The organism is Stutzerimonas stutzeri, from assembly GCF_000590475.1.
Lineage (GTDB): Bacteria > Pseudomonadota > Gammaproteobacteria > Pseudomonadales > Pseudomonadaceae > Stutzerimonas > Stutzerimonas stutzeri_D.
Genome location: NZ_CP007441.1, coordinates 3043743 through 3157469, shown reverse-complemented (window position 1 = coordinate 3157469; position 113727 = coordinate 3043743). Strand labels below are relative to the sequence as shown.

Below are 113727 nucleotides of genomic sequence, written 5' to 3'. Positions count from 1 at the left end.
TTCGGCAGGATTGGCGAGTGTTGGGATTGGTGAAATGGCGATGCTGTGGAGCCACAGGTACGCGATGAGCGCCAGCGGCAAGGTGATCCACCAAGGCAACAAGGCAGCGAGATCGACTAAGTCTTCGAAAGGGGATTTCTTGCGCCGGCGGGCCATGTCGCGTCCTTGTGATGGCTAAATGATTGCGCCATGCAATGTGCCGATAGGATGAGAAGTCGGCAAGCGGTTTGTGCGGTTCCCTGACTGACGGTTGTAAATGCGGAAAAAGGGAAAAGTCAGGCGACTCGGAGCCCGCTTCCCGTCATGAGGGCAGGTGGTAGGGGCAGAAAACTAAATCAGTCCCCTTTTCTCTCTTTTTAAATCGGTGATAGTTCAATATGTCTCCTTTTTTATTTTGACCTTTTTAGGATTTTAATTAAAGCAGGTAAGTCGACAGAAAAGAACCGCCCTTCGTATTTCTTGAGCTTGATAATGTCTACTAGATTTTTATCGCTGTGAACTATAGTGCTTATTTCGGCAATTTGTCTTATTTCTGCCGCAGTTTGTAAAGCAAGAATAGTCGCATTTTTCGCCTCCAGTGTTGCGGAGAGAAAAGTCAGTTGAGATTGAAGATGCAGCACATTTGCGGTCAGCTGTGTAACAGCCGCGTCAGCGCCGGCCTCGGGCATGGGTATTTTGCTGTTGGGAAGACTTAGATAGATACTGATTGCTTCATGTATGGTTGATAAAGCATGCTTTTTATTGACGGGTGTTACTGAAAATATGGTTTTCTGATTTTTTTGTATTAAGTTACTTTCTATCTCCATCCCAATATCCAGCATGAATTGTGAGAAATATATTAGGTATTGCTCGCATGCTGCTGACAAATTCTTAGGAAAGTCAAATTGGAAGGTCAGTCCAGTTTCTTGGCTGAGATTATTCTTAGTGTGCTCAATAATATCGTCAAATATTTCAGTTAGGTTTTTAATGATCTCTTTGATCGCCATGGAACGGTCAATTTCGATTTCTATACCAAACCCATTGCTTGCAATCTCGTCGCCTTGATAATAGGAAATTCTTTCATTTGTGAGGCAAGAGGTTTCGAAAGTTTTAACGAAATCTTCAAAGCTGTAATTTCCTTTCCAATGATCGGATCGAACTTCTTGTTGGAATCTCGCGCAAAGATAAGAACTTCCTTGTGTATCGAGGTCTATCTCCACCTGCGCCCTGTTACAGTTTTCAAAGCTGGAGCCCACCGTTAGGCTTAGATTGCAAACTTCTTTTGGAAAATCATTAACGGTAAAATCATGTAGTGCGTATGTGAAATCTATGTTGTAAGCGTGAATGTGAATGCCGTTGAGATCCGAGCAATACACTCCGTCAGTGTATTCATTATCTTCAATGAATACACTGAGTCGATTTTGATTCTCTGCGTCACTAATAAGTTTTATTTTGGGTGCCATCCGCTGACTCCTGCAAGAAAGCCGCGCTGCTAGCGCACGCTCAGGTTGGTATTTCGCAAATCCTCAAAAGCAGGGAGATTCTGCCTACTGTCTTCTTGAACCTCTGTAATCTATCCGCTTAAGATTATAAGTGAGGACTGCGCTGCCTCCCGCTATTTCTCACGCATCCTTGAAGCTTGAACTCAGCTGTCAATCATAAGTGAAGGCCAAAAGGCAGGGTTTATGTGGTAAACAGGGTTCTTGCTTTTTTTGATAATACCGTTTATGAGATGCATGCTGTAGTTGAAGTTATAAATATATTTTGCTTCCATGTTTGTTTCTATTCCGATGAAGCCATACCAAAGCAATAGTTCAATAATACTTTCGATTTTATCGTTGGTGACACCAAACTCAATAAGAGTTTGACGTATGTCTTCTCTGCTTAGAGTGCTTTTACTACCTATGAATGCATATAAAACGTCGTTGCCATTATTGGCAATATCGTTAATTTCATAGCCGATGTCAGTAAGCAAATCAGTCGAGTAAGCGCTTAAGCCCTTCTCAATGTCGTCGGAGTTAATTTTTTCGTGATTCAAGTTTATTGCAAAGCTTTTGCATTGGTTAATCAGGTTAAGCAGGAAGCGAGGCCGCATGAGGCTTCTTTCAATCAGATATTGAGACGTTTCTTCACCGTTATAATGGCTTGTACAAATCCTTGGCCAAACAATATGGAAGTCTTCGTCGGTGTTCCCGTTGTTGGCCACTATCCGCAATCTAAGGAGTTCTCTAAGCAGGTCTGGATCAGTCCAGTCTAGAATAACTTTAGCTTCTTTTCCTCGGTCCGATGTCTCCTTAACGAGCAGTTCATACACATCATTACGTAGAAATACTATGCTATTAACATTCACATGAGCTCTATCAAACTGACGCTCAATTTTTCGAGTGGCATCTAGTAGTGCACGAACGATGAGCATGTCTTCATGCTGTAAGCCTGATGTTGGCCACCCCTTATCGATATTGTCAAACAGAAGCCATAGCGTATCTTTGTTACGCATGTACTGGATGACCTGCTCTGACAATGCACGAACGTCATGGCTATATAATAGTTGTGTTAGCTGTGGTGCAGATAAACGCACCTTGGTTTCTGTGCCATATTTAGATTGATATTCCGTGGAAATCTTTTCCATCAAAATACTCATTCTTTCGGAGAAGTCGCCTTCGGTGACGTAGGTTTCTGAGTGATAAATATCGGCTAATTTTCTATAGCTTTCATATATATTATGATCATGGATGTGACGCTCTCTATCTTTCTCCAATATCTTATAACAAATTTCAAGCAGCAATATATACTCCCAGAATGCCATGATGGTGTGCTGGAATGTTCCTTCTTCGAGGAAGTCGAGTATAAGCTCCTTAAATTTTATTAATTTATAGCCGTCCGGCTTCAAGTCCAGGACTATATTGTTGCTTTTGTTCCTTTCTCTGTCTCTGATTTGTAAGAATATAGCTGATTTTCCCGACCCTTTCCGGCCAACTACGACATTGGCCTCGCCGCGCAATGACTTTAAAAACTGATCTGTCTTCAGATAGTACATTTGTAAAGTGCGCATCTCATTTTCGGCAGAGGTTGCGCCTAAATCTAGCTTTTGTAGATAGCTCTGAGGAGGCGAGAAGCTCTGTGATGCGCTTTGCTGAAAGGCTTCCGCAACTTGGCTTGCAAATTCCGCTATATGGTCATTGACCTCGTCGGGATGGTACGTCGCCTTTGCAAAATCGCGATAGTCTAGTGGGACAGGGTCTTCTCCGTTCTGCAGTATGCACAGCGCAATATTTTGCCCATCAGCTAAGCCGGCTAGAAATGCGCCACGCATGTTGTGTATTTCCGAGTCTTCCGCATTTAACGCAAGAAGGGGCACAACTACTCCAAGTGACTCCGTCACTTGCTTTATCGCATCGCTTGCTGAGAGTCTAGGCTGTTCGTTCGGATCAAAGGATCGGAATATATATTTTGCTTTCTTTATCCGCGAAACTATTCTGGAAGCCCAATCTGTTTTGTAGCGGCTTTCGAGGAGGTATACGGGGGCGCTCGTATTCTTTCGCTGCGGCAGCTCTAAAGGGTCTTTAGTTTCAGCTTCAAGTAGATGGGTTGATAGCTCGCTTGAGTTTTGATACATCTTATAGCCGATGGTGTCAAATATCCCGACGTCCTTTATTGTTGGGTTAGACTCTTTCAGGCTTGAGTTGCGAGTTAGCAGTATTCTCTTTCCTCGGCCGATAGCGTATCCAATTTCGTAAGTTACATTAAAATTTAACTTCGTTATGTCCGCAACTAGGAAGTCAGCCTCATCTATTCCTGCTAATACCTGCTGTGAGATAAAGTGGCCAATAATATCTAGGGAGGTCCAGGTTTTTATATGGGTTCTGCTGTTTTTAGCGTTTTGCTGTAGGACAGCCGCTTCAATGGTGTGCCCCAGTTCAGCTGGCTTGGCTGGATATGCAAAAAAACCTATTTTATTAGACATGTTTCTTCCCTGTTGCTTTATCTAACAAAAACCCCGCTTGAGCGGGGCTTCGAATCGATTTATGGTCTTCTCGCTGAAAATTAATCCCAGCTCAAAGCCCCACCCGTCTGATACTCAATCACCCGCGTCTCAAAGAAGTTCTTTTCCTTCTTCAAGTCCATGATCTCGCTCATCCATGGGAACGGGTTGGTAGTACCCGGATACTCTTCCTTCAAACCAATCTGCGTCAGGCGGCGGTTGGCGATGAATTTGAGGTAGTCCTCCATCATCGAGGCGTTCATGCCGAGGACGCCGCGGGGCATGGTGTCGCGGGCGTATTCGATTTCGAGTTGCGTACCCTGGAGGATCATCTGGGTCGCTTCGTCCTTCATGGCGGCGTCCCACAGGTGCGGGTTTTCGATCTTGATCTGGTTGATCACGTCGATGCCGAAGTTCAGGTGCATGGACTCGTCGCGCAGGATGTATTGGAACTGCTCGGCGGTGCCGGTCATCTTGTTGCGGCGGCCCATGGAGAGGATCTGGGTGAAGCCGCAGTAGAAGAAGATGCCTTCCAGTACGCAGTAATAGGCGATGAGATTGCGCAGGAACTCTTTATCGGTCTCGACGGTGCCGGTGGTGAACTCGGGGTTGGAGATCGAACGGGTGTACTTGAGGCCCCAGGAGGCTTTCTTCGCGACGCTCGGGATCTCGTGGTACATGTTGAAGATCGCGCCTTCATCCATGCCCAGTGACTCGATGCAGTACTGGTAGGCGTGGGTGTGGATCGCCTCTTCGAAGGCCTGGCGCAGGATGTACTGGCGGCATTCGGGGTTGGTGATCAGGCGGTACACGGCCAGCACGAGGTTGTTGGCGACCAGGCTGTCGGCGGTGGAGAAGAAGCCGAGGTTGCGCATGACGATGCGGCGCTCATCCTCGGTGAGGCCGTCCGGGCTCTTCCACAGGGCGATGTCGGCGTTCATGTTCACTTCCTGCGGCATCCAGTGGTTGGCGCAACCATCCAGATACTTCTGCCAGGCCCAGTCGTACTTGAAGGGTACGAGCTGGTTGAGGTCGGCGCGGGCGTTGATCATTTGCTTGTCGCCAACGTGAACGCGGGCGGATTCGCCTTCCAGTTCGTCGAGGCCTTCCTGAATGTCGAGGTCGTCCAAGGCCTTCTTGGCGCGGGCGACGGCAGCGGAGTCATCAGAGGCAACGGCGCGGGCTTCTTCGACGGAGCCAGCGGCGTCCTGGTCGAGCTTGGCCGGAGATTCAGTCTTTGCGGCAGCGGCTTGAGGGGCGGCTTGCGCGGTGGCGGTGGTGGTTTCTTCTTCGTCGAATTCGTCCCAGCTCAGCATGGCGGTTTCTCCTGATTGGGGACCGGTCATGGCCGGTCGAAAATGTCTGGTGGCTTTTGGTTTGCACGCAAAAGCGCGGAATCTGTTGTGTATGTGGGGAGAGGCGTGGTGCCCATCGGTGGATGCAAGAGCGGCATCCACCCTACGAGCTACGTTGTCTCGGAGTAGCGCTTATCAGCGGCAGCTCGGTGCGAGCGCGAGGCTGAGCGAGGCAGCGCTAGGCGTCTGCCAAGTCGGAGCCCTGAGCGTACAGCTGTACGTGATGGGGGCCGGCTTGGCGGACAACAACGCGCGGTCCGCTCAGATTCGTGCGTCAGCCAGGCTCCTTATTGGCAGGCTTCGCAATCCGGTTCGTCGATTGCGCACGCTTTCGGCACTGGTGCCGGGCCGGCGGCCATTTCCGGGGCTGGCGCGGCCTTGGCCGGAGCAGCACTGGCGCCGCTGTTGCCACCGCTGGACACGGCGTTGAGCTTGCCGGTATTGACGGTGGACTTCTCGGTGCTGGTCGCGGCCAGGGCACGGAGGTAGTAGGTGGTTTTCAGGCCACGGTACCAGGCCATGCGGTAGGTCACGTCCAGCTTCTTGCCGCTGGCGCCGGCGATGTAGAGGTTCAGCGACTGGGCCTGGTCGATCCACTTCTGGCGGCGGCTGGCGGCATCGACGATCCACTTGGTTTCAACTTCGAAGGCGGTCGCGTAGAGGTCTTTCAACTCCTGCGGGATGCGCTCGATCTGCTGCACGGAACCGTCGTAGTACTTGAGGTCGTTGATCATCACCGAGTCCCACAGGCCGCGCGCCTTGAGGTCGCGTACCAGGTAGGGGTTGATCACGGTGAATTCGCCCGAGAGGTTCGATTTCACGTACAGGTTCTGGTAGGTCGGCTCGATGGACTGCGACACGCCGGTGATGTTGGCGATGGTCGCGGTCGGCGCGATGGCCATGATGTTCGAGTTACGGATGCCGTTCTTGACGCGGGCGCGGACCGGGGCCCAGTCCAGGGACTCGGTCAGGTCGACGTCGATGTACTTCTGGCCACGCGCTTCGATGAGGATCTGCTGCGAGTCCAGCGGCAGGATGCCCTGGCTCCACAACGAACCCTGGAAGGTCTCGTAAGCGCCGCGCTCGTCGGCCAGGTCACAGGAGGCCTGGATGGCGAAGTAGCTGACCGCTTCCATGGACTTGTCGGCGAAGTCGATGGCGGCATCGGAGCCGTAGGGGATGTGCTGCAGGTACAGCGCGTCCTGGAAGCCCATGATGCCCAGGCCCACCGGGCGGTGCTTGAAGTTGGAGTTCTTCGCCTGCGGCACGGAGTAGTAGTTGATGTCGATGACGTTATCGAGCATCCGCACGGCGGTGCGCACGGTGCGCTCCAGCTTGGCGGTGTCCAGCTTGCCGTCGACGATGTGGCGCGGCAGGTTGATCGAGCCCAGGTTGCAGACGGCGATCTCGTCCTTGTTGGTGTTCAGCGTGATCTCGGTGCAGAGGTTGGAGCTGTGCACCACGCCGACGTGCTGCTGCGGGCTGCGCAGGTTGCACGGGTCCTTGAAGGTCAGCCATGGGTGGCCGGTTTCGAACAGCATGGAGAGCATCTTGCGCCACAGGTCTTTGGCCTGCAGGGTCTTGTAGTTCTTGATCTTGCCGTATTCGATCAGGGCTTCGTAGTACTCGTAACGCTCCTCGAAGGCCTTGCCGGTGAGGTCGTGCAGGTCGGGTACTTCGCTTGGCGAGAACAGGGTCCACTTGCCGTCGTCGAAGACGCGCTTCATGAACAGGTCCGGAATCCAGTTGGCGGTGTTCATGTCGTGGGTACGGCGACGGTCGTCACCGGTGTTCTTGCGCAGCTCGAGGAATTCCTCGATGTCCAGGTGCCAGGTTTCGAGGTACGCGCAGACCGCGCCCTTGCGCTTGCCGCCCTGGTTGACCGCGACGGCGGTGTCGTTGACCACTTTCAGGAAGGGCACGACGCCCTGGGATTTGCCGTTGGTGCCCTTGATGTAGGCGCCCAGTGCGCGCACCGGAGTCCAGTCATTGCCCAGGCCGCCGGCGAACTTGGAGAGTAGGGCGTTATCGCGGATGGCGTCGTAGATACCGCCCAGGTCGTCCGGCACGGTGGTCAGGTAGCACGAAGACAGCTGCGGACGCAAGGTGCCGGCGTTGAACAGGGTCGGCGTGGAGGCCATGTAGTCGAAGGACGACAGCAGGTTGTAGAACTCGATGGCGCGGGCTTCGCGCTGTTCTTCCTCGATGGCCAGGCCCATGGCGACGCGCATGAAGAAGATCTGCGGCAGCTCGAAACGCACGCCATCCTTATGGATGAAGTAGCGGTCATAGAGGGTCTGCAGGCCGAGGTAGGTGAACTGCTGGTCCTGCTCGTGGTTGATGGCGGCTCCCAGCTTGGCCAGGTCGTATTCCTTCAGGCGCGGGTCGAGCAGTTCGAACTGCACGCCTTTTTCCACGTAGGCGGGCAGCGCCTTGGCGTAGAGGTCGGCCATTTCGTGATGGGTGGCGGACTCGGCGACTTCCAGGAAGCTCAGGGCTTCGGCGCGCAGGGTGTCCATCAAGAGGCGAGCGGTGACGTAGGAGTAATTCGGCTCACGCTCGACCAGGGTGCGGGCGGTCATCACCAGGGCGGTGTTGACGTCGGTCTGCTCGACACCGTCGTAGAGGTTCTTCAGGGTTTCTTTCTGGATCAGCGCGCCATCGACTTCTTCGAGGCCTTCGCAGGCTTCGGTGATGATGGTGTTCAGGCGGCCCAGGTCCAGCGGCGCCATGCTGCCGTCGGCACGCTTGATGCGGATGCTCGGGTGGGCGTCGACCGGCACGTCGACCGCGCCACGCTTGCGCTCCTGACTACGGGATTCGCGATAGATCACGTAGTCGCGAGCGACTTTCTGCTCGCCGGAACGCATCAGGGCCAGTTCGACCTGGTCCTGAATTTCTTCGATATGGATGGTGCCGCCGGAGGGCATGCGGCGCTTGAAGGTGGCGGTGACCTGCTCGGTCAGGCGCGCGACGGTGTCGTGGATGCGCGACGAGGCGGAGGCGTTGTTGCCTTCCACTGCGAGAAACGCCTTGGTGATGGCGACGGTGATTTTGTCATCGGTGTAGGGGACGACTGTACCGTTGCGCTTGATCACGCGCAGCTGGCCCGGCGCAGTGGCGGCCAGGTCCAGCGTGCTGTCGACTGCCTGCGGGTTCTCGCGAATGGACTCGTTCTGCATGGGGTCTCCGGATTCTCTCTGTCTCGGTAGCTCGTTAAGTGTCAGGCCTGCCTCGTGGGGCGGCCTTGATCGGGTGTTGCTATCTCGTACTGCATGAACCATGCCCCGGCGAGCCGGTTCATGGGTATCTCAAAACTGGAAACGATCCGGCACCGGAGGTGGCGAATCGAATGTGCCGAAGCATAGTCACGCGTTGTGAAGATCACAACCTCAAAACACAACATGTAGTGTGACGCGCTTGGCGCATGCGCTACTGCTGGGCTTGAGCAAAATCAACGTTGGGCTGCGCAGATACGGGCCTGCGGCATCGATCTTCGCGCTCGGTGCGGGCGCGAGCCGGTGAAAAATCAGAGCGAATTATTTTGCTTGCTTTTTCCGGCGTTTGTGCCTGTTTGGCCTTCGACCCCCAACATATGGGGTAAAAAGCGCCTGTAGCGACACGATAGTGGCGCTTCAGACACAGCGCAAGGCGCTGTAAATGAACAACCTGTGGATAAGTTGTGCGTGAGCTGTGCGCGATCAGAGCGCAGCCCGCGCCGTTTCGGGTCTGCACGCCGTTCGGATGAAATGCATGCTCGCCAGCGCTTTTGGATGCTCGGCGACGCTTAAGGCAAAACACTATATGTGGTGTTTTGTCAAAGGCAGATTTATCGCGTTTTGCAGCCTGCGAGGCGGTGATTTGACGGAGCGGGCAAGGATGATGGCCTTTTGCTCAGCTCCGAGTCGGGCGCAGTGACGTGCCGGTCCTGCCAAACGATCGCCACCAGGCCCTTTATCAAAGCCCGGCCGCCAAGCGGAGCATGACCACCGCTGCCATATGGCTCTGCCCTGGCGCTACAATGCCGGCCGGTGTCTCGGGAGGGCGCGTGGTGGATCAAGAGTCGTGGAACATCCTGATTGTCGAAGATGACCAGCGGTTGGCTGAGTTGACCCGTGAGTATTTTGAAAGCAACGGCATGCAGGTGTCGATCGAGGCAGACGGCGCGCGGGCGGCCGAACGCATCATCAACGAGCGACCGGATCTGGTGGTACTCGATCTGATGCTGCCCGGCGAGGATGGATTGTCGATCTGCCGCAAGGTGCGTGATCGCTATGACGGGCCGATCCTGATGCTGACTGCTCGCGCCGACGACCTCGATCAGGTGCTCGGCCTGGAGACCGGTGCCGACGACTATGTCTGCAAGCCGGTGCGACCTCGGTTGTTGCTGGCGCGCATTCGGGCGTTACTGCGGCGGCGCGAAGGCGCAGAGATGCCGGCGACCACGGGCAGTAAACGCGTCCAGTACGGCCCGCTGGTCATCGACAGCGCGCTGCGCGAGGCCTGGTTGCGTGGCGAGGGCATCGAGCTGACTGGCGCGGAATTCGACCTGCTGTGGCTGCTGACCTCTAACCCCGGACGGATCATGTCTCGCGAGCAGATCTTCTCCGAATTGCGAGGCATCGAATACGACGGCCAGGATCGCTCCATTGATGTCCGTATTTCGCGAATTCGCCCCAAGATCGGCGATGACCCTGATCATCCGAGGCTGATCAAGACGGTTCGTGGCAAGGGTTACCTGTTCGTCTCCGAAGCGGCTGAAGCGCTGCAGTGAACTCGATTTTCCTGCGCATTTATGGCGGCATGCTCGCCGTACTGGTGTTGGTCGGGCTGCTGGGCGCCGGCGGCTTGCACCTGCTCAACCAGGTGCGCGCCGATCAGCATCGCGAGGCGCTTGCCAGCGGCACCTTTCGCCTGATGGCGCACAACATGAGCAGCATGACGCCCATTGAGCGACGCCAGGCGGCAAACCTCTGGGGGCGCCTGCTGGGGATACCGTTGCGGGTGCGTACCCTGGAAGACATCAGGCTGGAGAGCGGGCTGGAAACCCGACTGCTGCGCGGCCAGGTGCTGGTGGAGCAGATGCGCCCTGGCAGCGTGACGATCTTTTCCCTGGTCAGTGCCGAGGATCATCTGGCGTTGACGGGCGAGGTGGAGCAGCTCAGCGAACAGCTGGCGCGCGCGACCATTTATCTGTTGATCGACGAGCTGATTCGCTATCCCGAAGACGAACAGCCCCAGCGTTTGGCCGAACTCAAGCAGGCGCGCGGCTTCGGCTACGAGCTGCAATTGCTGACCCGCGACAGCGCCAGCCTCGACGACGATCAGCGCCGTCGGCTGGATGAAGGCGACACCGTGATGGCGCTGGTCAACGGCGGCGAGGCCATCCGGGTGTTCGCCGCGATTGCCGGAACGCCCTGGATCATGTCGCTGGGCCCGCTGCATCAGCTCAATCCCTATCCGCCCGAGCTGTTGATCTTGATCGGTGTGCTGGGCCTGTCGCTGATCGGGCTGACGGTGTATCTGCTGGTGCGCCAGCTGGAGCGGCGGCTGCGTGGCGTCGAGCGCGCCGCCACCCGTATCGCTACTGGCCAGCTGGAAACGCGTGTGCCGGACGCCGGGACCGATTCGGTGGGGCGCCTGGCCAAGGCATTCAACGGCATGGCCAGTCATCTTCAGCGCTTGCTGGCGGTGCAGCGGGAGACGGTCAGCGCGGTGGCCCATGAGCTGCGTACGCCAGTTGCGCGGTTGCGTTTCGGCCTGGAAATGGCTGGCTCAGCGCAGACGCCGGAAGCACGAACGCGATACCTGGACGACATGGATGGCGATATCGACGACCTCGACCGGCTGGTGGACGAGATGCTGGTGTACACGCGTCTGGAGCGCGGCTCGCCGGAACTCACCTTCAAAACGGTCGATCTCGGTGCGCTGGTCGATCAGGTGATCGGCGAGCTGGCGCCGCTGCGCTCGGATGTGCGCGTCGAGCGGGGGCTCTGCGTGACGGCCGATGATGGCAGCAGCCTCGTCGAGGCCGAGCCGCATTACCTGCGCCGCGCCTTGAGCAACCTGATCACTAACGCCATGCGCCATGCCGAAGCGCGGGTCCAGGTGCGTTTCCTCATCGACGCCGAGCGGGCGCAGCTGGTGGTCGACGATGACGGGCCGGGTGTGCCGGAAGAGGCTTGGGAGAAAGTGTTCGCGCCGTTCCTGCGTCTGGACGACAGCCGCACGCGCGCCTCCGGCGGGCATGGGTTGGGGCTGTCCATCGTGCGACGAATTTCCTACTGGCACGGCGGCCGTTCGCATATCGGCCATAGCGAATTGGGCGGCGCGCGCTTCAGCCTGGTCTGGCCGCGCAAACAGACGGGTTCGCGACTTCCGGCGCAGTGATCAGACCGGAATGCTGACCAGACTCAGCAGGTAATCCTCGAACAGGGCGAACTGGCCTTCCAGCTCGGTGCCGGTCTTCCATTCGTCCGAGAGGTCGTTGAGCAGGCGCAGTCGCGCACGGCCGTCAGTGTCCTGATGGATCAGCTCGGCTTCCTGGAAATAGAAGCGTGTCTTTACCAATGGATAGAGCGCCTTGAACAGGCTCTCCTTGATCGAGAAGGTCAGGGTCACGCGCAGTGCTCGCTGCGTATCGTCGAGCCCGGCGCAGGCTTCCAGCTCCCGTGGGGTGAGGATTTCAGCCGCCAGGCGGTCGGCGCGTGTGATCGGCAGACATATCTCCACATCGAGCCCCAGGCCGCGCCACTGATCGCTTCGCGCTGCAACCACGGCGGCCCAACCGGCGCCGTGGGTGATGGAGCCAACCACGTTGGCTGGCCAGATCGGCGAACGGTCCTGTGCAACCTCGGGAATCGCCGGCACGCCGGTGAGTGTGCGCAGGGCCTCGTAGGCGCAGATGCGACCGGCGAGAAACTCGGTCTGGCGCTTGCTCACCGCCCGCATGGCGGGAAGGCCCCAGCGGTCGAAATCCTCAGGGTCGAGCCGGTCGGGGTCGAAGCGTGTACTGAACAACCGCACGCCGGGGAGGGCGCGTGGCAGCGGCCAGTGATCCTGCAACGGCGAGCAGCAGACGGGATGTGGGGGGTGCTGGTTCATGGTCGCTAGTGTGCCTCAAGCGATGCTGCAAACGCAGTCCCGACGCGCTTGACTCTCTATTCGGTGGGCCGCGCAAGGATCCTGGGTGCGGCTTCGACGATCTGCCGAGAGAGGTTTTCCATCCGTGGCGATTGCACCTTCCAGGTATGCCAATACAGGGAAATATCCAGCGGCGCATCCATAGCCAGATCGACCACCGTGCCCTCAGCCAGCGCATCGTGCAGCAGCAGCTCCGGCACCATGCCATAGCCCAACCCGCAGCGGATCGCATGGAAGCGTGGCTCGGCGCCGGGTACGTAGTGGCTGGGATAGGCGCCTTCCGGAAGGCCCAGCTGACGCAGCAGGAAGGTCGAAGTGAGTTTGTCCTTGCTCGTGTACGCCACCACCGGCGCCTTGCGCGCGGCATGGCGGGTCAAACCATGGGCGAAGTACTGCTGGCGGAACGCAGCGGACGCCACCAGGCGATAGCGCATGCTGCCCAGCGGGCTTGCCGTGCAGCCGCGCATCGGTTTGGGTTCGGTGCTGATGCAGCCGATCGCCAGGCCGGTCTCCAACAGGCTGTAGGTGTGATCCTGGTCTTCGATGGTCAAGTCCAGCAGCACTCGCTCGCGAATCAGCACCTTGGCCAGCGCCGGGAAGAACCAGGTGCCGAGACTATCGGCATTGAGTGCGGCGACCACCACCAGCGGTGCATCGCTGCGCTCGGCCAGATCCGCCATCAGGTCGGCTTCGAGGAGGGAGGCGCGCTTGAGGTACTGCATCAGCCGTTGACCGATCTCGGTGGGGCGGCAGGGTCGGCTGCGCACCACCAGCGCATTACCCAGTGCGCTCTCCAGCGCGCGTACCCGCTGCGAAATCGCTGGCGGCGTCAGGTGCAGGCGCAGCGCCGCCTGTTCGAAGCTGCCAGTCTTGATGACCGCGCGAAAGGCTTCGGTCTGCTTGGGATCAAGATTCAAGCGCAGGCCCTCAGATTAAGAAAATATTCGTATAGCCTAAATTTACTTAGCCACGCCGATTTAACACGAGTGTGCCCCATAATCGCGCGCCTTTCAGCTGTCCCGCCCCACCCGGAGTCGAACCGTGACCTTGTTGCACATCATCTACCTCATCGCAATCACGGCCGAAGCCATGTCCGGCGCCATCATGGGCATGCGCCGCGGAATGGACCTGTTCGGCATCTGCATGCTGGGAACGGTTACTGCGCTGGGCGGCGGCACCGCGCGCGACGTGCTGCTGGGACACTATCCGATCGGCTGGATCGACAATCCGGAGTACCTCGGCTTCACCGTCGGTGCGGCCATCGTCACTGCCATGGTGGCGCGGCACCTGCATCATCTGCGGCAGGTGTTTCTGCTGGTCGACGGCCTGGGCCTGGTGGCCTTCACGGTAATCGGCTGCGGCGTGGCGATGAACATGGGCGTGCACCTGTCCATCGTCGTGCTGGCTGGCGTGATCACTGGCGTGTTCGGCGGGCTGCTGCGCGACATTCTCTGCAACAGGGTGCCGATGGTGCTGCGGCGTGAGCTGTATGCCACGGTGGCGTTGTTTACAGGGGTGCTCTACGTCGGCCTGCTGTGGCTGGGCGTCGACAACACCATCGCCTCGCTGGCCACGCTCTGTGCGGGCTTTCTGTTCCGCGTGCTGGCGATGACCTTTGAGTGGCAACTGCCCGGCTTCCAGGGGCGCGACATCCGCGGCCTGGATTGAGCCGCGGCAAGCCGCCCAAGCCTGGATATCGAATAGCCATTCCCCGACGGCGGACAACCCCGTCGTGCAGATTCCAGGCTGTCTAGCCGCTACACTAGCGCGCTGGCAACCAGGGGAATGGATCCGTGCTTAAAGACCTAGGAATAAAGAGTCGCGTGCTGGTGCTGATATTGCTGCCCAGCACAGCGCTGGCCGTGGCGCTTGGCGTCTACTTCACGTGGATGCAGTTGGCGGAGATGCGTCACCAGCTCGACGAGCGCGGTCAGCTGATCGCCGAGCAACTGGCGCCCCTGGCGGCGCCGGCCATGGCCCAGGGCTATGGCAAGCGGCTGCAGCGAATCCTTAATCAGGTGTTGGATCAGCCCGATGTACGTGCGGTATCCATCCTCGATATCGAACGCAACGTACAGGCCCATGCCGGGCCGAACATGATCACTCCCTCGCCGCCGACGGATCCTGAGGCGCTGACCCAGGTCAGCAGCGTCGACACCACGCGCATTCTCTTGCCAGTGCTTGGCAAGCACCTGAACCTCGCCACGGACAACCCGGACGACGACCTCCGCCCGATCGGCTGGCTGGAGCTGGAACTGTCACACCAGGGCACCTTGCTGCGCGGTTATCGCAGCCTGTTTACCAGTCTGCTGCTGATCGGCGCCGGGCTGATCATTACCGCATTGCTGGCGCTGCGCATGAGTACCGCGATCAGCAAGCCACTGCACAAGGTCAAAGTGGCGGTGGCGCAGCTCAAGGATGGCTACCTGGAAACCCGACTGCCGCCGCTCGGCAGCCATGAAATGGATGAGGTCGCGGCGGGCATCAACCGCATGGCCGAGGCGTTGCTCAGCGCGCGTGAGGAACTGCAGCAGAGCATCGATCAGGCCACGGAGGACGTGCAGCAGAACCTCGAAACCATCGAGATCCAGAACATCGAGCTGGACCTGGCGCGCAAAGAGGCGCTGGAAGCCAGCCGGATCAAATCCGAATTCCTCGCCAACATGAGCCACGAGATTCGCACCCCGCTCAACGGCATCCTCGGCTTCACCCATCTGCTGCAGAAGAGCGACCTCACGCCGCGCCAGCAGGACTATCTGTCGACCATCGAGAAATCGGCCGACAGCCTGCTGGGCATCATCAACGAGATTCTCGACTTCTCCAAGATCGAGGCGGGCAAGCTGGTACTCGACAGCATCCCGTTCAACCTGCGCGATTTGATCGAGGACACCCTGACCATCCTCGGTCCGGCGGCTCATTCCAAGCACCTGGAGCTGGTCAGCCTGGTCTATCGCGACACGCCGTTGTCGCTGGTCGGCGATCCGCTGCGGCTCAAGCAGGTGCTGACCAACCTGGTCAGCAACGCCATCAAGTTCACCAACGAAGGCACCGTGGTCGTCCGCGCCATGGTCGAGGACGAGCGCTCTGATCGCGCGCAGCTGCGCATCAGCGTGCAGGACACTGGGATCGGCCTGACCGATCAGGACCTGCGCGCCTTGTTCCAGGCCTTCAGTCAGGCGGACAACTCGTTGTCACGCCAGCCCGGCGGTACCGGGCTCGGGCTGGTGATTTCCAAACGCCTGATCGAGCAGATGGGCGGCGAGATCGGGGTCGACAGCATTCCGGAGGAGGGCTCTGAATTCTGGCTCAGCCTGAGCCTGCCCAAGGCCCGCGACGATATCGAGGATCTGCCACGGGCGGCGCTGTTGGGGCGCAAGATCGGCTTGCTCGAGCAGCATCCGCTGGCGCGTCAGGCCTTGCAACATCAGCTGGAAAGCTGCGGCCTGGACGTGTTGCCGTTCGACACCCTGGACCAGTTGCAGGAGGCGGTGGCCACGGCGCAGGCGAGTGAGACGCCGATCGAAATTGCCGTGCTCGGCGTGGCGCACCGCGAAATCGCACCGCAGCAATTGTGTCAGCGACTGTGGGAGTTCGAAGGGCTGGGCTGCAAATGCATCGTGCTTTGCCCGACCAGCGAACAGGCGCAGTATCACGAAGCGCTCCCCGAATCGCACACCCATACCCAGCTACAGAGCAAGCCGGCCTGTACCCGTAAGCTGCAGCGGGTGCTGCTCGACCTGCTGCGCCCGCCACTGACACCGCCTGAGAGCCTGGCGCTGCCCGATACGCGTCCGCCTCGCGTCCTGTGCGTCGACGACAACCCGGCCAACCTGTTACTGCTGGAAACCCTGCTGACCGACATGGGCGGCGAAGTCGAAGCAGTGAACAGTGGCCGGGAGGCGCTCGAAGCGGTCAAGCGCAAATCTTTCGACCTGGTGTTCATGGATGTACAGATGCCTGGCATGGACGGACGCCAGACGACCGAGGCGATTCGCCGTTGGGAGGGGGACAGCGGTCAGCCTCCGATGCCGATCATCGCGCTCACCGCGCATGCGCTATCCAACGAAAAGCGTTCGTTGTTGCAGAGCGGGCTGGATGATTACCTGACCAAGCCGATCAGCGAGCGGCAACTGGCACAGGTGATCTTGAAGTGGACCGGCTTGCCCTTGTCGCGCAGTTTCTTGGCCGTGCCGGTGGAAGTGCTGCTGCCGGAAAACAACCTGAAGGTGCTGGATGCGGAAGAGGGTCTGCGCCTGGCGGCGGGCAAGGCCGATCTGGCGGCGGACATGCTGAGCATGCTGCTGGCGTCGCTGGAGGACGATCGCCAGGTGATCCGAGAGGCGCGGCTGGTAAATGATCGGCAGGCAATGATCGATCGCGTGCACCGTCTGCACGGCGCCACCCGTTATTGCGGCGTTCCGCAGTTGCGGGCTGCCTGCGAGCGCAGCGAGACCCTGCTGAAACAGAACCATCCGAGCGCTGCGCAAGCATTGGATGAGCTCGACAGCGCCATCGAACGCCTGGAACACGAAGCCCGCGTAGTCTAGCGAGCGTTTCGATCCGTCAGCCGCCGCGGTCGGATTCGCGGCGGCTGATCTCGGTAGCGACCTTCACTCGCCCATTACCACGCCTTCACGACGAGGGTCGGCGCCGCCGAACCAGCCGCTGTCGGTGCGCTGGATGGCCTGCAACCCACTGGTCATCTCCACCTCGTTGACCTGATGACCACGCGCTTTCAGCGACTCCACCGTGCTGGCCGGGAAGCGTCCGGCTTCCAGTACGGTCGGGCCGTTGAAGCTGCCGAAGTTCGGCAGATCGATTGCCCGCTGTGCATCCAGCCCCCAGCCGTACATGCCCAGTAGGGTCTTCGCCGTGAAGTGGATGATTGCCGCGCCACCGGGCGAACCGACGCTGGCGAGCAACTGGTCGCCAGCGGCATTGAACACCAGGGTCGGACTCATGCTCGAGCGGGGGCGTTTGTTCGGCTCGACCCGGTTGGCGATCGGCTGCCCCTGAGCATCGCGCGGCTCGAAGGAGAAGTCGGTGAGTTCGTTGTTCAGCAGGTAACCGCCGGGCAAACCGGTACCGCCGTCGTTGAGCAGGCGTGCGCCGAAGGCCTGTTCGATGGTCGTGGTCATCGCCAGCGCATTGCCCTGATCGTCGACGATGCTGATGTGGCTGGTGCCGTATTCCGGCTGCGTGGGCTGGGAGGCGAAGGCGACGGGCATCTCGCCTGGATTACCGGGTTCGGCAGTCCCCATGCTGCGTGGCTTGATCAGTTCAGCGCGCTCCTTGAGGTATTTGGGCGCGAGCATGCTGTTCCAGGTCCGCCCGGGTACCGGCACGAAATCGGGGTCGGCGATATATTTGGCGCGGTCGGCGTAAGCCAGGCGTGACGCTTCGGTGTATTGGTGCAGAAATTCGGCTGACGGCACACCCTGGTCCAGCGCCGGTAAAGGCGAAAGGCGCTCCAGGATGCCGAGAATCTGCATCTGGGTGATGTGTCCGGACGAGGGCGGTGGGAAGCCGCAAACCTGATAACGCTTCTGCCAGAGGTTGCAAAGCGGATCGCGCTGACGCGGCTTGTAGACCTCCAGATCGCTAAGGGTCATGGCGCCCGCGTTGTAGTGTTCATTTACCTGGCGGACCAGTGCCTGGGCATTGGCGCCGCGGTAGAAGGCATCGCTGCCACCGTCGGCGATGTTACGCAGGAGCTGCGCCAGGGCCGGGTTGCGCAGAAGATGGCCCACCGGCCACGGCGACCCATCGGGCTGGTAATAGAAGGCGGCCGCCGGCGGGTTGTCGCGAAGCGCCGGATCGCTCTCGAGCAGCCCATACAATCGTGGGCTGATTTCGAAACCGTCCTCGGCGAGACGGATGGCCGGCTGCATCAGCTCCCGCCAGGGCAGTTTGCCGTACTGCTGATGGGCCTGTTCGAGCATCTTCACAGTCCCCGGGACGCCCACCGAGCGGCCGCCGATTACGGCCTGCTGGAAGTCCATCGGTTTGCCGTCAGGCTTCAGGAACAGCGTTTCGTCGACTGCCGCCGGGGCGGTTTCGCGCCCGTCCAGTGCCGTCACATTCGCGCCATCCCAATACAGCAGAAAGGCGCCGCCACCGAGCCCGCTGGACTGCGGCTCGACCAGGCTCAGCACCATCTGTACGGCGACGGCTGCATCCATCGCGCTGCCGCCGGCTTTGAGAATCCGGTAGCCCGCCTCGGTGGCCAGCGGGTTGGCGGCGGCGACGGCGAAGCGCTCCGTGGCCCAGCCCGGCTTGGCGGTGTAACCGCTGGCGCGTTCCGGTGCTGGCGGCGTCTGACTGGAGGTGTCCGGGGTGGTACAGGCGGTCAGGCTGGCAAGGAGAAACGTGAAGACCAGTGCGGCAGGTCCGACGGACATGAGGAGTTCCTTATGGGAAGACGCTGTTAGAAGTACTGCTTATAGACCTAGACCACTGACAACTATCTGCCAAGCCCGATCGTTGCGTTTCGTCAGCCGAGCCGTTGGCGCTGCCTGATTCGATTGTGGAAGATCGGCGATCAAGGCCAAGCGGTCTGCCCGTGTCCGGTCGTTGCCGGTATCATGTGCGCCTTCCAAATGCCGCTCGGTCCATCGACGCCATGACAATTCAGTACCCGACCATCGCCGATTGCGTCGGCAACACGCCCCTGGTTCGCCTGCAGCGTCTGCCCGGCGAAACCAGCAACACCATTCTGGTCAAGCTCGAAGGCAACAATCCCGCCGGCTCGGTGAAGGATCGCCCGGCGCTGTCGATGATCGCGCGCGCCGAAGCGCGCGGCGATATCAAGCCCGGCGATACCCTGATCGAGGCCACTTCCGGCAATACCGGCATCGCGCTGGCCATGGCGGCAGCCATCAAAGGCTACAAGTTCATCCTGATCATGCCTGACAACTCCAGCGCTGAACGCAAGGCAGCGATGACCGCCTACGGCGCCGAGCTGATCCTGGTGAGCAAGGACGAAGGCATGGAAGGCGCCCGGGACCTGGCCGTGAAAATGGCCGCCGAAGGCCACGGCAAGGTACTCGATCAGTTCGCCAACGGCGACAATCCCGAGGCGCATTACAGCAGCACCGGGCCCGAACTCTGGCAGCAGACCCAGGGCGGTATCACTCACTTCGTCAGCTCCATGGGTACCACCGGCACCATCATGGGTGTTTCGCGCTACCTCAAGGAGCAGAACCCGGCGATCCAGATCATCGGCCTGCAACCCATGGAAGGCGCATCGATTCCCGGCATCCGCCGCTGGCCGCAGGAGTACCTGCCGAAGATCTATCAATCCGAGCGCGTCGACCGCATCGTCGACCTGGCCCAGGAAGAAGCTGAGCAGGTGATGCGTCGCCTGGCGCGCGAGGAAGGCATCTTTTGCGGCGTGTCGTCCGGTGGCGCGGTGGCGGCGGCGCTGCGGCTGTCCAAGGAAGTCGAGAACGCGGTGATCGTCGCGATCATCTGCGACCGTGGTGACCGCTACCTGTCGACGGGCGTGTATGACGAACCCAACTGACCCGTTCATGCATATTCAAGGCGGAACCTGCTGATGGCCAAACGCGGTGGCGGCTTGCGCTTCCAGCCCAGCGGTGGAGAGAAGAAGCCGCAGATTCCGACTGGCAAGAAGCAGCAGTTGAGCGTGCAAAGGCTGGCCAATGACGGCCGCGGTATTGCCTTCGTCGACGGCCGCACCTGGTTCGTCGACGGCGCCTTGCCTGGCGAAGATATCGAGGCGCGTGTCCTGACGGCACGCAGCCAGATCGTCGAGGCGCGCAGCGAACGGGTGCTGACCGCCAGTGCGCAGCGCCGCATCGAGCCTTGTGTTCATGCGCGTGTGTGCGGTGGCTGCAACTTGCAACATCTGCCAGCGGCCGATCAGCTGGCGCTCAAGCAGCGCAGCCTCGCTGAGCAATTGTCGCGGCTGGCCGGCATTGAACCGCAGCAGTGGGCAGCGCCGCTGAGCGGTCCCGAGTTCGGTTATCGCCGGCGCGCCAGGCTGGCGGTGCGCTGGGACAACAAGGCCCGGCGGCTGGACGTGGGTTTCCGTGCCAGCGCCAGCCAGAATATCGTCGCCATTCATGAATGCCTGGTGCTGGTACAGCCCTTGCAGACGCTGTTGCCGGCGTTGCTGGCCGTGTTGCATGCGCTGGACAAGCCGCAGGCGATCGGCCATGTGGAGTTGTTCAGCGGCACCGCCGAAGCCGTGCTGGTGCGCCACACGGTCGCGCTGGCCGAAGCGGATCTGCAGCGTCTGAGAAGCTTCGCTCAGGAACAGAACGTACAGCTCTGGCTGCAGGGCGAGGGTGCGCCACAGCCGTTGGACTCCGCCTATGCCCTGGGCTACAGGTTGCCGGCGTGGGATCTGGAACTGGCCTGGCGGCCCGGCGACTTCGTCCAGGTCAACGCGCCGGTGAACGAGGCGATGGTGGCGCAGGCACTGGAGTGGCTGGCACCGGAAGCAGGCGAACGGGTGCTGGATCTGTTCTGTGGACTGGGTAACTTCGCATTGCCGCTGGCGCGTAATGGGGCGCAGGTGGTCGGGGTGGAGGGCGTCGAGGAGATGGTCGGGCGCGCCCGCACCAATGCGGAGCACAACGGGCTGAGCGGTATGCACTTTTATCAAGCGGACCTGTCGAAGCCGCTTATCGAGGCGCCGTGGGCTAAAGGCGGCTTCGCCGCGGTGCTGCTCGACCCGCCGCGTGACGGCGCGTTAGAAATGGTGCGGCAGATGACGACTTTAGGCGCAAGGCGTGTGGTCTATGTTTCATGCAACCCTGCGACGCTGGCGCGCGATGCCGCCGAGTTGATTGGCCAGGGTTATCGGCTCAAGCGGGCCGGCGTGCTGGACATGTTCCCGCAAACCGCACACGTCGAGGCCATGGCATTGTTCGAGCGACCGGCATAACAGCGGATTTTTTGACAGGCAAACGGCCTGTGGTTCAACCGACCGACTCCCAGAAAGTCGGCGTATTCGACGCAGAGACTGCGTAGGGGAAGTAGATAGATGGTCCAGGTCAGAGCGCTTCAGCCGATCAACACCGACGGCAGTATCAACCTCGATGGCTGGCTCGATCATGTGTTGGGGATGGACCCGGCACTCGACCGCGACGCACTCAAGCAAGCCTGCGAGTTCGCCCGAGCGGCCGAGCAGCAGGCCAACGCGGCACAGAATCTGTGGAGCGAAGGCACCTCCAGTTACCAGACCGGCCTCGAGATTGCCGAGATACTCGCCGACCTCAAGCTCGACCAGGACAGTCTTGTGGCCGCGGTGATCTACCGCGGTGTACGCGAGGGCAAGATTCAACTGGCGGAAGTGCATCAGAAGTTCGGCCCGGTGGTGGCCAAGCTGATCGAAGGCGTGCTGCGCATGGCTGCCATCAGCGCCAGCCTCAACCCGCGCGAATCGCTGGTGTTGGGAACCCAGACCCAGGTGGAAAACCTGCGCAAGATGCTGGTGGCCATGGTCGATGACGTTCGCGTCGCGTTGATCAAGCTGGCCGAGCGCACCTGTGCCATCCGCGCGGTAAAGAATGCCGACGATGACAAACGTCACCGCGTCGCCCGCGAAGTCTTCGATATCTATGCACCGCTGGCGCATCGCCTGGGCATCGGTCATATCAAGTGGGAGCTGGAGGACCTGTCCTTCCGCTATCTCGAGCCCGAGCAATACAAGCAGATCGCCCAGCTGCTGCATGAGCGCCGGCTGGATCGCGAGCAGTACATCCAGAACGTCGTTCAGCAACTCAAGAATGAGCTGACCGCCACTGGCATCCACCCCGAAATCGACGGGCGCGCCAAACATATCTATTCAATCTGGCGGAAGATGCAGAAGAAGGGCCTGCAGTTCAGCCAGATCTACGACGTTCGCGCCGTTCGGGTGTTGGTGCCGGAAGTCCGTGACTGCTACACCGCGCTGGGTATCGTGCACACCCTGTGGCGGCATATTCCCAAGGAGTTCGACGACTACATCGCCAACCCGAAGGAAAATGGCTACCGTTCGCTGCACACCGCCGTACTTGGCCCGGAAGGCAAGGTGCTGGAGGTGCAGATCCGTACCCAGGCCATGCACGAGGAAGCCGAACTGGGCGTCTGTGCGCACTGGCGCTACAAGGGTACGGACGTCAATTCCGGCTCCAACCACTACGAAGAGAAAATTTCCTGGTTGCGTCAGGTGCTCGAGTGGCACGAGGAACTGGGCGACATCGGCGGTCTGGCCGATCAGTTGCGCGTGGATATCGAGCCGGACCGGGTCTATGTGTTCACCCCGGACGGCCATGCCATCGACCTGCCCAAAGGCGCAACCCCGCTGGATTTCGCTTACCGCGTGCACACGGAGATCGGCCATAACTGCCGTGGCGCCAAAATTAATGGGCGCATCGTACCGCTGACCTACAGCCTGCAAACCGGCGAGCAGGTCGAAATCATCACCAGCAAGCACGGCTCGCCGAGTCGTGACTGGCTGAACCCGAACCTGGGCTATATCACTACTTCGCGCTCGAGGGCGAAGATCGTCCACTGGTTCAAGTTGCAGGCCCGTGATCAGAACGTCGCGGCCGGCAAGGCGCTGCTCGAGCGTGAGCTGGGACGCCTGGATCTACCCCCGGTGGACTTCGACAAGCTGGCCGAAAAAGCCAACCTGAAGACCGCCGAGGACATGTTCGCGGCGCTCGGTGCTGGCGATCTGCGTCTGTCCCAATTGGTCAATCATGCGCAGCAACTGGTGGAGCCGGATGGCCACGTCGCCGACCAGCTCGAACTGATTCCTCGGCGCCCCACCAGTACCCGCCCGGGCAAGCGGGGCGATGTACAGATCCAGGGCGTCGGCAACCTGCTCACGCAGATGGCCGGCTGCTGCCAGCCGCTGCCGGGCGACCCCATCGTCGGCTATATCACGCTGGGCCGTGGTGTCAGCATCCACCGCCAGGATTGCGCCTCGGTGCTGCAACTGGCCGGGCGAGAGCCGGAGCGGATCATTCAGGTCAGCTGGGGCCCGATCCCGGAGAAAACCTACCCGGTCGACATCATCATTCGTGCTTACGACCGTTCTGGCCTGCTGCGGGATGTTTCGCAGATTCTGCTCAACGAGCGGATCAACGTGCTCGCCGTCAACACTCGCTCGAACAAGGAAGACAGCACGGCGCAGATGACGCTGACTATCGAAATTCCGGGGTTGGGCGCGCTGGGTCGGTTGCTCAGCCGCATTTCGCAGCTGCCCAATATCATCGAGGCGAAGCGCCAGCGTACCTCCTGACCTGCTCCGAGCTGCTGCGCTCGATCTGGCGTTGTTGAAGCCCAACCGAAAAATGCTCATTGGCAAAAGCCAACTCCGTTTTTTCGGTTGGGCTTCGCCTAGCCAGCTCTTCGCTCGCGACGCTCGGGGCCGGACGTATGAATGAGGTGGATCGGAGGCAACAGCCAACTCCGCTTTTTCAGCAAGCTTGCGCCTTGTCTGGCCTTCGCTCGCGACGGACAGGTTGATGTACCGAGCTGCTGCGCTCGGGGCCAGACGGTCGCAGGAACAGCTCGTAACGCCGTAGGGTGGATGTCGCTTTTCACATCCACCATGACGATGTCGGGGCCGAACTGAATCATTATGGGACTGTGCGCGGTGGATGGATGAAGCGTCATCCACCCTACAATGGGCTCAGCTTCACTCTCAGGCTTTCACCGAGGAATCTCATGTACCAACTCACCGACCTGTTGCACCTGATGGCCCGGCTGCGCGATCCGCAGCACGGCTGCCCGTGGGACTTGCAGCAGGACTACGCCAGCATCGTGCCGCACACCCTCGAAGAGGCCTACGAGGTGGCGGATGCCATCGAGAGCGGTGACTTCGAGCATTTGCCGGGCGAGCTCGGTGACCTGCTGTTTCAGGTCGTCTACTACAGCCAGCTGGCGAAAGAAGAAGGGCGTTTCGAGTTCGATGCGGTGGTCGACGGGATCACCCGCAAACTGTTGCGTCGACACCCGCACGTATTTCCTGACGGTGATCTTTATGGTTCACCCGAGCTGCCCCGCCTCGACGAGGCGCAGATCAAGCAGCGCTGGGAAGCGATCAAGGCCGAGGAGCGCGCGGAGAGATCCGCCGCGCCGGAGCAATTGTCGCTACTCGACGATGTGCCGAGCGCGCTGCCCGCCTTGAGCCGTGCCGCCAAGTTGCAGAAGCGTACCGCCCAGGTCGGCTTCGATTGGCCGGATGCGCTGCCAGTGGTGGACAAGGTACGCGAGGAGCTGGACGAAGTGCTCGAAGCCATGAGCGAGAACGATCCCGAGGCGATCGCCGAGGAGATTGGCGATCTGCTGTTCGTCACGGTGAATCTGGCGCGGCACCTGAAAGTCGATCCGGAGAACGCCTTGCGTGCGGCCAATCGCAAGTTCGAGCGCCGCTTCCGCTTTATCGAGCAAGCCTTGCGAGACAGCGGTCGTGCCATTGAGAATTGCGATCTGGAAACACTCGACGCGCTTTGGGGCGAGGCCAAGAAAGCCGAGCGTTCATCTTCCTGCGGCTAGCCGCGAGGGTGGATGTCGCTTTTCACATCCACCACAATGCGCTCCAGCGCCATTACGCATGTTTACCCTGCGCCCATTTTTTGAATTCACCACGAGACGAGCCGACACATGAGTCTTTCCCTTCGCGATCAGCTGCTCAAAGCCGGGCTGGTCAATGAGAAGCAGGCCAAGCAGGCCGGCAAGCAACAGCAAAAACAGCAACGCCTGGTGAAGAAAGGCCAGGTCGAAAAGGACGACTCTCAGCGTGAAGCGGCACTCAAGGCCCAGGCCGAAAAGCTCGCCCGTGATCAGGAACTGAACCGTCAGCAGCAGGAAAAAGCTGCGCAGAAGGCGCGCACCGCGCAGATCAAGCAACTGATCGAGACCAGCCGCCTGCCCAAACTGACCACCGAGGATTACTACAACTTCGTCGACGACAAGAAGGTCAAGCGCCTGTCGGTGAACAAGCTGATGCGTGACAAGCTGTCTAGCGGCTCGCTGGCGATCGTCCGGCACGGTGGAGGTTACGAGGTGATTCCGCGCGAGGCGGCGCTGAAGATTCAGGAGCGCGATCCGCGCCGCATCGTTCAGCTCAATACCCAGACTGAAGCCCCGGATGCGGACGATCCCTACGCCGCTTACCAGATTCCTGACGATCTGATGTGGTAATGCCGGGCGGTCACGCCCGACAGATGGACGGATCGAACCCGCTCACGCGCCCTCTACAGCTATAGACCTGCCGGGACTGCCGGCCAATGTAGTGGAGGGCAACGACATGGGAAATGAATCCGTCCGTTATACGGATCCGCTGGATAGCTACGGCCTGCAGGCCAACGGCGTGCCGGGCGACCCGGAAGAGCCCGGCGTACCGGATTTACCGAGTGAGCCGGGCGAACCGACCATTCCGGACCAGCCGCCGCCCGCTCCGGTGGCTTGACTTCAAATTCGGGCCTCCGATGTGTCTGTAGCGAAGGCCTGAGCACGCGCGAGCAGGTCGATGACCTGCTCGTCGTTCGTCTGCTCGAAGTCACCGTAATGACGTCCGACGCCGATGAACGGTTCGGGCATCGCCAAGCAGACCAGTTCGTCCACCTCTGTTCTCAGCATTTCGATTTCCACACGCGGCCCCACGGGCACGGCGAGCACGATTCTGCTGGGGCTGGATTGTTTCAATCCCTTCAGCGCAGCCCTTACGGTGGCGCCCGTGGCGACGCCGTCGTCGATTACGATCACGCAGCGGCCGTTGAGCGCCGGTGCGGCCCGCCCGCCACAATAACGCTGGCGGCGACGCTCCAATTCGGCGAGTTGGCGCTGCATTTCCTTCTCGAACCAGTCAGGCGGTGGCGCGAGCTGGTTGAACAACTCCTGATTGATCACCCACTTCGGCTCGGCGCCGTCGACCACCGCGCCCAGCGCCAGCTCTTCATTGCCGGGCGCACCGATCTTGCGCACCAGCACCAGATCGAGCGGGGCCTTGAGGATGCGCGCCACCTCAAAGGCAACGGGGACGCCGCCACGGGGTAGGGCGAGCACCAGCGGTTTCAGGTCGGCTAAGTGCTGCAGTGCTTCGGCCAGTTCCTGGCCGGCATGGCTGCGGTCGCGAAACAAATGGGATTCAGGCAGGAACGCACGCATGGCTCACTCTCCGAATGGGTAGGTATCCGGAACGATTTCATCGTCGATCTGCTGAGGGCCGATCGGCGACACCGCAGTGGTCTGCTCCAGCCAGATCAGGGCGTCGAATTGTTCGGACAATACAGCCTGGAAATAATGACTCTGACGTTCGGTGGCCGGGCGGTAGATGACGCCGATGGCCCGCTCCAGGCGCGGTCTGGCCAAGGCCTGGCGCAACGGCGCATCTTCGCGCCAGCTGGTCAGTGACGCGGCGATGCCGGTGCGCAGGAACAGTTGCTCCCAGCTGTCCGAGCGTGACGGGCGGACCTGCTTGAGTTGCATCGGCTCGTCCCAGTTGTCCGCAGCCGCCACTTCGCCGCGATCGGTGGCCATCCCGATTAGCACCGCGTCGCGCCCGAAGGCCGTACGGCACAGTTCGCCGATGTTGAATTCGCCGCCCCAGCCCATGGACGTCGACGCGGCATTGCCGATGTGCGAGTTGTGTGCCCAGACCACGGCTTTGGCGTCGGCGCCACGGTGATCCAGCAGCGCGCGTAGGGTGTCGAACATATGCCGGTCGCGCAGGTTCCAGGATTCCGCCGAACCCTGGTACATGGCCCGGTAGTATTGCTCCGCCGCGAGTACCACGCGGGCGTTGCGCTCGGCGTTGAAGAAGCTGCCGCCGTCCCGTTCGAGGTATTGCAGCCGTTGATCGAGCAGCTCACTCAATTGCTCGACGACCGCGTGCTCGCAGGACGGCTCGCCAAGCATCACCTGATGGCCATAAATGGCCGGTTCTTCATGCCAAGGGCTGAGGCAACCATAGCGGCGGCGCGCAGCGCTGGCAGCCTGCGGATCGACGCGGTCGAGATAGTCCAGCACTTCGCGGATCGAGGAGCCGAGGCTGTAAACGTCCAGGCCGCGAAACTCCACGCGTTGCTCGGGTGCCAGGGCTTCGTTGTGACTGCGCAACCAACCGGCGAAATCGGCGACTTCCTGGTTGCGCCACATCCAGGTCGGGAAGCGCTTGAAACCTTCCTCGACCCAGCTCGGTGGCTGTTGGTGGCGTACGTAGCGGTCGATCTTCGCCGCATCCGGCCAGTCCGCTTCGGCGGCGATGATGTTGAAACCATGGTGCTCGACCAGCCGTCGGGTAATGGCTGCTCGAGCGCGGTAGAACTCGGACGTACCGTGGCTGGCCTCACCGATCAATACGACCCGCGCGTCGGCGAACGCGTCGAAGTGGGCCGCGAACGCCGGGTCATCGATCGCCGGCAGCGGCGTCGCGTGGTGGCGCAGCAGTTCGACCAGTTGTTCATCGGTCGCCTCGGTAGGCCGGGGGCGTGATCGAATCATGGCCTCGTCTCCTGTTCTCCTCCCTATCGATGACCTACGCTCTAAAGCCCTGTTCAGACCGTTCGGCAGATCGTCCGAATCAAGCATAAGCGGCAGAACCGAACACGACGGGCTAGTCTCTAAACAAAGCGACGCCGACATCGGCGAACCAATTTGCCGAAGGCGCTAGAAGAGGGGGCATCCATGACGACTTGGATCATCGCGTACAGCAAAGACGGCAACACATCCATCCTCAGGACTGAATCCGATCATCAGCCGGATATAGACGAGGCGGTAGCGCTGGTTACGCAGAGGGCTGAACTGGACTATGCCGGAGAGGAGGATGCCTACGAGCACGATCCAGACATCGAGGAAACGCCGGCCACACGCCTGGCCGAGCGCTTTGGTATCACCGTAACCGGTATTTCGCAGGCCTGATCCCCGGTCAAGTCACCCGCCACACACTGTTATCCCCAACCACATACAGACGCCGACCCGCGTTGGCGTCGATTTCCATCATTCCGGTGAAATCGCCGAAGGCAGGCAGCAGGCTCACCCGCTCGCCGATGCAGAAGCAGGGCAGGCGAAGGCTCTGGCGACCGCGCCCGCTGAGGCGCAAAGCCGGGTGCAGATGACCGGCCAGCACATGGTGGGTGGCGTGAGGGTCGGGCTCATGCTGCAAAGCGAAAGGGCCGAGCAGCAGGGGCTCGGGGACCACTGCCATGTCGAGACTCGCTGGAGGATCACCGGCACGCCGATCATGGTTGCCGCGGATCAGCGTGATGGCGAGCTCAGGATGAGCGGCGCGCCATTGGTGGAGTTGCGCCAGAACGGCAGGCGTCTGGGATTCCGGCGCGTGCAGAAAGTCGCCGAGAAATATCAACTGATGGCATGGGTAGCGCGCCAGCAGCGCGTCGAGCCGCAGCAGATTGGTTTGTGTGGTGCCATGCGGCACTGGCTGTCCGAGACGACGATACGCGGCGGCCTTGCCGAAGTGGATGTCGGCAATCAGCAGCGCCTGGCGTTCTGGCCAGTAGATGGCCTTGTCGGCGAGCAGCCAGAGCTCGGTTTGCTCCAGTTCGATGGGCAGGTGTGGGGTCATGTCGGCAGTTTATCGCGCACGAGTGGCGGCTCCTATGTCGGTGTAGGCTGCTTTTGACGTTGTTTGGGAGGCCCGCCTCGAGACGAAGCTGTGCTTGTTTGGGCGTTCGCAAGCTTGCTTTCGTCGCGGGGCGCGCCTCGACTAAAGCGGTGTGGTGCGGGCTGCTCTTGGTCTTGTGAGAGGCCCGACCCCGGGATGAAGCTTCACTTTTTAGGGGCGGGCGGAAACCTTTTTTCATCGCCACGACGTTTTCAGCGCATACGCCGCGCCTTTTTTGGCCGTGGCGTGCCGTCCTTGGTCGCACGCGGCTTACGCTTCGGGCTGGTCTCGCGTTCCACGGCAATGCTGGCGTCCGCTTCCGGCTGATAGCCGCCGGGCCCTGCGGCCTTGTCCAGTTCGGCGACCATCCGTCGAATGCGATCGGCCAGCTTCTCCGAGCTCATGCTTTCGCGGAACCGCTCCACCATCAGCGGGAACGCCAAGGGTGTGGTGCGCCTGACGGGGTGGATATCCAGCCGGCGCTGCTGTAGCCGCGTCAGCGTCTGTTCGAGTCGCTCGACTTCCAGCTCCTGGCGCAGCACTTCTTCCTCGGCCTGGGTCAGCAGCAGATTGCTCGGGTCGTACTGACGGAACACATCGAAGAACAGCCCGCTGGACGCCTGCAATTGCCGCGCGCTTTTCTGCGCGCCGGGATAACCGGAAAACACCAGGCCAGCGATGCGGGCGATTTCGCGAAAACGCCGGCGCGCCAGTTCGCCGGCGTTGAGGCTGGCGAGTACGTCATGCAATAGATCGTCCCGACTGAACAAGGTCGGGGTCAGCCAGTATTGCCAGTCCACTTCGGTCGCTGAGAGCAACTCGAAGCCGTAGTCGTTCACCGCAATGGAAAAGGTTACCGGCTGCCGCTGGCCCATGCGCCAGGCCAGCAGACTGGCGAGCCCCAAATGCACGTGGCGGCCGGCGAACGGGTAAAGAAACAGGTGCCAACCTTCGCGGGATTTCATCACTTCGGCCAACAGCGTGGTTTCGGTCGGCAGCGTCGACCAGTCCATCTGTACCCGCAGCAACGGTTCTACCAGGCGCATCTCTTCGTTCGCGAACTCCCCACGCGAGGCGGCGCCGAGCTGCTCGACCACCGCATCGGCGAGTTCGCTGGACAGCGGCATGCGCCCGCCATTCCAGCGCGGCACGGCGGCCTTCCTGCCCGTGGCGCGGCTGACGTAGGCGGTCATGTTCTCGACCCGCACCAACTCCAGCAGCCGGCCGGCAAACAGGAAGTTGTCACCCGGGCGCAGGCGGGCAATGAAACCTTCTTCGATGGTGCCCAGGGAGCGACCGCTGCCACCCTTGGCCCAGAATTTCACCGTCAGGCTGGCATCGCTGACGATGGTGCCGATGCTCATTCGATGGCGCAGCGCGACACGCCGACTGGGGACTTTCCATAGACCCGTCTCGTCCGGCTCGACCCGTTGATAGTCCGGATACGCCGTCAGCGAGTGCCCGCCGTGGCGGACGAAGGCCAGCGCCCACTGCCATTGTTCGTTGTCCAGGTCGCGGTAGGACCAGGCCTGTCGGACTTCATTGAGCAGTGCCTCGGGCCGAAAACCGCCGCCCAGCGCCATGCTCACCAGGTGTTGCACCAGTACGTCCAGCGGCCGGTGCGGCGCGCTGCGCGCTTCGATCCGTCGTTCGGCAACCGCGACCTTGGCCGCGGCGGCCTCCACCACCTCGAAGCTGTGGGTTGGCACCAGGGTGACCCGCGAAGCGCGTCCCGGCGCGTGACCGGAACGGCCGGCGCGCTGCATCAGCCGCGCTACGCCTTTGGGCGAGCCGATCTGCAGCACCCGCTCGACCGGCAGGAAATCCACGCCCAGATCCAGGCTGGAGGTGCAGACCACAGCCTTCAACGCGCCTTGCTTCAGCCCCAGCTCGACCCAGTCGCGCACTTCGCGCGCCAGCGAGCCATGGTGCAAGGCGATCAATCCGGCCCAATCCGGGCGCGCTTCGAGAATCGCCTGGTACCAGAGCTCCGACTGCGAGCGGGTATTGGTGAACACCAGCGAGGTCGCAGCCGACTCGATCTCCTCGACTACTTGCGGCAGCATGCGCAGGCCGAGATGGCCCGCCCAGGGAAAGCGCTCGATGCTCGGCGGCAGCAGGGTGTCGACGCGCAGCTGCTTGTCGACCTTGCCTTGCACCAGCCGGCCCTGGCCCGGATGCAGCAAGACCTCTAGCGCATGCGGCTGATTGCCCAGCGTCGCGGAGAGTCCCCATACGATCAGCTCCGGCATCCAGCTGCGCAGCCGGGCCAGCGCCAGTTGCAGCTGGACGCCGCGTTTGTTGCCCAGCAGCTCGTGCCACTCGTCCACCACCAGCATGCGCAAACCAGCAAAGGCCTGACGGGCATCAGCGCGGGTCAGCAGAAGCGTCAGGCTTTCCGGAGTGGTGACCAGCGCACTGGGCAGCCGTCGGCTCTGACGGGCGCGCTCGGCGCTGGCGGTGTCACCGGTGCGCAGGCCAACGCTCCAGTGGCTACCCAGATCGTCCAGCGGCGCCTGCAGCGCGCGGGCGGTGTCGGCCGCCAGCGCCCGCATGGGCGTGATCCAAAGAACAGTCAGGGGCGCGGGTTTATCTGAAGGTGCGGTCTTTTTTCGCGGTTCGTTCGGATCATCCGATGCAGCGGAGAATCGGTTCAGCGCACCCAGCCAGACGGCGTAGGTTTTGCCTGAGCCAGTCGTTGCGTGGAGCAGCCCGGATTCGCCGTTTTGCACCGCCTGCCAGACGTCCTGCTGGAACGGGAAGGGTTGCCAGCCACGGCTGGCGAACCAGGCCTCGCCGAGGGCGCTGGGCTGCCTACTCATCCGAGGTAGCGCCAGCGATGGCGTGCCGGCGGGTGCATCGACGTGCCTGCGTTCAGGTACCCACGGATGCAACTCGCTTGACCTTGGCTCGCCAGGCTCCTCGTTGGGCTAGGGCTAGGGCTAGGGCGAGCGTGAGGGCGGCTCGGTGCCGGATGTGCATTGGGTGGCTCTGATCGTTGCCATGCTCGGCGTGGGAACAGCTGGCGCCTCGGTAGCGTTCGGCATAGCTCGGCGAGGCAATGGCGGCCAACCCAGCCGCTCACCCGAGCAACTCCTTCAACGTTTCCAGGGAGTCGGCCTCGTCCACCGGCTTGTCGAGGCGCCAGCGCAGCATGCGCGGAAAGCGCACGGCGATGCCGCTCTTGTGGCGGCTGCTGGCGGCGATGCCTTCGAAGCCGAGCTCGAACACCAGGGTCGGCGTCACGCTGCGCACCGGGCCAAACTTCTCCACCGTGGTCTTGCGCACGATGGCGTCAACCTTGCGCATCTCCTCGTCGGTCAGGCCCGAATAGGCCTTGGCGAAGGGCACCAGCTTGCGCTCGGGATCGCCCGGTTCACCATCCCAGACGGCAAAGGTGAAATCGGTATAAAGGCTCGCGCGCCGACCATGGCCACGCTGGGCGTAGATCAATACCGCGTCGACCGAATAGGGGTCGACCTTCCATTTCCACCAGACGCCGACATCCTTGGTCCGGCCGACACCGTACTGCGCCGCCAGCGCCTTGATCATCATGCCTTCGACGCCCAAGGTGCGTGAGGCCTCGCGCTGGCGGGCCAGGTCCGGCCAGTCGCGACCTTCCACCTGTGGCGAGGTCATCAGCCGTGGGTTGGGGCATTGCTCGACCACCGCCTCGAGTCGCTGTCGGCGCTCGCGCAGCGGGCGCTGTCGCCAGTCGTCGCCCTGCCATTCCAGCAGGTCGTAGGCGAGCACGGCAACGGGCGCGTCCTGCAGCACCTTGGTGGTGAGGTTCTTGCGGCCGATGCGCTGTTGCAGCAGGGCGAACGGTTGCACGCCGAATCGCTCGGAACCCACTGCCGACTGGCCTTCGGGGACGTCGAACAGCTCATTCGGCGATACGTCGGGGGCATGCTTCCAGACCAGAATTTCACCGTCGATCACCGTGCCGTCTGGCAGGCATCCGGCCAGCTCGCACAGCTCGGGAAAGCGATCGCTGACCAATTCCTCACCGCGCGACCAGACCCAGATCTGCCCGTCGCGCTTGACCAACTGGGCGCGGATGCCGTCCCACTTCCACTCGACGAGCCAGTGCTCCGGCGCGCCGAGCAGCGTGTCGAACTCTTCCACCGGCGCCTGCAGCGAATGAGCGAGAAAGAACGGGTAGGGCTGGCCGCCGCGCTGTGCGTGCTCGTGTTCGGATTCGTCGGCGATCAGTGCCAGATAGCCTTCGGCGCTGGGGCGGTGAGACAGGTCGGTGTAGCCAACCAGCCGCTGGGCCACGCGTTTGGGATCGAGATCGACCAGCGAGGCCAGCGCCCGCGTCACCAGCAGTTTCGAAACCCCAACGCGAAAGGCGCCGGTGATCAACTTGATGCAGACCATCAGGCTCAGTCGGTCCAGTTGCGCCCACAGCGCGGGCAGGCGCTCGGCCAGCTCTTCAGGCGGCAGGCCGCGCAGGGGCAACAGCTTGTCCTGCATCCACACGGCCAAGCCGTCGTCCGAGCTGTGCTTGGCTTCGGGAATGAGCAGCGAAATGGTTTCGGCCATGTCTCCGACCGCCTGATAACTTTCCTCGAACAACCAGTCCGGCAGCCTCGAGGCCTGCATGGCGGTTTCGCGCAGGATGCGGGTCGGCACCAGCTGACGCGGTCTGCCACCAGACAGGAAGTACACCGCCCAGGCGGCATCGGCGGGGTCGGCCTCGCGGAAATAGTCGCGCATGGCCGCGAGCTTGGCGTTGCTCGAAGTGGTCGCATCGAGACGGCTGTACAGCGTGGCGAAGGCTTTCATCGGAAGCTGCCTTCGTGGGGCCGTTGGCTCGACGCTTGGCGCATCATTCGGCCTCCTGAGTCGTGTCGTCTTCTTCACCGTATTCGGTTTCGAAGGCCTGGGCATCGAGACCGCGCATCTCGCGCAGATAGCGCACCAGTACCGGGACCGAACCGTGGGTCACCATCACCCGTTCGGCACCGGTTTGCTCGATGGCCCAGAGCAGGCCCGGCCAGTCGGCGTGGTCGGACAGCACGAAGCCGCGATCCACTCCGCGCCGGCGGCGGGTGCCGCGCAGCATCATCCAGCCACTGGCGAAGGCATCGGCGTAATCGCCGAACCGGCGCATCCAGGTGCTGCCGCCGGCCGAAGGCGGGGCGAGGACGATCGCCTGTTTGAGTCGCGGATCGCCTTTTTTCAAATCGCCCGCGTAGACGGTGGGTGGCAGGTAAACGCCGCCTTCACGGTAGACCTTGTTCAATGGCTCGACCGCACCATGGACCACGATGGTGCCGATACTTTCATCCAGGCCATGCAGGATGCGCTGGGCCTTGCCGAAAGCGTAGCAGAACAGCACGCTCGGCCGGCCCGCGGCGGCGTTGGCGCGCCACCAGTCGTTGATCTCGCGGAATACCTGCGCCTGTGACGGCCATTTGTAGATCGGCAGGCCGAAGGTCGATTCGGTGATGAAGGTGTGGCAGCGCACCGGCTCGAAGGGCGCGCAGGTGGCGTCCGGTTCTACTTTGTAATCGCCCGATGCGACCCAGACTTCGCCCTTATATTCCAGCCGCACCTGTGCCGACCCCAGCACATGCCCGGCCGGGTGAAAGCTCAGCTTTACGCCGTGATGCTCGATCGACTCGCCGTAGGCCAGCGTTTGCAGCGGCATGTCGGCGGCAATGCGCGAACGCAGGATGCCTTCGCTGTCGCGGGATGCCAGATAGTGGCCCATGCCCCAGCGCGCATGATCGCCGTGGGCGTGGGTGATGACGGCGCGATCGACCGGGCGCCAGGGATCGATGTAGAAATTCCCGGGCGGGCAGTAGAGGCCTTCGGGGCGGGCGACGACAAGGTCCATTGCATACAGGCACTTTGAGGGCTTGTAGCCTTGGAGCCTGTTGCGGTGGGATGAGTTCGGGCGGATGTCCGCCCAAGCCGGTCAATCCTGCAGTTTAAGGTGCGAGGTGTCCGGCACCGGTACGTCGGTAGCACGGCGACGCTCTGCCATGTCGCTGCCGACCGGCGCCAAGCTGAATTGCGACAGATCGACGGCGGGAGGTTGCACCGGCGGGCGGGCATCCTGCAGGTCGGCGCCCGCTGGTGCAATGCCGAAGTCCGGGGCCTCGACTTCGGCGAAGGCGGCCATGTACTCGTCGCGCGGGACCACTTTCAGGCGACCTGGGGTTGCGCCGGTATGCGGGGATGCGGGCGATTGAGTGGCGGTTGGAGGCGCTTCCGTTGGCGGCGGGGCGAGTTCGATTTCCTCGACTTCCACAGGCATCGGCCGGACTTCGGCGATAGCACCGGCGCGGGCCATGGCCTGGCGATACTTCTCGACGCTGGCGTGGTCGAGGTCCTGCTTGATTACGATGCGGCGACCGGAAAACAACACGGCGATCCGCTGCGCATCAGCCTGGAACAACCGGGTCAGGTTAGCCTCGACCTGCTCAAGTTTTGCGCCCGGTGCGAGCTCACCGGAAAACGCGATCTCATAGCGGCTCATGGTTAGGATCCTTTTATCTGGGCGGGCCGGTGTGCTGATCATAGAGGCTGCGTTTGACGCATGAAAGCCAGCGTCACAGCGGCGGTGCTGCTGCCAGGGGCTGCTCAGGCTCGCGTTCGACCTTCGAATCGCGATCTTGCGTTAGCGATGCGACCGTACAAATGCTGCCCGGCGTCAGCTACGGGGTGCCAGGCTGCGTGATAATGCAAACGCAAGCAATCTTGTCCAAATCAAGGATAGCGAACATGGTGGTATTCGAAATCAAACCGCTCGACCCGCAAACCTATCGCCAGCAGACGCGCCGCAGCACACTGGTTGTGGTGGCGACCTTCGCGGCCCTGGCGATGACGCTGGCGACACTGGCTGTTGCGCTATTCGGCGAGGCGGGCGGGGATAATCTGCGGTGGAATATCGCGGGCGTAGTCGTCGGGTTGTTCGTGACCATCGCAGTGGTGCGCTTTGTGTACTGGAAACAGGCCTGGATGGCGTGTGCGGCCTATGGCTGGCGCCTCAAGCGTAGCCTGATGAGCATCACCAACGTCATGCACCACGTCACCGCCGGTGTGACAGCTGGGGATGCAGCGGCGATGAAGCTGCTGCGGTTCTATCATCTGGGACTGACGCAAATGCACCTGCTGGACGGCAACAGCGCCTCGCTCAGCGAGGTGGTCCATGAAATCGACCGGCACCGCGAATTGATGGAAGCGCGCGGGATGGATATCGAGCAGAACCGGCTGGATGATGACTGGCTGAGTGCCGTGAAACATTTCGCGGCGGCTAGATAAACTCAGGTGCGAGCTGATCAGCTGCTGACGGCTCGTAGCAAACACAATTTTCGGCCAGGCGCGACTTGAATTCGCTCGCGCGCGCGCTTCCCACAGACCGATGCGGCCTCTGCTATCCGCTTCAATGGGGACCCTCCATGCGCAGGTGTCTGTCGTTCCAGGCCGCCATGCAGTTTCTCCGTTCTGTTCGGCTGGTTGTAACGCGGCGGAATATCCATACTCAACGGTGTTTTACCGGCTAGCCGGCTCCCAACTGGTTCGCCTAGAAGTCTCCCAGGCCAAGGAATATCCAAATAATGAAAAGGCTTTATCTGCTCGGTCTCATGGCCGGTCTTTCGCTGCATTCGGTTGCCGCCGAGCCCCAGCCTCCTTTGCTGGACGACAAGCCGGCTTTCATTGCCGGCCTGATCGAGCAGATGACCCTGGAGGAGAAGATTGGCCAGCTGCGACTGATCAGCATCGGCGGGGACATGCCGCGCGAGCGCATCCTCGACGAGCTGGCGGGAGGCCAAATCGGCGGCACCTTCAACACCGTCACGCGTGCCGACAACCGACCGATGCAGGAAGCCGCGCTGCGCAGCCGGATGAAGATCCCGATCTTCTTCGCCTACGACGTGGTGCACGGCCATCGGACCATCTTTCCCATCGGGCTGGGCCTGGCGTCGAGCTGGGATCTGGACACCATCGCCACCAGCGGCCGAGTGTCGGCCATCGAAGCCAGCGCCGATGGGCTGGACATGACGTTCGCTCCGATGGTCGACATTTCCCGTGATCCCCGTTGGGGGCGGACCTCCGAGGGCTTTGGCGAAGATCCCTATCTGGTATCGGAGATCGCCCGCACCATGGTTCATGCCTATCAGGGCGAATCGCCCGGGGCGCCTGACAGCGTGACCGCCAGCGTCAAGCACTTCGCCCTTTATGGTGCGGTCGAAGGCGGACGCGACTACAACGTGGTGGACATGAGTCCAATGCGCATGCATCAGGACTTCCTGCCGCCGTATCACGCCGCCATCGACGCCGGGGCGGGTGGGGTGATGGTTGCGCTGAACTCCATCAACGGCGTGCCGGCCAGCGCCAACACCTGGTTGTTGCAGGATCTGCTGCGCCGGGACTGGGGTTTCAAGGGCGTCGCCCTTAGCGACCACGGTGCCATCAGCGAGCTGATCCGCCACGGCGTGGCCGATGATGGTCGCGAGGCGGCGCGGTTGGCGATCAAGGCCGGCATCGACATGAGCATGGCCGACTCGCTGTATCGCCAGGAGCTGCCAGGCCTGGTGAAGTCGGGTGAGGTAAAGATCGGTGAAATCGACACGGCGGTACGTGAGGTGCTCGGCGCCAAATACGACATGGGTCTGTTTCATGATCCGTTCCGGCGCATCGGCGCGGCGAAGGACGATCCGGAAGACGTCAACGCTGAAAGTCGGCTGCACCGTGAGGCGGCGAGAGAGGTGGCGCGGCAGTCGATCGTATTGCTGGAAAACCATGGCCAGACCCTGCCGCTGACCCCGCAAGGAGCCATCGCGCTGGTTGGTCCGCTGGCCGATTCGCCTATCGACATGATGGGCAGCTGGTCCGCGGCGGGCGTCGCCAAGCAATCGGTGACGCTGCGCCAGGGCATGCTCGACGCGCTGGGTGATAAGGCGAATCTGCTGTATGCACGGGGGGCCAATATCACAGACGACCCGCACATGATCGAGTACCTGAACTTCCTCAACTGGGACAACCCCGAGGTGGTGCAAGACCCGCGCTCGCCCGAAGCGATGATTGCCGAAGCGGTAGCCGTCGCGAAACAAGCCGACGTGGTCGTCGCCGCGGTGGGCGAATCGCGTGGCATGTCCCATGAGGCGTCGAGCCGCACCAGCTTGCAGATTCCGCCGAGCCAACAAGCACTCCTGAGGGCACTCAAGCAAACCGGTAAGCCTCTGGTGCTGGTGCTTATGAATGGCCGCCCGCTGGACCTCAACTGGGCGAAGGCGAACGCCGATGCGATCCTGGAAACCTGGTTCACCGGCACTGAAGGCGGCCACGCCATCGCCGACGTGCTGTTCGGTAGCTACAACCCCTCCGGCAAGCTGCCGATCTCCTTTCCGCGCTCGGTGGGTCAGATTCCGACCTATTACAACCATTTGCGGGTCGGCCGGCCCTACGTCGAGGGCAAGCCGGGAAACTACACCTCACAGTATTTCGAGGAGCCCAATGGTCCGCTTTACCCCTTCGGCTACGGTCTGAGCTACACCGATTTCGAGTTGTCCGACGTGCGCTTGTCGAGCCCGACCATGCCGCGTAACGGTGGGGTGGAAGCCAGCGTAACGCTGAAGAACACCGGCCAGCGTGACGGTGCGACTGTCGTGCAGTTGTATATCCGCGATGTAGTGGCCTCGGTGATCCGCCCGGTGAAGGAACTCAAGGCGTTTCGCAAGGTCGCCCTCAAGGCGGGAGAGACGCGGGAGATTCATTTCAACCTCGACGAGGACGACCTGAAATTCGTCAATGCGCAGCTGCAGCGCGCCGCCGAACCGGGCGATTTTGAGGTGCAGATTGGCTTGGATTCGCAACGGGTGAAGCCGGGGCGTTTCACGCTGCAGTGATGCGCTGCGATCGCCGTTGGGCTACAGCGGCCCCGGCCCGTTCGGGTTGGCCATGCAGAGCCGAACGGCGACTGAAAAAAGTCGTCTTCAGGTAGCTATCCGGCGGTTGTGCGGCATGGGATGATTCGCCGCTTCGCTTGTTTGCGCAGGGAATCATTTCCCGTTGCGGTAGACCAACGAGTGCAAACCGGGCCGGAAAACGGTCGGCGGTAATCGTGATAGCTCAGGAGGCGATGTGTCACGTACTGTTCATTTCGAAACTGGCGCTCGCAAGGGTCGGGCGCTGGGAATGGCGTTGAGTCTGTGCATGGGGCTGTTTGCCACTCAGGGCTGGGCGTTCAATCTCGACGATGTAGCGAAAAAGGCTGAAAAACTGGCGACGGAAAGCTACGCAGCGCCGCAGAGCAACCTGCCGCCTGCGTTCCGCAACATGGCGTTTGCCGACTATCAGCAACTGCGCTTTCGAGGGGACAAGGCGCTCTGGCACGACCAGCCGACGCCGTTCGAGCTGCAGTTCTACCATCAGGGCATGCATTTCGACGTGCCGGTGAGGATCAACGAGATCACCACCAAGGGCGTCGAGAAGATCCGCTACGAGCCGGAGATGTTCGATTTCGGCAAGGTGCAAGTCGACCCAGCGGCGCTGAAGAATCTTGGCTTTGCCGGTTTTAAAGTGCTTTATCCATTGAACAAGGCGGACAAGGCGGATGAGCTGATGACCTTGCTCGGCGCCAGCTATTTTCGGGTAGTCGGCAAGGGCCAGGTATATGGCCTGTCGGCGCGCGGCCTGGCGATCGATACGGCGCTGCCGAGTGGCGAGGAATTTCCGCGCTTCCGCGAATTCTGGGTCGAGCGCCCGCAAGCCGATCGGCGCAATCTGGTGATCTACGCGCTGCTGGATTCCCCTCGTGCCACCGGTGCCTATCGGATGGTAGTGACGCCGGGCAAGGACAGCACCGTCGATGTGCAGGCGCGTGTCTACCTGCGCGAGCCGGTGGAAAAGCTCGGCATCGCCGCGCTTACCAGCATGTATCTGTTCGGGGCCAACCAACCCAGCAATTTGCTCAACTATCGTCCGCAGTTGCACGACTCCGAAGGGCTGGCGATCCATACCGGCGCTGATGAGTGGATCTGGCGACCGTTGAACAACCCCAAGCGACTGTCGATCAGCAGCTTCAGCGTGGAAAACCCGCGTGGTTTCGGGCTGCTTCAGCGTACCCGGGACTTTGGCCGCTACGAGGATCTCGACGATCGTTACGATCTGCGCCCGAGTGGCTGGGTCGAGCCGAAAGGCGATTGGGGCAAGGGGCGTGTGGAGCTGATCGAGATTCCTACACCGGATGAGACCAACGACAACATCGTCGCTTTCTGGGTGCCCGAAAAACGACCGGAGCCCGGCGAGCCACTGCATCTCGACTATCGCTTGCATTTCACCACGGACGAACCCGCACTGCATGACCCCGCGTTGGCTTGGGTTCACCAGACGCGTTTGTCCACTGGCGATGTCAAGCAGTCCAATCTGATTCGCCAACCTGATGGCAGTACGGCGCTGATCGTCGACTTCGTCGGACCCAATCTGGCTGAGCTGCCAGCGGATGCGCCGATCAGTACCCGGGTAAGCATCGGCGATAACGCCGAGTTGGTGGAGAACAACCTGCGCTATAACCCTGTGTCCAAGGGCTGGCGTCTGACCTTGCGGTTGAAGGTGCGCGACCCTAAACGACCGGTCGAGCTTCGAGCCGCGCTGGTGGAGGGCGAAAAGACGCTGTCCGAGACCTGGAGCTACCAGATTCCGACCTATGAATAATCCAGCGGATCCTTCGATTACGGGTCGCTATATCGGCCAGCTGCCGCTCGATGCCGAACGACGGCAGACGCTGAGCCGCGAGGTGGAACAGGCGGGTGGGGACCTGGCGGATGTGCACCGGGTTCTGGCTCGGACCCTGCCGGCCGCCAGCGACAGTGAGGCGCGTGCTGACGATCTGTTGGGCTCGGTCGCTGCACGGTTGAGGCTCGGCTGGGGGGAAACCCTGGAGCGTGCCAGGGCGCTCGGGCGCGATCATCAAGGACGCGTCTGCATCCAGTCGACGCCGCCTATCTTGCGTACGCGGATGGTGCCTGAACCCTGGCACACCAACGTGTTGCGTCTGAGCTGGTGGCGCTTGCTGCGCAAGAAGAATCGCACGGTGGAATTGCCCCCCGCTCAGTCCGCCGATCGCTCGGGCTGGCGCAAGGTAGCAGCCTACCGTCGCATGACCTTGCTCGTGCTGATGCTGGTACAGACCGTCATCGCCACCTGGCACATGAAGGGGGTACTGCCCTATCAGGGCTGGGCTTTGGTGAATCTGCAGGAGGTGTTCCAGCAGCCATGGCAGGAGTCTGCAAGGCAGATCCTGCCATACGTGGTTCAAACCAGCATCCTGATGCTGTTCGCGTTGCTGTTTTGCTGGGTGTCGGTGGGTTTCTGGACAGCGCTGATGGGCTTCTTCCAGTTGCTCAAGGGGCATGACCGCTTCAACATTTCCGCCAGTACCCTCGGTAACGAACCGATTCCACGCGAGGCGCGCACCGCGCTGGTGATGCCGATCGCCAACGAAGACGTATCAAGGGTATTTGCCGGCTTGCGCGCCACCTACGAATCGCTGCTGGCGACTGGGCAGATCGAGCATTTCGATATTTTCGTCCTCAGCGACAGTAACGATCCCGATACCTGTGTCGCCGAACAGAAGGCCTGGCTGGAGGTCTGCCGGGACGTCGACGGCTTCGGCCACATCTTCTATCGCCGCCGGCGCCGCCGAGTGAAGCGCAAGAGCGGCAATATTGACGACTTCTGCCGCCGCTGGGGCAGCAGCTATCGCTACATGGTGGTGCTCGACGCCGACAGTGTGATGAGTGGTGATTGCCTGACCAGTCTGGTCCGGCTGATGGAGGCCAATCCCGGCGCTGGCATCATCCAGACCGCGCCGAAGGCGTCGGGTATGGACACGCTGTATGCGCGGATGCAGCAGTTCGCCACGCGGGTATACGGCCCGCTGTTCACTGCCGGGCTCAATTTCTGGCAGCTGGGCGAGTCCCATTACTGGGGTCACAACGCGATCATCCGGGTCAAACCCTTCATCGAGCATTGCGCCTTGGCGCCGCTGCCGGGCAAGGGCGCCTTCGCCGGCGACATCCTGTCCCATGACTTCGTCGAGGCCGCATTGATGCGGCGGGCCGGCTGGGGTGTGTGGATCGCCTACGATCTGCCGGGCAGCTACGAAGAGCTGCCGCCAAACCTGCTCGACGAGTTGAAGCGCGACCGCCGCTGGTGCCATGGCAACCTGATGAACTTCCGGCTGTTCCTGGTCAAGGGCATGCACACGGTGCATCGCTTCGTGTTCCTCACGGGTGTCATGTCCTATCTGTCGGCCCCGCTGTGGTTCGTCTTCCTGGCGCTGTCGACCGGGTTGCTGGCGATTCACACGTTGATGGTGCCGGAATACTTCCTGCAGCCGAACCAGCTGTACCCCCTGTGGCCGCAGTGGCATCCGCAGGAAGCCATTGCGCTGTTCTCGGCGACCTTGACGCTGCTATTCCTGCCCAAGCTGCTCAGCGTGCTGCTGATCTGGATTCAGGGCGCACACGAATACGGCGGGCGCATTCGCCTGCTGCTGTCGATGCTGCTGGAAACCCTGTTCTCGATGCTGGCGGCACCGGTGCGCATGCTGTTTCACACGGTATTCGTAACCGCCGCGTTTCTCGGCTGGTCGGTGCAGTGGAACTCGCCGCAGCGCGCTGACAACGCCACGCCCTGGGGCGAGGCCCTGCGTCGGCATGGTTCGCAGATGCTCCTGGGTGTGCTCTGGACGGGCCTGGTCGCCTGGCTCGATCCCGCGTTCCTATGGTGGTTGGCGCCGATCGTGGTCTCGCTGATCCTCTCGGCGCCGGTATCGGTGATCACCAGCCGCACCGGCCTCGGCCTCGCGGCTTTTCGCCGCAAGTTGTTCCTGATTCCCGAGGAGTTCAATCCTCCGCAGGAGCTGGCTTCGACCGATCGCTACACCCGGCAGAATCAGGACAATGCCTTGCACGACGGATTTGTCGCCGCGACGGTGGATCCGATCTATAACGCACTGGTGTGCGCAATGGCACGGGCGCGTCACGCCAAGGTGGTGCCCGGTGCCGAACTGCTGCGCGAACAGCGCATGCAGCAAATTCTCGATGCCGGCCCCAATGGTTCAGTCGAAGCGACACGCTGGCGCCTGCTCAACGATCCGGACGGCATGGCGCGGCTGCACCATCTCGTCTGGCAAGAGCAGCGCTATCAGGACTGGCGCGATGCCTACCGTCAGCCCAGCCAGAACGAAGCGTCCCCAGCCGAGGTCCTGCCGAGCTAACGTCATAAGGCGCTTGCGACGCTCCCCAACGCCGCGGTGGCAGGTCCGTCAATGAACGTGCTTGTTACCGCCGGTGTGTTAATGGCATCGGTGGCAGGTGTCGACTCGGACCGTTGGTGATTCCCGTCGTGGTCCGTACGGCGCTGCCCGTGATCGTTCTAATCAGGCTGCCCGCTCTCGTGGTCGAGCGTCTCGCCGCCATGGTGTTGATGGCCGTTGCTCGTTGTCACCAGCGCGCGGTATTCCATGGTCGTCAGGGACGGCAGTTGCTCCAAAAGGGCGACCAATCCCCAGATATTCGAATCGGCCATGCTCTTGCCCCACGCAGGCATGCCGGTGGCCTTGATCCCGTGCTTGATGATCCAGAAATCACTGGCCGGATCGTGCATCCGGTTGGTGTCCGTGAGGTCCGGTGGTGCCGGATTGAGTCCTTTGCTCAGTTCGGTGCCCTCGCTACCCGGTGACAGATGGCACGCGACGCACATGGCGTCGTAGTTGCCCGCACCCGCCCGGATCAGCTCTGCATCGCTCAGGTCCGGTACCTCGATGTCCCGGGCGCGAACCGTAATGGAACGTTCGCGAGCAGTTTCCAGCAGCGCGTGTATCGGCAAGGCGTGGGGATTGTCCGCGGCGATATTGATCACGCCGGTGTACACCACACCCGCTCCGATCAGGGCAATCGCGAGGACGGCCAGCAGCAATATCGTCAGACTTCTAAGCATGAGTCGGTGTGTTCTCAAAACCAGAATCGGACACCCACCACCAGGCGGGCCTCGTTTGTATCTTCACCTTCGACACGCCGCAGGTCGGCGGTGTTGCCGTAGGCACGGTTCCAGCTTACTCCCACGTACGGTGCAAATTGTCGGCTGATTTCGTAGCGCAGGCGCAAACCCGCGCTGGCCTCGCTAAGGCCAGAGCCGACGCCGCGAGATTCGTCATTGCGCCCATGCAGATTGATTTCGACAACGGACTGCAGTACCCAGCGCTGAGTCAGCAGCATGTCGTATTCAGCCTCCAGGCGCAGCGCGGTCTGGCCGCCTTCGCCAATGAAGGCGGTGACGTCGGTTTCCAACCCATACAGTGGCATTCCCTGCACGCCAACGGCCGCCCAGGTTTGCGCTGTGCCGGGTTCGAAGTCCTGGCGAATGCCCGCGACAGTCTCCCACCAGGGGCTGATGGCATGATTCCAGAGCAGCTGCAGTTCGGCCTCTTCGGTATGGCCATTGGTGCGTTCGCCTTCGGAGCGCCAGGCCAGGCGGTCGATGTCACTGCCGAGCCAGCCGGACAGGTCCCAGGCCAGCGCGCTGCCGTCATCGGCATCCTGCCATTCCAATTGATCGGCGAGAAATAGAAAGTTCGCCCCGCCCCGATGCATCTCGTGCGGTGGCAAATCAGGGAACGCTGCGGCGCGGTCCGCATCGCGAATGGTTGGTACCGGTGAACGGGTTTCCTGTCCTGGTGGAATTCCGGTCGCTGGCGGATGGACGGCGGAGCCCTGGGAGCCGTGGTGCATATCGCCGTGATCCACTGTGCCGTGATTCATTTGGCTGTGGTCCATCGGGGCACCATGACCGGTATGGTCCATGGCTTCCTGCGCCTGGCTCGCCGCAGCGGCGAGACTCAGGGCGATAGCAAGGGGCAGCCGGCAGCACTGTCGGAAAACGGTCTGCTTCGCCTGGAAGGCATTTTCGGACGGCCTGTCAGTGATCATGCTGCTGGCCCTGTTCGGCTCCCTTGGGCATGTCCTGGTTCATCTGGCCATCGCCCAGGTGTCCGCCATGCCTCTGCATCATCTTGTCGTGACCCATGCCTGGCATCGTGCCGTTTTGCTGCAGCTTGGGTTGCGTCGCATGCGGGGCGACCTTGGCGCCCGGTGCATTCTCGGTGGGATGTCCGTCGTGTTCGTTCTGCGCAAGAGCGGCGTTCAGTTGCACGGCAGCGAACAGGCCAAAGGCGAGCAGGGTGTTTTGCTTGAATGTGGTCATGGGGCTCTCCTTCATTCTTCTACGCGGACTTCACGGAACATCCCGAGGTCCATGTGCATCAGCATATGACAGTGATATGCCCAGCGGCCGAGGGCATCGGCGGTGACGCGGTAGCTGCGTCTGGATCCGGGTGGCATGTCGATGGTGTGCTTGCGCAGCTTGAAGTTACCGTGCTCATCTTCCAGATCGCTCCACATCCCGTGCAAATGGATGGGGTGGTGCATCATGGTGTCGTTGATCAGCACGAAGCGCACCCGCTCGCCATATGTAAGGCGAACCGGTTCGGCATCGGCGAAGGGGATGCCATCGAATGACCAGGCGAAGCGCTCCATGTGGCCGGTCAGGTGCAGTTCGATGGTGCGTGTCGGCTCGCGGCCGTCCGGGTCGGGGAAAGCGCTGCGCAGGTCGGCATAGGTCAATACACGGCGACCGTTGTCGCGCAGGCCGGTGCCGGGGTCGTCCAGCTTGGCGGCCGGCGTCATGGTCTGCATGTCCACCAGTGGATTGCCGGATTCGCTGGCTGGGTGGGTCTGCATCTGGCTGCTGCTCATGGCAGTGTCATGGTTCATGGCCGAATGGTCCATGCCGGTCATTTCCGCATGATTCATCTGTCCTTGATTCATCTGCGAGTGATTCCTTTGCCCATGGTCCATCTCGCCATGATTCATCCCGTCATGCCCCACGGCGCCAGGGCCCATCGACGACTGCGCGCCGCCCGCGCTATGCGAGCGGTGATCGCCGTGGCCCATGTCGCTCATGCTCAGTTCAGGCCGCGGATCGGGCTCGGGCACCGTCGCGCTCAGCCCTTGGCGCACGGCCAGGGTGCCGCGGGCATAACCGCTGCGGTCCATGGATTGGGCGAACAGGGTATAAGCGTCCTCGTTGGCATCCGGGGCGACGATGATGTCGACCGTTTCGGCCACCGCCAGGCGCAGCTCGTCGACCTCAACCGCTTCGACATACTGACCGTCCACTGCGACCACGGTGAGCTTGAGGCCAGGGATGCGGAAGTCGAAATAGGTCATCGCCGAGCCGTTGATCAGCCGCAGGCGAATGCGCTCGGCGGCCTCGAACAGGCCGGTCCAGTTACCGTCCGGCGCCTGGCCGTTGAGCAGGTAGGTGTAGGTGTCACCGCTGACATCGGCTAGATCGGTCGGCGACATCTTCATCTTCGCCCAGGCCCAGCGGTTGCTCAGGGTTTCGCTCCAACCCTGTTCGGCCACGTCATCGATGAAATCGCCCAGCGTGCGCCGCCCGCGATTGTAGTAATCAGCCTGTTTCTTCAGCTTGGCCAGTACCCGTGCCGGGCTTTCATCGGTCCAGTCGCTGAGCATCACCACATAGTCACGTTCGTATTCGAACGGTTCGGGTTCGAGCGGATCGATCACCAACGGGCCATAGACGCCGAGTTGTTCCTGGAAGGCCGAGTGGCTGTGATACCAATAGGTCCCGCTCTGCCTCACTTTGAAGCGGTATTCGTATAGGCCGTCCGGTGCGATGCCGGCAAAACTGAAGCCGGGTACGCCGTCCATGTTGGCCGGCAGGAGGATGCCGTGCCAGTGGATCGAGGTGTCCTGCGGCAGGCGATTGCGCACGCGCAGCGTCACGGTATCGCCTTCGCGCCAGCGCAGCAGCGGGCCCGGAATGCTGCCGTTGATGGCCATGGCGGTGCGGCGTTTGTCGGTGAACTCGACCGTCATCGCATCGATGGTCAGATCGAACTCGGTGCCGGCCAGTACGCCCTGATCACTCGGCTGATCGGACCGTGCAACGGCCCATACCGGCTGGCGCCAGATGCCCAGCCCAGCGGTAACGCCGCTGGCGACCAGGCCTTTGACGAAGGTGCGGCGCGAAGAGGTGCAGCGCATGGTGTTCCGTTCCATCAGCTGTAGTCGAACGCACCTGCCGACGCCGAGCATCGGCAGGATGTCAGGGTGTTGCGGTCAGCCCCGTTTCAATCTGCCGGATAGTCCGCTATCACCACGTCCTTGCCATCGGTGGTCAGGCCGATCACCTGATAGGCCTGGGCGGGCTGGCCGTAATCCATACCGGGCGAGCCGGCCGGCATGCCGGGTGCCGCTACGCCGAGCAGATCCTGGCGACGTTGCAGCTCATGGATCTGTGCGACCGGCACATGGCCTTCGACGAACTTGCCGTCGATCACGCCGGTGTGGCAGGAACCCAGCCGAGGTACCACACCCAGTTGCTGTTTGACCGCGCTCATGTTGGTCTCGACGTGATCGCGCACCTCGAAGCCGTTGGCCTGCAGATATTTGACCCAGTCTTTGCAACAGCCGCAGTTGGCGTCGCGATGCACGTCAATGACCTGGGCGGCCTGGGCACTACCAGCCATGAACAAGGCGGCTATGACAGCAAGTTTGGATCGGGTGATAGTCATGAAACACTCCAGTTAACGGAAATCAGCGACAACCGCAGCCGCTGCCGCAACCCTTGGTGGGTGCAGCCGCGGGGTTTGCCTGGCTAGCGAGTTGCGCCGGGTAGCCAGCGTCATTCAGTGCGGCGAGCAGCGTCGTACTGTTCGGGTTGCCTTCGACGCGAACCAGGCCGTTCTCAAGATCGACGTCGATCGCGTCGACACCTGAAACGGGATTCAATGCCTGGGTAACGTGACGCACACAAGCGCCGCACGTCATGCCCTGTACCTGAAGATTGATGGAGCTCATGGGAAGTCCTCCGCAGCCGCCGGCCCATCCGGCTTTGACTGAATCTTCAACCTTGCCCTTATGACAAGGTCAAGCGGCCTTCCCATGGCGTTTTATCTGGATCGAAGATAGCGCGGGAAGGCTTTCGGCAAGCTGAGCGGAACATTACTTTTCTGTCAGTTTGTGTTTCCCAATGGCTGTTGCCGGCACACTCTGAGCGATGCTCCGAAGCAAGTCTTGAAAGGATGAATCGATGAAATTGCTGGTCGCCGAAGACGAGCCGAAAACCGGTACCTACCTTCAACAGGGCCTGAGCGAGGCGGGGTTTTCCGTCGACCGCGTCACCAGTGGCACCGATGCGCTGCAATATGTCCTGAGCACACCCTACGACCTGCTGATTCTGGATGTGATGATGCCGGGGCTGGACGGCTGGGAAGTCCTACGCAGGGTGCGAGCGGCGGGTCGGGACGTACCGGTGCTGTTTCTCACCGCGCGTGATCGCGTCGAGGATCGGGTCAAGGGCCTCGAGCTGGGGGCCGACGATTATCTGGTCAAACCCTTCGCGTTTTCCGAGTTGCTGGCTCGTGTGCGTACGCTGCTACGCCGAGGCAGCGCCGCGGCGTTGCAGACCCAACTGAAAATCGCTGATCTCGAAGTGCACTTGCTCAAACGGCGCGTCATGCGTGCCGGTCAACGTATCGACCTGACCGCCAAGGAATTCGCCCTGCTGGAACTGCTATTGCGTCGTCGCGGCGAGGTGTTACCCAAGTCGCTGATTGCTTCGCAGGTCTGGGACATGAATTTCGACAGCGACACCAACGTCATCGAGGTGGCGATTCGAAGACTTCGCGCAAAAATCGATGATGGCTTCGAGCCCAAGCTGATTCACACCGCGCGCGGCATGGGCTACATGCTCGATGAGCCGGACGCGCCATGACGCGATTGTCTCTTACGGCCCGGCTCAGTCTGATGTTCATGCTGGCGGTGACCGGTGTGCTGGGTGCGGCGGGGTTTTTCTTCAAGCAGTTGAGTCAGCATCACTTCGATCAGCTTGACCGTCATGCGCTGGAAGAGAAACTGCAGGCCAGCCGGACCTTGCTCAAGGATCTCGACGACCTGTCCGGTTTCGACGCGATGCGCCCGCAGCTACAGGCATTGTTGGGCGGGCACAGTGAACTGACGGCGCAGATATTCGACGCCGAGGGACGCCTGTTGTTCGCCGATACGGACGCGGCGGGGCAAGTACGCAGCCACCCGGACGCAACTGTCGATGGCGAACTGCAGCGCGACGGCCGCGTCTGGCAGCGCAAGACCGGTGAGGTGGAGATCGCCGGGCAAGTCGTGAAGGTCGTGCTTGCCCTCGACGTTACCGCTCACAAGGTGTTTTTTCATACGCTTACGGGCTGGCTTTGGGGTGCATTGGTGCTCTGTGCGCTGATCAGCGGCCTGCTCGGATGGTTACTGGCCCGCAGTGGTCTGCGCCCGTTGCGCGAGGTGACGCTGGTGGCGGCATCGGTGTCGGCCGAGTCGCTGACCGGACGTATCCCCGCCGAGTCGATACCGGCTGAGTTGCAGCAATTGGTGCTTGCCTTCAACGGGATGCTCGCGCGGTTGGAAGAGGCCTTCGTGCGGCTCTCGAACTTCTCCGCCGACATCGCTCACGAGCTGCGCACGCCCGTGTCGAATCTGATGACCCATACCGAAGTGGTGCTGACCCGTGTCCGTAGCAGCGAGGACTATCAGGACAACCTGCATTCCAATCTCGAAGAGCTCCGGCGTATGGCGCGCATGATCGACGACATGCTGTTTCTGGCCAAGGCGGATAACGGCCTGATCATCCCGGAAACTCAGACCATCGAGCTGCAGGTTCTGTGCGAACACCTGCTGGAGTTCTATCAGCTGACGGCCGACGAGCGCGGTATTCGGTTTCAGCTGTCCGGCAGCGGCTGTATCGAGGGTGACTCGGCCATGCTTCGCCAGGCGCTGTCGAATCTGCTGTCCAACGCGCTGCGCTACACGCCCGATAACAGCGAGATTCGAGTGGATATCGAAACGCTCGACAACGGCGTTGCGCTGAAGGTGGGCAATCCGGGCGCCAGCATCCCGGACGCCCATCAGCCAAGGCTGTTCGATCGCTTCTATCGCGTCGATCCGGCACGGCGGGAAGGCCACCCGACCAACGCCGGACTGGGGCTGGCAATCACCCGATCGATTGTCGAGGCACATCGCGGCGAGATCCGATGCATCAGCCAGGACGGCTGGACCTCGTTCAACATCCTGTTTGCCGCTCGCCGCTGAAGCGGGCAGAGTTGCGTTTATTCACGGCCCTGGAGGTCGCTGATCAGCGCCTTCATCTCGGCGATTTCTTCACGCTGCGATTGGATGATCTGATCGGCCAGCTCACGCACGCGCGGATCGCTGATGCTGGCGCGTTCACTCGTCAGAATGGCGATGGAATGATGCGGGATCATCGCTTTCATCCAGGACACCTGGTCAACCGTCTGCTGGCTGCGCACCAGCCAGAGGGACAGGGCGAACACCGCCACACTGCCGGCGAAGATGGCGATATTCACGCCACGCTTCTGATACATCCCGAGCATGTACGCCAACATGATGATTGCCATTGTGGCGCCCATCACCAGCGCCATGTAGGCGCGGGTCTCGCTGAAGAAAATGTGGTCGAGCTGATACACGTTCAGGTACATCAAGCCGAACATGACCAGCGTAGACGTGGCGATCATCGCACCGAAGCGGGCGTAGTTATTCATCGAGTCCTCCTCATCGAATGGTAATAAACATTGCTGACTCAATAAACCTGACCGGCACGAACGTCGGTCGTTCGATCCGGTGAAATCCAGCAACGACGCGGGTTTGCTGTCATTTCGCTTACAGAAATGTCAGGCTGGATACTCGATGAGATGTGCTGTGGAAATCCTGATAGCGCGGCTGGAAAGTCTGCGGTTGCACCCGGGCTCGCTGTTTACAGCTTCATGAGTCATGTCGCCTGCGCTCTGTTGCCGCCGACATCAGCGCTGGCCAATCCGGCTCGTACGTGGTTGCATTCGGTTACCGCAGGCCCATGCTGGCTATCACGCCTGGATGATCGACGCTGCGGACGGAGGTGCCATGAACATCGAACGATGCGAAGACCTTATCGACTGGACCAGCCAGGCCCATGCGCGGCTGTCCACCTGCATGAGCGACGGGGCGAATGAACGCAGCGACTCGTTGGCCAAGATGTTGCTGGTCTATCTGGCGCAACATGAGCAGGACCTGACCAGCACCATCGCCCGGATCAAGGAACACGCCGACCCGCGAGCGTTACACATTCGACTGCACGATGCCGTTGAGCGCGAGAGGCTGGCGCTGGATCTCGACAGCGAGGCCTATGGACAGATGAGCGTCGACGAGATCTCGCGGGAGATTTTCGCTATCCACAATCAGATCATCGATCTGTACCGTTCCCTGGAAACCCGCCCCGGTCTTGACCGGGCGCGCGAGCTGCTGGAGGAAATGCTGCAGCTCGAAGAGCACGAAACCATGCGCCTGGCGCAGCAGGTCAATCGCATGCACGAACTCTGAACGACCGGGCACGGGTTTTGGTGGGTCGACCAGGCGTCAGACCACGTAGCGCAGGATTGCCACGAAATGCAGCAGACTGCCGACCATGACGAACAGGTGCCAGATGCCGTGCCAATGGCGGAAACGCTCATCGTAAGCGAAGAATACGATGCCCGCGGTGTACGACACGCCGCCAGCGACCAGCCAACTGAAGCCGGCGGTGCCGAGCGCGGCAAGCAGCGGCTTGACCGCCACCAGCACGATCCAGCCCATGACTGCGTAGATGACGATGGACAACACCCGCGCCTCCGAACGCGGTTTGATTTCCTGCAGCATGCCGATCACTGCCAGCGACCAAACGATGCCGAACAGCCACCAGCCCCAGGCGCCACGTAGCGTCACCAGACAGAAGGGTGTATAGCTGCCCGCGATCAGCAGGTAGATCGACAGATGATCGAGCTTCTGCATGACGACTTTAGCGCGGCCCCGGACGCTGTGATAGATCGTCGAGGTGCTGTAGAGCAGCACCAGGGTGAATCCATAAATGGCCACGCTGACGATCTTGGCCAGGTCGCCATCCATGGCGGCCAATACCAACAACCAGACCGTGCCGATCAGGGCCAGCACGCCGCCGGCCAGATGCGTCCAGGCGTTGAATTTTTCTCCGTGATACATCGGTGTTCAGCCTCGACCCGCTCCAGCCGTCAATTGCCCATCAGCGCGCCGAAGACCTTCTTCGCCACGCTGGTGGCCGCCTGCGCCGGGTTCTGGCGAATGCTGGCTTCCTGTTCGGCGATGACAGTGAACAGCCCATCGAGGGCCTGTTCGGCCACGTAGCTCTCGACCGTGCCGTATTTGGCATCGACCGCTCCGAGGCCGGACGCCTTGCTGGCCAGTGCGTTGTATTGCTGGGCGACTCCGACCTTGTCGGTGGCCTGCTTGATGATGGGCAGGAACTTGGCGCGTATCTCCGCTCGGCTGGTCTTGTTCAGATACTGAGTAGCCGAGTCATTGCCGCCGGCCAGAATCGCCTTCGCGTCGGCCACGGTCATCTTCTTCACCGCGTCCAGCAGCAACGCCTGTGCCTGCGGTACCGCAGCCTCGGCAGCGCTATTCATGCCGTTTTCCAGTTCTTCGACCTGGGCACCCATGCCCATCATCTTCAACATGCGCGAGGCCTTGCCAATGTTGCCCGGCAGCTCGATACGCACATCCGGATCGTTGCTGAAGCCGCCGGGTTTACCGAGCTGCTGCACCGCAACCTTAGCGCCTTGGCTGAGGGCATCCTTGAGGCCAGCATTGGCGTCACCCTGGCTAAGGTCGGACAGCGAAAGGGCGTAAGCGCCAGCCGACAGCAGCAGACCGGCGATGAAGGTAGTGGTGCGCAGCATGGGGGAATCCTCTGAATGATGCAGCGGGCAGGCGCAGAGCTTAAAGGGCCAGGGGCGACGTGCCAAACGGTGGCGGCAGCTTGTACCGACCGTATCAGTGACGCAAGCCTGCGAAATCGTCGGCCGACGTTGAACGTGCCTGCGTCGAGGCGATGCACGACGCGTGTTCGATCGCGGTCACGGTGGCATGATCTCAGTCCTGCTGATCTGCAACTTAGTCAGTGATGAACTGAAACTTGCCTCAGGATCCGCGAAATCCGCCGAGGCCGCGCAGTCGAACACCAACTTGTACAGAGAGGATTGACCATGCTGAAAACACTCAAGGCGCTGTTCGATCGCAGCGAGGACGATGGCCGTACGCCGCCCGGCGTCGAAGTGGCTGCGGCGGCGCTGCTGATCGAAATCGGCCGTGCGGACTATGAAAGCGAGGCAGAGGAACAAAAAGCTATCATCGAAGCCATCCGCCTGGGCTCGGGGCTGGAAGACGCGGAACTCGCCTCCCTGGTCGCCGCTGCGCAGGAATCCGCCAAGCAATCGACTTCGCTGTATGAATTCACGACGTTGATCAATGCGCAGTATTCGATGAATGAAAAATTCGCGCTGATCGAGGCGCTGTGGCAGGTCGCCGCCGCCGATGGCGATATCCACAAATACGAAGACCACCTGATCCGCCGTATCGCCGAGCTACTGTATGTGCCGCATTCAGATTTCATACGCGCCAAGCTGAAGGTACTCGGCACCTAAAACTCAATGCACAGTCGTTTCGCGCCGCAGCTGGCAACATAAGCAAGCTGTGTTTTTTATCGTTACGTAACCGGCCATACGGCTCAGAACTCGAAAGCACCCGGGTCGCACTGCCGATCGTCACGCGGATTACCGCGCTGATCGGTGTCCGGGCAGAGCACGCCGCCCATGTCGATGGGGTCGAAGTAGGGGCTGTCTTCGTGCGGTTCGCGCAGCGCAATGGTTCGGGTGGGGCCGCCGTTATCCTCCAGTGCACCGAGGTACAGGCGTATTTCGGTTTCGTCCGCGGTGGAAGGGACGAAACCGCATCCATCGAAGAAATTGTAGGTCCCACCGGAGCCGCCAATGGCATTGAAACTGCCGCTGGTCAGCGTACCGCTGCAGAACGGCATATCGTGGAAGCCGCGTATTTCGACCAGGCTGTTGGCCAGGCGGAACTCGCCGGTACCGGTATGGCTGAACAGCTGGGAATGATTGCTGAAGGTCGCGTTGCGGACCGATACCCTACCATCGATGTTGCCGATCTCCGCGGCTCGGACGCCACCGGTCGTGCTGCGGTTGTCGACAAAGGTGCTGTTGAGAATGTCGACGGTGCCTTGATAGTTCAGCAACCCACCCCAGAAGCGCGCGTCATTTCCGGTGATCAGGCTGTCACGCACGTACAGCTGCGCCGTCGCGCCCATATTGGAGATGCCGCCGGCGTGTCCGGACTCGTACCCGGTCGAGTTCTGTTCAATGGTTGAGCGCGCAACCAGCGCCTGTCCCTCATTGAACAGGCCTGCTCCACGGTTGCACAGGCGTCGGCTTGGAAAGGCTGCGCAGGAGGTTTCCAGCTCGTGATCGATGGTATTACCGCGCAACAGCATCCGGTCCATGCGCAGGTTGCCGCGGTTCCAGATTGCGCCGCCGCCGCTGCCCATCGGCCGGCCGTTTTCCAGCCGCAGGTAGCTGAGCGTCACCGCCCTTGGCGCGGTGGCATAGATGTCGAAGATCCGGTCGATTCCACCACCGTCGATGATTACCTGAAGATCGGCATTCTTCGCGGCACGTCCGAGCCCCATCAGGGTCAGCCCATCGGTGATGTCCAGGTCGCCGATTGCGTCGCTCGGCACGTCCACGGTCTCGCGACCGGTCAACGAAAGCACGTAGTGCCCCGACGGCACCTCTATCTGGTCATGGCCCTGGTGCGCATTGCTTTCCATCACCGCCGCTCTGAGCGTGCAGCGATTGGAAACGGATCGGCAAATGCCATCCCCCGGTTCTACATCCACCTCATCAGCCGTACTGTTCACGCTCAAAGTCAGCCCAATGGACGCCGAACAATCGTCCGGCAGCGGTTCGCCGGTCACATTCATGACGTAGCCGGAGGCTTCCGGGAAGCGCTTTTCATGGACGGTGCTCGAGTAGCCGGAGCCGAGCCAGTTGCGGCGTTGATAACCGACACTGAAGTGATAGGGAATGTTGGTTTCGCAGGTGTTGGCGAAGTAGCCCACCGCGTGCTGACCGCCTGGCAGCATCATCATGACCCAGGGCGTGCCATGAATGACCGCGTTGACGTGCGCGATGCGGTTGCCGCGGCCATCGACCTGTGCCCGCAGTGGATAGAGCGGCACCGGGGAGCGGGCAGCGGAGGAGGGCGTGAGGTTGGTCAGGCTGGGGGTGGCGCACCCCGCCAGCCCCACGATGAGCGACAAGGCGATCACACGGGTGTGTGTCATACAGTCCCCTCTCGGCAGGCCGCCGAAGGTTTTCGGTGGATGGCCTGCTGATTATGGGTGCCGTGTTTATCATCGATCGAACGTTTCGGCATTAAGCCGATTCGCCGTTAGCGTGTTTTTGCGGAGGCTGTCCTGTGGCGCGGGCGGATTCAGCTTACTGGTGTTTCATCTTCGTGCCGCTCCAGTGCCACCTGGCGAATCGATAAACGAATCTCGGCGGGAAGTACGCGCTTGGCGACACCCTCGGCCAGTTCACCGAGTTTGTCGTGATAACCGAGCTTGCCGGTATCGTTCTGACGCAGCACGTCCTGGGCCTGCAGGCTTTTGATGAAATGCCGGAACAGGCTCTTGTCAAAGAACTCCGGCGCGTTCAGCCCATGCAGGATCGACAGGCGCTGGGCCATGATCGTACAGAGCGTTTCCAATTCCTCAGCATCGAGCGTGTTCTGCCCGCTGTTGAGCAACAACGAAATGGCCATGTAGAAGCGCTGCAGTGTCTGCACGATCACCCGTGCCAGCAGGGTCAGCAAAACGAACTGACGCGAGCTGGGCGCCGGTCGCACGTAAGTCTCACCGTCGAGCTTGAGCAGGCCCTGTTCAACGAAGGCAGCCAACCACTGATCAATGATTGCTTCCAGTTCTTCCGGCTCCCAGCGCATGAATAGCTCGGCGCGCAGGTAGGGGTAGAGTGCTTCGGTGAAGCGCAGGATCTGCTCGCGGCTGATCCGCGAACTGCTCTGAAAGAAGCTCGCCAGCAGCGCTGGCAGCGCGAAGATATGCATTACGTTGTTGCGGTAATAGGTCATCAGGACGGCGTTCTGCTCATCCAGATAGAGGATGTTGCCCAGTGCATCCTTCTGTTCGGCCAGCAGGCCGAGGTCTTTCACATAGTCGATCAGCGTATCGCCGTTGCCGTCCGGCAGGGTGACGTGCGGCGAGTAGGGAACCGCGCGCAACAGGTTCTGGTAGAGGTCGAGAATGCGTGCCAGCGAACGGCGATCCAGCGCCTGACGACTGGTGGAGAGCATGGCCAGCGCCACCAGGTTAACCGGGTTGACCGCCGCCGCTTCGTTAAGTCGTTGCGCGATGCGTTCGGACAGCTTGTTCGTGGTCTCGTTGAGCCAGTCAGGACGGAAGTTCGGTGCCAGGTTCTGCTGGCGCCAGCCAGGCTGCTGCTGCTCGAGAAACTCGTTGAGCTTCAGCGGCTCGCCGAAGTTCACCCAAACCTGGCCGAAGCGCTGCTTCAGCGCGCCGATCACCTTGAAAACGTCGAAGATCGATTCCTTCTTTTTCTCCGCTCCGCGCAGTTCGCCGAGATAGGTCCGGCCTTCGAGCACCCGCTCGTAACCGATGTAGACCGGGACGAAGAGAATCGGCAGGCGCGAGGAGCGCAGATAACTGCGCAAGGTGATAGCGAGCATGCCGGTCTTGGGTTGCAACATGCGCCCGGTGCGCGACCGGCCTCCCTCGACGAAATACTCCACCGGAAAACCGCGGCTGAACAGGGTGTGCAGGTATTCGTTGAACACCGAGGTGTAGAGCGGGTTGCCCTTGAACGAGCGGCGCATGAAGAAGGCACCGCCGCGGCGCAGCAGACCGCCGATCACCGGCATGTTGAGGTTGATCCCGGCGGCGATGTGCGGCGGTGTCAGGCCGCTGCGAAACAGCAGATAGGACAGCAGCAGATAATCGATATGGCTGCGGTGACAGGGTACGTAAATGACTTCGTAGCCGTGAACCGCGTCTTGCAGCGGCTCCAGATGATTGACGCGGATGCCGTCGTAGATCTTGTTCCAGAACCAGGACAGCACCACCTCGAGAAAGCGCACCGCGGTATAGGCGTAATCCGAGGCGATCTCATTGCCGTAGCGCAGAGCGCGGGCTTCGGCCTTCTCCAGCGAAATGTTTTCGCGCTCGGCCTCGGCCTTGATCGCCTGGCGTACTTGCGATGCATGCACCAGACCTTTGACCAGAGTGCGACGGTGCGACAAATCGGGGCCGATCACCGCTGTCTTCTGATTACGGAAATGCACCCGCAGCATGCGGTGGGCCATGCGCAGGGTGCGCTCGTGACCCTTGTTCTGTGCCACCAGTTCGTTGAGTTGAATCGGCGCGGAGAACTGCACGCGAGTCTTGCGGCCGAGGATGACGATACTCATCAGTTTGCGAAGGCGTCCGGTCACCGCCCAGCTGTCGGCAAACAGCAGCTTCCAGGGGCTTGTTTCGCGTGCCGGGTTCTGTCCCCAGAACACACTCACCGGAATGATCTGCGCGTTATCCACCGCGTTCTGCTCCAGCGCACCGACCAGCCGAACCAGCGGCTCAGGCGCGACAATCCGTGGTCGCCGGCCGTACCAGCTGGCCGCCGGATTAAGAAAGATGAATGCCGCCGGCTCGATATGATTGCCCACCGCCACCTCGGCCACTGGACGTGGCAGCCCAGCCTTGCTGCATTCGTGATCGAGCACCGCCAGATCGCTCAGCGACGCGCGTTGCAACACGTAGAACACCGGCTTGCTGCGGTCCAGCTTGAGGGTGAATGCGGACTGATTGATGGTTTCGGAGCGCACCCAGAAGTACAGCACGCGGCGCACGAGGGAGAAGATCAGACGGCGGATCGGGGAACGGGTCATACGGCAGGTTCGACTGTGAAAGGGTTAATACCCTCGAAGGACGCAAGTGTGCCGCAACGCCGGTCAGCGGGCAAAAGGCTGTATGCATGAGCGATAGAACACCTCGGCGCCGACGCTGTTATCTCCCCGCGTTGGTCAGTAACTTTTTCGAGGTTGATAACCTTCGCATATTCACCGTCCAGGTTTGCCAGCGACATGTAATGCGCCTCGGTTGCGCTACGTGGTCGCCCTTGGAGTCCCGTTTGGCAAATGCGAGGCAGGCATCTGCAATCACGTATACGTCGATGCCTCTGCAGCCCGTAGTTCGTGCGGTTGCTCCACCGAGTTGTTTGTTGCGGCACCGGTAATGACGATGCTGGCAACGTTCGTTGTGTCAAAACCGATTCGAGGACGGTGGTAAACGCGCAGGGCATGATTTTCTCAATCACTGTCTCAGTCTCGTCGGGCTGAAACGCATTTTTGAAAGCGAAGCCTTCTTGAAGGGGCCAGAACACCGAATCGGTCTCAGACGAACGGTGTTTGATATGAATTACCGGCCTCAGTCGCTCCCGCCAGTAGGCGAGCAGGGCGAGGATTACGGCCTCTGCGTTTGGGTTGTTGCGGTGGCCCAGCTTGGGGTGGTCTATACCTCCTCGCTGTTGATCGATGATGACCAGCGCTGCGTCGTCCATTCGTTATCTACCCGATCCGAAATCCGAGAGATGAACAGTAGCCTGTCCATCGAGCGGAGCGAACGTACAGCAGGCTTCGGAGCCAGTTGCACCGCCCGTCGCGTTCTTTCGTAATCCGGCCCGCTGGGCCGGATTACTAGGGAGACGGATTTACTCAAGCTGGTTATCCGATAGGATCTCCTGGGATATGTTGTCGACCACGACCGGACTGTCGAAGTAGGTCACTGACGGCTCCGTGCCGTATTTCTCCCGCACGAAGGTTTTCCAGCTGTCGGAGTACATTGCCTCCGCTTCGGCTTGGGATTCCCATAGATAGATCCCGCCGGCTGTGCTCCCGTCTTGCGACAGCAGATAGTGCTTGCGGACAAGACCGGCAACACCTTGATAGGTCGGTGCTGTGCTCAGGAAGATTTCTCGTGCCTCGTTCCGTGTGATGGGTTTGGGCAACTGGAACTTGGTAATGGCTATGATCATTCGGATTTCTCGGCGATGGTCGGTGGATTCGTGTCGGTTTGTCATGCGGATGCAACGGATGACTCGCGCATGTACAGGCTCACTTGAGGCTAGTCCGCACGAAGCGGACACGCATCGAGATCGAACGCTGCGACGCCGTCCCGGTTGCAATGTCCGCAGCCCTCGTTCTGGCATTCAACGTATTTTCCGGCCTGGTGTTCACCGGCGCGCGGCTGGACCTGACCGAGCAGAAGCTCTACACCATCCCCGAAGGTACCGAGACCATTCTCGAGGGGCTCGACAAGCCCATCGAACTGAGTTTTTTCTACTCGGACGGGGCGACCAAGGATCTCGTAGCGCTGCGCAACTATGCCCGGCGCGTCGAGGAAATGTTGCGGGCGTATGAGCGCGCGGCTGACGGCAAGCTAAAGCTGCACGTGATCGACCCCGAACCATTCTCCGAAGAGGAGGATCGCGCCGCTGAGCTAGGGCTGCAAGCCGTACCGCTGAATCAGGGCGGCGACAAGGTTTACTCGGTTTGGCCGGCACTAACGCTGATGGGCAAACGCAGAACATCCCGTTCTTTCCGCTGGATCAGGAGGAATTCCTCGAATACGAAATCAGCCGCCTGGTGCAGAGTCTGGCGTCGGCGCAGGTGCCGGTTGTCGGTGTACTCTCCGGACTACCGATCACGGGCGGTCTCGATATTCGCATCCAGCAGGCGACACCGCCATGGATGGTGCTGGAGGACATTCGTCAGCAGTTCCATATCGAGAGTCTCAAGCGCGACGTCGATATGATGCCGGCCAGCGTGTCGGTGCTGATGCTGGTGCATCCCAAGGAGCTGCCGGAGCAGACGCTCTATGCAATCGACCAGTTCGTCATTCGCGGCGGCAAGTTGCTGGTGTTCCTCGACCCCTATAGCGAAGCCGATTCGGGGATGGGTATCGGGCCGGGCGAGTTCGGCGAGGGCAAGGCCTCTTATCTTGAACCGCTGTTCAAGGCGTGAGGCGTGCGCATTGCATCCGACAGGTGTGGCCGATGCGTCCTATGCCGTGTCCGTCGGGGTGGGAGCGGAGCGGCGGCCGGTCCGCCATCCGGGCTGGCTGAGTCTGCCGCAGCGCAGCACCATGGATACCGAGGATGTGATTACTGCCTCGCTAGAAAGCCTGAATATGATGACCGCCGGATTCTAGAACCGTTGGACGGCGCCACGACCCGCTTTAGCCCGCTGATCAGAGCTCCAGCTATGCCATGCCGATCGAGGCAGGACGCTTCGCGACGCTGGAAAATCCAGAGGAACTGTTGCGTGATCTGGATCCCACGGGTAAGCGTTACACGCTTGCGGCGCGTATTCAGGGGCCGGCGCAGTCGGCGTATCCGGATGGCATCGAAGGCCGCAAGGATGGGCTGAAGGAAAGCGCCAGCATCAACGTTATCGCTGTCGCCGACGGGTGCAGGGGCAGGACTTCTTGGCCAGCGCATGCCGCAGCCTTGGGCGGACAACGGCACCTTCGTGGTCGATGCGTTGGACAATCTGTCTGGTACCGATGCGCTTATCAGCGTGCGTTCGCGTGGTCGCTTCGCCAGGCCGTTCGTGGTGGTCGAGGAGCTGCAGCGACAGGCGGAGAATCGCTTTCGGGAGAAGGAATAGGCGCTACAGCAACGCCTGGCCACCACCGAGGCGCAACTTGCCGAGCTGCAAGGGCCGAACGCGGGAGGCACTATAGAGCTACGGCTGAGCAACAAGCCGCGCTGCAGGGTTACATGGCGGAGAAGCTGCGTATTCGCAAACTATTGCGCGAGGTTCGCTATCAGCTAAACGCTGATATCGAAGCGCTGGGCCGCTCGTTGAAATTCTTCCACATTGCACTGGCGCCGCTGCTGCTGACCGTGGGCGTGCTGCTGCGGTTGTTGTGGCAGCGGCGCAGGGCGGGTTGACCCTGGTGAATCGACCCGGTGTAGCACGGGTTCAGTGCCGTGGTTTGCAATGGCGTCATGGGTGACGCGGCATCGCTATGAACGACGGAAAAACTCGAAGACGCGCATTTTTCCTGTTCTATACTCGTCCGTCGATGGCCTGCAACGCGCTTGTCATGCCTGCTCCGGTATATTGCCGCTGGCAGGTGCCCTTCAGCGGGCAGGCCTGATAGTCCCTCCCCGAAACGGGGAATAATAAGAATCGAGTTGGAGAAGTAGGAATGGCTGAGCGCGAGACTGGAACCGTCAAGTGGTTCAATGATGCCAAGGGTTATGGATTCATCCAGCGTGGCAGCGGTGCGGATGTGTTTGTTCACTACCAGGCTATTCGTGGCGAAGGCCACCGCTCTCTGACCGAAGGTCAGCAAGTGGAATTTTCGGTCACCCAGGGCCAGAAGGGTCTGCAGGCCGATGACGTGGCAGGGTTCTGATAGCCGGTTACGCAAATTACAAGCCTGTCGGTAGGCAGGCCCAATTGCTGACGCAGCCCTGGCCATTGGTCGGGGCTTTTGTTAGGTGGGCTGTCGCTCGCGAAGTGCGCGACGCCAGTCTTTTAATCAGGCTGTGCGCTCTGCAAATATATCGAGCCCCAAACACGAACCCCGCCTAGGAGGCGGGGTTCGTTCGTTGCACACCAGGGGCGTCGTTACATGTTGGGGTAGTTAGGGCCCCCAGTGCCTTCCGGTGCTACCCACGTGATGTTCTGGGCCGGGTCCTTGATGTCACAGGTTTTGCAATGCACGCAGTTCTGCGCGTTGATCTGGAAGCGTTTGCTGCCGTCGTCATTGTCCACCACTTCGTAGACACCAGCTGGGCAATAGCGCTGGGCGGGCTCGTCGTACAAGGGCAGGTTCTTCTCGATCGGGATGCTCGGATCGGTCAGTTTGAGATGGACTGGCTGCTCCTCTTCATGGTTGGTGTTGGAAAGGAATACCGAGCTGAGCTTGTCGAAGCTGAGCTTGCCGTCGGGCTTGGGATAATCGATCTTCTTCGACTCAGCTGCAGTCTTCAGGCAGGCGTAGTCCGGCTTGGTGTCGTGCAGGGTGAAGGGAATCTTGCCACCGAAGATGTTCTGGTCGATGAAGTTGAAAGCACCACCCTTAACCGCGCCCCACTTATGGATCGCCGCACCGAAGTTGCGGCTGGCGTACAGCTCCTGGTACAGCCAGCTGGCCTTGAAGCCTTCTTCGTAGCCGGTGAGCTCGTCACCGCCTTCACGGCCAGCGAACAGCGCATCCGCCACTGCTTCGGCGGCCAGCATGCCGGATTTCATCGCGGTATGGCTGCCCTTGATCTTGGCGAAGTTCAGCGTACCGGCATCGCAACCGATCAGTGCGCCGCCGTTAAAGACCATTTTCGGAAGTGAGTTGATGCCGCCCTTGGCAATGGCACGTGCACCGTAGGAAACACGCTTGCCGCCTTCGAGATACTGTTTGATCACCGGGTGATGCTTGTAGCGCTGAAACTCATCGAACGGAGAGAGGAACGGGTTGCTGTAGGACAGGTCGACGATCAGGCCGACCACCACCTGGTTGTTCTCCAGATGATAGAGGAACGAACCGCCGGTGTTCGCATCGTTCAAAGGCCAGCCCGCGGTGTGAACGACCAGGCCTTGCTCGTGCTTGGCTGGGTCGATGTCCCAGAGTTCCTTGATGCCGATGCCGTAGTGCTGCGGGTCGACGTTGGCGTTGAGCTGGAAACGGTTGATCAGCTGTTTGCCGATGTGACCACGGCAGCCTTCGGCGAACAGCGTGTACTTCGCGCGCAGCTCCATGCCGGGCGTATACATGCCTTCCTTCGGATTGCCTTCGCGGTCGACGCCGAGATCGCCGGTAACGATGCCGCGAACCACACCGTGTTCGTCGATCAATGCTTCCTGAGCGGCGAAGCCAGGGTAGATTTCTACACCGAGATTTTCGGCCTGCTGGGCCAGCCAGCGGCAAAGATTGCCCAGAGAAATGATGTAGTTGCCTTCGTTATGCATGGTTTTCGGAACCAGTGCATTGGGCAACTTGCGAGCGGCGTCGGCACTCTTGAGCAAGTAGATGTCGTCGCGCTTGACCGGGGTATTCAGCGGCGCTTCGAGTTCTTTCCAGTTGGGAAAGAGTTCGTTGAGTGCGCGAGGCTCGAACACCGCGCCAGATAGGATGTGGGCGCCTACCTCGGAACCCTTCTCGACGACGCAGACACTGATTTCCTTACCAGCATCGGCCGCTCTCTGCTTCAGTCGGCAGGCAGCGGACAGGCCCGCGGGGCCGGCGCCGACGATCACTACGTCGAATTCCATGTATTCGCGTTCCATTGGCTATCTCCTACTCAAGGCTTGATTGTTATGTAGATAGTGGAGGGCTGGATCGTTTCCCTGACCAAGCCGAGCTGCCGCATTATATATAGACGCCGGAAAGGGTCCAATACAAACGTTTGTTTGAATTTTCTGTAAGGCTGTTAGAATCGAGAAACTGCGGCTTATAGCGGGGTATATGCGTTGTTGACCCCGGCCGTTGCCAGCAGTCAAGATACGGGCAGTTATGCGCTCGCCGAACTGGTTCCGCGGCTGAAGTGACGGTCCGGACCTCGAGCATGGCTCGGTTCGCCTCGGCGATATTCTATTCACCGGAGAGTAACGAGGAATCCATGAAGATTCTTGTAGCTGTCAAACGAGTGGTCGATTACAACGTCAAGGTCCGCGTCAAGGCGGACAACTCCGGCGTCGACCTCGCCAACGTCAAGATGTCGATGAACCCCTTCTGCGAAATCGCCGTGGAAGAAGCCGTGCGCCTGAAAGAGAAGGGCGTTGCGAGCGAAATCGTCGTGGTTTCCATTGGCCCGACTGCCGCTCAAGAGCAGCTGCGTACTGCGCTGGCATTGGGTGCCGATCGTGCCGTGCTGGTCGAATCGACTGAAGAGCTCAACTCGCTGGCGGTCGCCAAATTGCTGAAGGCGGTTGTCGACAAGGAGCAGCCGCAGCTGGTCATTCTCGGCAAACAGGCTATCGACAGCGACAACAACCAGACCGGCCAGATGCTCGGCGCGCTGACCGGATTCGCCCAAGGCACCTTCGCCTCGAAGGTCGAAGTGGAAGGCGACAAGGTCAAGGTTGAACGTGAAATCGATGGCGGCGCACAGACCGTTGCGCTGAACCTGCCGGCAATCGTGACCACCGACCTGCGCCTGAACGAGCCGCGCTACGCGTCGTTGCCAAACATCATGAAGGCCAAGAAGAAGCCGCTGGAAGTCCTGACTCCAGATGCGCTGGGCGTGTCCACCACGTCCACCGTGAAGACCTTGAAAGTCGAAGCGCCGGCTGCTCGCAGCGCGGGTATCAAGGTCAAGTCCGTAGCTGAACTGGTCGAGAAACTGAAGAACGAGGCGAAGGTAATCTAAATGACTATCCTGGTTATCGCTGAACACAACAATGCGGTCCTGGCGGCTGCGACCCTCAACACCGTGGCCGCTGCAAAAGCCATCGGTGGTGACATTCATGTACTGGTAGCCGGTAGCGGTTGCGGTGCCATCGGTGAGGCGGCTGCCAAGATCGAAGGTGTCTCCAAGGTGCTGGTCGCCGATGACCCAGCGTACGCCCATCAGCTGCCGGAAAACGTCGCACCGCTGATCGCCGGACTGGCGCAAGGAACCTCGCCGGCCGCTTACAGCCACGTACTGGCTGCCGCGACCACCAATGGCAAGAACTTCCTGCCGCGCGTCGCCGCCCAGCTGGATGTCGATCAGATCTCCGAGATCATCAGCGTCGAAAGCGCTGATACCTTCAAGCGCCCGATCTATGCCGGTAACGCCATTGCCACCGTGCAGTCGAGCGCACCGATCAAGGTCATCACCGTGCGTTCCACCGGTTTCGATCCGGTCAGCGCCGAAGGCGGCTCGGCCAGTGTCGAGCAGGTTTCCAGCACTGGCGACGCAGGCGTTTCTGCTTTCATCGGCGAAGAGCTTGCCAAGTCCGACCGTCCCGAGCTGACCGCTGCCAAGATCGTCATCTCCGGTGGCCGTGGCATGCAGAACGGCGAAAACTTCAAGCACTTGTATGCGCTGGCCGACAAGCTCGGCGCTGCCGTCGGTGCCTCGCGGGCGGCAGTCGATGCCGGCTTCGTGCCCAACGATATGCAGGTGGGTCAGACCGGCAAGATCGTCGCGCCACAGCTGTACATCGCCGTCGGTATCTCTGGTGCCATCCAGCACTTGGCGGGCATGAAGGATTCCAAAGTGATCGTCGCGATCAACAAGGACGAAGAAGCTCCGATCTTCCAGGTTGCCGATTACGGCCTGGTGGGCGATCTGTTCGAGATCGTGCCGGAGCTCGAGCGACTCGTCTGACCGAGCCGCTTAAGCAAAAACCCGCTCTTGCAGCGGGTTTTTTTTTGGCAGCTCGGCTGCGTTGGCCGATGGTAATATTCCGCACTGGCACCGACAGGGTGCCTGTTCGATTCCAAACGATGAGGTTTTCCATGCGATGTGCCGTTGCGCTGAAATCCGCCTTGATCGCCTTGTTGCTGGCAACTCCCATGGTGGCGAACGCGGCGGCTGCCAAGTGTGATCGGCTGATTGCCACAGGCGGTGCGGATAATCCGCCGTTCCTCTGGCGCGATCCGCAGAATTCCAAGCGCCTGATCGGTGCGAACGCCGATCTATTGAAGAAGATCACCGATTCACTCGATCTGAAACTCGAGCTTCTCTATACGGGCGATGCCGACAAGGCGCTCGAAGAAGTGCGCAGCGGCCGGGTAGATTTATTGGCCGATGCGGTGCGTGACCTGCCGGAATTGGCGCATCTGGATTTCATTCATCCGTCGATCGCTACTCTGCAAATGTCCGCCTGGGTACGCAACGAGCCGGGTTTTCTCTACTCCAGCCGCAATGATCTGGCGGGCCGCTCCGGCACCTATGTCGCGACGACGCACTTCGGTAGTGAATTGCAGGTATATGCCAAGGACCATCTTCGCTTGCGCTCCTCGCCCAGCTTGACCGAAGCCGTGCAAAGGTTACTGACGGGCAAATCCGACTATGTGTTGCACGAGCGGTACAGTGTTGTCGCGCTGGCCGACCCGCGAGGGCTGCTTGCCGATATACAGCGGCTGGAGCCGGCGGTTTCCAGCCGCGGTATGTATTTCGCTGTGGCACACGACTCGGCCTGCAATGGGCCGTGGTTGCGCGGACAGCTCGCAATAAAAATGACAGAATTGCGCGCCGCCGGCGTGCCGCAGCAACTGCTGGTGGAGAATCTCGAGCGCTGGAAGCAGCAGACGGCGCCGACAAGCAATTCGCAACGCTAAGGTCTCTCTTTTGATAAAGCATCTTTCCTGCATGCTCATGCTATCGGTGATGGTTGGCTGCGCTAGCGATCCGGCTCCTACTGAACAGCTGCGCCTCACCGAGCAGGCGTTGACCCAGGCACGTTCAGTGGGCGCATCGGAACAAACGCCGGCGTTGGCTCTGGCCGAGGACGAACTCGCGGCTGCGGTTGTGGCGATGAAGGACGAGGACTATCGGCAGGCCCGTCGGCTCGCCGAGAAAGCGGAGCTGGATGCTCGGTTGGCGGAGGCCAGCGTACTGAACGATAAGAGTCAGCAGGAGCTGGCGGAGTTGGCTCGCCGCATCGCACGGCTACGCGAACAGTTGGGGGATTTGCAGTGAAGCCTGTCCTCACGTCGGTGTTACTGGTGGCGCTAGCCGGGCTCCACGGCTGTGCCACGCAGCAGTCGCAACAGCAACTGGAACAAGCGGTTATTGCATTTCAGAACATCAGCGACGATCCGCAGGTTTCGCGCGATGCGCCGAAGGACATGATGCGTGCGGCTGAATCGCTGGAGCGAGCCCGGCGATTCGCCGATTATTGGGGCAGCGCGGAGGACGTCAGTCACTACGCCTATCTCAGTGAGCGTTATAGCGAGATCGCTCGCCAGCACAGCGACCATATGCAGAATAAGCGGCGCTCTAATCAGCTGGCTATGGAGCAGGAACGCTTGCGTCAGGCTCTGCAGGAAGCCAGGTTGCTTGACCTGCAACACCAGGGCCGATGGCTAGAGGATCAATTGATCAGTCTGGCGGCTTCCGAAACTGATCGCGGCCTGGTAATGACGTTGGGGGATGTGCTGTTCAAGGCGGCCAGCGCAGATCTGGGGCCATCGGCCAATCGCACGCTGCTCAAAGTCGTGCATTTCTTGCAGCTCAATCCCAACCGCAGGGTCCGCATCGAGGGTTACACCGACAACCGGGGTGACGCCGCCGAGAACCTTGCCCTGTCAAAGGCCCGTGCGCAGGCGGTGGGCGACTTCATGCAGAGCCTGGGCATCGACCCGCGGCGCATGGAAGTGGTTGGCTATGGTGAGCAATATCGGGTCGCCGAGAATGCATCGACGCGTGGGCGAGCGCAGAATCGGCGGGTCGAGATCCTGTTTTCCGACGAGCAAGGGCAGCTCAGCAACCCCCGCTGACCTCGTTCATGACGGCCGATGGTCAAGGTGGTAACAGACTGTGTCGGCGAGTTAGCGAGTAACTGTATTGGTCGTGCATAACAGTGTTGTACTACTGTTATGGTCCAGTTGGCGGAGACGGACGATATGACCAATCTGTTGCTTTATCAGCGCATCGCACACCAGCTCGCTGAAGATATCCGGCGCGGCGTCTACCGTCCGGGCGAACGTGTGCCTTCGGTGCGCAAGATGAGCATGCAGCTGAACGTTAGCCATGCGACGGTCTTGCAAGCCTATGCCAACCTAGAAGACCAAGGAATGATTCGGGCGCGCCCGCAGTCGGGCTTCTATGTGCATCACACTCCGGCGCTTACCGCCCCGACGCCGGATATCGCGCAGGTCGAACGGCCGAAGCTGGTCACGCGCAGTAGCATCATCAACCAGGTCCTCAGCGAATCGCGCCGCGATGGTCTTATCCCATTGGGCGCCGCCGTCCCTCATGCGGACTATCTGCCGGCGCGCGCCTTGCACCAGCAGCTTGCCAAGATCACTCGTTTCCAGAGCCAGCGGGCGTTCAGCTATATGTTCAGTCCCGGCTATGAGCCGCTGCGCCGACAAGTGGCGATCCGCATGCGCGACGCCGGCGTGATCGTCGGGCCGGACGAAGTGGTGATCACCCACGGCTGTGTCGATGCGCTGCAGATGTCCCTGCGCGTGCTGACCAAGCCGGGCGACCTGATCGCAGCGGAGTCACCCAGCTACTATGGCTTGCTGCAACTGGCCGATCTGCTGGGGCTCAAGGTCATCGAAATCCCGTGCGATCCGGACACCGGCTTGAGTCTCGAGGCTTTGCAGCTGGCTGCCAGCCAGTGGCCGATCAAGGCGTTGGTGCTCACGGCGCGGTTGAGCAACCCCCTGGGTGGCAGCATGCCGGACGTACGGCAAAAGCAATTGCTCAAGTTGGCGGCGAATTTCGACATCAACATTGTCGAAGACGATATCTACGGCGAACTTATGTTTGATGCGGGGTCGATCAAGGCGCTCAAGTCCAATGATAGTGAAGGGCGAGTGATCTATTGCTCGAGCTTCTCCAAGACTATCTCGCCGGGCGTGCGCATTGGTTGGATTCTGCCGGGACGCCACCGGGAGGACATTCAGCGTTTGCAGACCTTTAGTACGCATTCGGCCTGTAGCGTCACCCAGATGGGCGTGGCGGCCTATCTGGAGAATGGCGGATATGATCGGCATCTACGCTACATCCGGCATGAGTATCGCAGTAACCTCAGCGCTTTCCAGTTGGCGGTGCAGCGCTATTTTCCGGAAGGAACGCAGATGACCCGGCCGACGGGAGGCTTCATTCTCTGGGTCAGCTTGCCGGCACGGGTGAATACCAAGGAGCTACACGTACAGGCGCTGGAGCGAGGAATCAGCATCGCGCCGGGGCTTATTTTCAGCAACACCGAGCAGTTCAATCATTGCGTGCGGCTCAATTGCGGGCTGCCCTGGACAACCGAGGCGGAGCGGGCATTGAAGACCCTGGGCGAGCTGGCAGGGGAGCTGTGCCGACAATCGAACTGACCGGACCGAAGGAGGAAATCGTCCATGAGATGGTTGAGTGTGCTGCTTGCACTGCCGTTCCTAGGCGCTTGCGATGGCGATAAGTTGCCTTCTCAACCGGGTGCACCGGCGAAACCCGAGGTTCGATCTGGCGTGGTTGATCGGGAGCCAGCGGCATCGCTCAAGCCTGTGCTCGAGCCCGCTATCGGACATGTCGAAAGCGAAGATGGCGAGCCCCCGGAAATCGAAATTGAGGTCGAGCCGGTGACCGCCGGTGACCCCGCGACACTGCCATCCGAGCGCGTCGTGCCGGCACCTGAGCCCAAGGCGACAGCGCCGTCAGCGCCGAAGAAGGACGTCGCGATTGAGCGTGTCGAGGTGCCCGAACCGGAACTCGATTTGAGTCTTCCAGAGGATTGGGCGGAGGAGCTTGAGCCCGACCAGGAGACGGCGTCGATGCGTTTATTACCGCCCTTGTTCGAAGGAGGCGAGAACTCGCGCTCGGTGCAGATGAGCGGGAGCCTGCTGCCGGGGGTGAATGAGAACGAAGCGCTGATCGATGGGGCTCAGATCAACTTCGAGCTCAAACGATAATCCGCCCGATGGTGTCACGCAGGGCTTCGGCTCAAGGTCCCGTCGGCACCGGCCAGCAAGGCACGTAGCTCTTGTGCTGGAAGCGGATGACTCAGGTGAAAGCCCTGAATCTCGCTACAACCATCGGCGAGCAATTGCGTCAGTTGCTCCGAGGTTTCCACGCCTTCGGCCGTGACACGCATGCGCAGGCCTCGGCCGAGGTCGATGAGCGCCTTGACGATGGAATGATCCGCGGTCGAACGCTCCATGCCGGAGACGAAGCTACCGTCTATCTTGATCGTGTCGAACGGATAGCTACGCAGATTGCTCAGGGAAGAATAGCCGGTACCGAAATCGTCCATGGCAAGCCGGACACCGATGGCCTTCAGTTCGTTGAGCACGTCCAGGGTGCGCTGGTTTTCCTGAAGCAATGCCGTTTCGGTTATTTCCAGTTCAAGACGGTTGGCCGGGAGCCCGCTTTCTTCCAGAACGGTCCGAACCATCTCGGATAGCTCATCGTTGCGTAGCTGCAGCGGCGACAGGTTGACCGCGATCATGAGGGTGCTCGCCCAGGCCGTGGCTTCGCTGCAGGCCTGACGCAAGACCCACTCGCCGAGTGGGACGATTAGCCCGGTCTGTTCCGCCAGCGGGATGAATTGCTCGGGCAGGAGCAGACCTCGAGCAGGGTGCCGCCAGCGCAACAAGGCTTCGGCGCCATTGATGCTCATGTCCTCGCTGAAGTACCGAGGCTGGTAATGAACCTCGAATTGGCCTTCGGCAATCGCCTGGCGCAGTTCGTCTTCCTGTCGACGCCGTTCCAGCAGCCGCTCGTCCATCTCGCTGCCATAGAACCGCCAGGTTCCGCGACCGACGGCCTTGGCCTGATACAGGGCGATATCCGCGCAACGCAGTAGCTCGCTGGCCTGCGCTGCATCGGTCGGGGCCATGGCGATTCCGATGCTGGCGCCAATGTGGATCTGCTTGCCCTCGTAAACGAAGGGTCCGCCGACGACGTCGACAACCCGGGCGCAAAGCTTTTCGACATCTTCATTGAGCTGCAGACGGCTCATGACCATGATGAACTCATCGCCACCCAGACGAGCAACAAGGTCGTCGCCTCTGATGCATTGTTTGAGGCGGTTGGCCACGCCGATCAACACCTCGTCCCCAGCGCCGTGACCCAGGGTGTCGTTTACCGGCTTGAAGCGATCCAGATCGATGTACAGGACCGTCAGCCTGGATCCGCTGGTAAGCGAGGCGAGCTTGGCTTCCAGATAGTCGCGTAACCGATTGCGATTCGGCAGGCCGGTCAGGGCGTCGTGCTGCGACAGGTATTGCACGCGTGCCTGGGCTCGCGTCTCTTCGGTAATGTCACTTGCGGTTCCGCGGAAGCCCAATAGCTCGTCGTCTCGGTAGATCGCCCGCGCGGATAGCCTGCAGTGCCGTTCACAGCCATTCGCCGCCTGGTAGCTGCAGCGCAACGGCGTCTTATGCGGCTCAGCCAGCCAGTCCTGTAGCGCTGCGTGATCGGTAATCAGCAGATCGATCAAGGGGCGACCGATCCAGGCGGCAGGCTCGTGGCCGGTGATTTCCTCGAAGCGACTCGATAGATAGGTCAGTCGAGCATTCTGGTCGGTTTCCCAGATCCAATCGGAGGCAGCTTCTGCCACGTCGCGGAAGCGCTCTTCACTGGCGGCCAATGCTGTGCGGCTTCGGGATAGCCGTTTGTAGTTGGCGTCCATAAGCCTTACGGTTTTCAGCGCCTGACGTAGCAACAACCAGGCGAGGAGGCCGAGCCCCAGGGTGACCGCGGCAAGCACCGGCAGCGTCATCCACAACAGGTAACGGCCCGGCTGGGAGACGTTCCAGGTAAACGCCTGGGGTGTTCCATCGAGCATATTCATGGAGACAACAGCGTTTTGCGGCCGGGAAGTTTCGTCGTCGATACGCAGCCCCTTGATCGCGTATTCCTGGCCCAGTTGGAGCAGCCGGCCGGTATCCATCACATCGACAAAAAGCAGAATCGAGGCGGGACCGTCCATCTCCTCGATATCGCTGCCGCCCGGGGTCATTACCGCAGCGGCCACCATGGCCGGGCGGCCTTCGGCCGAAAGCAGGCCGGCGGAGGTTTCCTCCTCTTCGACCGTCTCGCGGGCCTGGCCGAGCAGAATTTCGAGCCCATTGCCAAGCCAGCGTCGTGCATCGACCTGCGCCAGCTCCCCGCGGATCACCGCGTAGGTCGTTTCGCCGTCGGCGTTGACCACCAGGACCGCTTCATACCCGAAATCGTCGTATAAAGAAGGCCCGAGGTTCTCCTGCTCATATGCCCAGTCGAGATTGATCTGCTTGCTCAGGTTGGCATAGGCATCGCCCCAGAATCCGTTGTCCGCGACATGACGAGACATGCCCCGCATATGCGATTCGAATGCCTTGTCGGCGAGAAAATGCTCCTGGGTCAGCGCGTCGCGGTCGATAGTCCGGGCGATATGTATGACCGCGATCGCGGCAGCGAGCAGGGCGGCGGCCAACAGACAGGCAAAGCCGGGCAGGATCCGCCTCGAAAACGCGGCGTGGGCCCTGGGACTTCTGGCTTTGGCCGAGGCGGAATCTAATGGCATTAATGCTTCCTTGTGGGAGGCAGAATGATTACTCGAATGAAGGCTAAAAGCCATCACTGACTGCTGGGTCAACTAGCCTTCTGATGTGAGGTGTCAAAGGTGCCGGTCCGGCCGGCTGTTCAGTGTGCCGATGCTATTTGTCGCGCGCGTCCTTGGCGTCCGCCTCGGCGTTTCGCTGGGCGATTCGCTGTTTCTGTTCTTCGGTCAGCGGAATCTTGTGCGCGCTGGCGCGCAGGGTCATCAGCCCTCCGACGATGATGCCGATCACCAGAGCTAGCAATAACCAGATGTACCAAGGCATGTTTATCTCCTGATGGTGGCGGAACTGTTTTTAACATTACGCTCGCGCACGTAGTTGCGCTATTGCGTGAACGAACCCCATAGCGAACGGTATCTGGCCCGCTTCGATGATGGTTTTCTGCGACAATGCGCGCCGAAATTTGCCGAGGAATCGCCATGACTTGCCAGACTCCCCTCATCGTTGCGCTCGATTTTCCCTCCCGTGATGCTGCGCTGGCTCTGGCCGGACAGCTCGACCCGGCGCTTTGCCGTGTCAAGGTCGGCAAGGAGCTGTTCACCCGCTGCGGCCCGCAGATCGTCGAGGCGCTGCAGGGCAAAGGATTTGAGGTCTTTCTCGATCTGAAATTCCATGACATACCCAACACCACGGCGATGGCGGTCAAGGCAGCGGCGGAGCTTGGCGTGTGGATGGTCAATGTACATTGCTCAGGAGGGGTGCGGATGATGGCTGCGTGCCGCGAAATTCTGGACAAGGTGGGCGGCCAAAAACCGTTGCTGATCGGCGTTACGGTACTGACCAGCATGGAACAGGCGGACCTGGCAGATATCGGTCTCGATCTAGAGCCGCAGCAGCAGGTGCTGCGACTGGCTGGCTTGGCGGCGGAGGCCGGAATGGACGGGCTGGTTTGCTCGGCGCAGGAGGCGCAATCCTTGAAAGCGCGCTTTGCGCAGTTGCAACTGGTGACTCCGGGCATTCGTCCGGCTGGTAGCAAGGCCGACGATCAACGGAGGATTCTCACGCCTGCCGAGGCGATGGCGGCGGGGTCGGATTATCTGGTGATCGGCAGGCCCATCGCACAGGCGGCGGATCCGTCCCGGGCACTGGCGGCAGTGGTTGCCGAGCTGGCTTGAACTGGATAACGGATGGCCGCCGAAGTACGGTGACCGTCCGCTACCCATGCGAGGTTAGCTGACTTTCAATACCAACTTGCCGAAGTTACCGCCGGTGAACAGTTTCATCAGGGTATCGGGGAACGTCTCCAGCCCTTCGACGATGTCCTCCTTGCTCTTCAGCTCGCCGCTCTGCATCCAGCCAGCCATTTCTTTCATGGCCTCCGGATAGCGAGGCACGTAATCCATCACCACCATGCCTTGCATGCGCGCCCGGTTGACCAACAGGGACAGGTAGTTGGCAGGACCCTTGACCGCTTCCTTGTTGTTGTACTGGCTGATGGCGCCGCAAATCACGATGCGAGCACCAACGGTGATGCGCGTCAGCACCGCGTCGAGGATATCGCCGCCGACGTTATCGAAGTAGACGTCGACGCCCTTCGGACATTCGCGCTTCAAACCGGCCGCGACGTCTTCGCTCTTGTAGTCGATTGCCGCATCGAAGCCCAGCTCTTCGGTGAGGAAGCGACACTTGTCAGCGCCACCCGCTATGCCTACCACGCGACAGCCTTTGATCTTGGCAATCTGCCCCGCAACGCTGCCCACTGCACCGGCTGCGCCAGATAGCACCACGGTTTCCCCGGCCTTGGGTTCGCCTACGGCGAGCAGACCGAAGTAAGCGGTCATGCCGGTCATGCCTAACGCGGACAGATAGCGCGGCAGCGGCGCCTGGTTCGGATCGACCTTGTAGAAGCCTTTGGGCTCGCCGAGAAAATAATCCTGTACGCCGAGCGCGCCGTTGACGTAATCGCCTTCGGCGAATCCGGGATGCTGCGAAGCAACGACCTTGCCCACACCAAGCGCGCGCATTACCTCGCCAATACCCACCGGCGGGATATAGGACTTGGCATCGTTCATCCAGCCGCGCATGGCGGGATCCAGCGAGAGGTATTCGTTCTTGACCAGGATCTGGTTCGGGCCAGGGTCGCCCAACGGCTGTTCAGCGAATTCGAAGGTATCGCGGGTCGGCGCCCCGACGGGGCGCTTGGCCAGCAAAAACTGACGATTGATCTTGTCCATGGAAGCCTCTGGTGGGTGCAAAAGCTTGGTTTAGCTTGCAGACGTCATCACTGCAAGCAAGGCGGGAATGTTGGAATGCAGTGGCATCCGCGTGAGTGATATCGCCAACCCGAGCTTAATCGGGGCAGTGGATAGCGGTATAACCATGACCAGCGTATGGCTTGTAGTCACTTTTGGACTCGAGGCTTCTTTCAATCGATAGGGTATCCAGCATGAGCATGTATTTTTCCGGTCAGGTTGCGTTGGTTACTGGCGCGGCGGCGGGTATCGGCCGTGTGGCAGCGCTGGCGTTCGCTGAGCAGGGGCTAAAGGTGGTGGTGGCAGATTTGGACGAGGCGGGCGGTGCAGCCTGTGCCGAAGCCATCCGCGAGCGCGGCGGAGAAGCGTTGTTCGTACGCTGCGACGTTACACGCGACGGCGATGTTCAAGCGATGATCGAGCAAGCGGTAGCGAGCTATGGGCGCATCGACTATGCCTTCAACAATGCCGGCATCGAGATCGAACAGGGGCGCCTGGCTGAAGGCAGCGAAGCCGAGTTCGACGCCATCATGGGTGTCAATGTCAAAGGCGTCTGGCTGTGCATGAAGCATCAGCTGCCGCTGATGCTGGCTCAGGGCGGCGGCGCCATCGTCAATACCGCTTCGGTTGCGGGACTGGGAGCGGCGCCGAAGATGAGCATTTATTCGGCGTCCAAGCATGCCGTCATCGGATTGACCAAATCGGCGGCAATCGAATACGCCAAAAAGAAGATCCGGGTCAATGCCGTATGCCCTGCGGTCATCGATACCGATATGTTCCGCCGCGCCTATGAGGCGGATCCGCGCAAGGCCGAATTTGCCGCGGCCATGCATCCGGTTGGACGCATCGGCAAAGCCGAGGAAATCGCCGCCGCAGTGCTTTATCTCTGCAGCGACGGCGCTGCCTTCACCACCGGCCATGCGTTAGCGGTTGACGGCGGCGCGACGGCCATCTGAATCCGGTTGCCGCGGCGCTCAGCCCGCAGCTTTGCGCCCATTAACGATCAGCAGCGTTAACACGCCCGCCACCAGTCCCCACAAGGCGGAGCCGATGCCGAACAGGGTCAGGCCTGACGCCGTGACCATGAAGGTGATCAAGGCCGCCTCGCGCTCGCGCGGCAGTTGCATCGCTTGGGTGAGGCCGCTGCCGATCGAACCAAGCAGTGCCAGCGCCGCGATGGACAACACCAGCGCCGGTGGAAAGGCCGCGAACAGCGCGGCCAGGGTTGCGCCGAAAATGCCCGCAATACCGTAGAACAGCCCGCACCAGACGGCTGCGGTGTAACGCCGCGATGGGTCCGGGTGCGCCTCGGGTCCTGCACAGATGGCCATGGTGATCGCGGCCAGGTGGATGCCATGGGAGCCGAAAGGGGCGAGCAGAACCGACGCGATACCCGTAACGGAAATCAGCGGTGAGGCCGGCACCTGAAAACCCTCGGCGCGCAATACCGCCAGCCCGGGCATGTTCTGCGACGCCATGGCAATGACGAACAGCGGTATGCCAATGCTGAAGACCGCGGCGAAGGACAGCGCCGGCGTGGTCCACACCGGAATCGCGATCTCCAGGCTCAGGCCGCTAAAGTCGAGCAGGCCCAACCCGCCGGCCAGCACGCAGCCAACGATCAGTGCCGAGAGCACCGCATAACGCGGCAGCAGGCGCTTGGTCAGTAGATAGCTGAAGAACATCCCCAGTACCAGCACGGGCTGTACGTTCACCGCGCGAAAAATCTCGCTGCCGATATTGAACAGCACGCCGGCCAGCAATGCTGCCGCCAGCGACGCGGGCACCTTGCGCATCAGACGTTCGAAGCTGCCGGTGAGCCCGCACAGCGCTATCAGCACCGAACTGAAGATGAATGCACCGATCGCTTCGCCATAGGGAACGCCGGGCAAGCTGCTGATCAGCAGCGCCGCCCCCGGCGTTGACCAGGCGATCACCAGCGGCGTCCGGTAGCGCAGCGACAAACCGATGCTGCACACCGCCATGCCGATCGACAGAGCCCAGATCCACGATGAAATTTGCGCGCTACTGAGGCCCGCCGCTTGTCCGGCCTGAAACATCAGCACCAGCGAGCTGGTATAGCCGGTGAGCATGGCGATGAAACCGGCCACGACGGTTGAGGCCGAGCTGTCCTTGAGGGGCTGAAGCAGGGGCGTGGTAGCGGAGAGGGTCATCGGGTTCGGATCCGGTTCATGGCGAAAAGACAGGTGTACCTGAGGTGAGACAGAGGCCGTTGCGCACGATACTTGCTTCAAGCGCAGGCTATGACAGGCGTCGCGCGGCGTCGCGGTACAGCCGTAAGCGGGATCAGCGTAACAGTGCTGTTGTGCTGATGACCGTTTGTCTCTCGTTTTCGTTTGGTCCAGCGTAGTGAGCCAGACACTGGCATCGATGTTGCTATTCACATGGTGCTTGCTGCGAAGCGTCAAAAAAACCGCAGCTGTTGGAGGAATAGATGAGCCAGGGTATTGAATTCAATCGCTTGATGCTGGAAATGCGGGCCATGCAGACCGATGCAATGGCACGCTCCAAGCCCGTGACCGCCACACCTGAAGTGGGCGCTCCGAGCTTTTCCGACATGCTCGGCCAGGCCGTCAACAAAGTGAACGAAACCCAGCAAGCCTCCAGTCAGTTGGCCACCGCGTTCGAGATGGGGCAGGGCGGTATCGACCTGACCGAGGTCATGATCGCGTCGCAGAAAGCCAGCGTTTCCTTTCAGGCCATGACCCAGGTGCGTAACAAGCTGGTCCAGGCGTATCAAGACATCATGCAGATGCCGGTTTAAGGCAGGGTTTGAATAATGGCTGAAGCGCTTAGCAAGGTTCCAGTACCGGTTGATTCGGAAGCTCCGAAGAAGCCTTTGTTGGGCCTGTCGTTCCTGGAAAATCTTTCCGAAATGTCGATGCTGCGGCAGATCGGCCTGTTGGTCGGGCTGGCTGCAAGCGTGGCCATCGGTTTCGCCGTGGTGCTCTGGTCGCAGCAACCGGACTATCGTCCGCTGCTTGGTAGCCTCGCCGGGATGGATGCCAATCAGGTCATGGAAACTCTGGCGGCAGCCGATATTTCATACACCATCGAGCCTACCTCTGGTGCCTTGCTGGTCAAGGCCGATGATCTTGCCCGCGCGCGGTTGAAACTCGCCAGCGCCGGCATTGCGCCGACCGACAGCAATATCGGCTTCGAGATTCTTGACAAGGAGCAGGGCCTCGGCACCAGCCAGTTCATGGAAGCCACCCGCTACCGCCGTGGCCTCGAAGGCGAACTGGGCCGCACCGTGTCCAGCCTCAACAACGTCAAGGGCGCCCGCGTGCACTTGGCTATCCCGAAAAGCTCGGTGTTCGTGCGTGACGAGCGCAAGCCCAGCGCGTCGGTGCTGGTGGAGCTCTATCCGGGCCGCAGCCTCGAGCCGAGCCAGGTTATGGCGATCATCAACCTGGTCGCCACCAGCGTGCCGGAGCTGACCAAGTCGCAGATCACCGTGGTGGATCAGAAGGGCAATCTGCTGTCAGACCAACAGGAGCTCACCGAGCTGAGCATGGCCGGCAAGCAGTTCGACTACAGCCGTCGGATCGAGAGCCTCTACACCCAACGTGTGCAAAGCATCCTGCAGCCGGTGCTGGGCAACGGTCGGTACAAGGCCGAAGTATCTGCCGACGTCGACTTCAGCGCTGTCGAGTCGACTTCAGAGACCTTCAACCCGGATCAGCCGGCTCTGCGCAGCGAACAGAGCGTCAGCGAGCAGCGCCAAAGCAGTCTCGGATCGCAGGGTGTTCCGGGTGCGCTGAGCAACCAGCCACCGGGCCCGGCCAGCGCGCCGGAGAACGCTCAGGCCGGGCAAGCCGCGGCCGCGGGTGCCATCGCTTCCGGACAACCGTTGCTAGATGCCAATGGTCAGCAGATCATGGATCCCGCGACCGGCCAGCCCATGCTTGCGCCGTATCCCGCTGACAAGCGCGAGCAGGCGACCCGTAATTACGAGCTGGACCGTTCGATCAGTCACACCAAGCAGCAGCAGGGCCGCCTGCGCCGCTTGTCGGTTGCCGTAGTACTTGACGATCAGGTGACGGTCTCTGCTGATGGGCAGACGACACGTGTCCCGCGGAGCGCCGAAGAATTGGCGCGTTTCACCCGGCTGGTGCAGGACGCCGTCGGTTTCGACGCCAGCCGTGGCGACAGCGTCAGCGTTATCAACGCGCCGTTCGCGGCCGACTCGTTGGATGAAACCTTTATTGACGTACCGTTCTACTCGCAGCCGTGGTTCTGGGACATCGTCAAGCAAGTGCTCGGGGTACTGTTCATTCTAGTGCTGGTGTTCGGTGTGCTGCGGCCGGTCCTGAACAATCTGACCAATGCCGGGAAAGGCAAGGAACTCCAGGCCGCCGGTGGCGATATCGCATTGGGCGAAATGGACGGTATGGATGGCGCGCTGTCCAATGACCGAGTCAGTCTGAGCGGGCCGCAGAGCATCATGCTGCCGAGCCCGACCGAGGGGTACGATGCGCAACTGAATGCCATCAAAAATCTGGTAGCAGAAGATCCGGGCCGGGTGGCCCAGGTCGTCAAAGATTGGATCAACGAAGATGAGTGATGCTCGAGTTCCAGCCAAGCTGAACAAAATCGACAAGGCCGCGATACTGCTGCTTTCACTCGGTGAAGCCGATGCCGCGCAGGTCCTGCGGCATCTCGGTCCGAAGGAAGTGCAAAAAGTCGGTACGGCGATGGCGCAGATGCGCAACGTGCAGAAAACGCAGATCGAGCAGGTGATGAGCGAATTCGTTGACACCGTCGGCGACCAGACCGGGCTTGGCGTGGGCTCGGATGGCTATATTCGTAAAATGCTTACCCAGGCGCTGGGTGAGGACAAGGCCGGCGGCTTGATCGATCGCATTCTGCTAGGCGGCAATACCAGCGGTTTGGACAGTCTGAAATGGATGGAGCCTCGTGCCGTCGCTGACGTGATCCGCTACGAGCATCCACAAATTCAGGCGATCGTGGTGGCGTACCTGGACCCCGACCAGGCTGGCGAGGTGCTCTCGCATTTTGACCACAAGGTGCGGCTGGACATCGTGCTTCGCGTATCCTCGCTCAACACCGTGCAACCAGCAGCGCTCAAAGAGCTCAATCTGATTCTGGAGAAACAGTTCTCGGGTAATTCCAATACCACGCGGGCGACGCTGGGTGGCGTCAAACGTGCCGCGGATATCATGAACTACCTCGACAGCTCGGTCGAAGGCCAGCTGATGGATGCCATCCGCGATGTCGACGAAGATTTGTCGTCGCAGATCGAAGACCTGATGTTCGTGTTCGACAACCTTGCCGATGTCGACGACCGGGGCATCCAGGTGCTGCTACGCGAAGTATCCTCCGATGTGCTGGTCATGGCGCTCAAGGGTGCCGACGAAGCAATCAAGGAAAAGATCTTCAAGAACATGTCCAAGCGCGCGGGCGAATTGCTACGCGACGACCTAGAAGCCAAGGGACCGGTGCGCATCAGCGAAGTCGAAGGCGCCCAGAAGGAAATTCTCACCATCGCCCGCCGCATGGCCGAAGCCGGAGAGATTGTTCTCGGTGGCAAGGGCGGCGAAGAAATGATCTAAATCTAAGCGAGCTGCAATGTCGAAGGAAAACCCCAGCGAAGTCATCCGCGCGAAGGACGTCAATGTCTTCGATCGCTGGGCCTTGCCGAGCTTCGATCCGTTAGGCGCCGAGCCGGAGCCGGAGGTCGCCGACGCGGCGGTGCCGGACGAGGAGCTTACGCGCAGCGAGGACGTCCCCGTCGAGGAAGTCAAACCGCTGACGCTCGACGAACTCGAATCGATCCGCCAGGAGGCCTATAACGAAGGCTTCAGCACGGGCGAGAAGGACGGTTTCCATGCCGGCCAGCTCAAGGCCCGGCAGGAAGCCGATGCTGCGCTGGCACCCAAGCTCGACAGCCTTGAACGCGTGATGACGCAGTTGCTCGAGCCCATCGCCGATCAGGATCGTAACCTTGAGCACGCTATGGTCACGTTGGTCAGCCAACTGGCTCGCGAGGTGATCCAGCGCGACTTGCTGATCGATTCGAGCCAGATCCGGCAGGTCTTGCGCGATGCGCTCAAATTGTTGCCGATGGGCGCGAGCAATGTGCGCATCTATATCAATCCGCAGGATTTCGAGCTGGTCAAAGCGCTGCGCGAGCGCCATGAAGAGACGTGGCGGATCGTCGAGGACAGTGATCTGCTGCCGGGCGGCTGCCGGATCGAGACCGAGCAGAGCCGGATCGATGCCAGTGTCGAAACGCGCCTGGCTCAAGCCATCAACCAGTTGTTCGAGCAGCAGCGCGAAAACGCTACCAGCCCGCCGGAAGCCGACCTGCATCTGAACCTGGATACGGATTCGGAGAGCGCTGATGCGCCTTGAACGCACCAGCTTTGCCAAGCGTTTCGAAGCGTATGGCGAGGCGATCAAGCTGCCCAGTCAACCGATCCTCGAGGGTCGGTTGTTGCGTATGGTCGGCCTGACGTTGGAGGCTGAAGGGCTGCGCGCCGCGGTCGGCAGCCGGTGTCTGGTGATCAACGAAGACAGTTATCATCCGACCCAGGTCGAAGCTGAGGTGATGGGCTTCTCCGGCGGCAAGTTGTACCTGATGCCGGTCGGCAGCCTGGCCGGCATCGCCCCCGGCGCGCGGGTCGTGCCGCTGGCCAACACCGGCCGTCTGCCCATGGGCACCTCGATGCTCGGCCGCGTACTCGATGGCGCTGGCCGCGCGCTGGATGGCAAGGGCGGAATGAAGGCCGAAGACTGGGTGCCTATGGACGGCCCGGTGATCAACCCACTGAAACGTCACCCGATCAGCGAGCCACTGGACGTCGGCATCCGCAGCATCAACGGGCTGCTCACCGTCGGCCGCGGCCAGCGTCTGGGCCTGTTTGCCGGTACCGGCGTGGGTAAGTCGGTATTGCTCGGCATGATGACGCGCTTCACCGAGGCCGACATCATCGTGGTCGGGCTGATCGGTGAGCGGGGCCGCGAGGTCAAGGAATTCATCGAGAACATCCTCACCGAAGAAAGCATCAAGCGCTCAGTCGTGGTGGCATCGCCTGCCGACGACGCACCGCTGATGCGCCTGCGCGCCGCCATGTACTGCACGCGCATCGCCGAATATTTCCGCGACAAGGGCAAGAACGTATTGCTGCTGATGGATTCGCTGACCCGATTCGCCCAGGCCCAGCGCGAGATCGCCCTGGCCATCGGCGAACCACCGGCAACCAAGGGCTATCCGCCCTCGGTATTCGCCAAATTGCCGAGCCTGGTGGAGCGCGCCGGCAACGCGGAGGCGGGCGGTGGCTCGATCACCGCGTTCTACACCGTGCTGTCCGAGGGTGACGATCAGCAGGACCCCATCGCCGATGCCGCACGTGGTGTGTTGGACGGGCACTTCGTGTTGTCGCGCCGCTTAGCCGAGGAGGGGCATTACCCAGCAATCGACATCGAGGCCTCCATCAGCCGGGTCATGCCGCAAGTGGTCAGCGCCGAGCACATGCGCAATGCCCAGCGCTTCAAGCAGCTCTGGTCGCGTTTCCAGCAGAGCCGCGACCTGATCAGCGTCGGCGCCTACGTGCCTGGCGGTGATCCAGAAACCGACCTGGCCATCGCACGGCAGGCGGAAATGGTTCGCTATCTAAGACAGGGCCTCGACGAGGCCGAACACCTGGCTCGTAGCGAGGCACTGCTGGCCAGCGTATTCAATCCGAAGGCGGCGAGCTAAACCTTGTCGGCGAGCCGCGCCGCGCGCTTGGCGCCCGTGATCGACATGGCCGAGCGTGCCGAGCGCGACGCCGCCAGGTTGTTCGGTCAGGGGCAGGCGCAACTGTCCCAGGCTGAAGCCAAGCTGGGCGAGCTGCGCCAGTATTTCGGCGACTATCAGCAGCAGTGGCTGAGTCAGGGTAGCCAGGGTGTCTCCGGCCAATGGCTGATGAATTATCAGCGATTCCTTTCGCAGCTCGAGTCGGCCATCGGCCAACAGCAGCGCAGCGTCGATTGGCACCGCAATAATCTCGACAAGCTGCGCGAGCAGTGGCAGCAACGTCGCGCGCGCCTGGATGGCTTGCGCAAACTGGTCGAACGGTACTTGCAGGAAGCGCGAACGGCGGCCGACAAGCGCGAGCAGAAACTCCTCGATGAATTTTCGCAGCGGCTGGCAGGCCGGCCCAAACAGGATTGAAGCTTGCTGTGCGGAGTTTAGGGTGCTACATCTTCATCAGCCTGTTTGCTACAGCACGGCTGGTCATTGACGGCATCGGCGCCACTGCTCGAGGCGCCATTCGATGATGCGCCGGCGCCGTCCAGCCAATACGGCAGTCACGTTCTCGCATTGGATCAGGAGCGCTACATGACCATCAGTTCACAGCTATCGGCAGATGGACAGGAGCTGACTATAACCATTCAAGGGCGCTTCGATTTCAACACTCATCAGGCTTTTCGCGATGCCTATCAGCGTACTGGCAATACCCCCAGCCGTTATGTAGTTGACCTCAGTGGCGCGACCTACCTCGACAGTTCAGCACTTGGCATGCTGTTGTTGCTGCGCGATCACGGCGGCAGCGATAAAGCCGATGTTCGCCTGGTCAACTGCAACCCGGATGTGCGAAAGGTTCTCTCGGTTTCCAATTTCGAACAACTGTTCGCGATCGCCTAATGCCTCGCCGGCTTTCCATACTCATCGCCGAGGATGGCGCGGCCGATCGTATGCTGCTCGCCGCCATCGTCTGTCGCCAAGGGCATCGCGTGACCACCGCAGCCAATGGCGCCGAAGCGGTAAGGCGGTTCGAAGACGAACGGCCGCAGCTGGTACTGATGGATGCGCTGATGCCGGTGATGGACGGTTTCGAAGCTGCGCGGCAGATCAAGCGCCTGGCCGGCAACGAGCTGGTGCCGATCATCTTCCTCACCTCACTGACCGAAAACGAGGCCCTGGTTCGTTGCCTCGAAGCGGGCGGCGACGACTTCATCGCCAAGCCCTACAACCCGATCATCCTCGAAGCCAAGATCCAGGCCATGCATCGCTTGCGTCGCTTGCAAGCCACGGTGCTGGAACAGCGTGACCTCATTGCTCGGCGTAACCAGCAGCTGCTCGACGAGCAGAGCGCAGCCAAGGCAATTTTCGACAAGGTGGCCCACGCCGGCTGCCTGAATGCCCCCAATATCCGCTATCGGCAGTCGCCGCGCGCGCTGTTCAACGGCGACCTATTGCTGGCTGCGCACGCGCCGGCCGGACGAATGTTCGTGCTGTTGGGCGATTTCACCGGTCATGGATTGCCGGCTGCGATCGGTGCCATGCCGCTGGCTGAGACCTTCTACGGGATGACCGCCAAAGGGTATTCCAGCAGCGAAATCCTTCGCGAGATCAATACCAAGCTGAAACTGATCCTGCCCGTGGAAATGTTCTGCTGCGCCACGCTGCTGGATATCAACCTTGAGCAGGGCTCGCTGCGGGTGTGGAACGGCGGATTGCCGGACGGCTATCTGCTCAGGGCGTCGGATGACGAGCGCTTGCCGTTGCGGTCCAGGCATCTGCCGCTAGGAGTCCTCGGGGCGTCCTCCTTCGATGACACCTTCGAGACCTTGCCGCTGGCGGTTGGTGACCGCCTGCTGCTGATGTCGGACGGGATTCTGGAAAGCAGTAATGCCGACGATGAGTTGTTTGGCGAGCAACGGCTGCTCGCGGTCATGGACGCAAATCTCGACGCATCGTCACTGTTCGACGAGATCGAGGAGGCGCTGCTTGCGTTCCACGGTCAAATACTTGACGACATGAGCCTGGTCGAAGTGAGCATGATCGATCAGGCTGTCCAGGTTGCGTTTCAGCCGCTCGACATTAATCCGCTAGGTTTCCAGCAACTGCGAGCGAGAGATTGGTCAGTCAGCTTCGAGCTTCGTCCGAGCAGCTTGCGTACGGCCAATCCTTTGCCGATGACGATGCAGCTGCTGCTGCAGATATCACCCCTGCGTTATCGCGCTGGCACCATATACACCGTGTTGACCGAACTCTATGCCAATGCGCTGGAGCACGGGGTGCTATTGCTCGATTCCTCCTTGAAATGCAATGCCGAGGGTTTTGCAAACTACTATCAGGAGCGTCAAAGGCGGCTGGACGCGCTCTCCGACGGCTTCGTGTCCATCGATCTGAGCGTCAAATCCGAAGGCGCTGAGGGCTATCTGCGCATCGGCGTGCGTGACAGCGGGCCGGGGTTCGACGTACAGCGCGTGCTGAACAAGCAGTACTGCGCCGAATGCCTGGGCGGGCGGGGCATGCGCATGATCAAGCGGCTGAGTGATCACTTTTGTTGGCAGCCGGACGGCAAGGTCCTTAACGTGGAGTTCCATTGGTCCGGTCGTGCATAATTCGTCGTTATTCCAGCCAGGAGCATATCCGTGGTCGACCACCTCGACAGCCGTGTACTGGCAACCCTTCAAGACGTAATGGAAACGGAGTATCCGGTGCTTCTGGATACCTTCCTCGCCGACTCGGAGGAACGGCTGCGCCTGTTGCAGAACGCTTGCCGGTGCGGCCACGCGGAAAATCTGCGTCAGGCTGCCCACAGTTTCAAGGGCAGTTGCAGCAACATGGGTGCGACGCTGCTGGCGGAACTTTGTCGCGAGCTAGAAGAATTCGCACGGCTCGAATTGCTTGATGCCGCGTGCGAGTTGATCGATCGCATCGAGCGCGAATTCGCCATCGTCCGCATTCTCTATCGGGCCGAACGCCAGCGTTATGGCGGGTCTGGCTAACAACCGCGGTGCGCTGCCTGGCTCATCGATCCCGCGAAAAAGCATGAAGCTCGCTTCGTAGGGATAAGCTGGCCTGGACTTTGCATTTAGGAATGCAAAGTCATCATCCTGAGCGGAAAGACCCATGGCCGTTTCCCCCGATCTGTTACTCAATATCAAAACACCCACCGCTGCCGCCAAGGCTGCGAATGCGCCCACCAAAGCGGCCCCTCAGGCCAGTCGGGACGAGGCTTCCAGCTTCGCCAACGTCTATGCCAAGGAGCGTCAGGCCAAACCGGTCGAACGTCACGAAAGCGCGGCGAAGCCAGCCCGTGACAAGCCGGCAAGCGAGAAGCCGAGTCAGGAAACCGCCGAGGCGGGCGGCACCGAAAAGCCGTCGACGGTCGAGGCCGGCAACGAATTGCCTGTCGAGTCCGAGGGAGAGGATGAAGAGTCTCAAAATGCCGAGGCCGAACTCGATCCGCTCTTGCTGTTCGGCATGGGCGGACAAGGGGACATCAGCGCGGAGCAGCCAGCTGCGCAACCTCTGACCGGTAGCGAATTCTTGGTAGGACTGGCGCAAGCGACAGCGGCGGAGGCAGGCGAGGAGGGTGAAGGAGAAGGCGATACGGCGTTGGCCGGGCAGCGTTCGGGGGAGATCCAGTCTGCCGCCCAGAAGAGCCCCTTCTCGAACCTCCTCATGCCGGATGAAGCCTCCACGGACGTCGAGGATGCGCTTCCGGCGAGCCTTCTTGCGGGCGAGGAGCTCGTTGAAGAATCTGACGAGCCCTCACTGGAAGAAGGCTTCAGTGAGCTGCTCGATAAGCTCGAGGTGCCGAAGGAAAGCCGCACAAGCGCCAATGACGCAGCGATAAACCGGCTCAGTCCGCTAACGCAGGCGATCGCTCAGCAGAATCAGGTGCAGCAGGCACAGCGGCCAGCGTTGGTGCCGGGACAGCCGGTACAGATGCAGCAATCGGGCTGGAGTGAGGCGGTGGTCGATAAGGTGATGTGGTTGTCGAGTCAGAACCTCAAATCCGCCGAGATCCAGCTCGATCCGGCAGAGTTGGGGCGCATGGAGGTTCGTATCGACATGCACAAGGATCAGACCCAGGTGACCTTCCTCAGCCCGCATGCGGGGGTTCGTGATGCGCTGGAAGGGCAGATGCATCGGCTACGGGATATGTTTGCACAGCAGGGCATGACGATGGACGTGAACGTTTCCGATCAGTCGCGTGGCTGGCAGGGCGATCGCGGTGGTGATTCGCGGGGCAGTAATGCGGCCGGCTCAGTGTCGGGAGGGGACGAAGAAATCATTCGAGGCACGATGGAAATCAGCACTGGTCGTACCGGTGGCGACCGTGGCTTGGTGGATTACTACGCCTGACGTTCGGCTAGTCATAGAAAACCGGGCCTCGCGCCCGGTTTTTTTATGCAGCGACGTAGAGGACTCTTGGTCGATAAATTGGCGAGCGGCGCATGGCAATCGTTTACGCCGCTCGCTCCCTAGTCGATACTTTGGCACAGCAGTTGCTCGTAACGCTTTGATGCGAGTGAAAACACTTGTGATGACGGATATTTGGCATGGCTAAGAAACAAGGACCCCCAGACGTAGCGAGTCCTGCAGCTTCGGCCGAGGGAAAGGGAAAGGGAAAGCTGAAGCTGATTATCCTGATCGTAGTCGGCGTGTTGCTGGCGGTCGGGTTGTCGGTAGGCGGCACGATCTACTTCATGTCCCGAGGCGCATCCGAGCCGGCGCATTCGGACGAGGCCGAGCATTCCCAGACCGCACCACAGCGGCAGGCGGCGACCTATGAAGTACTGGCACCCGCGTTCATCGTCAATTTTGCCAATACCGGTGGCCGTCAGCATTACATGCAAGTCAATGTGGCGCTGATGTCCCGCGATCAGGCCGCACTCGACGCACTGAAGGAACACATGCCGCTGTTGCGCAATCAACTGGTTATGCTGTTTTCAAGTCAAGAGTTCGCCAGCCTGGCTACACCGGTTGGCCAGGAGATGCTCCGGCAGCAGGCAACCGCCAGCGTTCAAGAGCTGGCGCAGAAGGAAATCGGCAAGCTTGCCATCGAGCAAGTACTGTTCACCAACTTCGTATTGCAATAGGGGTCGCTGTAGATGTCTGTTCAAGACCTGCTCTCGCAAGACGAGATCGATGCGCTCCTGCACGGGGTCGACGACGGTCTGGTCGATACCGAAAGCGATGCCGAACCGGGCAGCATCAAAAGTTACGACCTGACCAGCCAGGACCGTATTGTCCGCGGGCGCATGCCCACGCTGGAAATGGTCAATGAACGTTTCGCCCGCTACACCCGCATCAGCATGTTCAACCTGCTGCGCCGCTCCGCCGATGTGTCGGTGGGTGGCGTGCAGGTCATGAAATTCGGTGAGTACGTGCACTCGCTGTACGTACCCACCAGCCTCAACCTGGTGAAGATCAAGCCACTGCGCGGGACCTCGCTGTTCATTCTCGATGCCAAGCTGGTATTCAAACTGGTGGACAACTTCTTCGGCGGCGATGGCCGGCACGCCAAGATCGAGGGTCGCGAGTTCACTCCCACCGAGCTGCGCGTTGTGCGCATGGTGTTGGATCAGGCGTTCGTCGATCTTAAGGAAGCCTGGCACGCGGTGCTTGACGTCAACTTCGAGTACGTTCATTCGGAAGTGAATCCGGCGCTCGCCAACATCGTCAGCCCCAGTGAAGTGGTGGTGGTGTCGACTTTCCACATAGAGCTCGAGAGCGGCGGCGGGGATTTCCACGTGACGATGCCGTATTCGATGATCGAGCCCATCCGCGAAATGCTCGACGCTGGCTTCCAGTCGGACGTCAGCGACCAGGACGAGCGCTGGGTGAATGCCCTGCGCGAGGACGTGCTCGACGTGAACGTGCCGCTCGGTGCGACGGTCGTGCGGCGCCAACTCAAACTGCGCGACATTCTGAATATGCAACCGGGCGATGTGATTCCTGTGGAAATGCCCGAAGACATGATCATGCGCGCCAATGGCATGCCGGCCTTCAAGGTCAAGCTGGGCGCGCACAAGGGCAACTTGGCCCTGCAGGTGCTTGAATCCGTTTTGCGACCCCGTTGATTCACTCCTAACTATTATCAGCGGTCGAGGATTAGCGATGGCAGACGAACACGAAAACACTTCAGCCGAAGAACAGGCACTTGCTGATGAATGGGCCTCGGCGTTGGCCGAAGCCGGCGATGCCAACCAGGACGACATCGATGCGTTGCTGAATCAGGGGCCGGCAGCGGCCCCTGCGCCTCCGCGCGCGCCACTGGAGGAGTTCGGTACCAGCCCGAAGGCGGCCGCACCGGCCGGTCTCGATGGCCCTAATCTGGATGTGATCCTGGACATCCCGGTGTCGATCTCGATGGAGGTCGGCAGCACCGAAATCAGTATTCGCAACCTGCTGCAGCTCAACCAGGGCTCGGTGGTCGAACTTGACCGGCTCGCGGGCGAGCCGCTGGACGTACTGGTCAACGGCACCCTGATCGCCCACGGCGAGGTGGTGGTGGTGAACGAAAAATTCGGCATCCGTCTGACCGACGTGATCAGTCCGAGCGAACGCATCAAGAAGTTGCGCTGACATGCGAATCCTGGCCTTCCTTTCGCTGCTGCTGGCTTTGCCGGTGATGGCCGCCGAGCCCACCGCGAGCATGAGCAACACCGGAATGGGCGCGCAGATGACCAAGATGCTGCTCGGCCTGTTGCTGGTAATCGGGCTGATCTTCCTGCTCGCCTGGTTGCTGCGCCGAATGCAACAAATCAATCCTCGGAACAATCACGCGATCAAGCTGATCTCCAGCCATGCGCTTGGCCCACGCGAACGGTTGGTCCTGGTTCAGGTAGGCAGCGAGCAGGTGCTGCTCGGCCTGAGTGCCGGTCGTATCACGCCACTGCATGTGCTTGAAGAGCCGGTTCATCTGCCGGATGCCGAGCCGGCCAACCCGGAGTTTGCCCAGCGCCTGATGGAGCTGCTTGGCAGGGACCAGAAGGACAAGCACTGATGCTTCGATTGTTGCTGGCGGTCCTGTTGGTGTTCGCCGCGCCGTTTGCGGTGGGCCAGGATGCCGCAGGACTGATCACGCAGGGCGATAATCCGCTGTCGATACCGGCGATTACCCTGAGTACCGATGCGCAGGGCCAGCAGGAGTATTCGGTCAGCCTGCAAATCCTGCTGATCATGACGGCGCTGAGCTTCATTCCAGCGTTCGTCATGCTGATGACCAGCTTTACTCGGATCATCATCGTCTTTTCCATCTTGCGTCAGGCCCTGGGCCTGCAACAGACGCCGTCGAACCAGATCCTTGTCGGCCTGACGATTTTCCTCACGCTGTTCATTATGGCGCCGGTGTTCGAGCAGATTAACAATGAGGCGGTGCAGCCTTATCTGAACGAGCAATTATCCGCACCGGATGCAATCGCACGGGCTGAGGTGCCGTTGAAGAACTTCATGCTCGCGCAAACCCGCGAAAGCGACCTGGAGTTGTTCGTGCGACTGTCGCGACGGACTGACATCCAGACACCGGACGCAGCGCCCCTGACGATTCTGGTCCCGGCTTTCGTGACTTCGGAGCTGAAAACCGCTTTCCAGATCGGCTTCATGATCTTCATTCCGTTCCTGATCATCGACATGGTGGTCGCCAGCGTTCTGATGGCGATGGGCATGATGATGCTCTCGCCACTTATCATTTCCTTGCCGTTCAAAATCATGCTGTTCGTGCTGGTCGATGGCTGGGGGCTGATCATCGGCACGCTCGCAAGCAGTTTCGGTACGCTTTAGGCTGACATTCGCTGTGCGGTGCACCGAAGGCAGTTGCGTGAAACAGGGCATTAGGAGAGATGTTTGGTCATTCCAGATGAACGGGCAATAACGCAGCGCCACGCGAAAACGGCGTCGACCCTTGGAGTCATGCGTAATTGCTGCCTGAGCGGGCAACGCCGGACACAACGATCAGGCTCACGCCGATCGTCAACGCTTTTGAGAAACTCGCATGACGCCTGAAGTCGCGGTCGATATTTTTCGCGAGGCCCTCTGGATGACGGCCATGATCGTTGGTGTGCTGGTCGTGCCCAGCCTGCTGGTGGGTCTCGTCGTGGCCATGTTCCAGGCAGCCACCCAGATCAACGAACAGACCCTGAGTTTTTTGCCTCGCCTGCTGGTTATGCTGGTGACGCTGATCTGGGCAGGCCCCTGGTTGGTCCGAGAGCTCATGGAGTACACCCAGGGCCTGATCCAGAACATTCCGTTGATTATCGGGTAGCGGTGATGAGCAGGGGCTCTGGCAAGGCGCGCGTTGATGCTTGAGCTCAGCGATGCGCAAATCGGCGCATGGGTTGGGCAGTTTCTATTGCCCTTGTTTCGCATTGCTGCGCTGCTGATGAGCATGCCAATCATCGGAACCCAGCTGGTGCCGATGCGAGTGCGGCTGTACCTGGCGGTCGCCATTTCGGTGGTGCTGGTGCCAGCGTTGCCCCCGGTTCCATTGGTTGATGCGTTGAGTGCGCAAGCGCTGGTTCTTATCGCTGAACAGATCCTGGTCGGCGTAATGCTGGGTTTCGTGCTGCAGCTTTTCTTTCAGGTATTCATCGTGTCAGGGCAGATGCTGGCCATGCAGATGGGCCTGGGCTTCGCATCGATGATCGATCCGGCGAACGGTGTCTCCGTGCCGGTGATCGGGCAGTTCTTCAACATGCTGGTCATCTTGCTGTTCTTCTCCATGAATGGCCATCTGGTTGTGCTGGAGATTCTCACCGAAAGTTTTGTGACTTTGCCGATCGGCGGCTGGCTGGTGGGCACCAACCACTTCTGGGAAATCGCCGGAAAACTGGGCTGGGTTTTGGGTGCCGGCCTGCTGTTGGTGCTGCCAGCAATCACGGCGCTGTTGGTGGTGAACATCGCGTTCGGTCTGATGACGCGCGCGGCGCCCCAGCTCAACATCTTCTCGATTGGCTTTCCACTGACTCTCGTGCTGGGCCTGATCATCGTGTGGATCGGCATGGCCGACATCCTTGCCCAGTACCAGACCTTTGTCAGCGAAGCCCTGGCGATGCTTCGCGAACTGATCGGGCTACGCTGATGCGCATCCCTTCTTCACAGCTGCCGGAGGCCTGTTATGGCTGAGAGCGAAAGCGGTGCCGACAAAAGCGAGGAACCCACGGACAAACGCGTCCGGGAGTCGCGAGAGAAGGGGCAGATTGCCCGCTCCAAAGAGCTGAGTACGGTAGCCGTAACGCTAGGCGGAATTGGTGGGTTGCTGGCGTCTGGTGGCGGCCTGGCGGGCAGCCTGATGGCCATGATGCAGGGCAGTTTCGAGCTCAGCCGTGAAACCCTGTTGGACGAGGGCGCCATGGTGCGACTGCTGATGAACAGCGGGATGATCGCGCTCGAAGCCGTCATGCCCTTGCTCATCGTGCTAATGGTCGTCTCGATCATCGGGCCGATTTCGCTAGGCGGCTGGCTCTTTTCAGGCAAAACCATGGCGCCTCAGTTCAGCAGGATGAACCCTGGTCCCGGCTTGAAGCGGATGTTCTCGACCAAAGCGTTGGTGGAGTTGTTGAAGGCGCTGGCCAAATTTCTGGTTGTGCTGTTAGTAGCGTTGGCGGTGCTCAGCGCCTATCAGGACGACCTGCTGTCCATCGCCAAGCAGCCTCTGGATCTCGCCATCATGCACAGCGTCGAGGTGGTGGGCTGGTGCGCACTGTGGATGGCCTGTGGGCTGATCCTGATTGCGGCGGTGGATGTGCCATTCCAGCTCTGGGATAACAAACAGAAGCTGATGATGACCAAGCAGGAAGTGCGCGATGAATACAAGGACAGCGAGGGGAAACCCGAGGTCAAGGCCAAGATCCGCCAGTTGCAGCGCGATGCCGCTCAGCGAAGGATGATGCAGGCGGTTCCGGAAGCCGATGTGGTCATCACCAACCCGACCCACTTTGCCGTGGCGTTGAAATATGACGGCACCAAGGGTGGTGCGCCGATGCTGGTGGCCAAGGGCGGCGACTTCGTCGCGCTGAAGATCCGTGAGATTGCCAACGAGCACAAGGTGACTGTCCTCGAATCCCCGGCACTGGCGCGGGCGGTGTATTACTCCACCGAGCTCGATCACGAGATCCCGGCGGGGCTCTACCTGGCGGTGGCACAGGTACTGGCGTACGTTTACCAGCTACGCCAGTACCGCTCCGGCAAGGGTAAACGGCCAGATCCGCTGAGCAACCTGCCGATTCCACCGGATCTGCGCCGAGACGAATAAGAGCAGCTTCTAGCTCAAGCTGCTGCTGCAGCTAAGCAAAACGGGCATGCGCTAGAGCTTCGACTTTTCGCTTCCAGCCTCTAGCCGCTTTATTCGATCAGCCCGCACGCAACCCGGGCGCCCCCGCCACCGAGCGGCTGTGGATGGTCGGAATGGTTGTCACCGCCTTTGTGAACCATCAACGCCAGGCCCTTGATGTCGCCGAGGCTTTTCAGGCGGGGTGCCAGAACCGGTTGGTTGGCATGGCCTTCGCCATCGACCATCAGCGCCGGAAGATCGCCCATATGGCCTTCACCCCAGGGCTCGCCATGCTTGCCCGCATTCTTCGGATCCCAATGGCCTCCGGCAGCGCCTGCAGCAATGGTTTCGCCGTCCTTGTCTGCCGGATCACAACTGCCCTTGGCGTGAATATGGAAGCCATGCGCCCCGGAATCGAGGCCGGACAGCTCGGGGCGGAATACCAGTCCGTACGGGCTGCTCTCGATCTTGACGGTACCGACGGACTCGCCAACACCTTTGGCTGTTACCGCCTTCATCGGCACGCTGAGGGTTTCTGCTTGTAGGCTCATGGCCGTGCAGCCGGCCAGGGCCGCGATGATCCACTGTTTCATGGCAAAACTCCTGAGTTTTTCTGCGACGGCCGTAGCCGTCAGGGGTGTCGTGCGATGGTGTCGCGCCGACAATGCTCCCCGTGAGACTGCCCCGCGCCCGGTCGGTTCGAACGCTGCCTTGCCCGCAAGCGTCTGGCTCGGCAGATGTAAGCCTACGACGAAGTTGGACCCCTTCTTGCTATAGCCCGGACAGGACGCGTTTTTGCGTCAATTCTTTGGTTCTGTTCTGACGGGGTCTACGTGGATCGCACGCAACTCATCAATATTCGAAACGGCCTGACCGGTGCGGGACGCGGCAACCTGGGCGTGCCGCTGCTGTTGCTCGTGATGATGGGCATGATGATGCTGTCGGTGCCGCCGTTCCTGTTGGACCTGCTGTTCACCTTCAACATCGCCTTGTCGATCGTCGTCCTGCTGGTCAGCGTCTATGCGCTGCGGCCACTGGATTTCGCGGTGTTCCCGACGATCCTGCTGGTCGCTACGTTGATGCGCTTGGCATTGAACGTAGCGTCGACGCGCGTGGTGCTGATCCATGGTCACGACGGTGGATCAGCAGCCGGTCACGTCATCGAGGCGTTCGGCAACGTGGTGATCGGCGGTAACTACGTCGTTGGTATCGTCGTTTTCGCAATCCTGATGATCATCAACTTCGTTGTTGTCACCAAGGGTGCCGGGCGGATTTCGGAAGTCAGTGCGCGCTTCACCCTGGATGCGATGCCCGGCAAACAGATGGCAATTGACGCCGACCTCAACGCGGGTCTTATCGATCAGGCCGAAGCCAAGATCCGTCGTGTCGAAGTGGCCTCGGAGGCTGACTTCTACGGCTCGATGGACGGTGCGAGCAAATTTGTCCGCGGTGACGCCATTGCTGGTCTGCTGATCCTGTTCATCAACCTCATCGGTGGTGTCGCCATTGGTATGGCGCAACACGGTATGAGCTTCAGCGAGGCGGGCCAGGTGTACGCCCTGCTGACCATTGGTGACGGCCTCGTGGCGCAGATTCCTTCGCTGCTGCTGTCGACCTCCGCCGCCATCATGGTGACCCGCGTAACCAGTTCCGAGGACATGGGGCAGCAGGTCAACCGGCAGATGTTCGCTTCGCCCAAGGCGCTGGCCGTTTCCGCCGCCATCATGATCGCCATGGGTCTGGTGCCCGGCATGCCGCACATGTCGTTCCTCGGGCTTGGTGCGGTCGCCGCAGGTGGCGCTTACTGGATCTGGCATCGCCAGAAGCAGGTCAAGCAGCAGGCCGAGCAAGAAGTCCAGAAGCAGCAGGAAATGCTGCCGGCGCAGCGCACCGCTGAAACCAAGGAACTGGGTTGGGACGATGTGACACCGGTGGATATGGTCGGCCTGGAAGTTGGCTATCGGTTGATCCCGCTGGTCGATCGCAATCAGGGTGGACAGCTGCTGGCGCGGATCAAGGGCGTGCGTAAGAAGTTGTCGCAAGACCTCGGCTTCCTGATGCCATCGGTACACATCCGCGACAACCTCGACCTGTTGCCAAACGCCTATCGCTTGACGCTGATGGGCGTGAGCCTGGCCGAAGCCGAGGTGTATCCCGATCGCGACCTGGCGATCAACCCGGGACAAGTATTCGGCCCGCTCAACGGAATCGCCGCCAAGGATCCGGCGTTCGGCTTGGAGGCTGTATGGATCGAGGCCAGCCAGCGCGATCAAGCCCAGTCCCTTGGTTATACGGTGGTGGACGCAAGTACCGTGGTAGCGACGCACCTCAACCAGGTGCTGCACAAGCACGCCCATGAGCTGCTCGGCCATGAGGAAGTTCAGCAACTGATGCAACTGCTGGCCAAGAGCTCGCCGAAGCTTGCCGAAGAGCTGGTGCCGGGGATGATCTCTCTGTCCACGTTGCTGAAGGTGCTACAGGCCTTGCTGCAAGAGCAGGTGCCTGTTCGTGACATCCGAACCATTGCCGAGGCCATCGCCAACGTCGCGGTCAAGAGTCAAGATCCCGCCGCGATGGTCGCTGCGGTGCGTGTCGCGCTGTCCCGCGCAATCGTGCAAAACGTTGTGGGGCTTGAGCCGCAGCTACCTGTCATCACGCTTGAGCCAAGGTTGGAACAGATATTGCTCAATAGTCTTCAGAAGGCAGGACAAGGATCGGAAGATGGCATTCTCCTCGAGCCGGGAATGGCCGAAAAGTTGCAACGTTCCCTGGTAGATGCGGCACAGCGTCAAGAAATGATGGGTAAGCCGGCGATTCTGCTGGTGGCAGGTCCGGTCCGCGCAATGTTGTCGCGATTCGCTCGACTCGCCGTACCGAACATTCATGTCCTGGCCTATCAGGAAATACCGGATAACAAGCAGGTCACCATCGTATCGACGGTGGGTCAGAATTAACCGAGGGTAAAGGCCATGCAGGTCAAACGTTTCTTCGCAGCCGACATGCGTATCGCCATGAAGATGATTCGTGACGAGCTGGGCGCTGACGCCGTGATCACGGGCAACCGTCGTGTTGCTGGCGGCGTCGAGCTGACCGCTGTGCTTGATTACCCGATGGATACCGCGCCCAAGCAGCCAAACCCGGCGCTTGAAGCCGAGCTGCGCAAAACCCAGGCGCGGATCGCTGACGCCCATGCCGAGCTGAGCGCACCGTCGCGCGCCCAGCCGAGCAAGGATCGTCAACTGCTTGACGAGAAGCCTGCCGCAATCGCTCAGCCCAAGCCTGTTGCCGCTCCGGCAGCTGCCGACTCGCGAGCGATGGAAGCCATGCAGTCCGAACTGCAGGGGCTGCGTGAGCTGATCGAAATGCAGCTCGGTTCGATCGCCTGGGGACAAGAGCAGAACCGTCGCCCCCAACAGGCCAGCCTCTGGCGCCGGTTGCAGCGCATCGGCCTGCCCGCCGAGCTGTCGCGCGCGTTGCTGGACAAGGTTTCGGCAGTGTCCGAGCCGCGCCAGGCCTGGCGCATGGTACTGGCGCACCTGGCGCAAGCGATCAAGGTGACCAAGGTCGAGCCGCTGGAAGAGGGTGGAATCATTTCGTTGGTAGGTCCGGCCGGTGCCGGCAAGACCACGACGCTGGCCAAGCTCGCGGCGCGGTATGTGCTCAAGCACGGCGCGCAGAGCATTGCGCTGGCGAGTATGGACAACTTTCGCATCGGTGCGCAGGAGCAACTGAAGACCTTGGGTCGCATTCTCGACGTCCCGGTCATTCAGGTTGACCCTACGCAGCCGTTGAGCAAAACGCTTGCGCCGATGGCGCGCAAGCGTCTGATTCTCATCGACACCGCTGGCCTGCCGGCGAATGATCCGATGATGCGCGCTCAGCTCGAGGCGCTGGCCGACCGCGGCGTCAAATCAAAGAACTATCTGGTGCTGCCCGCCACGAGCCAGAGCCAGGTTCTCAAGGCGACCTGGCACAATTACCGCCGCTGCGGGCTGGCGGGCTGCATTCTGACTAAACTGGATGAAGCCGGAAGCCTGGGCGATGTGCTCGGTCTTACCATCAGCCAACATCTGCCCATCGCCTACCTTGCCGATGGGCCGCGCATCCCCGAGGATCTGCATCTGCCGCGCAGCCATCAACTGGTTAGCCGGGCAGTGAGTCTGCAATCGGAGGAGACTCCCAGCGAGGAAACCATGGCCGACGTGTTCTCCGGTCTGTACAACGGTGGTTCTTCACGGAAGGTCGGATGAACGCTTTGCTCCGTGAAACATACAAAGAAGACGCGTTCGGGCTGAACGCATCGATGGCCCTAGGGCTCCAGCAAGAGATAGGCGTGTGAAAATGGGCATTCATCCCGTACAGGTTATTGCAGTTACCGGTGGCAAAGGTGGCGTAGGCAAGACCAATGTGTCGGTCAATTTATCGCTGGCGTTGGCAGAACTCGGTCGCCGGGTAGTGTTGCTCGATGCCGACCTTGGACTGGCCAATGTCGACGTGCTGCTGGGTTTGACGACCAAGCGCACATTGGCCGACGTCATTGCAGGCGAGTGCGATTTACGTGACGTATTGATTCAGGGGCCGGGCGGTATCCGCGTCGTGCCCGCGGCATCTGGTACGCAGAGCATGGTGCAATTGTCTAGTCTGCAACATGCGGGGCTGATTCAGGCATTCAGCGATATCGGCAAGGATATCGATGTGCTGATCATCGACACCGCAGCAGGCATTGGGGATGGTGTTGTGAGTTTCGTCCGTGCCGCGCAGGAAGTGTTGCTGGTGGTAACGGATGAGCCAACCTCGATCACCGATGCCTACGCATTGATCAAGTTGCTCAATCGTGACTACGGCATCAGCCGCTTTCGCGTGCTGGCGAACATGGCGCACGCGCCACAGGAAGGCCGCAACCTGTTTGCCAAGTTGACCAAGGTGACGGAGCGTTTCCTCGATGTGGCGTTGCAGTATGTCGGCGCGATTCCCTACGACGAGGCGGTACGCAAGGCGGTACAGAAACAGCGCGCAGTCTATGAGGCCTACCCGCGTGCGAAGTGCTCGCTGGCATTCAAGGCCATTGCGCAGAAAGTAGACACCTGGCCGCTGCCGGCATCGCCACGTGGTCATTTGGAATTCTTTGTGGAGCGCCTCGTCAGGCCCGCCGCAGAGCCTAACCAATAACAGCGGCTGGATTCGGTATGTATTACAGCAAAGCTCAGGCTAAAGATTCGCAGTATCAGCTCATCGACCAGTACGCGCCGTTGGTCAAGCGCATCGCCTATCACCTCCTGGCACGTTTGCCCGCGAGCGTGCAGGTCGATGATCTGATGCAGGCCGGCATGATCGGTTTGCTGGAGGCGTCAAAAAAATACGACTCCAGCAAGGGCGCGAGTTTTGAAACCTATGCTGGCATCCGCATTCGTGGAGCCATGCTTGACGAGGTCCGCAAGGGTGACTGGGCGCCGCGTTCGGTTCACCGTAATTCGCGTATGGTCAGCGAAGCGATCAGGGCAATCGAGGCCAGAACCGGTCGCGACGCTAAAGATCAGGACGTTGCGGCCGAACTTAAATTGAGTCTCGATGAGTACTACGGCATTCTGGGCGACACCCTGGGTAGCCGCTTGTTCAGCTTCGATGATCTGCTGACCGAAGGCGAGCACGGGGAGTTCGAGGAGGATGCTGCCAGTTCTCATCCGGAACCGTCCCGCGATCTTGAAGACGAGCGTTTTCAACAGGCGCTGGCCGAGGCCATCGGCAGTCTCCCTGAACGTGAAAAGCTGGTGCTATCGCTGTATTACGACGAAGAGTTGAACTTGAAGGAAATCGGCCAGGTACTGGGCGTCAGTGAATCGCGGGTGAGCCAGCTGCACAGTCAGTGCGCGGCACGTCTGCGGGCTCGCCTCGGTGAGTGGCGCGCCCGTTAACGGGCGGTTCAAAAAAAGCATTAGAGGCCGCTTACGAGCTTCATTCATGAGGCCCGCAACAGACCGTGAGCCGGTTCTGGGATTTCGGGATCTACGGAGGTGTACTTGGACAAGAACATGAAAATCCTCATCGTCGATGACTTTTCGACCATGAGACGGATCATCAAGAACCTCTTGCGCGATCTGGGCTTCACGAATACCGCTGAGGCGGATGACGGCACCACGGCGTTGCCGATGCTGAAAAGCGGCAGTTTCGACTTCCTGGTCACGGACTGGAACATGCCTGGCATGAGCGGTATCGATCTGCTGCGCGCCGTACGCGCCGACGAGCGCCTGAAGCACCTGCCGGTGCTAATGGTCACCGCCGAGGCGAAGCGCGATCAGATCATCGAGGCCGCGCAGGCGGGCGTAAACGGCTACGTGGTCAAGCCATTCACGGCCCAAGTGCTCAAAGAGAAGATTGAAAAGATCTTCGAGCGCGTCAACGGCTGAAGAAGTAACGCCGCGAGGGCACTATGACGCAAGCAGATCAAAGCCTGGCAGAGTTCGAAGCGACTCTGAAGGCTCACGCACCTCAATTGATCGAAAGTCTGCAACAGGGCCGCTTCGACGAAGCGACGCAGATGTTCAACGAGCTCAATCAGGCCCGTAATCATGGGCTCTATCTGGAGGTCGGCAAGCTCACCCGTGAGCTGCATAACGCCATCGTCAAGCTCGAAATGGACACCTGCGCAACGGGCGGTGACCCGTCACCGATCACCGATGCCACTGATAGGCTTTCCTATGTGGTGGAGATGACCGAAAAAGCGGCCAATCGCACCATGGATCTGGTCGAAGAATCGGCGCCGCTGGTCAATTACGTCAGTTACGAAGCTCCGAGCCTGATTTCCGATTGGCAACGTTTCATGCGCCGCGAGATGAATGCCGAGCAGTTCAGAGATCTGGTTCGGCGGATTGACCAATACCTTCAGCGTTCGATGAACGACAGCAGCCAGCTGTCGCAGAACCTCAGCGAAATCATGCTGGCTCAGGACTTCCAGGATCTGACCGGGCAGGTGATCAAGCGTGTTACCCGGCTGATCACCGAGCTTGAAAGCAACCTGTTGAATCTCGTGCTCATGGCCGGTCAGGTTGATCGAGTGGCGGGCATCCAGCATGACCGCGAAGCGATGCGCGCCGAGCAGGAAAAGAAAAAACAAGAAAAAGAGCCTTCCAATGGTGAAGGTCCGCAGATGCATGCCGATATACGTGAGGATGTCGTATCCGGGCAGGACGATGTCGATGATCTGCTTTCGAGCCTGGGCTTTTAGGGGAAGGTGAATATGAGCTTCGACGCCGATGAAGAAATCCTCCAGGACTTCCTGGTAGAGGCCGGCGAGATTCTCGAACTATTGTCAGAGCAACTGGTGGAGCTGGAAAGCAGCCCCGATGACACAGCGTTGCTCAATGCGATTTTTCGCGGGTTCCATACGGTAAAGGGCGGTGCCGGCTTTCTCCAGCTGCATGAGCTGGTGGAGTGCTGCCACATCGCCGAAAACGTCTTCGACATCCTGCGCAAGGGTGAGCGTCGCGTCGACTCGGAACTGATGGATGTCGTGCTGCAGGCACTGGACTCCGTCAATGAAATGTTCACCCAGGTGCGCGAGCGCACCGCGGTAACCCCTGCCACACCCGAGCTGTTGGCGGCGCTGGCGCGTTTGGCCGAACCGGCTGACGCGCAAGATTCGCTAGTCGAAGCGCCAGCCGAGCCAGAGCCCGAAGCTGTGACGGCGGACAACGAGTTCGAGGAATTTCTTGGTGCGCTGGATCAGTCCGCCGAAACTCCGCCGACCGGAGCCACTGATGAGATTACTGACGAAGAATTCGAGTCGCTGCTCGATCAACTCCATGGCAAGGGGCAATTTGCCGTAGAGCCGGTCCCGGCACCTACCCAGCCATCTGCCGCAACGCCTGTCAGTGACGAGATCACCGATGACGAGTTCGAAGCATTGCTCGATCAGTTGCACGGCAAAGGTCAGTTCGCCGAACCGACGGCGGCTGCTCCCGCCGTTGAGGCTGAGGCTGAGGTTAAAAAACCTGCCGCGACGGGTGGCGATGACATTACCGATGATGAATTCGAAGCCCTGCTGGACCAACTGCACGGCAAAGGAAAATTCGAGCCGGAGGCGGCCGCTCCTGTAACGGCAGCACCGGCACCCGCGGCAAAGCCCGCGCCGGCCGCAGCACCCGCAGCGAAGAGCAGTGCACCTGCGAAGCCTGCAGCTGCACCGACACCCAGCAAGCCAGCGGCACCGGCAAAAGCGGAAGCGGCGGCCAAGGCCGCCCCTGCGTCCGAGAAACCGGCGAGCGAAGCCGAGACCACTGTACGGGTCGATACGGCGCGGCTCGACGAAATCATGAACATGGTTGGCGAACTGGTGCTGGTGCGTAACCGTCTGGTCCGCCTGGGCTCAAACAGCGCTGACGAGGCGATGTCCAAGGCCGTGTCCAATCTGGATGTGGTGACGGCCGACCTGCAGAGCGCGGTGATGAAAACACGCATGCAGCCGATCAAGAAGGTGTTCGGTCGCTTCCCGCGCTTGGTTCGCGACCTGGCGCGCAGTCTCAAGAAAGAAATCAATCTGGAATTGGTCGGCGAAGAGACCGATCTGGACAAGAACCTCGTCGAGGCCTTGGCCGATCCGCTGGTGCACCTGGTGCGTAACGCGGTTGACCACGGTATCGAGACGCCGGAAGAGCGCGAGGCCGCGGGTAAGCCGCGCGTCGGTAAGGTAGTGCTTTCGGCCGAGCAGGAAGGTGATCACATCCTGCTGCTGATCACCGATGACGGCAAGGGTATGGACGCCGACATCTTGCGCGCCAAGGCGGTGGAGAAGGGCTTGCTGGAAAAGGACGCCGCCGACCGCCTGAGCGATCTGGAATGCTACAACCTGATCTTTGCGCCAGGCTTCTCGACCAAATCGGAAATCTCCGATGTCTCCGGCCGCGGTGTCGGCATGGATGTGGTCAAGACCAAGATTTCGCAACTCAACGGCACGGTCAACGTGTTTTCCAGCAAGGGCCAGGGCTCGCGCGTGGTCATCAAGGTACCGCTGACACTGGCGATCATGCCCACGCTGATGGTGATGCTGGGCAACCAGGCCTTCGCCTTCCCGCTGGTCAGCGTCAACGAGATATTCCACCTCGATCTTTCCCGCACTAACGTGGTGGATGGCCAGGAAGTCGTCATCGTGCGTGACAAGGCGCTGCCGCTGTTCTACCTCAAGCGTTGGCTGGTACGCGGCGCCGAGCACGAGGAGCAGCGTGAGGGTCACGTGGTGATCCTGAACGTCGGCAACCAGAGCATCGGCTTCGTCGTCGATCAGTTGGTGGGACAGGAAGAAGTGGTCATCAAGCCATTGGGCAAGATGTTGCAGGGCACGCCCGGCATGTCCGGCGCGACCATTACTGGCGACGGGCGTATCGCCTTGATCCTGGATGTCCCGAGCATGCTCAAGCGTTACGCACGCCGGATCTGATCAGTAGCAAGCGGTTAAATAAGGACCGCTGTCGCTAGGAGTGTTTTATGGCAGTCAAGGTCCTGGTGGTGGACGATTCCGGCTTCTTCCGCCGCCGTGTATCGGAGATCCTTTCTTCAGACCCCAATATTCAGGTTATTGGAACCGCTACCAACGGACGCGAAGCAATCGATCAGGCATTGGCGTTGAAGCCTGATGTGATCACCATGGATTACGAGATGCCGATGATGGACGGCATCACTGCCGTACGGCAGATCATGCAGCGTTGCCCAACGCCCGTGCTGATGTTTTCTTCGCTTACCCACGAAGGTGCGCGAGTGACGCTCGACGCGCTGGACGCCGGGGCAGTGGACTTTCTGCCGAAGAATTTCGAGGACATTTCCCGCAATCCGGCCAAGGTCAAGCAACTGCTTTGCGAGAAGATCAACACCATCTCGCGCAGTAATCGGCGCTTCAGCAGCACAGCCAGCACTCTTGCTGCCGCGCCGGCTGCTCCGGCCTTCGGGGCGCGTTCAGCCAGTAGTGCGCCGGCTGCCAGCCCCACGGCAAGGTCCGCCTCTCCAGCCCATTCGGCACCGGTTTCAGCGCCTCGACGAAAGTCGTATCGTCTGGTCGCCATTGGCACCTCGACGGGTGGACCAGTCGCGCTTCAACGGGTGCTGACCCAGCTCCCCGCCAATTTTCCGGCTCCCATCGTATTGATCCAGCATATGCCCGCTGCCTTCACCAAGGCGTTCGCCGAGCGATTGGACAAACTCTGCAAGATTCGCGTCAAGGAAGCCGAGGACGGCGATCTGCTGCGTCCCGGCCTTGCGTTGTTGGCGCCCGGTGGCAAGCAGATGATGGTCGACGGACGTGGTGCGGTGCGCATCCTGCCTGGCGACGAGCGACTGCATTATCGGCCATGCGTGGACGTGACCTTCGGCTCTGCGGCCAAGGCATTCGGCGATAAGGTGCTGGCGGTGGTACTCACCGGTATGGGCGCCGACGGCCGGGAAGGCGCACGCATGCTCAAACAGGGCGGCAGCCAGGTGTGGACCCAGGACGAGGCGAGTTGTGTCATCTATGGCATGCCGATGGCCGTGGTGAAGGCCAACCTCAGCGACGCCGTCTATGATCTCGATGAAATCGGCCGCCACCTGAGCGAGGCGTGCCTCTGATGGATGTGCTCAGCCTCATCGGGCTGGTTCTTGCGTTTGTCGCCATCGTCGGGGGCAATTTCCTCGAGGGTGGTCACGTCTCGGCCTTGCTCAATGGGCCGGCCGCCTTGATCGTACTGGGCGGAACGCTGGGCGCTGTACTGCTGCAGACGCCGATGGCCGTGTTCATGCGCGCTATGTCGGTGGTCGGCTGGATCCTTTTCCCGCCGCGGGTCGACATGGCTCATGGCATCAGTCTGGTTACAGGCTGGAGCGCCACGGCGCGCAAAGAGGGGCTGTTGGGTCTCGAGCCGATTGCTGAAAACGAACCAGATCCTTACGCCCGCAAAGGCTTGCAGCTGCTGGTCGACGGCGCTGAGCCTGAAGTGATCCGCAGCATTCTCGAGGTCGATCTATACACCCAGGAATCCCGCGATCTGCGCGCGGCGAAGGTGTTCGAGAGCATGGGCGGTTATTCCCCCACGGTGGGCATCATTGGTGCCGTGATGGGACTGATACACGTGATGGGCAACCTCGCCGATCCCAGTCAGTTGGGCAGTGGCATTGCCGTTGCGTTCGTTGCCACCATTTACGGCGTTGCCTTTGCAAATCTGCTGGTTTTGCCCATTGGGCAGAAGCTCAAGAGCGTGGTGCAGAAGCAGACCGTCTACCGTGAAATGCTGCTCGAAGGCGTCCTGTCGATCGCCGAAGGGGAAAATCCTCGCTCGATCGAAATGAAGCTACAAGGCTTCATGGATTGAGTGATGCAAGGCTGACAGTGCGCACTTCTGCCGCTGTGGATATGAGATTGAACATGGCAAATGCACAGATCATCGCCGCTAACCGTCACAGCGCTGCCGCTCAGAGCGCGTGGTTCGTGGCTGCGTGTCTGTTCTCGTCGGGAAGCGTCTGATCATGGCTCGACGCAGAATTCACGAGGAACCTGAGAACCACGAGCGCTGGCTGGTTTCCTACGCGGATTTCATCACCTTGCTGTTCGCCTTCTTCGTGGTGATGTACTCGATCTCATCGCTTAACGAAGGCAAATACAAAATCCTCTCCGATTCGCTGGTAGGGGTATTCAATCAGGCCGACCGCGCCGTCAAGCCGATCCCGGTCGGCGAAGAACGGCCTCGCACTACGCAGCCGGACGTTTCCGAGATTGACGAACCGCAAACGTCGCAAACGCCAATTGATCCGCTGCAAAGCATCATGCAGAGCATGCAGACGGCTTTTGCCGATCTGATCGACGCGAATCAGCTGACCATTCGCGGCAATGAGCTGTGGGTCGAGATCGAGCTGAATTCCAGCCTGTTGTTTCCCAGCGGCGATGCGTTGCCCAACGATCACGCATTCGCCCTGCTGGAGCGCGTCGCCAGGATTCTGGCGCCCTTCGATAACCCGATCCATGTTGAAGGCTTTACCGATAACCTGCCGATCAATACGAATAAATTCCCCACCAACTGGGAGCTTTCCGCTGCGCGTGCCGGCAGTGTAGTTCGAATGCTGGCTGCCGATGGCGTCGATGCGTCACGGCTGGCGGCAGTGGGCTATGGTGAGTTTCAGCCTATCGCGGACAACTCAACTGCAGAAGGCCGGGCACGCAATCGCCGAGTGATTCTGGTCATCTCACGCAATCTCGATGTGCGTCGCAGCGTGAGTGGTGTAGGCAGTGGCAACGCCCGAGCCATCGGCGCGGCTTTGCACTCTGGCACACAATCTGCAAACGCTCCAAGTCGTTAGGTGCCGCGCGCGGTGTCGTCAATTCTCCGTCGTCGGTCAAGCCGACGCGGCCGTTCCCGGTCTGGTTCGATCCGGATGGAAAAGAGTTATGAGAGTCTGGGCTGTAGCCAATCAAAAAGGCGGAGTGGGTAAGACCACCACTTCAATCGCACTTGCCGGATTGCTGGCCGATTCCGGCAAGCGGGTCGTGGCGCTGGATCTCGACCCTCATGGCTCGATGACCAGCTACTTCGGTCACGATCCGGATAATCTCGATCGCAGCGTCTTCGATCTGTTCCAGCATCAGGGCGTCGTACCAGAAGGGCTGCCCTGGCAGTTACTGCTGCCGACGAGTCATGAGCGGGTGTCGCTGTTGCCGTCGAGCACGGTGCTGGCGACCCTGGAACGTCAGTCGCCGGGGCAGAACGGCCTCGGTCTGGTCATTGCCAAGAGCCTCTCGCAGCTCTGGCAGGACTTCGATTACGCCATCATCGACAGCCCGCCGCTGCTCGGTGTGTTGATGGTCAATGCATTGGCGGCCAGTCAGCAATTGGTCATTCCGGTGCAGACGGAATTTCTGGCGATGAAGGGCCTGGAGCGGATGGTCAGTACGTTGAGCATGATCAACCGATCGCGCAAGCGGGCATTGCCGTACACCATCGTGCCGACCATGTTCGATCGACGCACCCAAGCCTCGATGAATACGTTGAAAGTGCTGCGTAATGGCTACCAGGCCAATTTATGGCAGGCCTTCATCCCGATTGACACACGCTTGCGTGATGCCAGTCGCGCGGGCGTCACGCCTTCGCAGTACGACCCCAACAGCCGCGCGGTGCTTGCTTATCGGGCGCTGCTCAAGACATTGCTGACGGCACAAGCTTCGCCGCAGGTGGCCTGAATGGCGACGTACGGATCAGATTGTGGTTCAAGTTCGCCGTGGCGGCGGCCGATAGCCTATCCAGTGGGTTTGCACGAGTTGGTTTCATGAGCCGTACCGTTCTTAAAGAAAGCCGATCGCAACAGACGCTGCAGTCTTATCTCGACGCGCTCTTGCAAGATGCCGTCATGGAACTGGCCGATTCGGTCAGTCATGACGAGTTTCAGGCCGCAGTGCTCGAAGAACAGCAGCGCGACATTCAGCGTGTGGTTCCGCTGCGGCCCGTCGCGATGCCTGAACCAGCATTTGAACCAGCGCCGATTCCCGTGCCGGTAATAGCCGAGCCGGAAGCGTTGCTGGAATTACCGCCGGAGTTACCGGCGCAGCCATTGCCGGTACCGGTCGAGCCGATTGCCAACTTCGAGTTGCAGGGACAGGTGCCAGGCGGCCCGCCGGCACAACGGAACAGCCAGCCGGAGTGGGGTGAGGAGCCGTTCGAATGCTTGTTGTTCGACGTGGCTGGCCTGACGCTGGCGGTACCGTTGGTCAGTCTCGGCTCGATCTATCCGCTCGCCGGGCAGGATCTGACGCCGCTGTTTGGCCAGCCCTCCTGGTTTCTCGGCATATTGCCGAGCCAGGCCGGTAACTTGAAGGTATTGGACACGGCGCGCTGGGTCATGGCGGAGCGCTATCGCGACGATTTTCGCGAGGGCCTTCAGTACGTGATTTCGGTGCAGGGATATGAGTGGGGTCTGGCGGTGCATCAGGTCAGTCGCTCGATCCGCCTGGACCCGAAAGAGGTCAAATGGCGTTCGCAGCGTACCCAGCGGCCTTGGTTGGCCGGTACGGTGATCGATCATATGTGCGCGCTGGTAGATGTGGCCGCGCTTGCGGAGCTGATCGCCAGTGGCGCGACCCGCCAGCTCAAAGGCGTCCCGTCGTAAACGAATTGAATAACCAAGGGTACGCGCAGGCGTCCCGAGTAACCGATAGAATCGACCGCCACAGCGGTACATGAAGAGGTGGGGCTATGAAGACGACTTCCGCACAGGGTTCCGAAGATCCGGTCCTGCAGTGGGTAACCTTCCGACTGGATAACGAAACCTACGGCATCAACGTGATGCAGGTTCAGGAAGTGTTGCGTTATACCGAAATTGCACCGGTGCCAGGCGCGCCGAGCTATGTGCTTGGCATCATCAACCTGCGTGGCAATGTGGTCACCGTGATCGATACGCGTCAGCGCTTCGGTCTCGACGCCGCGCCCGTCTCCGACAACACGCGCATCGTCATCATCGAGGCGGATCGCCAGGTGGTTGGCATTCTGGTCGATAGCGTGGCTGAAGTGGTTTACCTGCGCCAGTCGGAGATCGAAACCGCTCCCAACGTTGGTAACGACGAGTCGGCGAAGTTCATCCAGGGCGTCTGCAACAAGAACAACGAGCTACTGATTCTGGTTGAACTGGACAAGATGATGAGCGAAGAAGAATGGGCGGAACTTGAGAGCATCTGAGACATGATCGCGTCGCTGGTTGCGGCAGTCGTCGCGCTTGCTCTGTGCTGTCTGGCACTGCTGGGCTGTTGCATCTGGCTATTCCGTCGCCAGCGGCAGCAAGCCGAGTTGCAAGCGCGTGAGGATGCTGCTCGGGACAAACGCATCAAAGCGCTCGGGGGCCGGCTGGAGAACTATCTGGAAGGCACCGTCCGCATGGGCAAGGAGCTGCACGAATTGTCAGGCATCGTTGCGCCGTTGCCGGAAAAACTCAGTCAACTCGAACAACGCGATCCGAACAGTTTCACCTTCTCCCAGGCCGCCAAGCTGGTCGGCATGGGGGCCAGCATCGACGATCTCACCCAATCCTGCGGCCTGTCTCAGTCGGAAGCCGAACTGATGCGCAAGCTGCATGCGTCGCGCCGCAACCCGGAATAGCTTCATCTCCTTGCGATTTCTGTGATCCATGTCCGGCCTTCAGGCCGGGCAGTGAACGATATGACCATTGCTTCCTCCAATCTGGACAAGGCTACGCCATGTCTGGTGCGGGCCCATGCCCCGACGGCGGGCGAGGAGGATGTGATGCTGCGCATTCTGATGCTGTGTCTGCTGGTGAGCCCGGCCTGGGTCTTCGCGGCGGAAGCGCCAGTGGAGGTCGATGGTGCGATGACCGTCAATGTTTACCAAGCCAGGCAGCTCCACGCGCTTGGGGCCGTTTTCGTCGATGTGCGTCCGAATCGTGAATGGGATTGGGGGCATATAGAAGGCGCGGTGCATTTGGATCTCGCACGGGAATTCTTTGGGTTGTCGCAAAACGAATGGCCCAGAAGCGTGCCGCTGGTGATCTATTGCGACAGCGAGGTCTGTCCGGCCAGCGCCGAGGCGGCACGTCTTGCCGTGGCGTGGGGTTACGAGCAGGTGTTTTATTTCCGCCAGGGTTACTTCGCCTGGACGTTGGCGGATTTCCCTCAGGAAAAAGGTCGGTTCGACGATGTCACGACCCTCAACGCTCAGGCCCATTGAGGCGCAGGGCGGACGAAGAGTCCTGTTGCTCGGTAAATCCTGGCGGACATTTGCCTTTCAGGTACCAGGCGAACGCGATGATCTCGGCGATGGTGCGATAGAGCGCCTCGGGAATGGCATCACCCAGCTCCAGACGCGCCAGCAGTTTCACCAGCTCGGCATTTTCGTAAATCGGCACTTCATGCTCGCGCGCGATCGCCAGTATCGCTTCGGCCAGCTCGTCGTCGCCCTTGGCGGACAGGGTTGGTGTAGTGGCGCCATCGTAGGTGAGGGCGATGGCTTGGCGCGGTGTGCTGGCTGTCATGCGGTTTCGTCCACGAAAAGTTGATCCAGGGAGGTGCGAGGCCCTTGGGGGGGCGTGCCTTGCCGGCAGGCGAGTTCGCCGATATTCAGCCCGGCCGTGACCAGCCGCTGGCGCAGGTGATCGAGTTCTGCCGAGATCAGGTCCGCGGTGCCGCTGCGTTCTGCCCATATCTGGCTCGACAGGCTGCCCTGGAGCAGCTGCGCCTGAACCTGTAGCGGACCCAGGGGCGCTACATCGAAAGCGAGCTCGACTTTCCAGAGGATGTCCGGTTTCTCTTTGCGGTTGTGCTGGGGCTCTTCTTCACGCTGGAATTTCACCTGCAACGGAACGATATCGCGCTGATCGCGCATCGGCACCTCGATCTGCCAGGTCGTGACCTGAGTGCCGTCCGGGCTGGTCTGCGTCTGGGCGAGGCTGGATAGCTGGTGAGTCTGCAATCGCGACACGGCGGCGGCGGCGAGCTTCAGCAGTAGCTCCAGGTCGGGCTCTTCCTCGGCATTGGGTAATAACCGGCTCGGTAATGGAAAGCTTTGCGCCAGCTGACGGATGTTCGGTTGTCCCAAGGCGCCCAGCGCATTACGGGCGAAGGCCGGCAGTGCCTGACCGAGCGCGGCACCGGCCTGTGCCGCCGCCGGTCCTCCGCCTGGTAGCCCGGGTAGCTGAGCGATCAGGCGGAGCAGGGCGGCCTTCATATCGGTCGGCAGGCTGCTCTCCTGGCCGCTCAGGAGACTTCCCTCTAGAAAAACACCGCTGCGCGCCAGTGCCTGGGCCAGCGTCTTGGCGTCACCGAGTTGTCGCATATCCGGGACCAGACCGAGCAGACGCTCGGCCGCGCCGCGCAACTGTTCGGGCAATCGATTACCGGATCCAAGGGCACCCAGCAATCCCTCGATCGAGCCCTGGCGATTGTGCTGTGCAGTCAATTGCTGGCCCAGCACCAATTGGTCGAGGCGTCCACTCAGCGGCATGAACGACAGCGACTGGTCGCCCTGGACTCTGGCCGTTACCAGGTTGCCGGGCGCGAGCGGTATCGCCGATTCGACGTTCAGTTTCTGTCCGGCGAGCGGCGAGTTGAGCAGGCTGATCACGACCTTGAATACCACCTTCCCGTCCTGCTGCGTTTGCTGGCTGGCTGTCACCTTGCCTTGCACCACGCTCCCCACCGGCAGCTGGGTGAGGTCGATACTGCCCTGCGGCTGACGATTGCCGGGTTGCAGGGCCGCCATGAGGCGGGTGTCGGACACGGCGGTGATGAGCATGGCGGTCCCGGGTACAGCGGCCCTGGGGCTGCTGGTCTCGACCGTCGCCTGTCTTCCGTTGGTCAGTGTCAGACGCAGTGTCAGCTGAAAGCTTTGCAGCGCCTCCTTGATACTGACGACCTCGGCTTCGGCACTTTCCCCTGCGATAAGCAATCCCTGCATCGGCTGCAACAACTTCAGTGCCAGCTCGGCCGAGTTCGTCACCGGGCGAGAGGGGCCGGAAGAGGGGATTGCCTGGGTACTTTTGATCTCGGTCATTTTTACTTAAATGCTCTTACAACCTTTCGCCGTTGTGGCCTTTGGTGGGTGGGCTCGGCATGTATAATTCCGGCCGCCCGGCCCGCTATCGATGTAGCGGCCGGGCTTCTTCCATCTTGAGGTAGCCCTAGCGTGTCCAGTCCCTTTCTAGAAGCTGTAGCGCTTTCCTGTGAGCGGGACTGGCGTCTCTTGTTCGAGAGGTTAGACCTGCGGATCGCCAAAGGGGAAATGTTGCAGATCGCTGGCCCCAATGGCAGCGGCAAGACCAGCCTGCTGAGGTTGCTTTCCGGCCTGATGCAACCTACCAGCGGTAAGGTGCTGCTCAACAACCGTGAGCTTGAGAGCCAGCGCGATGAGCTGGCCCGTAACCTACTGTGGATTGGTCATGCGGCGGGTATCAAGGGGTTGCTCACCGCGGAAGAGAACCTCACCTGGCTGTGTGCCCTGCACCAGCCTGCGACGCGCGATGCGATCTGGCAAGCGCTCGATGCGGTTGGGTTGCGTGGCTTCGAGGATGTGCCCTGTCACACGCTGTCGGCGGGGCAGCAACGACGAGTCGGCCTGGCCCGGCTGTATTTGTCGCCGCCACCCCTATGGATACTCGATGAGCCCTTCACCGCGCTCGACAAGCATGGCGTGGCGCAACTCGAGCGGCATCTGGCGGCCCACTGCGAGCTGGGCGGCATGGTCGTGCTGACGACACATCATTCCCTCGCCGAGAAGCCGGCGGCCTTCCGCGAAATCGATCTGGGGCAGCGGGCCGCATGAGTAACGTCTTTACTTTGCTGCTGGCTCGCGAAACCCGCCTGTTGTTCCGTCGACCGGCGGAACTGGCTAATCCGTTGGTTTTCTTCGCCATCGTCATTGCTCTTTTTCCGCTGGCGGTCGGCCCCGAGTCGCAATTGCTGCGGACGATTTCGCCGGGATTGATCTGGGTCGCTGCGCTATTGGCGGTGTTGCTCTCGCTGGACGGACTGTTTCGCAGCGATTTCGAGGATGGGTCGCTCGAACAGTGGGTCGTTTCGCCGCACCCCCTGGCGCTTCTAGTCCTCGCCAAGGTGCTGGCACACTGGTTGTTTTCCGGCCTGGCGCTGGTGCTGCTAGCCCCGTTACTGGGTCTCATGCTGGGAATGCCGGTCAGCGCGCTGCCGGTCCTGCTGGTTTCGCTGCTGCTGGGCACGCCGATACTCAGCCTGCTGGGTGCGGTGGGTGCGGCCCTGACCGTCGGCCTCAAACGTGGTGGCTTGCTACTGGCGCTGCTCATTCTGCCGCTGTATATCCCCGTATTGATCCTGGGCAGTGGGGCGTTGCAAGCAGCATTACAGGGGTTGCCTGCGCTTGGTTACCTGTTATGGCTTTCCAGCCTGACTGCCTTGGCAGTTACCCTGTCACCCTTTGCGATAGCGGCCGGCCTGAAAATCAGCGTCGGCGAATGACGGATTGCACGATGTTTCTATCCGATAGCGGAGCGCGAATCGCCGATGCGAGACGAACGGCTTCGACAACGATGAGTTTACTGATCGCGAACGAGAGGCGACTGTCCGGTTTCGGAGCAGTATCGGCTTGCATGGTGAACATGAGGCACGCTCAATGAACTGGACATGGTTCCACAAACTGGGTTCGCCCAAATGGTTCTACGAGATCAGTGGGCGTTGGCTGCTGTGGCTGGCCTGGGCGGCGCTGTTACTGATCAGCGTCGGCGTGGTCTGGGGGCTGGCATTCGCGCCGCAGGATTATCAGCAGGGAAACAGCTTTCGCATCATCTACATTCACGTGCCGGCTGCCTTTCTGGCGCAGTCGATTTACGTGATGTTGGCGGTGGCAGGGCTCGTCGGGCTGGTCTGGAAGATGAAGCTGGCCGATGTCGCCCTGCAGCAGGCCGCGCCCATAGGCGCCTGGATGACGTTCATTGCGCTGGTGACCGGTGCGGTATGGGGCAAGCCGACCTGGGGTGCCTGGTGGGTGTGGGACGCACGTCTGACATCGATGCTGATTCTGCTGTTCCTGTATTTCGGCATCATTGCCCTTGGTCAGGCAATCAGCAACCGCGACAGCGCCGCCAAGGCCTGCGCAGTGCTGTCGATAGTCGGCGTGGTCAACATCCCGATCATCAAATATTCGGTGGAGTGGTGGAACACCCTTCACCAACCCGCCACCTTTACGGTGACGGAAAAGCCGGCCATGCCGGTGGAAATGTGGCTGCCGCTGTTGGTCATGGTGTTGGGTTTTTACTGTTTCTTCGCCGTGGTGCTGCTGATGCGTATGCGCCTCGAAGTGCTGCGTCGTGAATCTCGGAGCAGCTGGGTCAAGGCCGAAGTAAAGGCGTTGGTAGGCAAGGCATGATGTATTTCTCGTCGTTTTCCGAGTTCCTCGCCATGGGCAACCATGGGCTGTATGTCTGGACTTCCTATGGCATCAGCCTGGCGGTCCTGATTCTCAACGTGGCACTGCCGATGATGGCGCGCCGGCGTTATCTGCAAGACGAGGCGCGTCGTTTGCGCCGGGAGGAAATGAAGTGAATCCTGTGCGCAAGAAGCGTCTGTTCATCGTGCTGGCCATTCTGGCTGGTGTGGGCATTGCGGTGGCGCTGGCGTTGTCTGCCCTGCAAGAGAACATCAACCTCTTTTACACGCCTACCCAGATCGCCGCGGGTGAAGCGCCAGAGGGCACACGCATCCGCGCTGGCGGTATGGTCGAAGAGGGTTCGGTACAACGCAGTAGCGATTCGCTGACAGTGACCTTTCGTGTCACCGACTATGCCGAAGCAGTCACCATTCAATACCAAGGGATTCTTCCCGACCTGTTTCGTGAAGGACAAGGAATCGTCGCCTTGGGGCGCGTAAATGCGGACGGTGTGCTGATCGCTGATGAAGTGCTCGCCAAGCATGACGAAAATTACATGCCGCCTGAAGTCACCGCAGCGCTGGAAAAAAGCGGCAAAAGCAAGCCCTACGGTGGCAGCGAGCAGGAGTACGCGAAATGATCCCCGAACTCGGTCATCTTGCGATGATTCTGGCGCTGTGTCTGGCTGTCGTGCAGGGCACGCTCCCGTTGATCGGTGCCTGGCGCGGTGACAGTCAATGGATGGGGCTGGCGCAACCGGCCGCTTGGGGACAGTTCTCGTTCCTGGCGTTCTCCTTCGCTTGTCTCACTTACGCCTTCATGGTCGATGATTTTTCCGTGGCCTATGTCGCGCAAAACTCCAATAGCGCCTTGCCCTGGTATTACAAGTTCAGCGCGGTGTGGGGCGCGCACGAAGGGTCGCTGCTGTTGTGGGCATTCATTCTGTCGGGCTGGACCTTCGCCGTATCGATCTTCTCGCGTCAGTTGCCGGAAGACATGCTGGCGCGGGTGCTGGGCGTGATGGGTCTGATCAGCATCGGTTTCCTGCTCTTTTTGATCGTCACCTCCAACCCCTTCGAGCGTCTGCTGCCGCAGGCGCCAATGGATGGGCGTGACCTCAATCCGCTGCTTCAGGATTTCGGTCTGGTGGTGCATCCGCCAATGCTCTATATGGGCTATGTCGGTTTCTCGGTGGCCTTTGCGTTTGCTATTGCCGCACTGCTTGGTGGTCGCCTGGACGCCGCCTGGGCACGCTGGTCGCGGCCCTGGACGCTGATCGCCTGGGCGTTCCTGGGCACCGGTATCGCCCTGGGCTCCTGGTGGGCTTATTACGAACTGGGCTGGGG

General features: G+C 60.7%; 105 protein-coding genes and 1 pseudogene (2 of these 106 running past the window's edge). 70 read left to right on the top strand and 36 right to left on the bottom strand.

The window, feature by feature from the left end; all coding sequences use genetic code 11:
- The 5 genes from CH92_RS14345 to CH92_RS14325 all read right to left on the bottom strand — a co-directional run.
- A protein-coding gene (locus CH92_RS14345; protein WP_025242460.1) for a restriction endonuclease crosses the window boundary here: on the bottom strand, positions 1–156 show its 5' portion. Its footprint begins 741 nt before the window's first position; only the first 156 of its 897 coding nucleotides appear in the window; its start codon is at positions 154–156; its stop codon lies off the left edge, out of view.
- A 233-nt stretch (positions 157–389) separates the two neighbouring features.
- Positions 390–1442, bottom strand: coding sequence for a hypothetical protein (locus tag CH92_RS14340; protein WP_025242459.1), 1053 nt, complete (start codon positions 1440–1442; stop codon positions 390–392).
- Positions 1443–1624: 182 nt separating this feature from the next.
- Positions 1625–3943, bottom strand: coding sequence for a P-loop ATPase, Sll1717 family (locus CH92_RS14335; protein ID WP_025242458.1), 2319 nt, complete (start codon positions 3941–3943; stop codon positions 1625–1627).
- An 80-nt stretch (positions 3944–4023) separates the two neighbouring features.
- On the bottom strand, positions 4024–5277 hold the full coding sequence (locus CH92_RS14330) for a ribonucleotide-diphosphate reductase subunit beta (RefSeq protein WP_025242457.1): 1254 nt from the start codon (positions 5275–5277) through the stop codon (positions 4024–4026).
- 326 nt (positions 5278–5603) lie between these two features.
- A complete protein-coding gene (locus CH92_RS14325) occupies positions 5604–8498 on the bottom strand; it encodes a ribonucleoside-diphosphate reductase subunit alpha (RefSeq protein ID WP_025242456.1) in 2895 nt (964 codons plus the stop codon).
- Positions 8499–9367: 869 nt separating this feature from the next.
- Between CH92_RS14325 and CH92_RS14320 the strand changes: the two genes are divergently transcribed.
- Positions 9368–10090 carry a winged helix-turn-helix domain-containing protein gene (locus tag CH92_RS14320; RefSeq protein WP_025242455.1) on the top strand — a complete coding sequence of 241 codons (723 nt, stop codon included), beginning with the start codon at positions 9368–9370 and terminating at the stop codon, positions 10088–10090.
- Positions 10087–11706 carry an ATP-binding protein gene (locus tag CH92_RS14315; protein WP_025242454.1) on the top strand — a complete coding sequence of 540 codons (1620 nt, stop codon included), beginning with the start codon at positions 10087–10089 and terminating at the stop codon, positions 11704–11706. The genes CH92_RS14320 and CH92_RS14315 overlap by 4 nt, the downstream gene beginning before the upstream one ends.
- Here the strand turns inward: CH92_RS14315 and CH92_RS14310 are convergent, their stop codons facing one another.
- Both CH92_RS14310 and CH92_RS14305 read right to left on the bottom strand, forming a co-directional pair.
- Positions 11707–12420 carry a 4'-phosphopantetheinyl transferase family protein gene (locus CH92_RS14310; protein ID WP_025242453.1) on the bottom strand — a complete coding sequence of 238 codons (714 nt, stop codon included), beginning with the start codon at positions 12418–12420 and terminating at the stop codon, positions 11707–11709.
- A gap of 56 nt (positions 12421–12476) precedes the next feature.
- Positions 12477–13376 carry an HTH-type transcriptional regulator ArgP gene (locus CH92_RS14305; RefSeq protein ID WP_025242452.1) on the bottom strand — a complete coding sequence of 300 codons (900 nt, stop codon included), beginning with the start codon at positions 13374–13376 and terminating at the stop codon, positions 12477–12479.
- A 124-nt stretch (positions 13377–13500) separates the two neighbouring features.
- Here CH92_RS14305 and CH92_RS14300 point away from each other — a divergent pair, with 124 nt between their 5' ends.
- Together CH92_RS14300 and CH92_RS14295 are read left to right on the top strand one after the other, a co-directional pair.
- A complete protein-coding gene (locus CH92_RS14300) occupies positions 13501–14127 on the top strand; it encodes a trimeric intracellular cation channel family protein (protein ID WP_025242451.1) in 627 nt (208 codons plus the stop codon).
- 125 nt (positions 14128–14252) lie between these two features.
- A complete protein-coding gene (locus tag CH92_RS14295; RefSeq protein WP_025242450.1) occupies positions 14253–17006 on the top strand; it encodes a response regulator in 2754 nt (917 codons plus the stop codon).
- 63 nt (positions 17007–17069) lie between these two features.
- On the opposite strand, the gene ggt is transcribed toward CH92_RS14295, so the two are convergent.
- On the bottom strand, positions 17070–18860 hold the full coding sequence (gene ggt, locus CH92_RS14290) for a gamma-glutamyltransferase (protein WP_025242449.1): 1791 nt from the start codon (positions 18858–18860) through the stop codon (positions 17070–17072).
- Between the two features lie 221 nt (positions 18861–19081).
- Between ggt and cysM the strand changes: the two genes are divergently transcribed.
- The 6 genes from cysM to CH92_RS22130 all read left to right on the top strand — a co-directional run bounded on the left by cysM (position 19082) and on the right by CH92_RS22130 (position 25894).
- On the top strand, positions 19082–19984 hold the full coding sequence (gene cysM, locus CH92_RS14285; RefSeq protein WP_025242448.1) for a cysteine synthase CysM: 903 nt from the start codon (positions 19082–19084) through the stop codon (positions 19982–19984).
- A gap of 33 nt (positions 19985–20017) precedes the next feature.
- Positions 20018–21373, top strand: a complete 1356-nt coding sequence (rlmD, locus tag CH92_RS14280; RefSeq protein ID WP_025242447.1) for a 23S rRNA (uracil(1939)-C(5))-methyltransferase RlmD — start codon at positions 20018–20020, stop codon at positions 21371–21373.
- Between the two features lie 99 nt (positions 21374–21472).
- A complete protein-coding gene (relA, locus tag CH92_RS14275; protein ID WP_025242446.1) occupies positions 21473–23719 on the top strand; it encodes a GTP diphosphokinase in 2247 nt (748 codons plus the stop codon).
- A 428-nt stretch (positions 23720–24147) separates the two neighbouring features.
- Positions 24148–24978, top strand: coding sequence for a nucleoside triphosphate pyrophosphohydrolase (mazG, locus tag CH92_RS14270; RefSeq protein ID WP_025242445.1), 831 nt, complete (start codon positions 24148–24150; stop codon positions 24976–24978).
- A gap of 108 nt (positions 24979–25086) precedes the next feature.
- Positions 25087–25626, top strand: a complete 540-nt coding sequence (locus CH92_RS14265) for a DUF2058 domain-containing protein (RefSeq protein ID WP_025242444.1) — start codon at positions 25087–25089, stop codon at positions 25624–25626.
- A 106-nt stretch (positions 25627–25732) separates the two neighbouring features.
- Positions 25733–25894, top strand: coding sequence for a hypothetical protein (locus CH92_RS22130; RefSeq protein ID WP_167332189.1), 162 nt, complete (start codon positions 25733–25735; stop codon positions 25892–25894).
- A gap of 2 nt (positions 25895–25896) precedes the next feature.
- On the opposite strand, the gene CH92_RS14260 is transcribed toward CH92_RS22130, so the two are convergent.
- Both CH92_RS14260 and CH92_RS14255 read right to left on the bottom strand, forming a co-directional pair.
- Complete coding sequence (locus tag CH92_RS14260; RefSeq protein ID WP_025242443.1) at positions 25897–26592, bottom strand: phosphoribosyltransferase; 696 nt, start codon at positions 26590–26592, stop codon at positions 25897–25899.
- A gap of 3 nt (positions 26593–26595) precedes the next feature.
- Positions 26596–27927, bottom strand: a complete 1332-nt coding sequence (locus tag CH92_RS14255; protein WP_025242442.1) for an erythromycin esterase family protein — start codon at positions 27925–27927, stop codon at positions 26596–26598.
- Positions 27928–28110: 183 nt separating this feature from the next.
- Between CH92_RS14255 and CH92_RS14250 the strand changes: the two genes are divergently transcribed.
- The gene (locus tag CH92_RS14250) at positions 28111–28344 is read left to right on the top strand and encodes a hypothetical protein (protein ID WP_025242441.1); all 234 of its coding nucleotides are present in this window, start codon (positions 28111–28113) and stop codon (positions 28342–28344) included.
- 7 nt (positions 28345–28351) lie between these two features.
- Here CH92_RS14250 and pdeM read toward each other — a convergent pair whose 3' ends face one another.
- From pdeM to CH92_RS14225, 5 genes are all read right to left on the bottom strand, one after another.
- Positions 28352–29008 (bottom strand): ligase-associated DNA damage response endonuclease PdeM, encoded by a 657-nt coding sequence (gene pdeM / locus CH92_RS14245; protein ID WP_025242440.1) that lies wholly within the window; start codon positions 29006–29008, stop codon positions 28352–28354.
- Positions 29009–29259: 251 nt separating this feature from the next.
- A complete protein-coding gene (locus CH92_RS14240) occupies positions 29260–31869 on the bottom strand; it encodes a ligase-associated DNA damage response DEXH box helicase (RefSeq protein ID WP_025242439.1) in 2610 nt (869 codons plus the stop codon).
- A gap of 259 nt (positions 31870–32128) precedes the next feature.
- A complete protein-coding gene (locus CH92_RS14235) occupies positions 32129–33838 on the bottom strand; it encodes an ATP-dependent DNA ligase (protein WP_025242438.1) in 1710 nt (569 codons plus the stop codon).
- 43 nt (positions 33839–33881) lie between these two features.
- Positions 33882–34895, bottom strand: coding sequence for a ligase-associated DNA damage response exonuclease (locus CH92_RS14230; protein WP_025242437.1), 1014 nt, complete (start codon positions 34893–34895; stop codon positions 33882–33884).
- Positions 34896–34976: 81 nt separating this feature from the next.
- Positions 34977–35540, bottom strand: a complete 564-nt coding sequence (locus CH92_RS14225) for a hypothetical protein (RefSeq protein WP_025242436.1) — start codon at positions 35538–35540, stop codon at positions 34977–34979.
- 245 nt (positions 35541–35785) lie between these two features.
- Here CH92_RS14225 and CH92_RS14220 point away from each other — a divergent pair, with 245 nt between their 5' ends.
- The 4 genes from CH92_RS14220 (at position 35786) to mdoH (ending at position 43289) form a co-directional block, all read left to right on the top strand.
- The gene (locus CH92_RS14220) at positions 35786–36325 is read left to right on the top strand and encodes a DUF3087 domain-containing protein (protein WP_025242435.1); all 540 of its coding nucleotides are present in this window, start codon (positions 35786–35788) and stop codon (positions 36323–36325) included.
- 296 nt (positions 36326–36621) lie between these two features.
- Positions 36622–38913 (top strand): beta-glucosidase BglX, encoded by a 2292-nt coding sequence (gene bglX, locus CH92_RS14215; protein ID WP_025242434.1) that lies wholly within the window; start codon positions 36622–36624, stop codon positions 38911–38913.
- 289 nt (positions 38914–39202) lie between these two features.
- Positions 39203–40720 (top strand): glucan biosynthesis protein G, encoded by a 1518-nt coding sequence (locus CH92_RS14210; protein WP_051517611.1) that lies wholly within the window; start codon positions 39203–39205, stop codon positions 40718–40720.
- On the top strand, positions 40713–43289 hold the full coding sequence (gene mdoH / locus CH92_RS14205) for a glucans biosynthesis glucosyltransferase MdoH (protein WP_025242432.1): 2577 nt from the start codon (positions 40713–40715) through the stop codon (positions 43287–43289). Before CH92_RS14210 ends, mdoH begins: the two co-directional genes overlap by 8 nt.
- A 158-nt stretch (positions 43290–43447) precedes the next feature.
- Here mdoH and CH92_RS14200 read toward each other — a convergent pair whose 3' ends face one another.
- The 6 genes from CH92_RS14200 to CH92_RS14175 all read right to left on the bottom strand — a co-directional run bounded on the left by CH92_RS14200 (position 43448) and on the right by CH92_RS14175 (position 47958).
- On the bottom strand, positions 43448–44011 hold the full coding sequence (locus tag CH92_RS14200) for a c-type cytochrome (protein ID WP_144381009.1): 564 nt from the start codon (positions 44009–44011) through the stop codon (positions 43448–43450).
- A 14-nt stretch (positions 44012–44025) separates the two neighbouring features.
- Positions 44026–44874 (bottom strand): copper resistance protein B, encoded by an 849-nt coding sequence (locus CH92_RS14195; protein WP_235206227.1) that lies wholly within the window; start codon positions 44872–44874, stop codon positions 44026–44028.
- 115 nt (positions 44875–44989) lie between these two features.
- The gene (locus CH92_RS14190) at positions 44990–45274 is read right to left on the bottom strand and encodes a hypothetical protein (RefSeq protein WP_025242430.1); all 285 of its coding nucleotides are present in this window, start codon (positions 45272–45274) and stop codon (positions 44990–44992) included.
- An 11-nt stretch (positions 45275–45285) separates the two neighbouring features.
- Complete coding sequence (locus tag CH92_RS14185) at positions 45286–47142, bottom strand: copper resistance system multicopper oxidase (protein WP_025242429.1); 1857 nt, start codon at positions 47140–47142, stop codon at positions 45286–45288.
- Positions 47143–47228: 86 nt separating this feature from the next.
- The gene (locus CH92_RS14180; RefSeq protein ID WP_038623030.1) at positions 47229–47672 is read right to left on the bottom strand and encodes a DUF411 domain-containing protein; all 444 of its coding nucleotides are present in this window, start codon (positions 47670–47672) and stop codon (positions 47229–47231) included.
- Positions 47673–47694: 22 nt separating this feature from the next.
- The gene (locus tag CH92_RS14175) at positions 47695–47958 is read right to left on the bottom strand and encodes a heavy-metal-associated domain-containing protein (protein WP_025242427.1); all 264 of its coding nucleotides are present in this window, start codon (positions 47956–47958) and stop codon (positions 47695–47697) included.
- A 232-nt stretch (positions 47959–48190) separates the two neighbouring features.
- On the opposite strand from CH92_RS14175, the gene CH92_RS14170 reads away from it, so the two are divergent.
- Both CH92_RS14170 and CH92_RS14165 read left to right on the top strand, forming a co-directional pair.
- The gene (locus CH92_RS14170; protein ID WP_025242426.1) at positions 48191–48874 is read left to right on the top strand and encodes a heavy metal response regulator transcription factor; all 684 of its coding nucleotides are present in this window, start codon (positions 48191–48193) and stop codon (positions 48872–48874) included.
- Positions 48871–50235, top strand: coding sequence for a heavy metal sensor histidine kinase (locus tag CH92_RS14165; protein ID WP_025242425.1), 1365 nt, complete (start codon positions 48871–48873; stop codon positions 50233–50235). The genes CH92_RS14170 and CH92_RS14165 overlap by 4 nt, the downstream gene beginning before the upstream one ends.
- 17 nt (positions 50236–50252) lie before the next feature.
- Here the strand turns inward: CH92_RS14165 and CH92_RS14160 are convergent, their stop codons facing one another.
- Positions 50253–50705 carry a DUF305 domain-containing protein gene (locus CH92_RS14160; protein ID WP_025242424.1) on the bottom strand — a complete coding sequence of 151 codons (453 nt, stop codon included), beginning with the start codon at positions 50703–50705 and terminating at the stop codon, positions 50253–50255.
- A gap of 358 nt (positions 50706–51063) precedes the next feature.
- Between CH92_RS14160 and CH92_RS14155 the strand changes: the two genes are divergently transcribed.
- The gene (locus tag CH92_RS14155; RefSeq protein WP_025242423.1) at positions 51064–51519 is read left to right on the top strand and encodes a hypothetical protein; all 456 of its coding nucleotides are present in this window, start codon (positions 51064–51066) and stop codon (positions 51517–51519) included.
- A gap of 36 nt (positions 51520–51555) precedes the next feature.
- On the opposite strand, the gene trhA is transcribed toward CH92_RS14155, so the two are convergent.
- Positions 51556–52173: a PAQR family membrane homeostasis protein TrhA gene (gene trhA, locus CH92_RS14150; RefSeq protein WP_025242422.1), complete on the bottom strand. Its 618-nt coding sequence runs from the start codon at positions 52171–52173 to the stop codon at positions 51556–51558.
- A 29-nt stretch (positions 52174–52202) separates the two neighbouring features.
- Complete coding sequence (locus CH92_RS14145) at positions 52203–52889, bottom strand: DUF4197 domain-containing protein (protein WP_025242421.1); 687 nt, start codon at positions 52887–52889, stop codon at positions 52203–52205.
- 306 nt (positions 52890–53195) lie between these two features.
- Here CH92_RS14145 and CH92_RS14140 point away from each other — a divergent pair, with 306 nt between their 5' ends.
- A complete protein-coding gene (locus CH92_RS14140) occupies positions 53196–53633 on the top strand; it encodes a TerB family tellurite resistance protein (protein WP_025242420.1) in 438 nt (145 codons plus the stop codon).
- 83 nt (positions 53634–53716) lie between these two features.
- Here the strand turns inward: CH92_RS14140 and CH92_RS14135 are convergent, their stop codons facing one another.
- From CH92_RS14135 to CH92_RS14125, 3 genes are all read right to left on the bottom strand, one after another.
- Positions 53717–55351 (bottom strand): choice-of-anchor Q domain-containing protein, encoded by a 1635-nt coding sequence (locus tag CH92_RS14135; protein WP_025242419.1) that lies wholly within the window; start codon positions 55349–55351, stop codon positions 53717–53719.
- Positions 55352–55500: 149 nt separating this feature from the next.
- Positions 55501–57984: a glycerol-3-phosphate 1-O-acyltransferase PlsB gene (plsB, locus tag CH92_RS14130; protein ID WP_025242418.1), complete on the bottom strand. Its 2484-nt coding sequence runs from the start codon at positions 57982–57984 to the stop codon at positions 55501–55503.
- Complete coding sequence (locus tag CH92_RS14125; protein ID WP_336434151.1) at positions 57981–58595, bottom strand: cysteine hydrolase; 615 nt, start codon at positions 58593–58595, stop codon at positions 57981–57983. The genes plsB and CH92_RS14125 overlap by 4 nt, the downstream gene beginning before the upstream one ends.
- On the opposite strand from CH92_RS14125, the gene CH92_RS22310 reads away from it, so the two are divergent.
- On the top strand, positions 58509–58769 hold the full coding sequence (locus CH92_RS22310; protein WP_235206242.1) for a hypothetical protein: 261 nt from the start codon (positions 58509–58511) through the stop codon (positions 58767–58769). The two genes, CH92_RS14125 and CH92_RS22310, sit on opposite strands and share 87 nt — an antisense overlap.
- A 36-nt stretch (positions 58770–58805) precedes the next feature.
- Here the strand turns inward: CH92_RS22310 and CH92_RS14120 are convergent, their stop codons facing one another.
- A complete protein-coding gene (locus CH92_RS14120; protein WP_025242417.1) occupies positions 58806–59129 on the bottom strand; it encodes a YdhR family protein in 324 nt (107 codons plus the stop codon).
- Positions 59130–59278: 149 nt separating this feature from the next.
- On the opposite strand from CH92_RS14120, the pseudogene CH92_RS14115 reads away from it, so the two are divergent.
- Both CH92_RS14115 and CH92_RS14110 read left to right on the top strand, forming a co-directional pair.
- Positions 59279–61049: pseudogene (locus CH92_RS14115) on the top strand (GldG family protein).
- Between the two features lie 260 nt (positions 61050–61309).
- A complete protein-coding gene (locus CH92_RS14110) occupies positions 61310–61519 on the top strand; it encodes a cold-shock protein (protein ID WP_025242416.1) in 210 nt (69 codons plus the stop codon).
- Positions 61520–61734: 215 nt separating this feature from the next.
- Here CH92_RS14110 and CH92_RS14105 read toward each other — a convergent pair whose 3' ends face one another.
- On the bottom strand, positions 61735–63390 hold the full coding sequence (locus tag CH92_RS14105; RefSeq protein ID WP_025242415.1) for an electron transfer flavoprotein-ubiquinone oxidoreductase: 1656 nt from the start codon (positions 63388–63390) through the stop codon (positions 61735–61737).
- A 332-nt stretch (positions 63391–63722) separates the two neighbouring features.
- Here CH92_RS14105 and CH92_RS14100 point away from each other — a divergent pair, with 332 nt between their 5' ends.
- From CH92_RS14100 to CH92_RS14070, 7 genes are all read left to right on the top strand, one after another.
- A complete protein-coding gene (locus CH92_RS14100) occupies positions 63723–64472 on the top strand; it encodes an electron transfer flavoprotein subunit beta/FixA family protein (RefSeq protein WP_025242414.1) in 750 nt (249 codons plus the stop codon).
- Positions 64473–65417 (top strand): electron transfer flavoprotein subunit alpha/FixB family protein, encoded by a 945-nt coding sequence (locus tag CH92_RS14095; RefSeq protein WP_025242413.1) that lies wholly within the window; start codon positions 64473–64475, stop codon positions 65415–65417. It begins immediately after the preceding gene.
- Positions 65418–65548: 131 nt separating this feature from the next.
- Positions 65549–66373: a substrate-binding periplasmic protein gene (locus CH92_RS14090; protein WP_025242412.1), complete on the top strand. Its 825-nt coding sequence runs from the start codon at positions 65549–65551 to the stop codon at positions 66371–66373.
- 31 nt (positions 66374–66404) lie between these two features.
- Entirely contained in the window at positions 66405–66734 is a 330-nt protein-coding gene (locus CH92_RS14085; protein ID WP_038623026.1) for a DUF4398 domain-containing protein, read from the top strand.
- Entirely contained in the window at positions 66731–67534 is an 804-nt protein-coding gene (locus CH92_RS14080) for an OmpA family protein (protein ID WP_025242410.1), read from the top strand. Before CH92_RS14085 ends, CH92_RS14080 begins: the two co-directional genes overlap by 4 nt.
- 126 nt (positions 67535–67660) lie before the next feature.
- Positions 67661–69091: a PLP-dependent aminotransferase family protein gene (locus tag CH92_RS14075; protein WP_025242409.1), complete on the top strand. Its 1431-nt coding sequence runs from the start codon at positions 67661–67663 to the stop codon at positions 69089–69091.
- 24 nt (positions 69092–69115) lie between these two features.
- Entirely contained in the window at positions 69116–69664 is a 549-nt protein-coding gene (locus CH92_RS14070; RefSeq protein ID WP_025242408.1) for a hypothetical protein, read from the top strand.
- A gap of 14 nt (positions 69665–69678) precedes the next feature.
- Here the strand turns inward: CH92_RS14070 and CH92_RS14065 are convergent, their stop codons facing one another.
- Both CH92_RS14065 and CH92_RS21705 read right to left on the bottom strand, forming a co-directional pair.
- The gene (locus CH92_RS14065; protein ID WP_025242407.1) at positions 69679–72261 is read right to left on the bottom strand and encodes a bifunctional diguanylate cyclase/phosphodiesterase; all 2583 of its coding nucleotides are present in this window, start codon (positions 72259–72261) and stop codon (positions 69679–69681) included.
- 133 nt (positions 72262–72394) lie between these two features.
- Positions 72395–72562: a DUF2897 family protein gene (locus CH92_RS21705; RefSeq protein ID WP_080690008.1), complete on the bottom strand. Its 168-nt coding sequence runs from the start codon at positions 72560–72562 to the stop codon at positions 72395–72397.
- A gap of 155 nt (positions 72563–72717) precedes the next feature.
- Here CH92_RS21705 and pyrF point away from each other — a divergent pair, with 155 nt between their 5' ends.
- Positions 72718–73413 carry an orotidine-5'-phosphate decarboxylase gene (gene pyrF / locus CH92_RS14060; protein ID WP_025242406.1) on the top strand — a complete coding sequence of 232 codons (696 nt, stop codon included), beginning with the start codon at positions 72718–72720 and terminating at the stop codon, positions 73411–73413.
- 54 nt (positions 73414–73467) lie between these two features.
- On the opposite strand, the gene CH92_RS14055 is transcribed toward pyrF, so the two are convergent.
- Positions 73468–74472 carry an NADP-dependent oxidoreductase gene (locus CH92_RS14055; RefSeq protein WP_025242405.1) on the bottom strand — a complete coding sequence of 335 codons (1005 nt, stop codon included), beginning with the start codon at positions 74470–74472 and terminating at the stop codon, positions 73468–73470.
- A 212-nt stretch (positions 74473–74684) separates the two neighbouring features.
- Between CH92_RS14055 and CH92_RS14050 the strand changes: the two genes are divergently transcribed.
- Positions 74685–75446 (top strand): SDR family oxidoreductase, encoded by a 762-nt coding sequence (locus CH92_RS14050; RefSeq protein WP_025242404.1) that lies wholly within the window; start codon positions 74685–74687, stop codon positions 75444–75446.
- An 18-nt stretch (positions 75447–75464) separates the two neighbouring features.
- Here the strand turns inward: CH92_RS14050 and CH92_RS14045 are convergent, their stop codons facing one another.
- Entirely contained in the window at positions 75465–76664 is a 1200-nt protein-coding gene (locus CH92_RS14045; protein ID WP_025242403.1) for a benzoate/H(+) symporter BenE family transporter, read from the bottom strand.
- Positions 76665–76945: 281 nt separating this feature from the next.
- On the opposite strand from CH92_RS14045, the gene fliE reads away from it, so the two are divergent.
- The 18 genes from fliE to flhB all read left to right on the top strand — a co-directional run bounded on the left by fliE (position 76946) and on the right by flhB (position 92519).
- Positions 76946–77275 (top strand): flagellar hook-basal body complex protein FliE, encoded by a 330-nt coding sequence (gene fliE, locus CH92_RS14040; protein ID WP_025242402.1) that lies wholly within the window; start codon positions 76946–76948, stop codon positions 77273–77275.
- A 15-nt stretch (positions 77276–77290) separates the two neighbouring features.
- On the top strand, positions 77291–79078 hold the full coding sequence (gene fliF, locus CH92_RS14035) for a flagellar basal-body MS-ring/collar protein FliF (RefSeq protein WP_025242401.1): 1788 nt from the start codon (positions 77291–77293) through the stop codon (positions 79076–79078).
- The gene (gene fliG, locus CH92_RS14030; RefSeq protein ID WP_025242400.1) at positions 79071–80087 is read left to right on the top strand and encodes a flagellar motor switch protein FliG; all 1017 of its coding nucleotides are present in this window, start codon (positions 79071–79073) and stop codon (positions 80085–80087) included. Before fliF ends, fliG begins: the two co-directional genes overlap by 8 nt.
- Positions 80088–80103: 16 nt before the next feature.
- Positions 80104–80889 (top strand): flagellar assembly protein FliH, encoded by a 786-nt coding sequence (fliH, locus tag CH92_RS14025; protein ID WP_025242399.1) that lies wholly within the window; start codon positions 80104–80106, stop codon positions 80887–80889.
- Positions 80879–82237: a flagellar protein export ATPase FliI gene (gene fliI, locus CH92_RS14020; RefSeq protein WP_025242398.1), complete on the top strand. Its 1359-nt coding sequence runs from the start codon at positions 80879–80881 to the stop codon at positions 82235–82237. The genes fliH and fliI overlap by 11 nt, the downstream gene beginning before the upstream one ends.
- A gap of 3 nt (positions 82238–82240) precedes the next feature.
- Positions 82241–82693, top strand: a complete 453-nt coding sequence (gene fliJ / locus CH92_RS14015) for a flagellar export protein FliJ (protein ID WP_025242397.1) — start codon at positions 82241–82243, stop codon at positions 82691–82693.
- A gap of 168 nt (positions 82694–82861) precedes the next feature.
- Positions 82862–83167: an STAS domain-containing protein gene (locus CH92_RS14010; protein ID WP_025242396.1), complete on the top strand. Its 306-nt coding sequence runs from the start codon at positions 82862–82864 to the stop codon at positions 83165–83167.
- Positions 83167–84873: an ATP-binding SpoIIE family protein phosphatase gene (locus CH92_RS14005; protein WP_025242395.1), complete on the top strand. Its 1707-nt coding sequence runs from the start codon at positions 83167–83169 to the stop codon at positions 84871–84873. The genes CH92_RS14010 and CH92_RS14005 overlap by 1 nt, the downstream gene beginning before the upstream one ends.
- 78 nt (positions 84874–84951) lie before the next feature.
- On the top strand, positions 84952–85260 hold the full coding sequence (locus CH92_RS14000; protein ID WP_051517610.1) for an Hpt domain-containing protein: 309 nt from the start codon (positions 84952–84954) through the stop codon (positions 85258–85260).
- A gap of 124 nt (positions 85261–85384) precedes the next feature.
- Positions 85385–86626, top strand: a complete 1242-nt coding sequence (locus tag CH92_RS13995; RefSeq protein WP_025242393.1) for a flagellar hook-length control protein FliK — start codon at positions 85385–85387, stop codon at positions 86624–86626.
- Between the two features lie 197 nt (positions 86627–86823).
- Positions 86824–87363, top strand: coding sequence for a flagellar basal body-associated protein FliL (gene fliL / locus CH92_RS13990; RefSeq protein WP_025242392.1), 540 nt, complete (start codon positions 86824–86826; stop codon positions 87361–87363).
- Between the two features lie 12 nt (positions 87364–87375).
- On the top strand, positions 87376–88347 hold the full coding sequence (gene fliM / locus CH92_RS13985; RefSeq protein ID WP_025242391.1) for a flagellar motor switch protein FliM: 972 nt from the start codon (positions 87376–87378) through the stop codon (positions 88345–88347).
- A gap of 37 nt (positions 88348–88384) precedes the next feature.
- Positions 88385–88852, top strand: coding sequence for a flagellar motor switch protein FliN (gene fliN / locus CH92_RS13980; RefSeq protein ID WP_025242390.1), 468 nt, complete (start codon positions 88385–88387; stop codon positions 88850–88852).
- A gap of 1 nt (position 88853) precedes the next feature.
- Positions 88854–89273 (top strand): flagellar biosynthetic protein FliO, encoded by a 420-nt coding sequence (fliO, locus tag CH92_RS13975; protein WP_025242389.1) that lies wholly within the window; start codon positions 88854–88856, stop codon positions 89271–89273.
- Positions 89273–90049, top strand: a complete 777-nt coding sequence (fliP, locus tag CH92_RS13970) for a flagellar type III secretion system pore protein FliP (RefSeq protein ID WP_025242388.1) — start codon at positions 89273–89275, stop codon at positions 90047–90049. Before fliO ends, fliP begins: the two co-directional genes overlap by 1 nt.
- 211 nt (positions 90050–90260) lie before the next feature.
- Complete coding sequence (gene fliQ, locus CH92_RS13965; protein WP_025242387.1) at positions 90261–90530, top strand: flagellar biosynthesis protein FliQ; 270 nt, start codon at positions 90261–90263, stop codon at positions 90528–90530.
- Positions 90531–90566: 36 nt separating this feature from the next.
- Positions 90567–91346, top strand: coding sequence for a flagellar biosynthetic protein FliR (fliR, locus tag CH92_RS13960; protein ID WP_025242386.1), 780 nt, complete (start codon positions 90567–90569; stop codon positions 91344–91346).
- A 36-nt stretch (positions 91347–91382) separates the two neighbouring features.
- The gene (flhB, locus tag CH92_RS13955; RefSeq protein WP_025242385.1) at positions 91383–92519 is read left to right on the top strand and encodes a flagellar biosynthesis protein FlhB; all 1137 of its coding nucleotides are present in this window, start codon (positions 91383–91385) and stop codon (positions 92517–92519) included.
- Between the two features lie 89 nt (positions 92520–92608).
- Here the strand turns inward: flhB and sodC are convergent, their stop codons facing one another.
- Positions 92609–93130, bottom strand: a complete 522-nt coding sequence (gene sodC, locus CH92_RS13950) for a superoxide dismutase family protein (protein ID WP_025242384.1) — start codon at positions 93128–93130, stop codon at positions 92609–92611.
- A 240-nt stretch (positions 93131–93370) separates the two neighbouring features.
- Here sodC and flhA point away from each other — a divergent pair, with 240 nt between their 5' ends.
- The 15 genes from flhA (at position 93371) to CH92_RS13875 (ending at position 108217) form a co-directional block, all read left to right on the top strand.
- Entirely contained in the window at positions 93371–95491 is a 2121-nt protein-coding gene (flhA, locus tag CH92_RS13945) for a flagellar biosynthesis protein FlhA (protein ID WP_025242383.1), read from the top strand.
- Positions 95492–95506: 15 nt separating this feature from the next.
- Positions 95507–96787, top strand: coding sequence for a flagellar biosynthesis protein FlhF (flhF, locus tag CH92_RS13940; protein WP_025242382.1), 1281 nt, complete (start codon positions 95507–95509; stop codon positions 96785–96787).
- A gap of 91 nt (positions 96788–96878) precedes the next feature.
- Positions 96879–97706, top strand: a complete 828-nt coding sequence (gene fleN / locus CH92_RS13935) for a flagellar synthesis regulator FleN (RefSeq protein WP_025242381.1) — start codon at positions 96879–96881, stop codon at positions 97704–97706.
- Positions 97707–97723: 17 nt separating this feature from the next.
- A complete protein-coding gene (gene fliA / locus CH92_RS13930; protein WP_025242380.1) occupies positions 97724–98449 on the top strand; it encodes an RNA polymerase sigma factor FliA in 726 nt (241 codons plus the stop codon).
- Positions 98450–98566: 117 nt separating this feature from the next.
- A complete protein-coding gene (locus tag CH92_RS13925; protein ID WP_172830728.1) occupies positions 98567–98941 on the top strand; it encodes a chemotaxis response regulator CheY in 375 nt (124 codons plus the stop codon).
- Positions 98942–98964: 23 nt separating this feature from the next.
- A complete protein-coding gene (locus CH92_RS13920; protein WP_025242379.1) occupies positions 98965–99759 on the top strand; it encodes a protein phosphatase CheZ in 795 nt (264 codons plus the stop codon).
- Positions 99760–99771: 12 nt separating this feature from the next.
- Positions 99772–101967: a chemotaxis protein CheA gene (locus CH92_RS13915; RefSeq protein WP_025242378.1), complete on the top strand. Its 2196-nt coding sequence runs from the start codon at positions 99772–99774 to the stop codon at positions 101965–101967.
- 47 nt (positions 101968–102014) lie between these two features.
- On the top strand, positions 102015–103127 hold the full coding sequence (locus CH92_RS13910) for a protein-glutamate methylesterase/protein-glutamine glutaminase (RefSeq protein ID WP_025242377.1): 1113 nt from the start codon (positions 102015–102017) through the stop codon (positions 103125–103127).
- On the top strand, positions 103127–103867 hold the full coding sequence (locus CH92_RS13905; protein ID WP_025242376.1) for a flagellar motor protein: 741 nt from the start codon (positions 103127–103129) through the stop codon (positions 103865–103867). Before CH92_RS13910 ends, CH92_RS13905 begins: the two co-directional genes overlap by 1 nt.
- A 154-nt stretch (positions 103868–104021) precedes the next feature.
- Positions 104022–104849 (top strand): flagellar motor protein MotD, encoded by an 828-nt coding sequence (motD, locus tag CH92_RS13900; RefSeq protein ID WP_025242375.1) that lies wholly within the window; start codon positions 104022–104024, stop codon positions 104847–104849.
- A gap of 88 nt (positions 104850–104937) precedes the next feature.
- Entirely contained in the window at positions 104938–105726 is a 789-nt protein-coding gene (locus CH92_RS13895; protein ID WP_025242374.1) for a ParA family protein, read from the top strand.
- An 86-nt stretch (positions 105727–105812) separates the two neighbouring features.
- Positions 105813–106649 (top strand): CheW domain-containing protein, encoded by an 837-nt coding sequence (locus tag CH92_RS13890; RefSeq protein WP_025242373.1) that lies wholly within the window; start codon positions 105813–105815, stop codon positions 106647–106649.
- An 86-nt stretch (positions 106650–106735) separates the two neighbouring features.
- Entirely contained in the window at positions 106736–107215 is a 480-nt protein-coding gene (locus CH92_RS13885; RefSeq protein WP_025242372.1) for a chemotaxis protein CheW, read from the top strand.
- Positions 107216–107218: 3 nt separating this feature from the next.
- Positions 107219–107632, top strand: coding sequence for a DUF2802 domain-containing protein (locus CH92_RS13880; protein WP_025242371.1), 414 nt, complete (start codon positions 107219–107221; stop codon positions 107630–107632).
- Between the two features lie 144 nt (positions 107633–107776).
- Positions 107777–108217: a rhodanese-like domain-containing protein gene (locus tag CH92_RS13875; RefSeq protein ID WP_025242370.1), complete on the top strand. Its 441-nt coding sequence runs from the start codon at positions 107777–107779 to the stop codon at positions 108215–108217.
- Here the strand turns inward: CH92_RS13875 and CH92_RS13870 are convergent.
- Both CH92_RS13870 and CH92_RS13865 read right to left on the bottom strand, forming a co-directional pair.
- Positions 108198–108521: an EscU/YscU/HrcU family type III secretion system export apparatus switch protein gene (locus tag CH92_RS13870; RefSeq protein ID WP_025242369.1), complete on the bottom strand. Its 324-nt coding sequence runs from the start codon at positions 108519–108521 to the stop codon at positions 108198–108200. The two genes, CH92_RS13875 and CH92_RS13870, sit on opposite strands and share 20 nt — an antisense overlap.
- Entirely contained in the window at positions 108518–110038 is a 1521-nt protein-coding gene (locus CH92_RS13865) for a flagellar hook-length control protein FliK (protein ID WP_025242368.1), read from the bottom strand. The genes CH92_RS13870 and CH92_RS13865 overlap by 4 nt, the downstream gene beginning before the upstream one ends.
- 132 nt (positions 110039–110170) lie before the next feature.
- Between CH92_RS13865 and ccmA the strand changes: the two genes are divergently transcribed.
- From ccmA to CH92_RS13835, 6 genes are all read left to right on the top strand, one after another.
- Positions 110171–110806: a cytochrome c biogenesis heme-transporting ATPase CcmA gene (gene ccmA, locus CH92_RS13860; RefSeq protein WP_025242367.1), complete on the top strand. Its 636-nt coding sequence runs from the start codon at positions 110171–110173 to the stop codon at positions 110804–110806.
- Positions 110803–111474, top strand: coding sequence for a heme exporter protein CcmB (gene ccmB, locus CH92_RS13855; protein ID WP_025242366.1), 672 nt, complete (start codon positions 110803–110805; stop codon positions 111472–111474). Before ccmA ends, ccmB begins: the two co-directional genes overlap by 4 nt.
- A 154-nt stretch (positions 111475–111628) precedes the next feature.
- Positions 111629–112381 (top strand): heme ABC transporter permease, encoded by a 753-nt coding sequence (locus tag CH92_RS13850; RefSeq protein ID WP_025242365.1) that lies wholly within the window; start codon positions 111629–111631, stop codon positions 112379–112381.
- Positions 112381–112557 (top strand): heme exporter protein CcmD, encoded by a 177-nt coding sequence (gene ccmD / locus CH92_RS13845; protein WP_025242364.1) that lies wholly within the window; start codon positions 112381–112383, stop codon positions 112555–112557. Before CH92_RS13850 ends, ccmD begins: the two co-directional genes overlap by 1 nt.
- Positions 112554–113021 (top strand): cytochrome c maturation protein CcmE, encoded by a 468-nt coding sequence (gene ccmE / locus CH92_RS13840; RefSeq protein ID WP_025242363.1) that lies wholly within the window; start codon positions 112554–112556, stop codon positions 113019–113021. Before ccmD ends, ccmE begins: the two co-directional genes overlap by 4 nt.
- Positions 113018–113727, top strand: partial view of a heme lyase CcmF/NrfE family subunit gene (locus CH92_RS13835; protein ID WP_025242362.1) — the start only. Its footprint extends 1264 nt past the window's final position; 710 of the gene's 1974 nt are visible here — the first part of the coding sequence; the start codon lies at positions 113018–113020; its stop codon lies beyond the right edge, outside the window. The genes ccmE and CH92_RS13835 overlap by 4 nt, the downstream gene beginning before the upstream one ends.

What these genes read in the sequence shown, in the direction of transcription:
- CH92_RS14265 (WP_025242444.1), top strand. Translation starts at nt 25,087, where the DNA reads ATGAGTCTTTCCCTTCGCGATCAGCTGCTCAAAGCCGGGCTGGTCAAT.
- CH92_RS14335 (WP_025242458.1), bottom strand. Translation starts at nt 3,943, where the DNA reads ATGTCTAATAAAATAGGTTTTTTTGCATATCCAGCCAAGCCAGCTGAA.
- CH92_RS14200 (WP_144381009.1), bottom strand. Translation starts at nt 44,011, where the DNA reads ATGCTTAGAAGTCTGACGATATTGCTGCTGGCCGTCCTCGCGATTGCC.
- CH92_RS14180 (WP_038623030.1), bottom strand. Translation starts at nt 47,672, where the DNA reads ATGACTATCACCCGATCCAAACTTGCTGTCATAGCCGCCTTGTTCATG.
- CH92_RS14330 (WP_025242457.1), bottom strand. Translation starts at nt 5,277, where the DNA reads ATGCTGAGCTGGGACGAATTCGACGAAGAAGAAACCACCACCGCCACC.
- CH92_RS14135 (WP_025242419.1), bottom strand. Translation starts at nt 55,351, where the DNA reads ATGACACACACCCGTGTGATCGCCTTGTCGCTCATCGTGGGGCTGGCG.
- fliQ (WP_025242387.1), top strand. Translation starts at nt 90,261, where the DNA reads ATGACGCCTGAAGTCGCGGTCGATATTTTTCGCGAGGCCCTCTGGATG.
- CH92_RS13890 (WP_025242373.1), top strand. Translation starts at nt 105,813, where the DNA reads ATGAGCCGTACCGTTCTTAAAGAAAGCCGATCGCAACAGACGCTGCAG.
- fliR (WP_025242386.1), top strand. Translation starts at nt 90,567, where the DNA reads ATGCTTGAGCTCAGCGATGCGCAAATCGGCGCATGGGTTGGGCAGTTT.
- CH92_RS14100 (WP_025242414.1), top strand. Translation starts at nt 63,723, where the DNA reads ATGAAGATTCTTGTAGCTGTCAAACGAGTGGTCGATTACAACGTCAAG.
- CH92_RS14055 (WP_025242405.1), bottom strand. Translation starts at nt 74,472, where the DNA reads ATGGACAAGATCAATCGTCAGTTTTTGCTGGCCAAGCGCCCCGTCGGG.
- fliA (WP_025242380.1), top strand. Translation starts at nt 97,724, where the DNA reads ATGTATTACAGCAAAGCTCAGGCTAAAGATTCGCAGTATCAGCTCATC.
- CH92_RS13895 (WP_025242374.1), top strand. Translation starts at nt 104,938, where the DNA reads ATGAGAGTCTGGGCTGTAGCCAATCAAAAAGGCGGAGTGGGTAAGACC.
- fliH (WP_025242399.1), top strand. Translation starts at nt 80,104, where the DNA reads ATGTCGAAGGAAAACCCCAGCGAAGTCATCCGCGCGAAGGACGTCAAT.
- CH92_RS14255 (WP_025242442.1), bottom strand. Translation starts at nt 27,927, where the DNA reads ATGATTCGATCACGCCCCCGGCCTACCGAGGCGACCGATGAACAACTG.
- CH92_RS13995 (WP_025242393.1), top strand. Translation starts at nt 85,385, where the DNA reads ATGGCCGTTTCCCCCGATCTGTTACTCAATATCAAAACACCCACCGCT.
- CH92_RS14235 (WP_025242438.1), bottom strand. Translation starts at nt 33,838, where the DNA reads ATGAAAGCCTTCGCCACGCTGTACAGCCGTCTCGATGCGACCACTTCG.
- fliN (WP_025242390.1), top strand. Translation starts at nt 88,385, where the DNA reads ATGGCAGACGAACACGAAAACACTTCAGCCGAAGAACAGGCACTTGCT.
- CH92_RS14260 (WP_025242443.1), bottom strand. Translation starts at nt 26,592, where the DNA reads ATGCGTGCGTTCCTGCCTGAATCCCATTTGTTTCGCGACCGCAGCCAT.
- CH92_RS14095 (WP_025242413.1), top strand. Translation starts at nt 64,473, where the DNA reads ATGACTATCCTGGTTATCGCTGAACACAACAATGCGGTCCTGGCGGCT.
- CH92_RS14140 (WP_025242420.1), top strand. Translation starts at nt 53,196, where the DNA reads ATGCTGAAAACACTCAAGGCGCTGTTCGATCGCAGCGAGGACGATGGC.
- CH92_RS13880 (WP_025242371.1), top strand. Translation starts at nt 107,219, where the DNA reads ATGATCGCGTCGCTGGTTGCGGCAGTCGTCGCGCTTGCTCTGTGCTGT.
- CH92_RS14250 (WP_025242441.1), top strand. Translation starts at nt 28,111, where the DNA reads ATGACGACTTGGATCATCGCGTACAGCAAAGACGGCAACACATCCATC.
- CH92_RS14230 (WP_025242437.1), bottom strand. Translation starts at nt 34,895, where the DNA reads ATGGACCTTGTCGTCGCCCGCCCCGAAGGCCTCTACTGCCCGCCCGGG.
- CH92_RS13915 (WP_025242378.1), top strand. Translation starts at nt 99,772, where the DNA reads ATGAGCTTCGACGCCGATGAAGAAATCCTCCAGGACTTCCTGGTAGAG.
- CH92_RS13870 (WP_025242369.1), bottom strand. Translation starts at nt 108,521, where the DNA reads ATGACAGCCAGCACACCGCGCCAAGCCATCGCCCTCACCTACGATGGC.
- sodC (WP_025242384.1), bottom strand. Translation starts at nt 93,130, where the DNA reads ATGAAACAGTGGATCATCGCGGCCCTGGCCGGCTGCACGGCCATGAGC.
- fliM (WP_025242391.1), top strand. Translation starts at nt 87,376, where the DNA reads ATGTCTGTTCAAGACCTGCTCTCGCAAGACGAGATCGATGCGCTCCTG.
- CH92_RS13925 (WP_172830728.1), top strand. Translation starts at nt 98,567, where the DNA reads ATGAAAATCCTCATCGTCGATGACTTTTCGACCATGAGACGGATCATC.
- fliI (WP_025242398.1), top strand. Translation starts at nt 80,879, where the DNA reads ATGCGCCTTGAACGCACCAGCTTTGCCAAGCGTTTCGAAGCGTATGGC.
- CH92_RS14145 (WP_025242421.1), bottom strand. Translation starts at nt 52,889, where the DNA reads ATGCTGCGCACCACTACCTTCATCGCCGGTCTGCTGCTGTCGGCTGGC.
- CH92_RS14185 (WP_025242429.1), bottom strand. Translation starts at nt 47,142, where the DNA reads ATGCGCTGCACCTCTTCGCGCCGCACCTTCGTCAAAGGCCTGGTCGCC.
- mdoH (WP_025242432.1), top strand. Translation starts at nt 40,713, where the DNA reads ATGAATAATCCAGCGGATCCTTCGATTACGGGTCGCTATATCGGCCAG.
- CH92_RS14160 (WP_025242424.1), bottom strand. Translation starts at nt 50,705, where the DNA reads ATGAATAACTACGCCCGCTTCGGTGCGATGATCGCCACGTCTACGCTG.
- CH92_RS14090 (WP_025242412.1), top strand. Translation starts at nt 65,549, where the DNA reads ATGCGATGTGCCGTTGCGCTGAAATCCGCCTTGATCGCCTTGTTGCTG.
- CH92_RS14010 (WP_025242396.1), top strand. Translation starts at nt 82,862, where the DNA reads ATGACCATCAGTTCACAGCTATCGGCAGATGGACAGGAGCTGACTATA.
- CH92_RS14045 (WP_025242403.1), bottom strand. Translation starts at nt 76,664, where the DNA reads ATGACCCTCTCCGCTACCACGCCCCTGCTTCAGCCCCTCAAGGACAGC.
- CH92_RS14085 (WP_038623026.1), top strand. Translation starts at nt 66,405, where the DNA reads ATGCTCATGCTATCGGTGATGGTTGGCTGCGCTAGCGATCCGGCTCCT.
- fliF (WP_025242401.1), top strand. Translation starts at nt 77,291, where the DNA reads ATGGCTGAAGCGCTTAGCAAGGTTCCAGTACCGGTTGATTCGGAAGCT.
- fliG (WP_025242400.1), top strand. Translation starts at nt 79,071, where the DNA reads ATGAGTGATGCTCGAGTTCCAGCCAAGCTGAACAAAATCGACAAGGCC.
- CH92_RS13875 (WP_025242370.1), top strand. Translation starts at nt 107,777, where the DNA reads ATGCTGCGCATTCTGATGCTGTGTCTGCTGGTGAGCCCGGCCTGGGTC.
- CH92_RS14190 (WP_025242430.1), bottom strand. Translation starts at nt 45,274, where the DNA reads ATGACCACATTCAAGCAAAACACCCTGCTCGCCTTTGGCCTGTTCGCT.
- CH92_RS22310 (WP_235206242.1), top strand. Translation starts at nt 58,509, where the DNA reads ATGAATTACCGGCCTCAGTCGCTCCCGCCAGTAGGCGAGCAGGGCGAG.
- pdeM (WP_025242440.1), bottom strand. Translation starts at nt 29,008, where the DNA reads ATGACCCCACACCTGCCCATCGAACTGGAGCAAACCGAGCTCTGGCTG.
- CH92_RS13910 (WP_025242377.1), top strand. Translation starts at nt 102,015, where the DNA reads ATGGCAGTCAAGGTCCTGGTGGTGGACGATTCCGGCTTCTTCCGCCGC.
- CH92_RS14175 (WP_025242427.1), bottom strand. Translation starts at nt 47,958, where the DNA reads ATGAGCTCCATCAATCTTCAGGTACAGGGCATGACGTGCGGCGCTTGT.
- plsB (WP_025242418.1), bottom strand. Translation starts at nt 57,984, where the DNA reads ATGACCCGTTCCCCGATCCGCCGTCTGATCTTCTCCCTCGTGCGCCGC.
- ggt (WP_025242449.1), bottom strand. Translation starts at nt 18,860, where the DNA reads ATGTCCGTCGGACCTGCCGCACTGGTCTTCACGTTTCTCCTTGCCAGC.
- CH92_RS13920 (WP_025242379.1), top strand. Translation starts at nt 98,965, where the DNA reads ATGACGCAAGCAGATCAAAGCCTGGCAGAGTTCGAAGCGACTCTGAAG.
- fliE (WP_025242402.1), top strand. Translation starts at nt 76,946, where the DNA reads ATGAGCCAGGGTATTGAATTCAATCGCTTGATGCTGGAAATGCGGGCC.
- fliP (WP_025242388.1), top strand. Translation starts at nt 89,273, where the DNA reads ATGCTTCGATTGTTGCTGGCGGTCCTGTTGGTGTTCGCCGCGCCGTTT.
- CH92_RS14000 (WP_051517610.1), top strand. Translation starts at nt 84,952, where the DNA reads ATGGAAACGGAGTATCCGGTGCTTCTGGATACCTTCCTCGCCGACTCG.
- fleN (WP_025242381.1), top strand. Translation starts at nt 96,879, where the DNA reads ATGGGCATTCATCCCGTACAGGTTATTGCAGTTACCGGTGGCAAAGGT.
- CH92_RS14005 (WP_025242395.1), top strand. Translation starts at nt 83,167, where the DNA reads ATGCCTCGCCGGCTTTCCATACTCATCGCCGAGGATGGCGCGGCCGAT.
- CH92_RS14170 (WP_025242426.1), top strand. Translation starts at nt 48,191, where the DNA reads ATGAAATTGCTGGTCGCCGAAGACGAGCCGAAAACCGGTACCTACCTT.
- mazG (WP_025242445.1), top strand. Translation starts at nt 24,148, where the DNA reads ATGTACCAACTCACCGACCTGTTGCACCTGATGGCCCGGCTGCGCGAT.
- CH92_RS14325 (WP_025242456.1), bottom strand. Translation starts at nt 8,498, where the DNA reads ATGCAGAACGAGTCCATTCGCGAGAACCCGCAGGCAGTCGACAGCACG.
- CH92_RS14340 (WP_025242459.1), bottom strand. Translation starts at nt 1,442, where the DNA reads ATGGCACCCAAAATAAAACTTATTAGTGACGCAGAGAATCAAAATCGA.
- rlmD (WP_025242447.1), top strand. Translation starts at nt 20,018, where the DNA reads ATGGCCAAACGCGGTGGCGGCTTGCGCTTCCAGCCCAGCGGTGGAGAG.
- CH92_RS14165 (WP_025242425.1), top strand. Translation starts at nt 48,871, where the DNA reads ATGACGCGATTGTCTCTTACGGCCCGGCTCAGTCTGATGTTCATGCTG.
- relA (WP_025242446.1), top strand. Translation starts at nt 21,473, where the DNA reads ATGGTCCAGGTCAGAGCGCTTCAGCCGATCAACACCGACGGCAGTATC.
- CH92_RS13850 (WP_025242365.1), top strand. Translation starts at nt 111,629, where the DNA reads ATGAACTGGACATGGTTCCACAAACTGGGTTCGCCCAAATGGTTCTAC.
- pyrF (WP_025242406.1), top strand. Translation starts at nt 72,718, where the DNA reads ATGACTTGCCAGACTCCCCTCATCGTTGCGCTCGATTTTCCCTCCCGT.
- fliL (WP_025242392.1), top strand. Translation starts at nt 86,824, where the DNA reads ATGGCTAAGAAACAAGGACCCCCAGACGTAGCGAGTCCTGCAGCTTCG.
- CH92_RS14310 (WP_025242453.1), bottom strand. Translation starts at nt 12,420, where the DNA reads ATGAACCAGCACCCCCCACATCCCGTCTGCTGCTCGCCGTTGCAGGAT.
- CH92_RS14050 (WP_025242404.1), top strand. Translation starts at nt 74,685, where the DNA reads ATGAGCATGTATTTTTCCGGTCAGGTTGCGTTGGTTACTGGCGCGGCG.
- CH92_RS13885 (WP_025242372.1), top strand. Translation starts at nt 106,736, where the DNA reads ATGAAGACGACTTCCGCACAGGGTTCCGAAGATCCGGTCCTGCAGTGG.
- CH92_RS14210 (WP_051517611.1), top strand. Translation starts at nt 39,203, where the DNA reads ATGGCGTTGAGTCTGTGCATGGGGCTGTTTGCCACTCAGGGCTGGGCG.
- CH92_RS13865 (WP_025242368.1), bottom strand. Translation starts at nt 110,038, where the DNA reads ATGACCGAGATCAAAAGTACCCAGGCAATCCCCTCTTCCGGCCCCTCT.
- CH92_RS14120 (WP_025242417.1), bottom strand. Translation starts at nt 59,129, where the DNA reads ATGATCATAGCCATTACCAAGTTCCAGTTGCCCAAACCCATCACACGG.
- bglX (WP_025242434.1), top strand. Translation starts at nt 36,622, where the DNA reads ATGAAAAGGCTTTATCTGCTCGGTCTCATGGCCGGTCTTTCGCTGCAT.
- cysM (WP_025242448.1), top strand. Translation starts at nt 19,082, where the DNA reads ATGACAATTCAGTACCCGACCATCGCCGATTGCGTCGGCAACACGCCC.
- flhB (WP_025242385.1), top strand. Translation starts at nt 91,383, where the DNA reads ATGGCTGAGAGCGAAAGCGGTGCCGACAAAAGCGAGGAACCCACGGAC.
- CH92_RS14075 (WP_025242409.1), top strand. Translation starts at nt 67,661, where the DNA reads ATGACCAATCTGTTGCTTTATCAGCGCATCGCACACCAGCTCGCTGAA.
- trhA (WP_025242422.1), bottom strand. Translation starts at nt 52,173, where the DNA reads ATGTATCACGGAGAAAAATTCAACGCCTGGACGCATCTGGCCGGCGGC.
- CH92_RS14220 (WP_025242435.1), top strand. Translation starts at nt 35,786, where the DNA reads ATGGTGGTATTCGAAATCAAACCGCTCGACCCGCAAACCTATCGCCAG.
- flhF (WP_025242382.1), top strand. Translation starts at nt 95,507, where the DNA reads ATGCAGGTCAAACGTTTCTTCGCAGCCGACATGCGTATCGCCATGAAG.
- CH92_RS22130 (WP_167332189.1), top strand. Translation starts at nt 25,733, where the DNA reads ATGGGAAATGAATCCGTCCGTTATACGGATCCGCTGGATAGCTACGGC.
- CH92_RS14195 (WP_235206227.1), bottom strand. Translation starts at nt 44,874, where the DNA reads ATGGACCATACCGGTCATGGTGCCCCGATGGACCACAGCCAAATGAAT.
- CH92_RS21705 (WP_080690008.1), bottom strand. Translation starts at nt 72,562, where the DNA reads ATGCCTTGGTACATCTGGTTATTGCTAGCTCTGGTGATCGGCATCATC.
- CH92_RS14225 (WP_025242436.1), bottom strand. Translation starts at nt 35,540, where the DNA reads ATGAGCCGCTATGAGATCGCGTTTTCCGGTGAGCTCGCACCGGGCGCA.
- CH92_RS13905 (WP_025242376.1), top strand. Translation starts at nt 103,127, where the DNA reads ATGGATGTGCTCAGCCTCATCGGGCTGGTTCTTGCGTTTGTCGCCATC.
- motD (WP_025242375.1), top strand. Translation starts at nt 104,022, where the DNA reads ATGGCTCGACGCAGAATTCACGAGGAACCTGAGAACCACGAGCGCTGG.
- CH92_RS14110 (WP_025242416.1), top strand. Translation starts at nt 61,310, where the DNA reads ATGGCTGAGCGCGAGACTGGAACCGTCAAGTGGTTCAATGATGCCAAG.
- ccmB (WP_025242366.1), top strand. Translation starts at nt 110,803, where the DNA reads ATGAGTAACGTCTTTACTTTGCTGCTGGCTCGCGAAACCCGCCTGTTG.
- fliO (WP_025242389.1), top strand. Translation starts at nt 88,854, where the DNA reads ATGCGAATCCTGGCCTTCCTTTCGCTGCTGCTGGCTTTGCCGGTGATG.
- CH92_RS14065 (WP_025242407.1), bottom strand. Translation starts at nt 72,261, where the DNA reads ATGCCATTAGATTCCGCCTCGGCCAAAGCCAGAAGTCCCAGGGCCCAC.
- CH92_RS14070 (WP_025242408.1), top strand. Translation starts at nt 69,116, where the DNA reads ATGAGATGGTTGAGTGTGCTGCTTGCACTGCCGTTCCTAGGCGCTTGC.
- CH92_RS14240 (WP_025242439.1), bottom strand. Translation starts at nt 31,869, where the DNA reads ATGAGTAGGCAGCCCAGCGCCCTCGGCGAGGCCTGGTTCGCCAGCCGT.
- CH92_RS14105 (WP_025242415.1), bottom strand. Translation starts at nt 63,390, where the DNA reads ATGGAACGCGAATACATGGAATTCGACGTAGTGATCGTCGGCGCCGGC.
- CH92_RS14155 (WP_025242423.1), top strand. Translation starts at nt 51,064, where the DNA reads ATGAACATCGAACGATGCGAAGACCTTATCGACTGGACCAGCCAGGCC.
- ccmD (WP_025242364.1), top strand. Translation starts at nt 112,381, where the DNA reads ATGTATTTCTCGTCGTTTTCCGAGTTCCTCGCCATGGGCAACCATGGG.